This window comes from Halomonas sp. C22, from assembly GCF_007655045.1.
Classification (GTDB): Bacteria; Pseudomonadota; Gammaproteobacteria; order Pseudomonadales; family Halomonadaceae; genus Vreelandella; species Vreelandella hamiltonii.
In genome coordinates this window covers 1-115,343 of record NZ_VBVC01000004.1, presented here as the reverse complement: position 1 = coordinate 115,343, position 115,343 = coordinate 1, and the positions used below count along the sequence as shown (strand labels likewise).

The 115,343-nt window shown below is 61.1% G+C and carries 105 protein-coding genes and 1 pseudogene (1 of these 106 running past the window's edge); 37 read left to right on the top strand and 69 right to left on the bottom strand.

All coding sequences use genetic code 11. The features are described 5' to 3' along the window. The 8 genes from FEU76_RS09870 to FEU76_RS09835 all read left to right on the top strand — a co-directional run. Positions 1-1,527: the 3' portion of an acyl-CoA dehydrogenase gene (locus FEU76_RS09870; protein WP_096923087.1), read on the top strand. It extends 960 nt beyond the left edge of the window; only the last 1,527 of its 2,487 coding nucleotides appear in the window; its start codon lies beyond the left edge, outside the window; its stop codon occupies positions 1,525-1,527. A 430-nt stretch (positions 1,528-1,957) separates the two neighbouring features. After that, entirely contained in the window at positions 1,958-3,058 is a 1,101-nt protein-coding gene (locus FEU76_RS09865; protein WP_144982596.1) for an ABC transporter ATP-binding protein, read from the top strand. After that, positions 3,051-4,154, top strand: a complete 1,104-nt coding sequence (locus FEU76_RS09860) for an ABC transporter ATP-binding protein (RefSeq protein ID WP_039178289.1) — start codon at positions 3,051-3,053, stop codon at positions 4,152-4,154. The genes FEU76_RS09865 and FEU76_RS09860 overlap by 8 nt, the downstream gene beginning before the upstream one ends. After that, positions 4,144-5,031 (top strand): carbohydrate ABC transporter permease, encoded by an 888-nt coding sequence (locus FEU76_RS09855; protein WP_039178292.1) that lies wholly within the window; start codon positions 4,144-4,146, stop codon positions 5,029-5,031. Before FEU76_RS09860 ends, FEU76_RS09855 begins: the two co-directional genes overlap by 11 nt. Position 5,032: 1 nt before the next feature. Next, complete coding sequence (locus tag FEU76_RS09850; protein ID WP_039178294.1) at positions 5,033-5,926, top strand: carbohydrate ABC transporter permease; 894 nt, start codon at positions 5,033-5,035, stop codon at positions 5,924-5,926. 13 nt (positions 5,927-5,939) lie between these two features. Continuing rightward, entirely contained in the window at positions 5,940-6,212 is a 273-nt protein-coding gene (locus FEU76_RS09845; protein ID WP_039178296.1) for a DUF2160 domain-containing protein, read from the top strand. A gap of 85 nt (positions 6,213-6,297) precedes the next feature. Then, entirely contained in the window at positions 6,298-8,037 is a 1,740-nt protein-coding gene (locus tag FEU76_RS09840; RefSeq protein ID WP_096923089.1) for an ABC transporter substrate-binding protein, read from the top strand. Positions 8,038-8,128: 91 nt separating this feature from the next. Next, positions 8,129-9,775: a glycerol-3-phosphate dehydrogenase/oxidase gene (locus FEU76_RS09835; protein WP_096923090.1), complete on the top strand. Its 1,647-nt coding sequence runs from the start codon at positions 8,129-8,131 to the stop codon at positions 9,773-9,775. 85 nt (positions 9,776-9,860) lie between these two features. Here FEU76_RS09835 and FEU76_RS09830 read toward each other — a convergent pair whose 3' ends face one another. The 7 genes from FEU76_RS09830 to FEU76_RS09800 form a co-directional block, all read right to left on the bottom strand. Further along, positions 9,861-10,085 (bottom strand): hypothetical protein, encoded by a 225-nt coding sequence (locus tag FEU76_RS09830; protein ID WP_039178304.1) that lies wholly within the window; start codon positions 10,083-10,085, stop codon positions 9,861-9,863. Positions 10,086-10,613: 528 nt separating this feature from the next. Continuing rightward, positions 10,614-12,098: a glycerol kinase GlpK gene (glpK, locus tag FEU76_RS09825; protein WP_039178305.1), complete on the bottom strand. Its 1,485-nt coding sequence runs from the start codon at positions 12,096-12,098 to the stop codon at positions 10,614-10,616. 135 nt (positions 12,099-12,233) lie between these two features. After that, positions 12,234-12,992: a DeoR/GlpR family transcriptional regulator gene (locus FEU76_RS09820; protein WP_016913669.1), complete on the bottom strand. Its 759-nt coding sequence runs from the start codon at positions 12,990-12,992 to the stop codon at positions 12,234-12,236. A gap of 103 nt (positions 12,993-13,095) precedes the next feature. Next, positions 13,096-14,925, bottom strand: coding sequence for an SLC13 family permease (locus tag FEU76_RS09815; RefSeq protein ID WP_144982593.1), 1,830 nt, complete (start codon positions 14,923-14,925; stop codon positions 13,096-13,098). A gap of 182 nt (positions 14,926-15,107) precedes the next feature. Beyond that, positions 15,108-15,917, bottom strand: coding sequence for an enoyl-CoA hydratase-related protein (locus FEU76_RS09810; protein ID WP_039178312.1), 810 nt, complete (start codon positions 15,915-15,917; stop codon positions 15,108-15,110). Continuing rightward, a complete protein-coding gene (locus tag FEU76_RS09805; RefSeq protein WP_144982590.1) occupies positions 15,914-18,085 on the bottom strand; it encodes an acetate--CoA ligase family protein in 2,172 nt (723 codons plus the stop codon). Before FEU76_RS09805 ends, FEU76_RS09810 begins: the two co-directional genes overlap by 4 nt. Positions 18,086-18,140: 55 nt before the next feature. Further along, positions 18,141-18,950 carry an enoyl-CoA hydratase/isomerase family protein gene (locus FEU76_RS09800; protein WP_039178479.1) on the bottom strand — a complete coding sequence of 270 codons (810 nt, stop codon included), beginning with the start codon at positions 18,948-18,950 and terminating at the stop codon, positions 18,141-18,143. 180 nt (positions 18,951-19,130) lie between these two features. On the opposite strand from FEU76_RS09800, the gene FEU76_RS09795 reads away from it, so the two are divergent. After that, positions 19,131-20,027 (top strand): MurR/RpiR family transcriptional regulator, encoded by an 897-nt coding sequence (locus FEU76_RS09795; protein WP_144982587.1) that lies wholly within the window; start codon positions 19,131-19,133, stop codon positions 20,025-20,027. Positions 20,028-20,048: 21 nt separating this feature from the next. Here the strand turns inward: FEU76_RS09795 and FEU76_RS09790 are convergent, their stop codons facing one another. Next, positions 20,049-21,026, bottom strand: coding sequence for an NADPH:quinone reductase (locus FEU76_RS09790; RefSeq protein ID WP_039178320.1), 978 nt, complete (start codon positions 21,024-21,026; stop codon positions 20,049-20,051). A gap of 244 nt (positions 21,027-21,270) precedes the next feature. Here FEU76_RS09790 and FEU76_RS09785 point away from each other — a divergent pair, with 244 nt between their 5' ends. Next, positions 21,271-22,035 (top strand): glycerophosphodiester phosphodiesterase family protein, encoded by a 765-nt coding sequence (locus tag FEU76_RS09785; protein ID WP_144982584.1) that lies wholly within the window; start codon positions 21,271-21,273, stop codon positions 22,033-22,035. A 2-nt stretch (positions 22,036-22,037) separates the two neighbouring features. Beyond that, positions 22,038-22,898, top strand: coding sequence for a deoxyribonuclease IV (gene nfo / locus FEU76_RS09780; protein WP_144982581.1), 861 nt, complete (start codon positions 22,038-22,040; stop codon positions 22,896-22,898). Here the strand turns inward: nfo and FEU76_RS09775 are convergent. Beyond that, the gene (locus FEU76_RS09775) at positions 22,868-23,455 is read right to left on the bottom strand and encodes a helix-turn-helix domain-containing protein (protein WP_039178328.1); all 588 of its coding nucleotides are present in this window, start codon (positions 23,453-23,455) and stop codon (positions 22,868-22,870) included. The two genes, nfo and FEU76_RS09775, sit on opposite strands and share 31 nt — an antisense overlap. Positions 23,456-23,602: 147 nt before the next feature. Between FEU76_RS09775 and FEU76_RS09770 the strand changes: the two genes are divergently transcribed. Continuing rightward, the gene (locus FEU76_RS09770) at positions 23,603-24,829 is read left to right on the top strand and encodes a benzoate/H(+) symporter BenE family transporter (protein WP_313955439.1); all 1,227 of its coding nucleotides are present in this window, start codon (positions 23,603-23,605) and stop codon (positions 24,827-24,829) included. 57 nt (positions 24,830-24,886) lie between these two features. Here FEU76_RS09770 and FEU76_RS09765 read toward each other — a convergent pair whose 3' ends face one another. After that, positions 24,887-25,336, bottom strand: coding sequence for a hypothetical protein (locus tag FEU76_RS09765; protein WP_081194035.1), 450 nt, complete (start codon positions 25,334-25,336; stop codon positions 24,887-24,889). Between the two features lie 251 nt (positions 25,337-25,587). Between FEU76_RS09765 and FEU76_RS09760 the strand changes: the two genes are divergently transcribed. After that, complete coding sequence (locus FEU76_RS09760) at positions 25,588-27,318, top strand: proline--tRNA ligase (RefSeq protein ID WP_100730559.1); 1,731 nt, start codon at positions 25,588-25,590, stop codon at positions 27,316-27,318. Positions 27,319-27,328: 10 nt separating this feature from the next. Further along, entirely contained in the window at positions 27,329-27,889 is a 561-nt protein-coding gene (locus FEU76_RS09755) for a transglycosylase SLT domain-containing protein (protein ID WP_144982578.1), read from the top strand. Positions 27,890-27,893: 4 nt separating this feature from the next. Here the strand turns inward: FEU76_RS09755 and FEU76_RS09750 are convergent, their stop codons facing one another. Together FEU76_RS09750 and FEU76_RS09745 are read right to left on the bottom strand one after the other, a co-directional pair. Then, positions 27,894-29,123: a PqqD family protein gene (locus FEU76_RS09750; RefSeq protein WP_144982575.1), complete on the bottom strand. Its 1,230-nt coding sequence runs from the start codon at positions 29,121-29,123 to the stop codon at positions 27,894-27,896. A 6-nt stretch (positions 29,124-29,129) separates the two neighbouring features. Continuing rightward, complete coding sequence (locus FEU76_RS09745) at positions 29,130-29,456, bottom strand: hypothetical protein (RefSeq protein ID WP_039178344.1); 327 nt, start codon at positions 29,454-29,456, stop codon at positions 29,130-29,132. 219 nt (positions 29,457-29,675) lie between these two features. Here FEU76_RS09745 and FEU76_RS09740 point away from each other — a divergent pair, with 219 nt between their 5' ends. Genes FEU76_RS09740 through FEU76_RS09725 form a run of 4 tightly spaced genes read left to right on the top strand, consistent with a single transcriptional unit; the run spans position 29,676 to position 34,046 of the window. Next, positions 29,676-30,353: a hypothetical protein gene (locus tag FEU76_RS09740; RefSeq protein WP_039178347.1), complete on the top strand. Its 678-nt coding sequence runs from the start codon at positions 29,676-29,678 to the stop codon at positions 30,351-30,353. 32 nt (positions 30,354-30,385) lie between these two features. Then, positions 30,386-32,680 (top strand): putative bifunctional diguanylate cyclase/phosphodiesterase, encoded by a 2,295-nt coding sequence (locus FEU76_RS09735; RefSeq protein ID WP_144982572.1) that lies wholly within the window; start codon positions 30,386-30,388, stop codon positions 32,678-32,680. A 14-nt stretch (positions 32,681-32,694) separates the two neighbouring features. Beyond that, positions 32,695-33,552 carry a DUF3034 family protein gene (locus FEU76_RS09730; protein WP_144982568.1) on the top strand — a complete coding sequence of 286 codons (858 nt, stop codon included), beginning with the start codon at positions 32,695-32,697 and terminating at the stop codon, positions 33,550-33,552. A gap of 44 nt (positions 33,553-33,596) precedes the next feature. Next, the gene (locus FEU76_RS09725) at positions 33,597-34,046 is read left to right on the top strand and encodes a group I truncated hemoglobin (RefSeq protein WP_144982565.1); all 450 of its coding nucleotides are present in this window, start codon (positions 33,597-33,599) and stop codon (positions 34,044-34,046) included. On the opposite strand, the gene FEU76_RS09720 is transcribed toward FEU76_RS09725, so the two are convergent. From FEU76_RS09720 to FEU76_RS09710, 4 genes are all read right to left on the bottom strand, one after another. After that, positions 34,030-35,103 (bottom strand): GGDEF domain-containing protein, encoded by a 1,074-nt coding sequence (locus FEU76_RS09720; RefSeq protein WP_039178356.1) that lies wholly within the window; start codon positions 35,101-35,103, stop codon positions 34,030-34,032. The two genes, FEU76_RS09725 and FEU76_RS09720, sit on opposite strands and share 17 nt — an antisense overlap. Before the next feature lie 41 nt (positions 35,104-35,144). Continuing rightward, positions 35,145-35,654 (bottom strand): hypothetical protein, encoded by a 510-nt coding sequence (locus tag FEU76_RS18740; RefSeq protein ID WP_039178358.1) that lies wholly within the window; start codon positions 35,652-35,654, stop codon positions 35,145-35,147. A 189-nt stretch (positions 35,655-35,843) separates the two neighbouring features. Next, entirely contained in the window at positions 35,844-35,969 is a 126-nt protein-coding gene (ccoM, locus tag FEU76_RS18735) for a cytochrome c oxidase subunit CcoM (RefSeq protein WP_016913649.1), read from the bottom strand. Positions 35,970-36,094: 125 nt separating this feature from the next. Beyond that, positions 36,095-36,613 carry an FKBP-type peptidyl-prolyl cis-trans isomerase gene (locus FEU76_RS09710; RefSeq protein ID WP_144982562.1) on the bottom strand — a complete coding sequence of 173 codons (519 nt, stop codon included), beginning with the start codon at positions 36,611-36,613 and terminating at the stop codon, positions 36,095-36,097. Positions 36,614-36,726: 113 nt separating this feature from the next. Between FEU76_RS09710 and FEU76_RS09705 the strand changes: the two genes are divergently transcribed. Further along, entirely contained in the window at positions 36,727-38,094 is a 1,368-nt protein-coding gene (locus tag FEU76_RS09705) for an AmpG family muropeptide MFS transporter (protein ID WP_144982559.1), read from the top strand. Here the strand turns inward: FEU76_RS09705 and FEU76_RS09700 are convergent. Beyond that, positions 38,091-39,911: an SEC-C metal-binding domain-containing protein gene (locus FEU76_RS09700; protein WP_144982556.1), complete on the bottom strand. Its 1,821-nt coding sequence runs from the start codon at positions 39,909-39,911 to the stop codon at positions 38,091-38,093. The genes FEU76_RS09705 and FEU76_RS09700 overlap by 4 nt on opposite strands. A gap of 99 nt (positions 39,912-40,010) precedes the next feature. Beyond that, entirely contained in the window at positions 40,011-41,258 is a 1,248-nt protein-coding gene (locus tag FEU76_RS09695) for an ABC1 kinase family protein (protein WP_144982554.1), read from the bottom strand. A 191-nt stretch (positions 41,259-41,449) separates the two neighbouring features. On the opposite strand from FEU76_RS09695, the gene FEU76_RS09690 reads away from it, so the two are divergent. Further along, complete coding sequence (locus FEU76_RS09690) at positions 41,450-43,411, top strand: DNA topoisomerase III (protein ID WP_144982552.1); 1,962 nt, start codon at positions 41,450-41,452, stop codon at positions 43,409-43,411. A 40-nt stretch (positions 43,412-43,451) separates the two neighbouring features. Here FEU76_RS09690 and FEU76_RS09685 read toward each other — a convergent pair whose 3' ends face one another. From FEU76_RS09685 to FEU76_RS09655, 7 genes are all read right to left on the bottom strand, one after another. Continuing rightward, complete coding sequence (locus FEU76_RS09685; protein WP_144982549.1) at positions 43,452-43,691, bottom strand: hypothetical protein; 240 nt, start codon at positions 43,689-43,691, stop codon at positions 43,452-43,454. Between the two features lie 86 nt (positions 43,692-43,777). Further along, positions 43,778-45,073 carry a S8 family serine peptidase gene (locus FEU76_RS09680; RefSeq protein WP_144982546.1) on the bottom strand — a complete coding sequence of 432 codons (1,296 nt, stop codon included), beginning with the start codon at positions 45,071-45,073 and terminating at the stop codon, positions 43,778-43,780. Between the two features lie 171 nt (positions 45,074-45,244). Next, positions 45,245-45,649 carry a DUF2784 domain-containing protein gene (locus FEU76_RS09675; RefSeq protein WP_144982543.1) on the bottom strand — a complete coding sequence of 135 codons (405 nt, stop codon included), beginning with the start codon at positions 45,647-45,649 and terminating at the stop codon, positions 45,245-45,247. Between the two features lie 6 nt (positions 45,650-45,655). Then, positions 45,656-47,632 (bottom strand): M48 family metallopeptidase, encoded by a 1,977-nt coding sequence (locus FEU76_RS09670; RefSeq protein ID WP_144982540.1) that lies wholly within the window; start codon positions 47,630-47,632, stop codon positions 45,656-45,658. A 42-nt stretch (positions 47,633-47,674) separates the two neighbouring features. Further along, positions 47,675-48,271 (bottom strand): LemA family protein, encoded by a 597-nt coding sequence (locus FEU76_RS09665; protein WP_144982537.1) that lies wholly within the window; start codon positions 48,269-48,271, stop codon positions 47,675-47,677. A gap of 48 nt (positions 48,272-48,319) precedes the next feature. After that, the gene (locus FEU76_RS09660) at positions 48,320-49,627 is read right to left on the bottom strand and encodes a DUF945 family protein (RefSeq protein WP_144982534.1); all 1,308 of its coding nucleotides are present in this window, start codon (positions 49,625-49,627) and stop codon (positions 48,320-48,322) included. A gap of 161 nt (positions 49,628-49,788) precedes the next feature. Beyond that, positions 49,789-50,967, bottom strand: a complete 1,179-nt coding sequence (locus FEU76_RS09655; RefSeq protein WP_144982531.1) for a GGDEF domain-containing protein — start codon at positions 50,965-50,967, stop codon at positions 49,789-49,791. Between the two features lie 250 nt (positions 50,968-51,217). On the opposite strand from FEU76_RS09655, the gene FEU76_RS09650 reads away from it, so the two are divergent. Beyond that, entirely contained in the window at positions 51,218-52,138 is a 921-nt protein-coding gene (locus FEU76_RS09650) for a ketopantoate reductase family protein (protein ID WP_144982528.1), read from the top strand. A 134-nt stretch (positions 52,139-52,272) separates the two neighbouring features. Here the strand turns inward: FEU76_RS09650 and FEU76_RS09645 are convergent, their stop codons facing one another. The 9 genes from FEU76_RS09645 to FEU76_RS09605 all read right to left on the bottom strand — a co-directional run bounded on the left by FEU76_RS09645 (position 52,273) and on the right by FEU76_RS09605 (position 61,481). Beyond that, positions 52,273-52,899: a glutathione S-transferase family protein gene (locus tag FEU76_RS09645; protein WP_039177085.1), complete on the bottom strand. Its 627-nt coding sequence runs from the start codon at positions 52,897-52,899 to the stop codon at positions 52,273-52,275. 206 nt (positions 52,900-53,105) lie between these two features. Further along, complete coding sequence (gene mmsB / locus FEU76_RS09640) at positions 53,106-54,002, bottom strand: 3-hydroxyisobutyrate dehydrogenase (RefSeq protein ID WP_144982525.1); 897 nt, start codon at positions 54,000-54,002, stop codon at positions 53,106-53,108. Between the two features lie 66 nt (positions 54,003-54,068). Next, positions 54,069-55,184 carry an enoyl-CoA hydratase/isomerase family protein gene (locus FEU76_RS09635; protein WP_144982522.1) on the bottom strand — a complete coding sequence of 372 codons (1,116 nt, stop codon included), beginning with the start codon at positions 55,182-55,184 and terminating at the stop codon, positions 54,069-54,071. Positions 55,185-55,215: 31 nt separating this feature from the next. Continuing rightward, positions 55,216-56,370, bottom strand: coding sequence for an acyl-CoA dehydrogenase family protein (locus tag FEU76_RS09630; RefSeq protein WP_144982519.1), 1,155 nt, complete (start codon positions 56,368-56,370; stop codon positions 55,216-55,218). A 261-nt stretch (positions 56,371-56,631) separates the two neighbouring features. After that, positions 56,632-57,633 carry a branched-chain amino acid ABC transporter permease gene (locus tag FEU76_RS09625; protein WP_039177099.1) on the bottom strand — a complete coding sequence of 334 codons (1,002 nt, stop codon included), beginning with the start codon at positions 57,631-57,633 and terminating at the stop codon, positions 56,632-56,634. A 2-nt stretch (positions 57,634-57,635) separates the two neighbouring features. Then, the gene (locus FEU76_RS09620) at positions 57,636-58,523 is read right to left on the bottom strand and encodes a branched-chain amino acid ABC transporter permease (RefSeq protein ID WP_039177102.1); all 888 of its coding nucleotides are present in this window, start codon (positions 58,521-58,523) and stop codon (positions 57,636-57,638) included. 65 nt (positions 58,524-58,588) lie between these two features. After that, positions 58,589-59,812: an ABC transporter substrate-binding protein gene (locus tag FEU76_RS09615; RefSeq protein ID WP_144982516.1), complete on the bottom strand. Its 1,224-nt coding sequence runs from the start codon at positions 59,810-59,812 to the stop codon at positions 58,589-58,591. A 137-nt stretch (positions 59,813-59,949) separates the two neighbouring features. Further along, entirely contained in the window at positions 59,950-60,696 is a 747-nt protein-coding gene (locus tag FEU76_RS09610; protein WP_039177107.1) for an ABC transporter ATP-binding protein, read from the bottom strand. After that, positions 60,693-61,481: an ABC transporter ATP-binding protein gene (locus tag FEU76_RS09605; RefSeq protein WP_039177114.1), complete on the bottom strand. Its 789-nt coding sequence runs from the start codon at positions 61,479-61,481 to the stop codon at positions 60,693-60,695. Before FEU76_RS09605 ends, FEU76_RS09610 begins: the two co-directional genes overlap by 4 nt. A 311-nt stretch (positions 61,482-61,792) precedes the next feature. Between FEU76_RS09605 and FEU76_RS09600 the strand changes: the two genes are divergently transcribed. The 12 genes from FEU76_RS09600 (at position 61,793) to FEU76_RS09545 (ending at position 74,593) form a co-directional block, all read left to right on the top strand. Next, the gene (locus FEU76_RS09600; RefSeq protein WP_039177116.1) at positions 61,793-62,197 is read left to right on the top strand and encodes a MerR family transcriptional regulator; all 405 of its coding nucleotides are present in this window, start codon (positions 61,793-61,795) and stop codon (positions 62,195-62,197) included. Between the two features lie 77 nt (positions 62,198-62,274). Beyond that, positions 62,275-63,444: an isovaleryl-CoA dehydrogenase gene (locus FEU76_RS09595; RefSeq protein ID WP_096923122.1), complete on the top strand. Its 1,170-nt coding sequence runs from the start codon at positions 62,275-62,277 to the stop codon at positions 63,442-63,444. A gap of 22 nt (positions 63,445-63,466) precedes the next feature. Then, positions 63,467-65,074, top strand: coding sequence for a carboxyl transferase domain-containing protein (locus tag FEU76_RS09590; protein WP_039177120.1), 1,608 nt, complete (start codon positions 63,467-63,469; stop codon positions 65,072-65,074). A gap of 10 nt (positions 65,075-65,084) precedes the next feature. Beyond that, a complete protein-coding gene (locus FEU76_RS09585; RefSeq protein ID WP_039177123.1) occupies positions 65,085-65,909 on the top strand; it encodes an enoyl-CoA hydratase/isomerase family protein in 825 nt (274 codons plus the stop codon). Then, a complete protein-coding gene (locus FEU76_RS09580) occupies positions 65,906-67,942 on the top strand; it encodes an acetyl-CoA carboxylase biotin carboxylase subunit (protein ID WP_144982514.1) in 2,037 nt (678 codons plus the stop codon). Before FEU76_RS09585 ends, FEU76_RS09580 begins: the two co-directional genes overlap by 4 nt. Before the next feature lie 10 nt (positions 67,943-67,952). Then, a complete protein-coding gene (locus FEU76_RS09575; protein WP_039177129.1) occupies positions 67,953-68,870 on the top strand; it encodes a hydroxymethylglutaryl-CoA lyase in 918 nt (305 codons plus the stop codon). 74 nt (positions 68,871-68,944) lie between these two features. Further along, a complete protein-coding gene (locus tag FEU76_RS09570; RefSeq protein WP_039177131.1) occupies positions 68,945-70,657 on the top strand; it encodes an AMP-binding protein in 1,713 nt (570 codons plus the stop codon). Between the two features lie 5 nt (positions 70,658-70,662). Further along, positions 70,663-71,475, top strand: coding sequence for a class I SAM-dependent methyltransferase (locus tag FEU76_RS09565; RefSeq protein ID WP_144982511.1), 813 nt, complete (start codon positions 70,663-70,665; stop codon positions 71,473-71,475). Positions 71,476-71,552: 77 nt separating this feature from the next. After that, positions 71,553-72,119 (top strand): hypothetical protein, encoded by a 567-nt coding sequence (locus FEU76_RS09560; RefSeq protein WP_039177136.1) that lies wholly within the window; start codon positions 71,553-71,555, stop codon positions 72,117-72,119. Between the two features lie 115 nt (positions 72,120-72,234). After that, positions 72,235-72,504: a Trp family transcriptional regulator gene (locus FEU76_RS09555; RefSeq protein WP_039177138.1), complete on the top strand. Its 270-nt coding sequence runs from the start codon at positions 72,235-72,237 to the stop codon at positions 72,502-72,504. After that, positions 72,501-73,922, top strand: coding sequence for an anthranilate synthase component I family protein (locus FEU76_RS09550; protein ID WP_081194062.1), 1,422 nt, complete (start codon positions 72,501-72,503; stop codon positions 73,920-73,922). Before FEU76_RS09555 ends, FEU76_RS09550 begins: the two co-directional genes overlap by 4 nt. Continuing rightward, entirely contained in the window at positions 73,919-74,593 is a 675-nt protein-coding gene (locus FEU76_RS09545; RefSeq protein ID WP_144982508.1) for an anthranilate synthase component II, read from the top strand. The genes FEU76_RS09550 and FEU76_RS09545 overlap by 4 nt, the downstream gene beginning before the upstream one ends. On the opposite strand, the gene FEU76_RS09540 is transcribed toward FEU76_RS09545, so the two are convergent. The 8 genes from FEU76_RS09540 to cysM form a co-directional block, all read right to left on the bottom strand. Then, positions 74,571-74,864 (bottom strand): DUF1294 domain-containing protein, encoded by a 294-nt coding sequence (locus FEU76_RS09540; RefSeq protein WP_229800729.1) that lies wholly within the window; start codon positions 74,862-74,864, stop codon positions 74,571-74,573. The genes FEU76_RS09545 and FEU76_RS09540 overlap by 23 nt on opposite strands. Positions 74,865-74,880: 16 nt before the next feature. Beyond that, positions 74,881-75,924 carry a 23S rRNA pseudouridine(2604) synthase RluF gene (rluF, locus tag FEU76_RS09535; RefSeq protein ID WP_144982505.1) on the bottom strand — a complete coding sequence of 348 codons (1,044 nt, stop codon included), beginning with the start codon at positions 75,922-75,924 and terminating at the stop codon, positions 74,881-74,883. A 24-nt stretch (positions 75,925-75,948) separates the two neighbouring features. Beyond that, positions 75,949-76,494: a DUF924 family protein gene (locus FEU76_RS09530; RefSeq protein ID WP_039177153.1), complete on the bottom strand. Its 546-nt coding sequence runs from the start codon at positions 76,492-76,494 to the stop codon at positions 75,949-75,951. Between the two features lie 107 nt (positions 76,495-76,601). Further along, positions 76,602-79,250 carry a phosphoenolpyruvate carboxylase gene (ppc, locus tag FEU76_RS09525; protein WP_144982502.1) on the bottom strand — a complete coding sequence of 883 codons (2,649 nt, stop codon included), beginning with the start codon at positions 79,248-79,250 and terminating at the stop codon, positions 76,602-76,604. A gap of 42 nt (positions 79,251-79,292) precedes the next feature. After that, the gene (gene mazG / locus FEU76_RS09520) at positions 79,293-80,120 is read right to left on the bottom strand and encodes a nucleoside triphosphate pyrophosphohydrolase (protein WP_039177156.1); all 828 of its coding nucleotides are present in this window, start codon (positions 80,118-80,120) and stop codon (positions 79,293-79,295) included. After that, on the bottom strand, positions 80,120-82,396 hold the full coding sequence (gene relA / locus FEU76_RS09515; RefSeq protein ID WP_039177160.1) for a GTP diphosphokinase: 2,277 nt from the start codon (positions 82,394-82,396) through the stop codon (positions 80,120-80,122). Before relA ends, mazG begins: the two co-directional genes overlap by 1 nt. A 46-nt stretch (positions 82,397-82,442) precedes the next feature. Then, positions 82,443-83,882, bottom strand: coding sequence for a TRAM domain-containing protein (locus FEU76_RS09510; protein ID WP_144982499.1), 1,440 nt, complete (start codon positions 83,880-83,882; stop codon positions 82,443-82,445). Continuing rightward, entirely contained in the window at positions 83,883-84,779 is an 897-nt protein-coding gene (gene cysM / locus FEU76_RS09505) for a cysteine synthase CysM (protein ID WP_039177164.1), read from the bottom strand. It abuts the gene before it with no gap. Between the two features lie 91 nt (positions 84,780-84,870). On the opposite strand from cysM, the gene FEU76_RS09500 reads away from it, so the two are divergent. Continuing rightward, on the top strand, positions 84,871-87,627 hold the full coding sequence (locus FEU76_RS09500) for an ATP-binding protein (RefSeq protein ID WP_144982497.1): 2,757 nt from the start codon (positions 84,871-84,873) through the stop codon (positions 87,625-87,627). Positions 87,628-87,656: 29 nt separating this feature from the next. Here FEU76_RS09500 and acpS read toward each other — a convergent pair whose 3' ends face one another. The 13 genes and pseudogenes from acpS to rpoE all read right to left on the bottom strand — a co-directional run bounded on the left by acpS (position 87,657) and on the right by rpoE (position 98,690). Beyond that, entirely contained in the window at positions 87,657-88,034 is a 378-nt protein-coding gene (acpS, locus tag FEU76_RS09495) for a holo-ACP synthase (protein ID WP_096923133.1), read from the bottom strand. Further along, on the bottom strand, positions 88,035-88,859 hold the full coding sequence (gene pdxJ, locus FEU76_RS09490) for a pyridoxine 5'-phosphate synthase (protein WP_144982494.1): 825 nt from the start codon (positions 88,857-88,859) through the stop codon (positions 88,035-88,037). Between the two features lie 49 nt (positions 88,860-88,908). Continuing rightward, positions 88,909-89,019, bottom strand: a pseudogene (locus tag FEU76_RS18845) (pentapeptide repeat-containing protein); the annotation flags it as partial. Next, complete coding sequence (recO, locus tag FEU76_RS09480; RefSeq protein ID WP_144982491.1) at positions 88,994-89,686, bottom strand: DNA repair protein RecO; 693 nt, start codon at positions 89,684-89,686, stop codon at positions 88,994-88,996. The pseudogene FEU76_RS18845 and the gene recO, both read right to left, overlap by 26 nt. Positions 89,687-89,694: 8 nt before the next feature. Further along, positions 89,695-90,594 carry a GTPase Era gene (gene era / locus FEU76_RS09475; protein ID WP_039177179.1) on the bottom strand — a complete coding sequence of 300 codons (900 nt, stop codon included), beginning with the start codon at positions 90,592-90,594 and terminating at the stop codon, positions 89,695-89,697. Further along, entirely contained in the window at positions 90,591-91,283 is a 693-nt protein-coding gene (gene rnc, locus FEU76_RS09470; protein ID WP_039177180.1) for a ribonuclease III, read from the bottom strand. Before rnc ends, era begins: the two co-directional genes overlap by 4 nt. Positions 91,284-91,347: 64 nt before the next feature. Beyond that, positions 91,348-92,151, bottom strand: a complete 804-nt coding sequence (gene lepB, locus FEU76_RS09465) for a signal peptidase I (RefSeq protein WP_039177182.1) — start codon at positions 92,149-92,151, stop codon at positions 91,348-91,350. Between the two features lie 14 nt (positions 92,152-92,165). Continuing rightward, a complete protein-coding gene (lepA, locus tag FEU76_RS09460; protein WP_039177184.1) occupies positions 92,166-93,983 on the bottom strand; it encodes a translation elongation factor 4 in 1,818 nt (605 codons plus the stop codon). Positions 93,984-94,171: 188 nt separating this feature from the next. Next, entirely contained in the window at positions 94,172-95,584 is a 1,413-nt protein-coding gene (locus FEU76_RS09455; protein WP_096923135.1) for a DegQ family serine endoprotease, read from the bottom strand. A 66-nt stretch (positions 95,585-95,650) separates the two neighbouring features. Continuing rightward, on the bottom strand, positions 95,651-96,109 hold the full coding sequence (locus FEU76_RS09450) for a SoxR reducing system RseC family protein (protein WP_260851393.1): 459 nt from the start codon (positions 96,107-96,109) through the stop codon (positions 95,651-95,653). Beyond that, positions 96,109-97,062, bottom strand: coding sequence for a MucB/RseB C-terminal domain-containing protein (locus FEU76_RS09445; protein WP_260851392.1), 954 nt, complete (start codon positions 97,060-97,062; stop codon positions 96,109-96,111). Before FEU76_RS09445 ends, FEU76_RS09450 begins: the two co-directional genes overlap by 1 nt. A 25-nt stretch (positions 97,063-97,087) precedes the next feature. Further along, a complete protein-coding gene (locus tag FEU76_RS09440; protein ID WP_039177190.1) occupies positions 97,088-97,819 on the bottom strand; it encodes a sigma-E factor negative regulatory protein in 732 nt (243 codons plus the stop codon). A gap of 268 nt (positions 97,820-98,087) precedes the next feature. After that, positions 98,088-98,690: an RNA polymerase sigma factor RpoE gene (gene rpoE, locus FEU76_RS09435; protein ID WP_039177195.1), complete on the bottom strand. Its 603-nt coding sequence runs from the start codon at positions 98,688-98,690 to the stop codon at positions 98,088-98,090. Between the two features lie 357 nt (positions 98,691-99,047). On the opposite strand from rpoE, the gene FEU76_RS09430 reads away from it, so the two are divergent. Beyond that, positions 99,048-100,121 (top strand): 3-deoxy-7-phosphoheptulonate synthase, encoded by a 1,074-nt coding sequence (locus FEU76_RS09430; protein ID WP_039177196.1) that lies wholly within the window; start codon positions 99,048-99,050, stop codon positions 100,119-100,121. Positions 100,122-100,192: 71 nt separating this feature from the next. Here the strand turns inward: FEU76_RS09430 and dinG are convergent, their stop codons facing one another. Both dinG and rhlB read right to left on the bottom strand, forming a co-directional pair. Beyond that, the gene (gene dinG / locus FEU76_RS09425) at positions 100,193-102,322 is read right to left on the bottom strand and encodes an ATP-dependent DNA helicase DinG (protein ID WP_144982488.1); all 2,130 of its coding nucleotides are present in this window, start codon (positions 102,320-102,322) and stop codon (positions 100,193-100,195) included. A gap of 5 nt (positions 102,323-102,327) precedes the next feature. Then, the gene (gene rhlB / locus FEU76_RS09420) at positions 102,328-103,602 is read right to left on the bottom strand and encodes an ATP-dependent RNA helicase RhlB (RefSeq protein WP_039177199.1); all 1,275 of its coding nucleotides are present in this window, start codon (positions 103,600-103,602) and stop codon (positions 102,328-102,330) included. Positions 103,603-103,748: 146 nt separating this feature from the next. On the opposite strand from rhlB, the gene FEU76_RS09415 reads away from it, so the two are divergent. Together FEU76_RS09415 and xthA are read left to right on the top strand one after the other, a co-directional pair. Further along, a complete protein-coding gene (locus tag FEU76_RS09415; RefSeq protein WP_016913576.1) occupies positions 103,749-103,997 on the top strand; it encodes a hypothetical protein in 249 nt (82 codons plus the stop codon). Further along, positions 103,997-104,824 carry an exodeoxyribonuclease III gene (gene xthA / locus FEU76_RS09410; protein ID WP_144982485.1) on the top strand — a complete coding sequence of 276 codons (828 nt, stop codon included), beginning with the start codon at positions 103,997-103,999 and terminating at the stop codon, positions 104,822-104,824. The genes FEU76_RS09415 and xthA overlap by 1 nt, the downstream gene beginning before the upstream one ends. 53 nt (positions 104,825-104,877) lie before the next feature. On the opposite strand, the gene FEU76_RS09405 is transcribed toward xthA, so the two are convergent. From FEU76_RS09405 to FEU76_RS09350, 12 genes are all read right to left on the bottom strand, one after another. Then, the gene (locus FEU76_RS09405; protein WP_144982482.1) at positions 104,878-105,978 is read right to left on the bottom strand and encodes a hypothetical protein; all 1,101 of its coding nucleotides are present in this window, start codon (positions 105,976-105,978) and stop codon (positions 104,878-104,880) included. 18 nt (positions 105,979-105,996) lie between these two features. Then, positions 105,997-106,764 carry a TonB family protein gene (locus FEU76_RS09400; RefSeq protein WP_144982479.1) on the bottom strand — a complete coding sequence of 256 codons (768 nt, stop codon included), beginning with the start codon at positions 106,762-106,764 and terminating at the stop codon, positions 105,997-105,999. Next, the gene (locus FEU76_RS09395) at positions 106,761-107,168 is read right to left on the bottom strand and encodes an ExbD/TolR family protein (RefSeq protein ID WP_039177216.1); all 408 of its coding nucleotides are present in this window, start codon (positions 107,166-107,168) and stop codon (positions 106,761-106,763) included. The genes FEU76_RS09400 and FEU76_RS09395 overlap by 4 nt, the downstream gene beginning before the upstream one ends. Next, positions 107,161-107,703: a MotA/TolQ/ExbB proton channel family protein gene (locus FEU76_RS09390; RefSeq protein ID WP_144982476.1), complete on the bottom strand. Its 543-nt coding sequence runs from the start codon at positions 107,701-107,703 to the stop codon at positions 107,161-107,163. The genes FEU76_RS09395 and FEU76_RS09390 overlap by 8 nt, the downstream gene beginning before the upstream one ends. Before the next feature lies 1 nt (position 107,704). Beyond that, complete coding sequence (locus FEU76_RS09385) at positions 107,705-109,072, bottom strand: MotA/TolQ/ExbB proton channel family protein (protein ID WP_144982473.1); 1,368 nt, start codon at positions 109,070-109,072, stop codon at positions 107,705-107,707. Further along, positions 109,072-109,842, bottom strand: coding sequence for a DUF3450 domain-containing protein (locus FEU76_RS09380; protein WP_144982470.1), 771 nt, complete (start codon positions 109,840-109,842; stop codon positions 109,072-109,074). Before FEU76_RS09380 ends, FEU76_RS09385 begins: the two co-directional genes overlap by 1 nt. Positions 109,843-110,060: 218 nt before the next feature. Continuing rightward, complete coding sequence (gene nrdF, locus FEU76_RS09375; protein WP_039177224.1) at positions 110,061-111,032, bottom strand: class 1b ribonucleoside-diphosphate reductase subunit beta; 972 nt, start codon at positions 111,030-111,032, stop codon at positions 110,061-110,063. A 44-nt stretch (positions 111,033-111,076) separates the two neighbouring features. Then, positions 111,077-113,290 carry a class 1b ribonucleoside-diphosphate reductase subunit alpha gene (nrdE, locus tag FEU76_RS09370; protein ID WP_144982467.1) on the bottom strand — a complete coding sequence of 738 codons (2,214 nt, stop codon included), beginning with the start codon at positions 113,288-113,290 and terminating at the stop codon, positions 111,077-111,079. After that, entirely contained in the window at positions 113,257-113,706 is a 450-nt protein-coding gene (nrdI, locus tag FEU76_RS09365; RefSeq protein ID WP_052196365.1) for a class Ib ribonucleoside-diphosphate reductase assembly flavoprotein NrdI, read from the bottom strand. Before nrdI ends, nrdE begins: the two co-directional genes overlap by 34 nt. A gap of 10 nt (positions 113,707-113,716) precedes the next feature. Beyond that, entirely contained in the window at positions 113,717-113,938 is a 222-nt protein-coding gene (nrdH, locus tag FEU76_RS09360) for a glutaredoxin-like protein NrdH (protein ID WP_039177227.1), read from the bottom strand. A 249-nt stretch (positions 113,939-114,187) separates the two neighbouring features. Next, positions 114,188-114,799: a superoxide dismutase gene (locus FEU76_RS09355; RefSeq protein ID WP_039177232.1), complete on the bottom strand. Its 612-nt coding sequence runs from the start codon at positions 114,797-114,799 to the stop codon at positions 114,188-114,190. Between the two features lie 213 nt (positions 114,800-115,012). Next, positions 115,013-115,343 (bottom strand): FAD-binding protein (locus FEU76_RS09350; protein ID WP_222114797.1); only part of this gene is annotated, 331 nt, incomplete at its 5' end.

Genomic DNA, 115,343 nt, shown 5'->3' with positions numbered 1-115,343 from the left:
CAGGGCATGGAGATTGGCCGCCGCCACCACCCCATCGGCAGCCCCTTCATGAATGGCCCGATCAAGGGCAAGGACGTGTTCGTACCGCTGGACACCATCATCGGCGGCCCGGACATGATTGGTCAGGGCTGGCGGATGCTGGTGGAATGCCTGTCGATTGGCCGTTGCATCACGCTGCCTTCGGGCGCCACCGGTACCGCCCGCTATGCGCTGGGCTGGAGCGGCGGCTTTACACGGGTACGTCGTCAGTTCAACGTGCCGGTTGCCGAAATGGAAGGCGTACAGGAGCCGCTGGCTCGCATGGCCTCGCTGGCCTACATCTCTGCCGCCACGGTATACCAGACCGCCAACCTGATCGACCACGGCGAGAAGCCCGCCGTCCCCTCGGCCATTCTGAAAAGCCAGCTGACCGAGTTCCAGCGCGTGCTGCTCAGCGATGCCATGGACGTTCACGGCGGCAAGGCCGTGACCCTCGGCCCACGCAACTACCTGGGCATCGGCTATAGCGCCAACCCCGTCGCGATCACCGTGGAAGGGGCCAACATCATGACCCGCAACCTGATGATCTTTGGTCAGGGCGCCATCCGCTGCCACCCCTACGTGCTGGAGGAGCTGGCCGCCAAGGATGCCAACGACGCGAAAGCATTCGACAAGGCGTTCTTTGGTCATGCGGGCCTGATTTTCGGCAACGCGGCCCGCGCCTTCACGCTGGGCTTCGGCCTCGGCAAGCCCAGCGTGCCGTTCAGCGGTCCGGCCGTTGGCTATGCGCAGGACATCGCGCGCCTGTCGGCCGGTTTTGGCCTCTGCGCCGACGCCGCCATGGCCAGCCTGGGCTCCACGCTGAAGAAGCGCGAAATGCTCTCGGCACGACTGGGCGACATTCTCTCCAACCTCTATCTGGCGTCCATGGTGCTCAAGCAGTGGCACACCGGCAACAAGGTAGAAGGTGAAGAAGCGCTGCTGCACTACAGCCTGCAGTTCCTGCTCAACCGCGCTGAACAGGCGTTTGTCGAGATCTTCGACAACCTGCCCAACCGCGCCCTGGGCAAGGTGCTTAAAGTGGTCGTCATGCCGACGGGCCGCCGCTGGAACAAGCCCCATGACGACCTGGCCCGCGACATCGCTCATCGCGTCTCCACCCAGAGTGCCCTGCGCAGCAAGCTGCTGAGCAACACCTGGGACAAGGATGACGGCGCCGAGCGCAATCCGCTGGCCCGCTACAATGCCCTGCTGCAAGAGTACGAGCGCGCCGAGGCCATCTACCGCACGGTGAACAAGGCCTATGCCAAGGGCGAGCTGCCGCAAACGGCGCTACACCCGGAAGCACGCGTGGAAGCCGCGCTGGAGAAAGGGTTGATCAACGAGGACGACGCCACGTTCATGCGCACGTTCGAGGCCGAAGTGCTCGAAATGCTCACCGTGGATGACTTCGCCTACGATGCCTTTGCCAACGACAAGGCGACGCTGATCGACCACAACGCGGCGCCTGCCAAGGCCACGCCGCAAGCAGAAACCAGCGTCAAGTAAACGACGCTTGAGCGTGAATGAAACCGGCCTGACACAGGCCGGTTTTTTCGTTTATTGCCTTCCAGAGTTCAAAAACGAAACGTACAGCGCCATTTTGCTTTCCTTCGGCACCGCCCCGCCTTCTGTTACCCCTCCTATCCCTACCCAAAGCGCATGTATTGTGATGGGCTCTCTACGCCTAAAAGCGAATATATGAGCACCCAAAAAAGCGTTGCACGTTCGAAAATGATCAACTAGCCTTTCGTTAATGAAAATATCGCCTTGGTCGGTGGCCTAGAACAGTAGAAAAACAGAGAACAAGCTGCTCGACCGATCTACCCGCGCGATAGACACACTCGTTTTCGCACTACCTGTTCATGACAACACCTATAACAACACGCATAGCAATATCCATAGCAATATTCATAACAACGACGCTAACGAGATCGGCATGTCCTTACATCTGCAAAACATCGACCACGTCGTCGGCGGTGACCCTCATATCACGGGGGTCGATCTGGCGCTGGAACCGGGCTCTTTCAACGTGCTGCTGGGCAGGACCCTGGCAGGCAAGACCACGCTGATGCGCTTGATGGCCGGCCTGGAACAACCCACCCGCGGGCGCATTTACATGGATGGCAAGGATGTCACCGGCGTTTCGGTACGCAAGCGCAACGTTTCCATGGTGTACCAACAGTTCATCAACTACCCCAGCCTGACGGTGCGCGACAACATCGCCTCACCGCTGAAGCTGGCCAAGACGCCCTCCCAGGAGATCAAACGGCGGGTCGAAAGCATTGCGGAAATGTTACATATCGAGCATTTGCTGGAGCGCTACCCCCAAGAGCTTTCCGGGGGTCAGCAGCAGCGCACCGCCATGGGCCGTGCGCTGGTCAAGGATGCCGACCTGATCCTGTTCGACGAGCCACTCGTCAACCTCGACTACAAGCTGCGTGAAGAGCTGCGCGACGAACTGCGCGAGCTGTTCAAGGCGCGCAACTGCATTGCCGTGTACGCCACCACCGAGCCCAACGAAGCGCTGGCCCTGGGCGGCAACACCGCCGTGATGCATGAAGGGCGCCTGTTGCAGTATGGCCCCACCGAACGGGTCTATCGCCAGCCCAATGGCCGTCACACTGCCGAGATGTTCTCGGAGCCACCCATCAACATCGTGCCCGGGAAGCTGACCAGCGCCGATATCACCTTCGATCAATCCCTGCACTTTCCCTGCGACCCAGACCTGCAACGGCTGCCCGCCGGCGACTACGACTTCGGCGTGCGCGCGTCGCACATTACCCTGGAGCGGCACTCGGCCAACGATCTGGCGCTGGACGTTCGTGTGGACGTGGCCGAAATCAGCGGTTCGGAAACCTTCCTGCACGTTCACCACGAGCGCTTCCCTCTGGTGCTGCACCTGGCGGGCATTCACGAGTTCAATGTCAACGACGCCATCCAGGTCTTTTTCCCGACCCACCAGCTGTATGCCTTCGACAAGCAAGGCAATACGGTGCACGTTCCCGCATCGGCCCAGGGAGGTGTGACCCATGGCTGAAATCACGCTACAGGGGCTCGCCCATAGCTATACGAAACAACCTTCCGGCCCCGAGGATTACGCTATACGCCAGATGGATCACGTGTGGCACCAGGGGGGCGCCTACGCCCTGCTTGGCCCTTCCGGCTGCGGCAAGTCCACCCTGCTGAACATCATTTCCGGGCTGCTGGAACCTTCCGAAGGTGCCGTGCTGTTCGATGGTCAACGGGTCAATGAGCTGCCTCCTGAAGAGCGCAACATTGCCCAAGTGTTTCAGTTCCCGGTGATCTACGACACCATGACGGTGTACGACAACCTGGCCTTTCCGCTACGCAACATGAACACCCCCGAATATCGGGTAGACCCCAAAGTGCGAGAAGTCGCCGATATTCTCGATCTGACGCCGCTGCTGTCCCGCAAGGCCAAAAACCTCACTGCTGACGAAAAGCAGAAAGTTTCCATGGGCCGCGGGCTGGTACGCGATGACGTCTCTGCGATTCTGTTCGATGAACCGCTCACGGTCATCGACCCGCAGCTGAAGTGGAAACTGCGCCGCAAGCTCAAGGAAATCCACGAGCGCTTCAACATCACCATGATCTACGTCACCCACGATCAGTTGGAGGCGTCCACCTTCGCCGACAAAATCGCCGTGATGTACGACGGCCAGGTGGTTCAATTCGGTACGCCCCGGGAGCTGTTCGAAACGCCCGCCCATACGTTCGTGGGCTACTTCATCGGCAGCCCCGGCATGAACTTCATGTCGGTGACTCACCACAACGATCAGGTGCTGTTTGGCGAGCAGGTCATGCCGGTGAGCCCCGCGCTTCGCGCGCAGATTGCAGCCGCCCCTTCCAGCAACGTCAAACTGGGCATTCGGCCGGAGTTCATCAGTGTCAGCAATACTCCGGTCGCGAACTCGCTGCCCATCGACGTGCTGAACATTCAGGACCTGGGCACCTACTCCCTGCTGAGTTTTGCCCTCAACGGCGAGCACTTCAAGGCGCGGCTGCCCGAAGGTCATGCCGTGACAGGTGACAAGGCGCACGCGCTATTACCTCAAGCGCATATGGGCCTGTACGTAGACGAATACCGGGTGGAGATCGGCCATGAACAATAAAGTCTATAACAACCGTGCCTGGCTGCTGGTGTTGCCGATGCTGGTGCTGGTGGCGTTTTCCGCCATCATCCCGTTGATGACCGTGGTCAACTATTCTGTGCAGGACGTGCTGGGCCCCAATGCGCGCTTCTTCACCGGCACCGAATGGTTTGAAAGCATCCTCAACGACTCGGCGCTGCGGGCAGCTTTCGTGCGCCAGATTCTGTTTTCTCTGACCATCCTGGCCATTCAGGTGCCCTTGGGCATCGGGATTGCGCTGATCATGCCCAAGCGCGGCTGGCAGGCGTCGGCGGTACTGATACTGATCACGCTACCGCTGCTGATCCCATGGAACGTGGTAGGCAGCATCTGGCAGATCTTCACCCGGGGCGACATCGGCCTGATGGGCTGGGGCCTGCGTGAGCTGGGCTTGAACTACAACATTACCCGCAACGCCAGTGATGCCTGGGCCACCATCATTCTGATGGATGTGTGGCACTGGACACCGCTGGTGGCCATGCTCTGCTACAGCGGCCTGCGCTCGATCCCGGAAGCCTACTATCAGGCGGCCCGTATCGACCGCGCTTCCAAATGGGCCATCTTCCGCTATATCCAGCTGCCCAAATTGACCAACGTGCTGGTGATCGCGGTGCTGCTGCGCTTCATGCATTCGTTCATGATCTATGCCGAACCCTTCGTGCTGACCGGCGGTGGCCCAGGCAGCTCGACCACCTTCCTGAGCCAGTCGCTGGCCACCATGGCCATTGGCCAGCAGGACCTTGGACCATCGGCGGCCTTTTCGATCATCTACTTCCTGGTGATCCTGCTGGTGAGCTGGGTGTTCTACACCACCATCATGCACATGCAAAAAGACAAGAACACCCAAGGGGGGGCATGACATGTACCGTCTGGACAATGCCCAGCAGGGCGAGAAATTCAATACCATCTTCAGCCGCACCACCCCGGCACAGCGCCGTCGTCGCAACGCTCGCAGCCGCTGGCGCTCGCGCCTGCTGCTGGGCCTGTATCTGTTCCTGATGATCCTGCCCATCTACTGGCTGATCAACATGTCGCTGCAGACCAACAGCGAAATCCTCGGCTCGATGACCCTGTGGCCACAGAATCTGACGTTCGATAACTACCTGCGGATTTTCAACAATCCCAGCTGGTACATGGGCTACGTCAATTCGATGGCCTATGTGTCGCTGAACATGCTGATCACCATCTGCGTGGCACTACCGGCCGCCTACGCGTTCAGCCGCTATCGTTTCATCGGCGACAAGCACCTGTTCTTCTGGCTGCTCACCAACCTGATGGCACCACCCGCGGTGTTTTTGCTGCCCTACTTTCAGCTCTACTACTCGGTAGGCCTGTTCGACACCCACATTGCCGTCGCGCTGGCCCACTGTCTGTTCAACATCCCGCTGGCCATCTGGATTCTGGAAGGCTTCATGAGCAGCGTCCCCAAGGAGATCGACGAAACGGCCTACATCGATGGCTACAGTTTTCCGCGCTTCTTCGTGACCATTTTCCTGCCGATGATTCGTTCGGGCATCGGCGTGACGCTGTTTTTCCTGTTCATGTTCTCCTGGGTAGAGCTGCTGCTGGCCCGCACCTTGACCGCCACGGATGCTCAGCCAATCGGCATGATCATGACTCGTACGTCCACCGCATCGGGCATCGATTGGGGCACCCTGGCCGCGGCCGGCGTGCTGACCATCGTGCCGGGCATTCTGGTGGTCTATTTCGTCCGTAAACATATCGCCAAGGGCTTTGCCCTGGGTCGCACCTGAAGGAGCAACGGCCATGTCCTGGATGGTATGGACCACCCCTACTGCCATTTTCTTTTCATCGATCGCTGCCATGCTGGCGGGGATGACCCTGTGGGAGATTCTCTCGCCCACCATCGAACGCAAGGGCTTTCTCCCCATCAGCACCACGCGGGGCGACCGGCTGTTCATCGGCCTGCTGTCGGCAGCGTTCATTCACCTGGGCGTGATTGGCTTCACCACGCTCTCGATCTGGATTGCACTGGCACTATCAGCGGTTTGGCTGCTGGTGTTGATGCGCTGGGGCTGAGCGCCTACTGGGCGGTCTCGGCGTACTACCGCGGTACCAAGGATGCTCACGTTATCAGGGAAGAGCACAACAAAACGAGGTCAACATGCGTAATAACAACTTCAAACTCACTACCCTCGCTGCCAGCCTGCTGCTGGCCTCGGGGGCCCTCATGGCCGACGACCAGGAAGCACGCGCCATCGCCGAACGGCTGGTCGATGAGCACTTCCAGAACTCTACCCTGAGCCGCGAGGAGCAGATAGAGGAGCTGCTGTGGTTCGCCAAGGCTGCCGAGCCGTTCCGAGGCATGAATATTCAGACCGTCGCCGAGGGTCTGACGACCCACGTCTACGAAAGCGAAGTGCTGGCCCCGGCGTTCAGCGAGCTGACCGGTATCAACATCACCCACAACATCATCGGCGAAGGCGATGTGGTGGACACCATGCAGAACCAGATGCAGTCCGGCAACAGCATCTATGACGGTTTCGTCAACGATACCGATTCCATCGGCACGCATATCCGTTACGGCACCACCATCAACCTGACCGAGGCCATGGCCAACGAATGGGCAGACTACACCCTGCCTACGCTGGACCTGGACGACTTCATCGGCCTGCAGTACGGCACCGGGCCTGATGGCAGCGTCTACCAACTGCCAACCCAACAGTTCGCCAACCTATACTGGTTCCGCTATGACTGGTTCCAGCGTGAAGACCTGCAGGAACAGTTCCGTGAAATCTACGGTTACGACCTGGGCGTTCCCACCAACTGGACGGCCTACGAGGATATCGCCGAGTTCTTTACCGTCCACGTGGGCGAGATCGATGGCACCAAAGTGTATGGCCACATGGATTATGGTCGCCGTGACCCCTCGTTGGGCTGGCGCTTCCACGACTCCTGGCTGTCGATGGCCGGCATGGGCAGCCCAGGGGTGCCGTTTGGCAATCCCGTCGACGACTGGGGCATCCGCGTGAACGAGGAGAGCCAGCCGGTGGGCGCCAGCGTCAGCCGCGGTGGTGCCACCAACTCACCGGCGTCGGTATTTGCCATGCAGAAAGCCGTGGATTGGCTGCGTGACTTTGCGCCTGCCGAAGCCCAGGGCATGACGTTCGGTGAAGCCGGGCCGGTGCCTGCGCAGGGTCACATTGCCCAGCAAATCTTCTGGTATACCGCCTTCACTGCCGACATGACCGACCCCTCCGTGGCCGTGACCGATGACGAAGGCAACCCGCTGTGGCGCATGGCGCCCTCGCCCACGGGCCCGTATTGGGAAGAAGGCATGAAAGTGGGTTATCAGGACGTAGGTGCCTGGACCTTCTTCGACTCCACGCCCGAAGACCGTCGTACGGCGGCCTGGCTGTTCGCCCAGTTCACCGTGGCCAAGACCACCTCGCTGGAAAAACTGATGCACGGCCTCACGCCCATTCGTGAATCCGACATCTTCTCGGACCAGATGACCGAAATGGCCCCCAAACTCGGCGGCCTGGTGGAATTCTACCGCAGCCCCAACGAGTCCAACTGGACGCCGACCGGCACCAACGTGCCTGACTATCCGCGCATGGCACCGCTGTGGTGGCAAAACCTGGCACCGGTCATGAGCGGCGAAGTCACGCCCCAGGAAGGTCTGGACAAGCTGGCGGCCGACATGGACAACACCATGAATCGCCTGGCTCGGGCCAATGTGTTCGACAGCTATGCCCCGGTACTCAACGAAGAGCGTGACCCCCAGTACTGGCTGGATCAGGACGGCGCGCCCAAACCAAAACTCGACGATGAAATGCCGCAGGGTACCACCGTACCCTACGACGAAATGATGGAAGCCTGGATGGCCGCAGGCACTCGCTGAGCCCTTGGGCGGGCGCAAGCCCGCCCATCGTTTCGGAGTCAATGACGACCGCGTGCCAACCTGGGGCTTTTTCTTGATAAGTGGATCCGCCATGAAACTGCGTAACCGTAATGTAGAGAAATTGCACACCGATGACTTTGACGCACTGATCATTGGTGGTGGCATCAATGGTGCAGCCACCGCTGCGGCGCTGGCAGGCAAAGGCGCCAAAGTGGCCCTGATTGACCGTGGTGACTTCGCTGGCAGTACCAGCATGCACTCCTCCAACCTGGTTTGGGGGGGAATCAAGTATATGGAAAGCAAGGACTTTGCCCTGGTGCGCAAGCTCTGCAAGAGCCGTAACCACCTGATCAAGAGCTACCCTTCGACGGTGGAAGAAATTCGCTTTTTGACCACCATCACCCAAGGTTTTCGGCACTCGCCCCGCTATCTGTGGGCGGGTACCTGGCTGTACTGGCTGATGGGCAATGGCTTTACACGCCTGCCCCGCCTGCTGTCTCCCAAGAAACTCAAGCAGGAAGAGCCCATCATCGATATCAAGGATGCCGTGGGCGGGTTCGAATATTCCGATGCCTACCTGCACGACAACGATGCCCGCTTCGTCTTCAACTTCGTGCGCCATGCGTTGAACTACGGTGCCGTCGCCGCCAATTACGTCGAGTCGCTGGGCGCCGAACGCGATGGCGAACACTGGGTAACCCGCGCCCGCAACGTCATGGACGGCACGACCTTCAATATTCGTTCCAAAGTGTTGATCAACGCCGCCGGGCCGTGGGTAGACCAGCACAATGCCTTGACGGGCCAGAAGACCACCCATCAGCACTTGTACTCCAAGGGCATTCACCTCATCGTGCCCCAGCTCACGGCGACCAAGCGCGTGCTGGCCTTCTTTGCCGATGATGGCCGTCTGTTCTTCGTGATCCCCATGGGCAATCGTACCTGTATCGGCACCACCGATACGCACATGGAAAACCCTGAGGTCGATGTCACGGCAGACGACATCGCCTTCGTGCTGGAGAACATCAACAAACGGCTGACACTGGACAAACCGCTGACCCAGGATGACATCATCTCCACCCGTTGCGGCGTGCGGCCGCTGGCCATCAAGGCCGAACAAGGCAGCGACCGAGACTTTCTGCAGCTGTCACGCAAGCACGTCATCGATACCAACCCGGAAAGCGCGCATATCAGCATCTTTGGCGGCAAGCTGACCGACTGCCTGAACGTGGGCGATGAAATTTCCGATGAAGTCATGAAACTGGGCGTTACCCTGCCCGACCCCAGCTTTCACTGGTACGGTGAGCCGCCCGAGCCGGTCAAGCAGCAGTTCATGGACCAGGCCAAGCGCATGAATCTGGACGCCATGACGGCAGCCACCTCCTCCGAGCCGCTCTCCTCTCGGCTGTGGCGACGCTACGCCGAACAGGCCATCCCGATGCTGGAAAAAATCCGCCAGGACCCTTCGGAGGCCGATATTCTCATCGAAGGCACCGAGTACATCCGCTGTGAAATCGAGCATGCCCGAGACCATGAAATGATCACCCAGCTGGAAGATTTTCTGCGTCGGCGTGCCAAGGTGTCGATGGTGGTTCATCACGAGCAGCTACGCCACTCCAGCGGGTTGCAAGAAGCCTGCCGCGTGCTGTTCGGTGAAGAGGCCGAGGCACGCCTGGCCACTTACTTTGCGGAAAACCGCGATACTTCTCGCCCCCCCAGCGAACCCGCCAGCCTGGCGTAAAAACCGCGCTTGCGGTGAACGCCCAATAAAAAGCCCCCTGCCATCACTGGCAGGGGGCCAATCAGTTCAGCAAGCGAGTGACGACCTACTCGTCGTGTACCACCGCCAGTTGAGAGTCGCCGGCCAGCACTTCATCCCAGGCCTCTTCCAGGGTGCACCCCAGTCGGCTGTCGATGGTGTCGATGACCTCGACCGCGTGTTGCAGCGACTCGCGATTGCCTTTTAGCGCCAGGACCAGTTTGGCCAGATCCTGTTTACTGAAAGCGCTAGCGATACGGTCAGCTTGTTGGCTCAATTCGATGCAGTTCATGGTAAGTCCCTCATGGTATGCTCAGCCGCTGCCTGTTACGGTTCACGAAGTGTGGTAATCAAGCAGCCATCTTATTAATGAAGAATGATGACATTGCTACTCATGCTGGGCCGGGTAAGTGCCCAGTTCGGTAACTGCGAAACGGTCACAAGCGTTACAAGACCTTCGCCTTTGGCGCTTTGGTAAAACGTCAGCGCCTCGGTGTGTAGCAAGGAACCCTGCGGCGTATCGGGATAACAAGACACCGCCCTGATCCATGACTTCACTATGGTTCACGGGTGCAATACTCACAATGCACCCTTGGCAGCAGGCGCGGTTGTAGCTTGACTACATAAACGTCATAACCATGAAAGTGCTGATGGTTACTTTCACAGGCGCAGTTAAACGACTGTTTTAAATGAAACTTGAAAAACAAGTAAGAGTGCTAACAAAAACCTGAATACTGAAAAAACATAATAAAAAACGCCACCCTTGTTTGGGCAGCGTTTATTGCTTGAATCCAGGCAGCAAATAGGCGTTATATAGAGACTACGTGGAGCGCACGCGGGAAACGGCATCCAACCAGCCCTGATAAAGCTGTTCGCGAGTCGCCTCCTCCATGCTGGGCGTGAAGCTCTTCTCGCAGCGCCACAGCTGTTCGATCTCTTCCAGGGTGTCGTACCACCCCAGCCGCAGTCCGGCCAGATACGCCGCCCCCAGCGCCGTGGTTTCCAGAATCGTCGGTCGATCCACCTGCACGTTGAGCATGTCGGCCAGAAACTGCATCACCCAGCTATTTTTCACCATGCCGCCATCGACACGCAGGTTGCCTGGCGCGGCATCCATGTCATCGTTCATGCAGAGCTGAAGGTCTCGAGTCTGGTAACACACCGCCTGCAGCCCGGCCGCGACGATTTCGGCGATCCCGGTATCCCGAGTCAGGCCAAAAATGGCGCCGCGGGCCTTGGGGTCCCAATGGGGGGCACCCAACCCGGTAAAGGCAGGCACCAGGTACACGCTGTGGCCGCTACGGGTTTTCTGGGCCAAGGCTTCGGTTTCCGAGGCGTCGGCAAACAGGTTCAGCCCGTCACGCAGCCACTGCACGGTCGCCCCGGCCACGAAGATACTGCCCTCCATGGCGTAGGTGGGCTTGCCATTGATCCGGTAACCCACGGTGGTCAGCAGGCGGTTGCGAGATACCGACGGCGTATCGCCGGTATTCACGATCATGAAACAGCCCGTGCCGTAAGTGCTTTTGCCCATGCCGGGCTTGAAGCAGGCTTGCCCGACCAAGGCTGCCTGCTGGTCACCCGCAACCCCGGCGATGGGCAAGGCAGCCCCCAGCCAGTGGGCTGCCATCGTGCCAAAGTCGTCGCTGGAGTCTTTCACGTCAGGCAGCATGTTGGCGGGCACGTCGAACAGCGCCAGCAGCTCATCGTCCCAACGCTGCTCATGAATGTTGAACAGCGCCGTGCGCGAGGCGTTGGTGGCATCGGTGACGTGCTGTTGGCCTTCGGTCAAGCGCCAGATCAGGAAGCTGTCGATGGTACCGAAGGCCAGCTCCCCCTTGGCCGCCCGTTCGCGAGCGCCCTCGACCCGATCGAGTATCCAGGCCAGCTTGGTGGCAGAGAAGTAGGGGTCGATCAGCAGGCCGGTTTTGGCCTGCACCGCCTCGGTATGGCCCTCGTCCCGCAACGCCTGACAGCGTTCGGAGGTGCGCCGATCCTGCCAGACGATGGCGTTATAGAGTGGCTTGCCCGTGGCGCGGTCCCATACCACCGTGGTTTCTCGCTGGTTGGTGATGCCGACACCGTCTATCTGTTCGGCACTGACCCGGGCCTTGGCCAGCACCTCTCGGCAAGTCGCCACTACGGAGTCCCAGATATCCTCCGGGTCGTGCTCGATCCAACCGTCCTGGGGAAAGTGCTGGGGAAACTCCTGCTGGGCAACGGCCGCTACCTGGCCCTGGCGGTCGAAGAGAATGGCACGAGAGCTGGTGGTACCTTGATCGATGGCAAGAATGAAGGAGGACATATCGTGTTCACTTTGTTGTAGGGTTCTTTCGATTTTGTCGACTTTGTTTCGTTTTATTATGCTCCAAGGCTACGCCAGCGGCTCGCAATGCTCAAGTATGAAACTTGCCAAGGTGGCGACGCCTTTCCCGCTGGGTCAGGCGATGTGCAGCGCCACATCGTGCTGGGTAAGCAGACGGGTAATCGACTCCGGCGGCCGACGGTCGGTGAACAGCGCATCCAGTTGCGACAGATTGCCCTGACGCACCACCGGGTTACGGTGAAACTTCGAGTAGTCGGCGGCGAGATACACCCGACGAGAGTTGGCGATAATGGCCTGGGCCACGCGCACTTCCTGGTAGTCGAACTCCAGCAGCGAGCCATCTTCATCGATACCACTGATACCGATGATGCCGTAATCCACCTTGAACTGATTGATGAAGTCGATGGTGGCTTCACCGATGATGCCGCCATCGCGCGAACGCACCTGCCCCCCGGCGATGATCACCGTGAAGTCTTCCTTGTGCTGCAGGATGGCAGCCACGTTCAGGTTGTTGGTGATGATTTCCAGCCCCTGGTGCTCCAGCAGCGCCTGGGCAATCATTTCGTTGCTGGTACCGATATTGATGAACAGGGAAGCATGGTGAGGAATATGCTGGGCCATGCAGCGGGCAATCCGCTCTTTCTCTTCCAGGTGCAGCGTCTTGCGCGTGCTGTAGGCGGTGTTCACCGTGCTCGACTCGACCCCTACACCGCCATGCACGCGCCGGACGCGCCCATCATTGGCCAGGGTATTCAGATCACGCCGGATGGTCTGGGGCGTTACCGCAAAATGTTCGGTCAGTTGCTCGATGCTCATGTAACCATGCTGGCGCACCAGCTCGACAATGGCATCCTGGCGATACTGCTGGTTCATAAGCCCGGCCTGTTCGTTATTGATTGATCCATGTGCGTAATAGATTAGCAAAATTTTCGATATCCAATCACGCGAACATGACCCAAAGCCGATGAAACGTCACTTATAGCGGCCAGACCCACAGAATCATCGGTATCGTCACGCACATCACCACCAGCGAGAGCGGCAACCCCAGCTTCCAGTAATCACCAAAGCGGTAGCCCCCTGGCCCCAGCACCAGGGTGTTGGACTGATGACCGATAGGCGTGAGGAAGGCACAAGAGGCGCTGACGGCCACCACCATCAGGAAGGGGTCCAGGGAAACGTCGAATCCATTGGCCAGGCTGGCGGCAATGGGCGCCATCAGCAGCGCGGCAGCGGCATTATTGACCACGTTCGACAGCAGCATGGAGAGCAGAAAAAGCCCCGCCAGGGAGACGATCACCGGCCACTCCAGGCCAAAGGTCAGCAGCGCGTTGGCAATGATCGCTGCCCCGCCGCTGGTTTCCAGCGCTTCGCCCACCGGCAGCATGGCCGCCAGCAGCACGATCACCGGCCCGTCGATGGCCTGATACCCCTCTCGCAGCGGCAGCACGCCGATCAACAGCGACACCAGCGCCGCCGTGCTCATGGCCACCGCAGCGGGCAGCAGATCAAGCAGCATGGCGATAATGGCCAGCACGAAAATACCGATAGAGAGCAGCAGTTTGCGCGGCTGGCCCAGGTTCAGCTCGCGGTTGGCCAGCGGCAGGCAGCCCAGCGTGGCCAGGCTGTCGGCGATCTCGTTTTCACTGCCCTGCAGCAGCAGGACGTCGCCGGTTTGAAAACGAATGTCACGCAGCCGCTGCTTGAGTCGGGCGCCGTCACGGGCCACCGCCACCAGATGCAGGCCAAACTGATGATGCAGGCGCAGTTGGCGCACGCTGCGATTGACCATCATCGAGTCGTTGCGCACCACCGCCTCGATCAACTGCAGCCCTTCGGTATCGACGGGCTGGCGCTCCTTCACCGCTTGCTCGTCGCTTTCGTCTTCTTCGGCGTCGTCAGGCTCGGCAATGACGCTCAGGCCCACCTTGTCTTCCAGCAGCCTCAATTCATCGGGGCCTGCCTCCAGCAGCAGGATATCGCCCTCGCGCAGTACGCCGTGGAAACGGTAGCCTGCCCGCCGGTCATCGTCGCGCACCACCGCCAGCACGGGAATGGTCTCTTCCAGCTCGTCGCGCAGCTGTTGCAGCGTCAGTCCGTTGGCTTTGGAGGCCTCGCTGACCTTGAGTTCGACCAGGTAATTGGCGGTGTCGAACATGTCATCACCCGCCGACTGGGCATTGCGTTTGGGGGTGAATCGCCAGCCCACCAGCACAATGAAGGCCAGACCCACCAACGCCACCGCAGCACCCACGGGCGTAAAGCTGAACATGCCGAAATTTTCGCCCGTGATATTGCCACGATACGCCGAGATGATGATGTTCGGCGGAGTACCGATCAGGGTGGTCAGGCCGCCCAGCAGCGAGCCAAACGCCAGCGGCATCAACAGCAGCGAGGGCGACGTATCGTGTTCTCGCGCCAGCCGCATGGCCACCGGCAGCAGCAGTGCCAATGCCCCGACATTGTTCATGACCCCCGACAACAGCACCACCGTGCCCACCAGCACCAGCAGCTGCAGCATCAGGCGCTCCCCGACCTTGAGCACCTGATTGGCAATGACATCCACCACCCCTGAGCGTTCGAAACCACGGCTCAGCACCAGCACGGCGGCAACGGTGATCACCGCCGGGTGGCCAAAGCCCATGAACGCATCGTCTGCGGGTACCAGCCCCAGCATGACCGAGCCCAGCAAGGCCGCCAAGGCCACCAAATCATAGCGAAAACGCCCCCAGACAAACGCCGCCAGGGTGAGTCCAAGAACCACAAAGACCAACGTGCTGGGCGCAAGCCCCAAACTTTCCATGGACATAGAGTGCCATCTCCCTGAGCGTTACAGCGGCGCGACTCCCTCCGCCATCTTCTCATTACATTAGACGATCGCAGTCATGCCGTACAGCCTCTGGATAACCGTCATTCACTGCGCAGAGAACCGCAAAACGCTCGGCAAAACCGAGCGTTAGAGGCGTACCAGGGGGAGGTGCAGGTTCAGCGTCAGGCTGGGCGATGCAGGCGCGCCAGCAGGCGTTCGACGGCCTCCAGGTGCTCTGGCTCGTTATGGCACAGCCCTTGGAACACGGCGCAAACGTCCAGAAAGGCTTTCAGCTCCATGTCCGGTGCCATTTTCATCAGCCGCTTGGTCAGGCGCGTGGCCTTGGGGGGCTGGCTGGCCAGACGCGCTGCATGGGCCATGGTAGCCTCCATGAGCTGTTCAGGCTCGACCACTTCCAGCACGACGCCGTAGGCAAGCGCCTCGTCGGCATCGATCACGCGGCCCGACAGGGTCAGTTCGAAGGCACGCTGATAGCCGATCTGGCGCTGCAGGAACCAGGCGCCGCCATCGCCGGGGATGATTCCCAGATTGAGAAACGTCTCGCCGAAGCTCGCCTTGCGGGAAGCAATACGTAAATCCGCCATATTGGCCAGGTCGAACCCGGCACCGATGGCCGCACCATTCACGGCGGCAATGATCGGCACTTCCACCTGGGCAAGCGCCAGCGGCATGCGCTGAATACCCTGACGATAACGCTCGGCGACTTCTGCCACGTCGCCAGCGAAGTCGCCGCTGCGGTTGGCCATGTCCTTGACATTGCCGCCTGCACAGAAGGCGCTGCCCGCCCCTGTGATGACCAGCACCGATATCTCTGGGCAAGCATTGACCCAACGAGCCGTGGCCACGATGTCATCCACCAGTGCCGTGCCGGTCAAGGCGTTGCGCACGTCATGGCGGTTCAAGGTCAGCGTGGCGACCCGCTCGTGCAGCGTCAGGGTGGCATCGGTCAAGCTGGGCAACGTCATCGTCATTGGTCGCGCTCCACGATAATGCGGGCATCCACGATGGCATACCCGGTAGGGTGCCCCTGCGGATAGGCCAGCACGGGGTTCAAGTCGAGTTCCTGAATTTCGGGGTAGGCCTCCACCAGCCGCGAGACCTGCATCAGTAGAGCCACCAGGGCCGGTTTGTCCACACCGGCAGCGCCGCGCACGCCGTCGAGGACTTTCTGCGCCTTGATCTGTTCCACCATGGCGTAGGCATCCCGCTCGCTCAGCGGCAGAGCCCGGAAGGCAACGTCTTCCAGCACCTCCACGAAAATGCCGCCCAGGCCAAACATCACCACCGGCCCAAATACCGGGTCACGGAACATGCCGATGATCACTTCGACCCCTGGCTGGGCCATGGGGCTCACCAGCACGCCTTCGAAGCGGGCCCGGGGGTCGTAGGCATGGGCATTGTGCTGGATGGCCTGGAACGCCTCGCGCAGCGCCTCTGCCCCGCTCAGGTGGAGCTTGACGCCGCCCGCATCGGATTTGTGCAGAATGTCCCGCGACACCACCTTCATGGCCAAGGGCTGCTGGCCTGCCTGTTCGATGACCGATGTCAGCTCATCGGCCTGGCTTACCCACCACTGGGGTGGCACGGCAATGCCGTGTTCGGCCAACAGTGCCTTGGCTTCGAACTCGAACAGGTCGCGCCCTTCCGCTCGGGCCCCGGCGAGCAGCGCGGCTCCCTTGGCCGTGGGCTGCCAGGGCGTCTCCAGGCGCCGAACCTGCGTCAGGTACTCGCCTCGCTCGCCCAGCGCCGCCAACACCCTGACCGCGTGTTCGATGGAGGCATACACCGGCAGCCCTGATTCATGCAGGTGGCGTAGCGCAGGCGGCTTGATGGGCGCGTACAGGCTGTACACCACCAACGGCTTTTCGCTGCCCTGGGCCAACGCCAGCAGTTGCTTTGCCCCCTGCAGCTCATCGTCGGCCAGCGACTCGGAAAACCGCAGGCTGTAGCCACCAAACATGCCCACCAGGAAGACGCTGTCGACGCCGAGGTCGGCCATCACGATCTCGACACAGCGAGCCAACAGCGACGGGCAGGCATCCGAGGAGCCCGCCACATCCACAGGGTTGTCCAGCGCCGCCTGAGGAAGCAGCACCTCTTCCAGAGCGTGACGCGTGGACGGTGCCAGCGTCGCCAGGCTCAGCCCGGCTTCGGCGAGCCGGTCGGCGGCGATGGTGGCCTGGCCGCCGCCGTCGGAAATCACCGCGACCCGCTTGCCGGGCGCCTGCTGCAACTGCCCCAGGCCTTCGGCAACCGGCAGGATCTCGTCGGAGTACTGCACCACGCTGACACCCACCTGACGCAGCAGGTCTACCGTCATCTGGTAGCTGCCTGCCAGGGCGCCGGTGTGCGAGCTGGCCGCTTTTTGCCCCTGCTCGGTGGCGCCGGATTTGTACACCACCACCGGCTTGTGCGCCGTGACCTGGCGGGCCACGTCCAGAAAGCGCCGTCCATCCCGAAACCCTTCCACGTACAGGGTCGCCACTCGGGTATGCGGGTCCTCACCGAGATAGCGCAGGTAGTCGTTGAAACCAATGTCGCTTTGGTTACCGGGGCCAATATAGCTACTGAATCCCACCTGGCCGTTATGCTGTGCTTCCAGGGCCAGCGCCAGCAGCATATTGCCCGATTGCGAGACGATACCGATGTCGCCTGCCCTGACATTGGCCAGGTCCAGCAGGTTGATACGCTGATGCAGGTTGAACAGACCGGAGGTGTTGGGGCCGATGATGCGCACCCCATGCGCCTCGGCCGCCGCCATCATCGCTTCCTCCAGGCCAGCCCCTGCCGCCCCGGTTTCGCCGAACCCGCTGGCCAGCACTACCGCGCCCTTGATCCCCTGACGGCCACACTCGGCAATCAGCGCCGGTACGCTGGCAGCCGGCGTACACAGCAGAGCCAGCTCCGGCGTACCCGGCATGTCCGCCAGTGAGGGCCAGGCCGGAATGTCGAGGATCTGCTCCGCCTTGGGGTTGATGGGGTAGATCGCCCCCTCATAGCCGCCCTTGATCAACCCTAGCAGGGCTTTGTAGCCGCGCTTGGTCGGGTCGGCAGAGGCACCGACGATAGCGATACCCGTTGGGGAAAGCAGTGTGTGCAGCGGGCTGCGGGAGCCGTGTGATTCGTTGAAGCGGTTCATGACGTGACCTGTAGGGCAAAACGGACGATAAAAGGATGGCAAGGTGGCAGCCGGCTCATTTGCCCTGAAAACGCGGGGCACGTCGTGCGGCAAAGGCATCGACCCCTTCTTGCCAATCGTCGGTGATCGAGCAGGTAAACACGGCGTCCAGCTCCTGCTGAAGCTGGCTTTCCATGCTGGTTTCGCTGGCGCGATTGAGCAGCGGCTTGAGCATCGCCATGGAGACCGGCGCCTGCCCGGCCAGCCGAGTAGCCAGCGCCTGGGCCTGGGCCATCAGCTCGGCTCCCGGATGGTTGGCCAGCGCCAAACCGATCCGAGTGGCCTCCACGCCATCGATGCGGTCGCCCAGATACAGCAGGCGGCGCGCTTGGCCCAGGCCCACCCACTGCGGCAGGCGCTTCGAAACACCGCCCCCGACACAGGTGCCAATACTGGTTTCAGGGAAGCCGATCTGGGCGTCCTCGGCCATGACGATGAAATCACAGGCCACGGCCATTTCTGCCCCCGCTCCCAAGGCATAGCCATTCACGGCCGCCACCACCGGCTTGCCCAGCTGGTCGATGGCTTCACAGGCATCATTGCCCAACTGCAGATAAGCCCGCCGCTGAAACAGCGAGCGCTGGGCACTGCCATGGGCTTTCATGTCCGCGCCGACACAAAAGGCGCGCCCCTCTCCGGTCAGGATCACCGCTCTTACCTGCGCTGCGTGCTGGGCAAAGCGCAGGGCGTCGAGCAGCTCTTCATAAAGGGTTTCAATCACCGCGTTCAGCCGGTGGGGTCGGTTGAACCGCAGGGTCAGCACGTGTTCATCCAGAGAGATCAGGAGCGTTTCATAGGTGGGCAGCGCGGGCGCGTCGGCAGACATGATGCTGTTGGTAACCTCGTTCGGAAAAAACAAATAAGGAAACGATTGTTCCTTTAAATAGGAAAAGAGAAACAAACGTACTGCCGAACGATAGGACACTGCTGGGGGATAATCAATACATTCGTGACAAAAACATTTATCATTGGCACAAACGTTTTACACTTCATCAAAGAGAGCCCCATGCCTGACCACGCCACCCGCCCTGCGCCCGACCTGGAAAGCGTCCACCGGCAGCTGGCCGAGCACTACGCCAAGCTCAGCCCACAGCTCAAACGGGCGGCCAGCTATGTGTTGGAACACCCGACGGAAATGGCGTTTCAGTCAGTGCGTAAAACGGCCCAGGCCGCGTCGGTGACGCCTTCCACTCTGGTTCGGCTGGCCAAGCGGCTGGGCTTCGAGAGTTACGAGTCGTTTCGGGAGGTTTTTCAATCGGCGGTGCAGGCCGCACCGGTCGAGCTGAGCGGCCGTGCCAGTCGGCTCAAGCAGCAGGTGCGCAACCCGCAAGAGGCGCTGTTCGTGGAGGTGGGTGATGCCGCTTTCGACAACATTGGCAGGCTCTTCACGGCGGATAACCAAGCGCGGGTAAAAGACGCCGCCGAGCGCATACTGGCGGCTCGCCGGGTGGCCGTGATCGGCTTTCGCGATACCTTTGCCTGCGCCTACCACTTTGCCTACGTGGGGCGTATCGCCATGCCCGACGTGACGCTGATTCGCGGACAGGAAGGTGGGCTACTGACGGAGCTGGCGCCCTTCGACGAACAGGACGTGGTGGTGGCTTTCGGCTTCGAGCCTTACTGCGCCGAAACGGTCAAGGCGCTGGAGATTGCCCGCGCCAACGGCGTGCAGGCCATCGTGGTCACCGACACCCTACGCTCACCGCTGGTGCCTGGCGCCAGCGTGACGTTCACCGTCGCCAACGCCACGCCTCACTTCTTTCCGTCGCTGCTCTCGGCCATCACGCTCAGCGAAGCGATTCTGGCCGAGTGCGTGGCCGTCGGCCCCGACCAGCTGGTGGATAACGTGGCCAGCTTCGAGCGGCGCATGCGCCAGCTGGGGGCCTATGTCGACGTGGACTAGCCCCCGGCTCAGGCGAGCGACTCAGGGCAACAGAATGGTCGAGCCGGTCGTCTTGCGGCTCTGCAGCGCATCCTGGGCCTTGCCTGCTTCCTGCAAGGGGTAGCGGTTGGCGACATCGATGCGAATCTTGCCGCTTTCGATCATGGCGAAGAACTCTTCGCACATCATTTCCAGCCGCTCGCGGGTATCCGCATAGCCGTTCAGGCTAGGGCGCGTGACGAACAGTGCTCCCTTTTGATTCAGGATACCGATATTGACGCCGTCCACCGGGCCGGACGCGTTACCAAAGCTGACCATCAGCGAGCGCGGCTTGAGACAATCCAGCGACATCTCCCAGGTGTCCTTGCCCACGGAGTCGTACACCACATCACACATTTCACCGTTGGTCAGCTCGCGCACCCGCTCGACGACGTTCTCTTCGGTGTAGTTGATGGTGGCCCAGGCGCCATTGGCCATGGCCAGGTCAGCCTTCTCCTGAGAGCTGACGGTGCCGATCAGCTTCACGCCCAGCGCCTTGGCCCACTGGCAGGCAATCGAGCCCACGCCCCCGGCCGCCGCGTGGAACAGAATGGTCTCGCCGCCCTTGAGCGGCTGGGTTTGACGCAGCAGGTACTGCACCGTCAAGCCTTTCAGCATACTGGCCGCCGCCGTTTCGAAGTCGATGAAATCCGGTAGCTTGACCACCTTGGCCGCGGGCAGCGTGTGCAGCTCGGCGTAGGCACCCAGCGGGCCCTGGGCATACGCCACGCGGTCACCTACCTTGAGATGTGTGACGCCCTCGCCCACCGCATCGACGATGCCTGCGCCCTCGGTGCCCAGGCCAGAAGGCATGCTGGGGGCCGGGTACAAGCCTGTGCGGAAATAGATATCGATGAAGTTCAGGCCAACGGCCTTGTTGGCGATACGGACTTCACCGGCGGCCGGTGCGACAGGCTCGACCTCGGCCCACTCGAGTACGTCGGAGCCACCGGTAGTGGAAAATTGAATACGCTTGGACATCAAAAAACTCCTGTGATTGGCGATGGGGTATCGCTTGTTATGAATTATCGTTTGCCGTGAATGATCGCGTTGAGTACCGCTGACCGAAAACGGATGACGGGGACGGCACGGGTCCGCTATCCAACCGCGTCGGGGCGCTGAAATCAAGTCGTCCAACCCTCTGGCCGACACACGCCTGTCACGGGTACATGCTAGACTAAGGGCCATTTTATAACACGCCTGGTCACCACAAGACGGATCGTCCATGACCCACCCTGCCATTGAAGTACCCACCCTGATCGCCCACCGCGGCTACTCTGCGGCCGCCCCCGAAAACACCCTCACCGCCGTGCGCGCCGCTCATCAGGCGGGGGCTCGCTGGGTTGAGCTGGATGTTCAACTGCTGGGGGATGGCACGCCCGTGATCTGGCACGACAGCGATGTGAGCCGCTGTTCGGACGGGCGCGGCGAGCTGGCCAACATGACCTGGCGCCAGGCCCAGGCGCTGGATGTGGGCAGCTGGTTCGGCGACCGCTTTGCGGGGGAACGCATGGCCAGCCTGGAGGCCATGCTGGCGCTGCTGAATGAGCTGGAAATGGGCGTCAATCTGGAAATCAAGGTCAACAAGGGGCGCGACCCCATTGCCCTGGTCAATGCGGTGCTGCCCATGCTGCTGGCAGCGCTACCTGCCGAGCGCTGCATCGTCTCCTCTTTTGACGGGGCCGCACTGGCTCACAGCCGTCGGCATGCGCCCCGAGAAGCTCTCGCCCTGGGCGCGCTTTACGGCAGTTTGCCCAAGGAGTGGCGCACTCAATGTGCCGCCATCGAGGCGTTCAGCATTCACCCCCACTGGCCCCGACTGAAACGCACTCAGGCCGCTGCCATGCGTCGGGATGGCTATCAGGTCCTGTGTTATACCGCCAACGACCCCAGTGCGTTTCAAAGCCGCTGGGCCTGGGGCATCAACAGTGCCATTACCGATGAACCAGCCGCTTTCCAGCGCTATCTCGACAACCGAAAAGAAGGATGACAATGAAGTATCTTGGTGCCCATGTCAGCGCGGCCGGTGGCGCTGATCAGGCCGTGCAGCGCGCGGTGGAGATCGGGGCGACGGCGTTTGCCCTGTTTACCAAAAACCAGCGTCAGTGGCAGGGCAAACCGCTCACTGACGAGGCCATCGCAGCCTTCAAGCAGGCGTGCCGCGTCCATGGCTTCGCGCCAGAGCAGATCCTGCCCCACGACAGCTACCTGATCAATCTGGGGCACCCTGAGGCGGCGGGCCTCGACAAGTCGCGGGCCGCCTTCATCGATGAGATGCAGCGCTGCGAGCAGTTGGGCCTGACGCTGCTGAACTTCCACCCCGGCAGCCATTTGAACAAGATCAGCGAGGCCGACTGCCTGTCGCGCATTGCCGAATCCATCAACCTGGCTCTGGAGGCCACTCAGGGCGTGACCGCGGTCATCGAAAACACCGCAGGCCAGGGCACCAACCTGGGCTGGCGCTTCGAACATCTGGCCAGCATCATCGAGCAGGTGGACGACAAGCGCCGGGTCGGCGTTTGCATCGACACCTGCCACGCCTTTGCCGCAGGCTACGACCTGCGCAGCGCCGAGGCGACCCGCGCCACGCTGGACGAACTGGGCAGCGTGGTGGGATTCGAGTATCTGCGCGGCATGCACCTCAACGATGCCAAAAGCGACTTCGCCAGCCGTGTGGATCGGCACCACAGCCTGGGGCAAGGCAACATTGGCCTAGCGGCCTTCACCACGATCATGCAGGATGCGCGCATCGATGGCATTCCCATGATTCTCGAAACCATCGAGCCCGAGATCTGGGCCGAAGAGCTGAATTGGCTGCGCGCTCAAGCCCCCGAGGCCGCCCCCGGCAGGTAGTGAATCACATCGTGAAAGCGTAACCGCGACGTACCGTTGTTGCGCATGGCGTGGGGCCGGTCCGCGAAAAAGCGCAGCCCCTCGCCAACGCCCAGGGTTTGCCAGCGCTCGTCGATGCGCAGCTCCATCTCGCCTTCCACCACCACGATGTGCTCCACCACGCCGCTGGCATGGGCGGTGGACTCGCTCATGGCACCCGGGGCCAACTCGATCAGGAACATCTCGAACCCCAGCAGGGGGTCGTAGGGAAACAGCAGGCGTGCCTGCATGCCCGTGCTGTCATCCCCCCACACCGACTCCCACCCATCCCGATGCAGCTCGCCCAGCGCAGGCTTGTCACTGTCGAACAGGGTAGAAAACGACACCCGAAAACCGCTGGCGATCTTCCATAAGGTGGCCACCGTGGGGCTCGACTCCCCACGCTCGATCTGCCCCAGCATCGCCTTGCTGACCCCGGTTTCACTGGCCGCGCGATCGAGGCTCCAGCCCCGCTCCTTGCGCAGCTGCTTCACCGTTCCTGAAATATGCTCGGCAATGGTATGCGGCGTTAAAGCCATGCGACTCTCCTGACGGTCGGGTTCAGATAGCGGGGTTGGTCGAATGGCTATCATGCCAGAAAATGGTTGTGCGTCATAACGCACAATGTTAGCGTGGCCATCCGTGCGCTATAGCGCACGCTCAACATAACCACGTGGGAGCCACCCATGGACACGCCAACGACGCTGCCCTCTTCATCATCTGCCTCGCCTCACCTGTGGCGGGACATGAGCCTGTCTACGCTGATTGCCGGTTTCGTCGCCGTCATCATCGGCTATACCAGCTCCGCCGCGATCATTTTTCAGGCCGCCGCCGCTGCGGGCGCCTCCACGGCCCAGATCAGCTCCTGGCTATGGGCGCTGGGCATCGGCATGGGCATCACCTCGCTGGGGCTTTCGCTGCGTTACCGCATGCCGCTGCTGACCGCCTGGTCGACGCCAGGGGCCGCCTTCCTGGCCACCAGCCTGCCGGGAATTCCTATCGAAGAGGCCATCGGCGCGTTTCTGTTTTCGGCGCTGTTGATCACACTGTGCGGTGTCACCGGGCTGTTCGAGCGTTTGATGCGCCATATTCCCGGCGCCATCGCCTCGGCCCTGCTGGCGGGCATTCTGCTGCGTTTCGGGCTGGAGCTGTTCAACGTCATGGAAAGCCAGTGGCTGCTGCCGCTGGCCATGCTGGCCGCCTGGGTCGCGGGGCGGCGCTGCTGGCCCTCACTGGCGGTGCCGGGAGTCCTGCTGGTGGGCGTGGGGCTGGCCCTGTGGCAAGGCCAGATCTCGACCCAGCCGATCCCGCTGGCGCCTACGCTGCCGGTCTTTACCGCACCGGTATTCAACCCGATGACGCTGATCAGCATCGGCATTCCGCTGTTCGTCATCACCATGGCGACCCAGAACCTGCCGGCCGTCGCCGTCTTGCGGGCCGCAGGCTATCGCCCCAACAGCTCACCGCTGATCACCTGGACCGGTGGAGCCACCCTGCTGCTGGCGCCGTTTGGCGGCTATGCGCTCAACATGGCGGCCATCAGTGCGGCGGTATGCCTGGGCCCAGACGCCCATCCCAACCCTAGGCGGCGCTACACCGCCGGGGTGGCTGCCGGGGTCTTCTATATCGCCATGGGCATCTTCGGAGCCACCGTGACCGGGGTGTTCAGCGCCTTGCCCAGCGTTCTGGTGATGGCACTGGCGGGCATTGCCCTGCTGAGCACGCTGGGCACGGGCCTGGCGGGCGCTTTCGAGAAGAGCGAACAGCGCGACGCCGCCATCGTGACCTTCCTGCTCACCGGTTCCGGCGTGACGCTACTGGGATTGGGCGGGGCTTTCTGGGGCCTGGTGGCGGGGCTTGTGGTACTCAAGATCAGCACATTCAGCGCCCGCGCGCACCAGAAGGATCGCTAAAAAAACGCCCCGCCATCCTGGATGGCAGGGCGTCTATCGGCCAGCGGTGTACGGTGGTTACATCACCGCTGGTTCCATGTTGGCCAGGCGCTCTTCATCGAGCACGCCGGACATGCGCACCATGGCCAGCGCTTCATCCAGGCTGCTCATCTCTTCGATGACCAGCAGCTCGTTCTCCAGCGTTACCGGCTGACCGGCCTTGTCGGACAGCAACTTCTCCAGCGAGGCCACGTCCATGGCATCGTCGAGATGATGAATATCCACGGACGCACTGTTCTCGCTGGGCAGGTAGATAGTGCCGTTGGAGAAGTCCACGGCATAGGCGATCACGCCCGGCACGATGAAGAACAGCAGGCCAACGCTATTGGCAATGGCGACCACGGGGTCGACATCACCGCTCAGCTGGCCTTTGCGTTCCGGATAGAAAAGCGTACCGCACCCACTCAATGCCACAATGGAGACACCAACGACCGCCCCCGTCAACCAACGGCGCACTGCTTGCTGCATGGAGGTTCCCTCGGAATTTTCAATGTAACGATAGCCATCGTATGAAGTGACACGCTTGTTATAGGCGCAGGCTATCGCGTTACAAAACGGGTCGAGTTTAGCATATTTCGTGCTAAGCACACGCCCTGACGTCTACACAGGATTTTGCCGCCTTCCCCGCTTGGCCGTACAATGCCGCTTTCAACGCTGGATTAAGCGCAACGCGCTTCTCATACTCAGCACCATCGACAACCCAAGGAATGCTCACGCCCATGCGCGCCAGCCAACTATTGATCGCCACCTTGAAAGAAACCCCGGCCGACGCTGAAGTCATCAGCCACCAGTTAATGCTGCGCGCCGGTATGATTCGCCGTCTGACCTCGGGCCTGTATACCTGGCTGCCGCTGGGCCTGCGCACGCTGCGCAAGGTCGAAGCCATCGTGCGTGAAGAGATGAACCGCGCCGGGGCCCAGGAAGTACTGATGCCCGCCGTACAGCCCGCCGACCTGTGGCAGGAGTCGGGCCGCTGGGAGCAATACGGCCCCGAGCTGCTGCGCCTGACGGACCGCCACGACCGCGACTACTGCGTGGGTCCCACCCATGAAGAGGTCATCACGGACCTGGTGCGCCGGGAAATTTCCAGCTACAAGCAGCTGCCGGTGAACTTCTACCAGATTCAGACCAAGTTCCGCGATGAAATTCGCCCCCGTTTCGGCGTGATGCGCTCGCGTGAGTTCATCATGAAGGATGCCTACTCTTTCCATCTCGATGAAGCGTCGATGAAAGAGACCTACCAGGCCATGTACGATGCCTACACGCGCATCTTCACGCGTCTGGGGCTCGACTTCCGCCCGGTGATTGCCGATAACGGCTCCATCGGTGGCACCGGTTCTCATGAGTTCCATGTGCTGGCCGACTCCGGCGAAGACGATATCGTCTTCTCCAACGCCTCCGACTACGCCGCCAACATCGAAAAAGCCGAAGCCCTGCCCGCCCCGTTGGGCAGTCAGGTAGAGCGCAGCGCGCCCAGCGAAGAGATGCGTCTGGTCGACACCCCCGATGCCAAGACCATTGCCGCTCTGGTCGAACAGTTCAACCTGCCTATCGAAAAGACCCTCAAGACGCTGATGGTCCACGCCGCAGAAGGTGGCCTGATTGCTCTGCTGGTGCGTGGCGATCACGCGCTGAACGAGGTCAAGGCGGAGAACCTGCCGCAGGTCAAGGCACCCCTGACCATGGCCAGCGAAGAAGAGATTCGTGCAGCGGTAGGAGCCGGCCCGGGCTCCCTGGGCCCTGTGGGCCTTGACATGCCGATCATCATCGACCGCAGCGTGGCGCTGATGAGCGACTTCGGCGCGGGCGCCAACGTCGATGGCAAGCACTACTTCGGCATCAACTGGGAGCGCGACGCCCCCCTGCCCCAGGTCGCCGACCTGCGCAGCGTGGTAGAGGGCGACCCCTCGCCGGATGGTCAGGGCACCCTGCTGATCAAACGCGGTATCGAAGTGGGTCATGTGTTCCAGCTGGGCCAGAAGTACTCCCAGGCCATGAATGCCAGCGTACTGGGCGACAGCGGCAAGACCAGCCACCCGTTCATGGGCTGCTACGGCATTGGCGTGACCCGTGTGGTTGCCGCTGCCATCGAGCAGAACCACGACGATGCAGGCATCATCTGGCCCAACGCCATCGCGCCTTTCCAGGTAGCGCTGGTGCCCATGAACGCCCACAAGTCTCAGCGGGTGCGTGAAGAGTCCGAGCGCCTCTACCAGGCACTCACGGCGGCAGGTCTGGACGTGCTGCTGGATGACCGCGACACTCGTCCCGGCGTCAAGTTCGCCGACCTGGAACTGATGGGCGTGCCGCACCGCCTGGTGATCGGCGACCGTGGCCTGGACAACGGCGAGCTGGAGTACAAGGGCCGCCGCGACAGCGACGCCACCATGGTGCCCGCCGACACGATCGTCGAGTTCCTGCGTGACAAAGCGGGCCTGGCACAGGGCTGATCGCCCCCTCATGCTGCACGGCCTGGTGCGAGCCCTGATCCTGGGGCTCGCAGTGATGGGACTCAGCAGCGCCCTCACGGTAAACGCAACGGAGCCCCCGCTGCGTTCGACCCTCGATGCGGCCGCGCTGCAAACGCCCTATCACCAGTGGCAACTCCAACAGTGGCGCACCCGTCAGGATGCGCCACTGTCGCGTTTCATGAATGACCCAGACATGCGGATGGCCTTGCTGACACGGGTGTATCAGGAGGCCCATCTGGCCGGCCTGCCCCCCGACCTCGTGCTGGCGCTGATTCAGGTAGAGAGCGCCTTCAAGGCAGATGCCGTTTCTTCGGCGGGGGCCGTTGGGCTGATGCAGATCATGCCCTTCTGGGTCGCCGAGCTGGGCCTGCCCATGGACGACCTGACCGAACCCAACCGAAATCTGCGCTACGGCAGCACCATTCTGGCTCACTATCTTGCCGTTGAGCGGGGTGACTTCACCCGCGCTCTGGCTCGCTACAACGGCAGTCTCGGGCAAACCTGGTACCCCGAGCGGGTATTGAAGGCCTGGCGCGACCATTGGCGTTAGCCGGTCACTCAGTCATCCTGTCAACCTCTGCTTCAACACTGTGCAGCAAGCCCGCCTTGGCCAGATTGGCCAGCAACTGTGCCACGTCACGCGTTACCTGCGGCAGCGACGCCCTTTCGAAGAACGCCACGAGCGTCTCACTCAATTCCTGCAGGTTCATCGGCTCATGCTGCAATAGAGCCCATACTGCGCGGCTGGTCGCGTTCATTCGATGAATATCACCCCCGTTCTGGCCAATCACGAACAGCTCATCGCCCAGCGACCACTCGAAGGCCGCCGGGCTGGTGTGCCAGTAGCGGGCGTCGTCCAAGGGCAGCGCAGGCACCTCCGCCCGTTCAGCACTTGCCAACGATTGCCCCTGCTGCCGATCTGCAGAGAACGGCTGACCCTCCCAGCGCTGAGCCAGCCACAGGGCTGCCTCATAAGCATCCGAGTATCGCAGCAGAAAGCACGGTAGCCGCTGCAGTAGCGGCAGGAAGCGATCCATCAGCGCCTGATCCGACTCGTGCTCGGCAAAGTTCTGTTGCAACAACTGCCATAGGCCATCGCCGGGCTGCAGGCGTGTCAGTTGGGGGGCCGTCAACGTGGGATCTCGGTCGATCAGCAGCACGGCCCCCAGCGGGGAGCGGTCGCCATGGGCTGCCAGTTGGGAACTCGACAAGTTCAGATAACCGTAACGTTCGTCGAAAGGACCAAGATGGCAGGCCACGAAGTGCTGAAAATCTACCGACAAGGCCTCCGGAACCGGTAACCGCAAACGCGGCGCCACGCCAAGCGCGATGCCTTCACCTTCAGGATTGAGCGCCAGCACATCATCCCCGAACACACGGCAGCCTGCGGCAGCAAATGCCGAGGTCAAGGTGCTTTTTCCAGCACGGTGGGCATCGGGAAAAATCACCAGCTGCCCGTTGAGCTCCACCGAGCCACAGTGCAACCCCACCAGCTCAGGGTGGCGATGCAGGAACGCCCCGGCCAAATCGGCGACGACGCTACAGGCAGTGCCGACATCAGTGTCCAACAAGGCACCTTGGGGCAGCGCGGGAGCTTCCTGCCAGTAGCCGTCGGGGTGCTGCCAAACGCAGATTTCGGGGGCTTCCGGCAACGCCGAGCAGCGTTCGATGGGCCAGCCTGGCATGGCCTGCTGCAACACGGGCAAGAGCCCCTCCGCCTCTACCAGGCGCAGGCAGGGGCCAATACTGGTCAGATGGTAGTCGTGCTCATTAGGGATGGCCATGATCGGTTACCACCTGGGCAGCACGCGACTAAGTCGGATTTCGATGACGCCATCACGCTCCCAGCGGGATCGATGCGGGCGTGAATAGCCAGCCCGGCGACGATCATAGGGACGGTAGTAACGCTCATCACGATGGGCATGATGCTTGTGCCGAGGGCGTGAATAGCTGGGCCGCGAGCGGCTGTGACGTGAGCGGCGACCACGCGCTTCCGCCTGCCCCATCGACAGGAACGTAGGGGCGACATAAAGCGCTGCGGCACCCAGCCCAAGGCTGGCCAGTACCTGGCGGCGCGAGCGGCGCTTCTGCAACACCTCTTCGGTTTCATGGGACATGGTGGTTCTCCTCGTCAAGATGATCTTCAAGTTAACGAACACTGTTTCTCAAATTACTCTAGCCAAGGCGACCCACCGACACCAGATACCCATACCGACTTCCCCATTGTTTACTCTTTTTTACCTTTCAGGGTTTTATCGTTAGAGCAAAAACATGACTTTTCAACATAATAAATACATCATAAGGCCATTTCCCTGACCCCACTTAGGTAGCCCCCCATGCCTGCATTGCGTCAATTTGCGAGAACCCGCACTTTTGCCTGCCCACTTGGCATTGCCGCGTCGCTGTGCAGCTTTTCAGTCTTCGCAGCCAGTGTCAGCGTCACCGACACTCAAGGCGCGCCGTTGGAAGATGCCGTGGTCGAGATCTATATCGATGGGGCAACGTTACCGGCAGCCACCGAAAAAAATATCGTGCAGCGCAATGCCGCCTTCAACCCTACCGTCACCACGATCCCGGTAGGCAGCCATGTCGCTTTCCCCAACGAGGACACGACTCGACATCACGTATTCTCGTTTTCACCCGCCAAGGTCTTCGACCTGGAGCTGTTTCTGAGCGAAACACCGCCACCCGTTCACTTCGACCAGCCAGGGGTCGTGGTACTCGGCTGCAATATCCATGACCAGATGCAGGCGTTTATTGTGGTCAGCGAAGCACCCTATGTAGGCATGACCGATAGTGCGGGCAAGCTCGATCTGAGCGACCTCCCAGCAGGTGACCATCGTATTCGAGTCTGGCACCGTCGCATGGATGACAGCCAGAATGTATGGTGGGAAGGCAGCATCAGCGACGCCGACGACCTGATGGTCAGTCTGGAGCTTAACGCCCTGACCCCGGAGCCTCCCGAGCTGTCACCGCTACAGCAGCGTTTTCGCAATGCGACTCACACTCACTGAACGCTGCCAAGCAGCGATGAAACGAGGTTGAAATGCGCTTTCGCACGCGCTTGACCCTGGTTCTGCTGACCGTAGTGATAGTCTCCCAGCTCGCTACGGGCGTGGCTTTCTTGCGCGCTACCCAAAACGATGCCCTGGCAAAAGGCAATCAGCGTTTGGAGGTCGGCGCACGCGTCTTCGAGCAGTTCCTTGAAATTCGCGGTGACCAATTGCGGGACAACGTTGCGATTCTGGCCGACGACTTTGGCTTCAAGAGTGCCGTGGCAACCCAGGATACGGCCACCCTCTATTCCGTGTTGGGAAATCATGGCGACCGTGCCCAGGCGGACATGGTGCTGCTGAGCAATTTGAACGGCGAGGTCCTGGCCAGCAGCCATCACGATCAGGACAGCGCCATGCCGTTTCCTGAACTGTTCGATCGCGCCCAGCAAAGCGGCAGCGGCGTGGGCGTCGTGATCGATCAGGGCCAGCCCTATGAGTTTGCACTGCTGCCCGTGCGTGCGCCCAACCTTATCGGCTGGGTAGGCATGGGCTTTCTGATCGATGAAGACGTTACTCAGGAGATCAACACGCTGACCGGCCTGGACGTGAGCGTCGTCACCTACGATGCCGCAGGCGAGCTTAGCTACCTGGCCAGCTCAAGGCCCGGGGGAGCCGAGCAAGCGCTGAACTTGGCAGGCGACCACCGTTACCTGGCCTACTCATCGGCGCTGCTGTCCACCGAACAATATCAATCCCACGTATTGATTCAGCTTTCTCGTGATGAGCTGCTGAGCGCCTATAGTCGGCTGCAGTTGCAATTATTCGGTATCGTCGTATTGATGCTGCTGCTCACATTGGCAGCCGCGCTATGGAGCGCTCGCAGTATCAGCCAGCCGCTGATTGCGCTGGCCCAGGCCGCTCAGCGCATTGGCCGTGGAGAACGGATGGCGCTGCCCAAAGAGGGCTCGGTGGCCGAGACCCAACAGCTGGCCAGCACGCTCTACTCGATGCAGGAGGCCATCGCCAAGCGGGAGGCCACCCTGCTGCACCAGTCTCGTCATGACCGTTTGACGAACTTGCCCAACCGACTCAGTGCCGTCGAAGACATCGAGCAGCTCGTTGCCAGAGCGCGTCCCTTCACGTTACTACGTTTTTCGATCAACGATTTTCGTGACATCAACGATACCTTCGGGTATGAGCTGGGGGACCATTTGCTGGTTGCCCTGGCGCACCGTTTACAGCAGTTGCCTGAACCTATTCACAAGGCCTATCGGCTGGATGGGGACGAGTTGATGCTGCTGATTCGTCAGGCAAACTTCATCGAGGCACAGCGGGAAGAGATGATGACGCTGATCAGCGAGCCGATTCGCCTGGATCAGTCCATGATCGTACCTTCCCTCTCTGCCGGTGAGGTCAGCTACCCAGAACACGGCAATAGCGCCCGCTTGCTGCTACGCCGTTCAGACATTGCCCTGGATCAGGCGCGCCGACACCGCCACAGCCACAAGCGCTACCAGGATGGACAAGACGAGCAGCATCTGCGCCAGCTCATGCTGATCAGAGACCTGCAGGAAGCCGTGGACAAAAACGAGCTGTGGATGGCCTATCAACCCAAAGTGGATACCTCCACTGGCCATGTCTGCCAATTCGAGGCACTGATGCGCTGGCGCCATCCTACGCTGGGCTTCGTGCCGCCGGATGAGTTCATCGAACTGGCCGAGCGCTCAGGCAACATCGGCCTGCTGTCGGACTGGATGCTGATCCATGTCTGCGAGCAGTTGCAGCGCTGGAAACACGCGGGGCATCACCTCTCGGTGGCTATCAACCTGTCGGCCAGCGATGTCATCGATAGCGATCTCGCCTTGCACATCCAGGACCTGATGGAGAGCTACGGACTGACACCTGACCAGCTGGCCGTAGAGGTCACCGAAAGCGCGGTCATGCAGGATGTCGAAGCTGCCACGCGTACGCTGCTGGCACTCAGCGACATGGGCTTGAAAATTGCGGTGGACGATTACGGCACGGGCTACTCGTCACTGGCTCAGCTCAAACGCTTGCCCGTGAATGAACTCAAGATCGACAAGTCCTTCGTGCTCAAGCTCGATACCCAGGAGGAGGATCAGACCATCGTGCGCTCGACCATCGAGATGGGCCACAACCTGGGGGTACGTATTGTCGCGGAGGGCGTCGAAAACCTCGCCAGCGCAGCGCTGCTCAAGCAATTACACTGTGACTACCTGCAAGGCTACTGGATATCCAGACCCATGCCGGCCCAGGACGTTGCCCCCTGGCTGGAGGCCTTCGAGCCGATCAACTTTGCCGCTCCTCTGACGCAAGCACACTAAAAAAAGGGAACACCATGCGTAAAGCGCACTTACTCAAACGGCCCCTGTGGGTGGCGGCCACCGCCCTCAGTGCGCTGCTGCTGGCCAACTCGGCCACGGCAGGCAGCCGTATCATGGGCACCGGAGCGGTCACCGCCATCGAAGGGGCAGCAGGCGGCGGGCTTTCCCCATGGGCGGTGCTCGCCAGCACGGCCAGTGACGATGAAGTGGGCGTCACTGCCGCCGTGACACGAGCGTGGCTGGATGATTATCGCCTGACCGTGACCGGCGCCAACATCAACATTCATGACCGTGTGGAGGTCTCGATTGCCCGTCAACGCTTCGAACTGACGACCCTGGGCGGCGAACTGGAACAGGCCATCTACGGCGCCAAGGTGCGTTTATGGGGCGACGTGCTGTATCACCCGTGGGGTATCTGGAGCGCTGGCGTCATGCACAAGCGCCTGGACGATGGTACTGTGCCCACCACACTGGGGGCTTATGACACGAGCGGGACCGAAGCGTACCTGAGCGCCAGCAAGCTGCTGTTCAACGCCGTGCTGGGCCGGAATGTGTTGCTCAATGGCACCCTGCGCAACACCTCCGCCAACCAGGGCGGACTGCTCGGTTTTGGCGGCGACCAGGGCGGACGATCCTGGATGGCAGAAGGGAGCGTCGGCGTGTTCATCACGCCCAACTGGATCATCGGCACCGAATACCGACAAAAACCTGACAACCTGAGCGTGGCCGACGAAGAGGATTGGCAAAGCATCTATAGCGCCTACTTCTTCAACAAGCACGTTTCCTTGACGGGGGCATGGCTGGACCTGGGCGACATCGCCGGTCTGCCTTCTCAGCGCGGTGGCTATCTCTCGTTACAGGCGGCGTTTTAACGCGGCTTGGCCCATGACCCAGCCCTTCATTTTCAGGAGTCGACATGAGTAACCGCCACTTGGCCATCCGCAACACGCTGATCATTGGAGTCCTGTCAGGTCTCCTGCTCACTGGTTGCGCCCATCAGCAGCCATCCACCACGTTATACGAACGCGTCGGCGGGCAGGCCAGCCTGGAAAACGTCGTGGAAAACCTGCTGTATCGTATCGCCGATGACGCCGATATCGTCGTCTATTTTGCCAATAGCAACATCGATTTGTTCGCGGCGTCCTTGGTCACTCAGCTATGTGACATCAGCGATGGCCCTTGCCAGTACGAAGGCCCGCCCATGGACCGTGCTCACCAGACCATGGGCATCACCGATGCTCACTTCAACCGAGTAGTAGAGTACTTGAACGAGGCCATGATAGAGGAAGGGATACCGCTAGCCGCACGTAACGACATGCTGGGCCGCCTGGCGCCCATGTATGCCGACGTCATGCGCCTGCAGTAATCTGCCAGCCATCACGTCCGGCGGTCTTGACCTGGTACAGGGCTTTATCCGCCGCTTCGTAGGCACCGGCAAAGGCCGTTGCCATGGCAATGAAACGCGTGGCGCCCACGCTAAGCGTCACGCGCTTTTTATCCGGGTGAGCGGGATGCGGATACTCGGCCGCATCGAGCGCCGCCTGAAGCGCTTCACACTGCTGTGCCAGTACGCTATTGGAAGGGCACGGTAGCAACGCCGCAAACTCATCGCCTCCCAATCGATAAAGCTGGGCCGTCGGCCCCAGCGCCTGCTCGATCATGCTTGCCAGTTGGCGCAACAGTCGGTCGCCCTGAGGATGCCCCAGCGCATCGTTGTACTGCTTGAAAAAATCGATGTCGATCAAGATCAGTCCCAGCGACTCACCCTCGCGACTCACCACGTCCTGATGCAGTGCACTGCGATTACCGATCCCCGTGAGCGGGTCGCGCATGGCGCGGGCCATCCAAGCCAGCTTTTCGGCAGTGGCGTGTTCCGTCTGACGCAGCTGCCGCTCATGCATCGCCCAAAACCCTAGACCCAGCACGAAGATCAGCAGACTGGAGTAGGTCAACACCTGGTTGTGGCGTCGGGTGCTTTCGGAAAAATCATTGATCGCCATACCGCGCCGATCCAACTGGTGCATTTCGATACGCGTCAGGCAATCGACGGCGATGAATAGCGCGTGGGCCGCGTCGATGGGTTCGATCTGCTGTTGTTCCAGGCGTTCGGTCATCTCGTCGACCAGTGCCAAGCTGGGCAGGGTACAGGAGTAGTTCTGACGGTATACACTGACATCGAAAAGCCCATAGGCGAGATCCAGCGCATGGTTGGCCTCGCTGATGTCCAGCGGAGACGTCGCCACCAGCAGCGATTCTTGGGCGCTCTGCACGTAGCCTCTCGCCCGAGTCGCCAGCTGCTGCCCGGTCAGGCTGCCGGTCTGGCTGAAGTAGGCCTGGATTTCCGGATAGACCCAACGAGACTCATAGACGATCAATACCATCAGGCCCATGAAGCTCATCAAGCTCAAGGAGAGCCACGTCATGTAGCGGGGGCGACGCTTTGGCTCTCCTGGTGGCGCTGCACTCACCACTGCGCCTCGATGCTGCGAATCATCCAGATCCAGTCGTTGAATTCACGCAGGTTTTCGGTATCACGGCCAGAGTATTCACGCTCCACCAGACGCACCGGGCCCCGCGAGCGCAGCGTCAGCGGCTCACCATCTTCCACGGTGACCAGATACCAGACCGGGTTGTCCCAGCCCCCCAGGGTCACTTCGTAATCATCCCAGGCAGTGAAGTGCAGTTGCGGGGGTACCGACCCGAAGTGTTCCACCAAGAATTCACGAAACGGAATTCCCTGCATTTCCACGTCGCGCCCTTGATAAGGGTCGTAAACGGTAAACGTGGTATTGGGCTGCTCACGCAGATCACTGATGGCGATTTTCTCGGTGGTTTCCCCATCGATCAGGTTCAACGCCTGCGCCTGGGCCAAGGTCGGGAGACATAGCGCAAGGAGCAGCCCCAGCACCATGTTGCAGAGAGGTTTCAAAGAAGTGCGGGGCGTTACAGCAGTACGTGGCAGCACAGCGTTCATGGCCGTTCGGTTCCTGGTAAGGGTAGGCGTTCAAGTGGACACACTTTACCAGAGCATCAGGCCAAAACACTTCAACGGCTGTCAACTGATTTACCACAGGCATAAAAAAGCCGGCCCAGTGGGCCGGCAAAAGGAAGTTTACACTTGCATGTAAACCCCCTCCCCTGACGACTGCTACAGTCTGCTGGATCAAGGCTTCTTGCGTTCATCCTTGCGTAGATGATCACGCACCACGAAGCCAACCCAGCCCACCATAAACGCGATCACCAATGCGACAGTTACCAAGCCGAAAATGACTGCATCGTCCCAGTACATGATGTTCCCCTCCCGCCGTGATGTATGAAGCCATCTTACGGGTTTCGAGCAGGGGAACACTGACCTGGGTCAACCTTTGAAAACCACTCCACCCTGGGGCGTCGTGAACTTGATATAGGTCAGTTTTAGAGCACTTTGCGGTCTTCGACCTTGCTGTGTTCGGTACCCGGCGGCAGCGGATGGCCTTTGGCCAACTCGGCTCGGGTCGCCTCGCGCACGTCCAGCAGCGTCACGTGGTAGCGCAGCGTGTGCCCGGCCAGCGGGTGATTGGTATCCACGGTCACGGTATCGCCTTCGATGCTCAGTACGGTGACGATCTGCGGACCGGCCTCGCCTTCGGTTTGAAAACGGCTGCCCGGCGCAAGCTCCGCGCTGCCAAACGATGCTCTGCTTACCTCTTGCACCAGCGCTTCATTGCGAACGCCATAAGCGTCTGCCGGAGTCAAGGTGACCCGCAGCTCATCGCCAGCAGAGCGCCCTCCCAGGTCACGCTCCAGGCCAGGCAGAATATTATCGTGGCCATGCAGGTACTCCAGGGGCTGTTCGCGCGCGCGGGAGTCGTCCAGCACACGGGTACTGCCATCGCTGAGCACGTCGCTGAGGACATAATGCAAGGTGACGACCTGATGGGCGGTAATCGACATGGAAAACTCCTCTCCGGTAAGCTGTCGGCTTGATAGGATGTCGGGCCCAGTTTACCACCGACCGGTTTTTAGCGGGCCTTGCGCCCTGGTTTTCTTTTGGAGCGAAACACCCCATGCCCACCCCTACCCCCCAGCGTAGCTGGCTGGCGGCACTTGCCATCTATCTCAAGGCGCCGGTCATCACCATGCTGTTTCTTGGTTTTTCCGCTGGCCTGCCCTTTCTGCTGGTATTTTCGACCCTCTCGGCGTGGCTACGCAGCGATGGCGTGGAAGTCGCCGCCATTGGCTTCTTCGCCTGGATCGGCATGCTCTACTCCATCAAGTTCTTCTGGGCACCGGTGGTCGACCGGCTGGCCCTGCCCCTGCTGACCCGCACCTTCGGGCAACGTAGAGGCTGGATGCTGCTGGCACAGGGGATGATTGCCGCGGGGCTGGTGGGGCTGGCCGGGCTCGACCCCGTGGGTAATCTGGGTTGGGTCGCAGCCTTTGCGCTGCTGGTGGCGTTTGGCTCGGCCACCCAGGACATCGCCATTGATGCCTACCGGATCGAATCGGCCAACGACGACCTTCAGGCGGCCATGGCCTCGACCTATATCATTGGCTATCGCGGGGGACTCATCGCGGCGGGGGCTGGCGCGCTTTACGTGGCGTCGGCCTTTTCCTGGAGCGCCGCCTACCTGAGCATGGCGGCGCTGGTGGGTATCGGGGTGCTGACGGTATTGATTCGCCCCGAGCCTCAGCGCGCGTCGCTGAGCGTGCAGTTGATCCATGAGCCCAGGGTGCGCGCCTTCCTCCGCGCCAGCCGCGGTCAACCCAAGGTATTCCGGCGCATCACCGCCTGGGCGATTGGGGCCATTGTCTGCCCATTCACCGATTTCTTTCGCCGCTACGGAGTGAAGGCACTCGGTATTCTGGTATTTATCGGCGTGTTTCGCATCAGTGATTTGGCCATGGGCTCCATGGCCAACCCGCTGTACATCGACCTCGGGTTTTCGCTGGGCACCATCGCCAGCGTCACCAACATCTTCGGCATCGCCATGAGCATTACCGGTGGGTTGCTGGGGGGGTTACTGGTGGCCCGCTACGGGATTGGCCCGGTGCTGATTCTGGGCGCGGCGGCCGCCACGCTGACCAACCTGCTGTTTGCCGTGCTGGCGTTGATCGGTAACCAGGTGCCGATGCTGGTCATCACCATCATTGGTGACAATCTGGCCAATGGCCTGGCCAGCGCAGTGTTCATTGCGTTTCTTTCCAGCCTGACCTCTCGGGCCTATACCGCCACCCAGTATGCGCTGTTCTCGTCCTTGATGACGCTGCCGGGCAAATTCCTGAGCGGCTTTGGCGGCCTGGTGGTCACGGCGCAGGGCTACGCTACTTTCTTCGTGGTCGCCACCCTGCTGGGCCTGCCCGCCATCCTGCTGGCCATCTGGATCAGCCGCGACAAGCAGCTGGTGCCCACGCCCAATATCGCTTCCCGCTAGCGGTGGCGCTCCAGCCAGGCCAGTGCGCCTGGCGTGGTGCGCCACTGGTCACGCATCAGGGTGCGGTACTGCCAGGCTTCCGCACGGGAGCCTGGGTCTACCTGGCCATCCGGATGGGGCATGGAGGGGCGCGGGTTTTCCGCGCAGATCAATTCCAGCGCATAGCGGCTGTGGGCCATCACATCGGCCAGCGCCGCTTCTGCGGCTTCCTGTTGGCCCAGGCGATAAAGCGCCAGCGTGCGGCCCATCAATAGTCCCAGCACCAGCGAGCCGTCGTCCTTTTGCGGCTCGTTGGTCAACGCCAGGGCCTCCTCGTTGCGGTCATCGCGCAGCAACTGGTCCAGCACCAGTTCACGCAGCCCAAGGCTATCTTCCTGGTCGATGGCCAGCAGCTCTTCGGCCAGCTCCCGAGAGTGCTGGCGCGCGCCCCGCTCCATGCCCACTACCAGCGCCAAGCCGGTGCGCAGCAGCATGGCATTGTCGGCATCGTCCCAGCACAGGCTGCCTTCACCAGCGGCCCGAGCCTGCTCCAGCCAGCGCGAGAGGCGCAGCGCCAGAGGCTCCAGCAGGCTGGGTGCCATCCACGGCAGGCTACCAAAGCGGCTGGTCAGCGCCAGCGTCAAATCCTGCACGACCTGAGGGGCATCCAGCCACTCGGGGTGGGCGCACAGCTCGGACATCCAGTCGATGGCGTTGACCCAGGGGTCTTCCCGAAAACCCAGCGCCACGTCTTCGTCCACCAGCACCTGGAACTGCTCATGCCAGGCGGCAAACAGCGTCTCTTCACGGGCGGTGGTGGTGTACAGCAAACGACCCCGCTCATCGTCACGGGTAAGGGTCAACAGCGGCGCGGTGGGCAGCGCAGCCAGCAGCGCCTGCAGGGCCACCAGCGGCGTGGCCATGTCCTCTTCGGCGCTCAGCAGCTGGTCAGCCAGGGTGGCCCCAGGGTTATCGGCCAGGGCGGCGAGAAAATCGAGCTGCTCGTCATCCAGCCCGCCCTGGCGTGCCAAGCGACGATACCAGAAATCGGCTCGTTCCTTGGCCTCCTGCTCATGGCCTTCGTGGAGCAGCAGCATGGCTTCGATATAGGCCAGCGTCGGCGAGTCGGGCAGCGCCTGCTGGGCTTTGACAAAGGCCCCGCGAGCGCTGTCGAGATCGTCGTTATCCAGGTGCATCAGGCATAGCCGCTCGAGGGCCACGCCGCGCAAGAACAGCGGCCCCCGCTCCATCACTTCGTCCAGCAGGTCGGCGCGTTTGCGCGTGAACCCGCGCTCCTGGTAGATATCGAGCAGAATTTCGAAGGCAGGCTCGGCCTGTTCGGGCAGCCGCGACCAGTCGCTGCCATCGAACAGCGACTCCAGTATCTGCATGGCGCGGCCGGTCTGGCCACTTTCTGCCGCGATCAGCCCGGCTTCCAGCAGCGCCTGGGGCGGTGCCTGCTGGCTCTCCAAGGCAGCCTTGAGGGTGGCGCCTTTCCACTCGCGCAGCGAGAGCATCCACATCATCTGCTCGGGAATGTCGGTAGGGAAGCTGACCCGGTAGCAGCACTGCTTGTACTTGCGGCCCGAATCACACCAGCAGGGTTCGTTGCGCCCAGGCGTGGCCAGCGGCTCGCTGGCGAAATTCAGCCGCTCCAGCGGCGTCTGCGACCATAAAATGGGCGCCAGCGCCTGCGCAGTGGCCACGTTATCGTTGAAGGATGCAGCGCCTTCGGCACGCACCCAGGTCATGAAATCCGGGTAGTGCTCCTGCTGCCTGATGGCCGAGAGTGCCCCAGAGGCAAATCCCAGCAGTTGATCGACCCATACCGCCAGCATTGCCGTCTCCACTGTCTTCAATCCGCGTTTTCAAAGCGCCGTAGTCTAGCATGGCTAACCACGCTGCCGCAGCGACAATCGCTCAAGGAGAAGGCCCCGTCAGGGCGTGCGCGCCCAGGCCAACAGGGGCTGCGTGCGCTCATGCATGTCGAGGCGCGCTTTCAGCCTTACCAGATTCCAGTAATGGCCGTTCAGGGCTCGGGAAAGCAGCAGCGTATCCGCTGGCGGCTGCAGCCGGTCCATGGCTGCCCATACCTTGGGCGTCAGCTCACGCAGTCGGCGGTGTACACGCACATCGCTGAAGTCCTGCTCGCCGGGCGCAAACAGCGGCGTGATGCACTCTGCCGACTCCTTGTAGAGCGCCAGCGGAGCGCCCTGACCCTGGCGTCCGCCCATCTTCATCAGCGCACCGTCCATGGCCATGGGGTCTTGTGCCAGGGTGGCATCCAGAAGCTGCATCATGGCTTTCAGGCGCGCTTCCGGCACGGGGATCACGGCGCCCAGATCATAAATCACCAGCCTGCCCTGCTCGTCGCAGGCAAAGTTGCCTGCGTGGGGGTCGGCATGCAGCTCGCGGTAGGTGAACAGCTCTTCGGTGATCCAGTCGGCCAGCGCCACGGCCACCTGCTGGCGGGTGGCATCGTCGGCGCTCTCCAGCTCACGCAGCGGCGTTCCGCCCACGTAGCGCATGGCCAGCACATGCTGCCCGGAAAGCTCGAACAGCGGCTCGGGGATCACCAGCGCCGGGTTGCTCAGGTAGCGCTCTCGATAGCGCGCCAGCGCCTGGGCCTCGGCGTGATAATCCAGCTCGTCACGCAGGCCTGCCGCCAACTCCTCGAACAGCGCATCCAGCCGTGCCTGGGGCACCTTGAACCAGCGGCCCAGGGCCATGATCCGCTTGACCTGCTTCAGGTCGCTTTCCAGCACCTCGGCAAGCCCGGGGTACTGCACCTTGAGCACCACGGTTTCACCGTCATGGGTCACGGCCTTGTGCACCTGGCCCATGGAGGCGCTGGCGAACGGGCGTTCTTCGATGCTTTGAAAGTGCTTGTCGATATCGCCGTACTGCAACACCAACGCCTCGCGAATTTTGGGCCACGGCATCGGCTCTGCCTGACGCTGCAGGCGCGCCAGCTCGTTGGCCAGCTCTGGCGGCAGCAAATCGTCCCACTGCGACATGATCTGCGCCAGCTTCATGGCCGGGCCTTTCAATTCGGAAAGCCCCTCGAACAGCGCTTCGCCCAGTGCCTGCCAATCTGCCTGGCCGCCCAGCCGAGTCTTCAGCAGGGCACCGCCGGTGCGGGCACCCAGCCCCAGTAAACGTCGTGTTCTGCCGCGTTCGCGCATGGAGATCGCCTTTTCGGATGCTTTTGAGCCAGCTTACTCAATCAGCTAATTTTATACAAAAACTATACGCAAAAAATCATCACCGCATGTCCATGACACCTGTATACATTTTCATGTATCAGGACTCTAACCCATTGGCCACTTCTGCTACCATGCCCTTTCGTTCTTCACTGCCTCCAGGATCACACCCCATGCGCTTGATTATCGCCGAGAAACCCAGCCTGGCGCGGGCCATTGCCGATGCACTGCCGGGCGGCCAACGCCAGGACGGAGCGATTGTATGCGGCGATACCATCGTGACCTGGTGCCTGGGCCACCTGCTGGAGCAAGCTCCACCGGAGGCCTACGACCCTGCCGACAAACAGTGGCGGTTGGACAGGCTGCCCATCGTGCCCCAGCAGTGGCAGCTGGCTCCGCGCCCCAAGGCACGTGGCCAGCTGGCGGTGATTCGCAAACTGATCAAGCAAGCCACCAGCGTGGTGCACGCGGGCGACCCGGACCGCGAAGGCCAACTGCTGGTACAGGAAGTGATCGAGCACCTGAAATATCGTGGCCCGGTACAGCGGCTGCTGGTCAGTGACCTCAACCGACCCGCCGTCAGCCGCGCCCTGGCCAGCCTGCGGCCGAACAGCGAGTTCCAGCCGCTGTTCGAAGCGGCCCAGGCACGCGCTCGTGCCGACTGGCTGTACGGCATCAACCTGACCCGCGCCTGGACCCTTACCGGCCGCCAGGCAGGCCACGACGGCGTGCTTTCCGTGGGCCGTGTGCAAACCCCGGTACTCGGGCTCATCGTGCGGCGCGACAACGCCATTCGTGATTTTGTGCCCCACCCCTTTTACCCCCTGTGGGTGGACCTTCAGGTGGCCCAGGGCCAGCTGCGCGCCTGGTGGGCACCCAAAGAGCACCAGCCTCTGGATGAACAAGGGCGCTTGATTGACCGCACCCCCGCCGATGCCCTGGCCGCTCAACTGCCCGGCGCCCGCGGCACGCTCACCACATTAGACCAGCAGGAGAAGCGCCAGGCCCCGCCGCTGCCCTACTCGCTCTCTGCGCTGCAGGTAGATGCCGCCCGTCGTCATGGCCTCTCTGCACAGATGGTGCTGGATATTTGCCAGCGGTTGTATGAGCAGCACAAGCTGATTACCTACCCCCGCTCCGACTGCCGCTACCTGCCCGAGGAGCATTTACCGCTGGCCCGACAAACCCTGGCCAGCGCCTGCCAGCACGACGACACCCTGCGCGGGTGGCTCCACGGGGCTGACTTTACCCTGCGTTCAAAAGCCTGGAACGATAAACAGGTAGGCGCGCACCACGCCTTGGCTCCCACCGGCAAGCCCGCCGATTTCAGCCAGCTTTCCGCCACCGAAGGGCATGTGTTTCGACTGATCGTGCGCAACGTCATGGCACAGTTCTATCGCCCGCTGCGCACCTTCGAAGTCAAAGCCGAGTTCACCCTGTTGGATGAAGCCTTCCGCGCGCGGGGCCAGAGCATTCTCGACCCCGGCTGGAAACCGCTGTTCACCACCCGAGAAGAGGCCCCACCGCTGCCGCCACTGACTCAGGGCGAAGCCTGCCAGGCTCTCGGTGCAGGTGTGGAAGAGAAAGAGACCCGACCGCCAGAACCCTTCACCGACGCCAGCCTGATCAAGGCGATGATGAACATTGGCCGCTACGTGGACGACCCGGAAGTGCGCCGCACCCTGCGCGACACCGACGGCCTGGGCACCGAAGCCACCCGAGCAGGCATCATCGAAACCCTGGTGCAGCGCGGCTACCTGGTACGCCAGCAAAAAGCCCTGCGCGCCACTCAGCTTGGCGTCGCCCTCATCGCCGCACTGCCCAGCGCCGTCAGCACTCCCGAACGCACCGCTCTCTGGGAGCAGCGCCTGCGCGCGATCTCCGAATGCCAGGACGACCCCAACGCCTTCCAACACGCCCTGTTGGAAGACTTGCACACCCTGCTGCGCCAAAGCGATGCCGGCAAACTGCGCAACAGCCTGCAAACCGCTCAGGGCGAAGCCGCAGGCCCCGCCAAACGCAGCGGAACCAGCAAAAAGAGCTACGCACGGCGCAAGAGTACCGGCAGCAAGAAAAGTACGGGAAGCCGTGGCAGTGCGGCGGGGAAGCGAGTACGCTCAAGGCGGGCTGACTAAATCGGCAACATTCGGTTGATGAACTCGCAAAAAGTCATTATCACCACGTCTCATCCGTACCTGGTGGCCCCACATCCATCGGCGTATCCGGGGCGATGTCTAGCACCCCTTGCACGCGCTTGAGCCGCTGGACGGTAGCGTCATCGGCGGCACCGGTGATGCAGCCGATCTCCTCCAGCACCTCGCGGACGGAAAGCCCTTCGGCGCTAAGACGCGTGGCGATATCATGAATGGGCTGATCGCTGGAAATCGTGATCAGCCAAAGCGTTACCGTTGCCATGGAAGGTATCTCCCGAAAATCAATGCCACACGTGTTGATGGGCATGCGCTGGGCGGCCGGAGAAGACCGCCAGCGCACCACGCAGCCTAAGGGGCTTGTACCAGCCCCGCGCCTACCTGCTCTTGCGATAGCGGCAAAGGCCTAGCAGAGGCTATTAACTGATCCCACAGTTTTCGACCACGCAATGAAGCATCCGACTGGGCCCAAAGGGCCGCACACCCCGCCACGTGCGGAGTCGCCATGCTGGTACCGCTGATGGTCTTGTGACAGGTCGGCCGAGGCCAGGCAGACAACACGTCGCGCCCTGGGGCGGCCAGCTCGATCTTGCCATGATTGGAGAAGCTGGACACCGACAGGTTGGGATCCAGGGAAGCCACCGACATCACCGTGGGCGAGTTCGCCGGGGCGCCGGTTGGCAGGGTTGAATTGCCTGCCGCCGCTATCACCAGGCAGTCGTTGCGTAGCGCTGCCGCACCGGCATGGGTGTAGGCAGCCTGTACCGGGCTCTGGCTGCCCAGTGACATGGAGATCACTTCACAGCGATTGGCAATCGCCCAGTTCAAACCTGCCAAGACGCCTGCGCCCGTACTGCTGCCCGAGTTGGTCAACACTTTCCCTACCAGCACCTGGGCATCGAAGGCAACCCCGTAACGGGGGGTATCACCGCTGGGAGACTTCGGGCCGCAGGCGGTTCCAATGCAGTGTGTACCATGCCCATTGAGGTCCTGCACCGGCTCGCCGACGAAGCTGCGCGAGACAAATTCACGGCCCGCAAACTCCGGGTGGCCCAGGTCCATCCCGGTATCCAGCACGGCGACCTTGATACCTGCCCCACTCCATTGGCTGGCGGGTACTCGGCAACGGGCCAACCCCCAGGTGGTGGTGCGGCCCTCTTGTTCTGGCTTTTCGACGGCGTTTTCCATCTCCAGCTCCACCCCCATGTCACGGGCAATGGTGGTCGCGGCACGCAAGAAACCGCGCAAGTACTCCGAGTTTTCCGAAAAGGCAAAATATTCCGGCTCGATGATCTCGATGGGGCTATTCACCGCGAGCTTGTCCAGTACGTCCATGCCATGGTGCTGCAAGGCATCGCCGCCCACCAGGGCTACGCCCAGCTCTGGAAATACCAGCGCCTCGGCGTCACCGGTTTCGTCCAGGCTGACCGCTTGCTCGCTGAAATCGCGCGCGTCGGCAATACGGAAGTTGAGGGCTTGCAGTGCCTTGATGCCCTCTTCCACTTGGCCGTCTCGATAGCTGATCAAGTAGCGCCCTGTTTCCAGACAGCTGCCGCCCCGCTCCAACGCCGCCAGCAGCAGCTGCTCGGTCTTGCACGAAACGGTGGCTATCGAAGCGTCACCCTGTCCATTTGGTCGTTTGGTCATCCTGCACCTCTTTACGCTTGGCACTCTGCATGATCGCCCTTTCTCCAGCATATGCCTGCCCTGGCGGGCCCTTTGGCGAAACGGCGTACGTACCCCTCAGCCTAACGCACCTCGCGTTCCATGCCAGCACGATTGCAACGCATTACGGGCTACGGCAGGCCCCTGCAAACCTCAGTCCCGCTGGCGGGCAACGGGTCGCACCACCCACCAGCTGGCCAGCACCAGGCTACCGAACAGGGTGTATACCGCCACGAACACCCACTCCGGTGCCGTGTAGTAGAGCAGCCGCTGGAGCCAGTGTTGAATGAAGGAACCGGCGTAAGTGGCTGAACCGGCTTCGGCACGCAGCGCCATTTCCAAGGTGGTGAGCGGGCAGACGGCTCCTAGCCACGCTTGCACGACCACATAACCAATGGCGCCTAGATGAACAAGCCGAAACCGGCGGTGGCGCACCCAGCGCCAGCCCAGAATACCGCCCAGGTAGATAGCCAGTAGTCCCGGCACCACGAAGGCCACGAACAACACATGCAACAGCAGCACGGCATCGGCCAGTAACAGCAGTAGCGATGAAGGCATGGGCGTTCACCCCATGGAGTGAGTATCGCTGTCGGGCTCTTCCAACAGCGGCGGCACTGGGCAGCCGAGCATATCGGCCACCGCGCGGAACAGCTCTGCCTCGGCGGCGCGAATCACGCCACTGTGCTCTACACAGCGGGTCATGGCGTTCAGCAAGCGGGCTTTATGGAGCGGTTTCAAGCGGCGCAACCGCTCTACGGCCAGGCTGAGCGCCTGCATGTCATCGGCGTCTTGCAGGGAAGACAACGTGAAAGGCAGCGAGGCCTGGGCAGCCCGCAGCGCGGCAGTCACGGCCTCATCACCCGCCTGCCCTGGCGCCACTCCCGCCTCAGCCAACACGCCCAACAGGCGCTGACATTCGGCCTGGGTCTGTTCCAGCGTCAGGGTTTCGGCACCGCCGTGACGCTCGCTCAGATGGCTCAGCAGCAGCTGGTAGAGCGTCCACTCGAACAGGCTGACCTTGCCGTCGCTATGGATCAAACGCTCCAAGCAGAGCCTGAAGTGCTGGGCTTGCTGTGTAGAAAGCGAGGTGAGCGCAGGCAGGGCAAGTTCGATCAGCGGCAGGCGCAGCTGTACATCGAGCCGGGCCACCTGCTCCTTGAGGGCGTGCAGCGCGGCGAACACATCCGGCAGCGCCACGGCCTCCAGTGCCGCCAACTGCTGTGTGCGCTCGGCATCATCGTTGCTCAGCAGCATGGCGTAGATCAGCGCCCTGGCACTGTAGGGTTCATGGGCGGCCTCTACCAGGGTGGCGGGCAAGGCATCGATCACGTCTCGGGCCTTTTGAAGGTGGCGCGGATCGGGTTGCCCCATGGCCTCCAGCGCCACCTGCATGGCCGCCATACTGAACAGTGCCTCGGGAGACGTGGGCATACCGCCCATCCGGTGGTTCTGGGGGCGTTTGTCTGCCTCGGCACCAGGGGTGTCGGGCTCTTGCTCCGAAGGCGCTGGCTGCAAGGCTTCGAAACGACCGTGCCAGTCGGGTAGAACGCGCTGAATGCGCGACTTGAGCGGCGGATGCGTCGCCATGAGCTGGCTTAGCCCCGACGACACTCCTTGACTGAAAAACAGGTGGCTGAATTCGGCCGCCTGGGGCGCCGAGAGGTGCGAGCCCTTGGCATGGGCACCCACTTTCACCAGCGCGCCGCCTATCCCCTGTGGGTTGCGGGTGTACTGCACGGCTGCCGCATCGGCCAGATACTCCCGCTGACGGCTCACCGCCGATTTGATCAGCCCGCCAAAGAAAGTGCCCGCGTAGCCGATCAAGGTGAGCGCCAGCCCAAGGCCCAGCACTACCGCCGCCGAGTTGTCGCGCTTGTTGCTGCTGACTCTTCGAAAGCGCAAGCTGCGCAACATCATGCCGCCTGCCAGACCAATCAGCAGCACGCCATGCAGCAGGCTCACCAGCCGGATGTTCAGACGCATATCGCCGTGCAGAATATGGCTGAACTCATGGGCGACCACCCCCTGCAGCTCATCGCGGGTGAGCTGCCGAATGGCGCCTCGGGTAATGCCCACCACCGCATCGGCAGGCTGATAACCGGCCGCAAAAGCATTGATCCCCTCCTCTTCCAGCACGTATACCGCAGGCACCGGCGTCCCGGAGGCAATGGCCATCTCTTCGACCACGTTCAGGATCCGCCGCTCGTCGTGATCGCGCGTGTCGAGGTTGATCAGACGGCCGCCCAGCGCTTCCGCCACCACACGTCCACCTCGACGCAGCTGGCGCTGCTTGTACAGCCCCCCGAACCCCACCAGCGCCAGCACGCCGACGGCCACCGCCGCCAGCAGCTCCCAGGAGAGCATGGCCAACACCCCCTGCTCGACCGGCTGAGCCTGACTGCCGCTGGCGCCCATCATGTACAGCGCAATGGCCACCACCAGCGTGGTCACGCCGATCAACGAGACGATGGCAAGGAGCAACAGCACCACCCAACGGCCCGTGTTGCGCCTGGCGTGGTCTTGTGCGGTAAAGAAATCCATGGCACTGGCCTCCCTGTGGTCACCCGGGCCTGGGCATCACGTCTAGAACGAGACGCTCGGCGCCGTTTGCAGTTGGGCGCTGTCTTCGAAGGACAGCAGCGTGGCATCCTGCCCATGCCCCAGAATGCCCGCCACGGCAATCGGCGGGAAGCTCTGGCGATAGGTGTTGTAGTGCATCACCGCGTCGTTGAACGCCTGACGGGCAAACGCCACCTTGTTTTCGGTACTGGTCAGCTCTTCCGACAGCTGCTGCATGTTCTGCGAAGCTTTCAGGTCCGGGTAGGCTTCCATGACCACGTTCAGCCGCCCCATGGCCTGAGTCAACGCGCCCTCTGCGCCTCCCAGCTGCGCAATAGCCTCGGCACTGCCAGGGTTGGCCGCGGCGGCTTTCAGGCCGGCGGCGGCTGTGTTACGCGCTTCGATCACCGCCTGCAGCGTTTCCCGCTCATGATTGAGGTAGCCCTTGGCGGTTTCCACCAGGTTGGGAATCAAGTCGTGACGCCGCTTGAGCTGCACCTCGATTTGCGCAAAGCTGTTTTGAAAGCGGTTGCGCAGCGACACCAGTCGGTTGTACACCGACACCATATAGACGGCGATCAGAGCTATCACCACCAGCACGATAACCACAGTGAGCATCATGATATTTCCTTCCGTAGACCCAGATTCATGGAGAGCGGGTGTGCCCCATTACATGATCGGCTGACCATTGATCATCAGGCTTCCTTCTTGCCAAAGCACTTCCTGCTCTTCCGCCTCGCTATCCAGCATGGCGGCAAACGGCATCGGAATAAAGCCCAATACCAGATCGGGAGGCGTGGTCACAGTCAGCGCCAGGCTCAGGCGACGGCTGAGATACTCCTGAGCCTCGAAGGGGCTCATCATCTGCTCTTCGCTCATCAGGCCCTCGGGTAACGGCTGCCCAACCGGCCAGAAGGCACCGTAGAGCGCTCCTTTGTCGAGGTCCTGACCGTCGAAGGCCATGTGCGTAGTGAGCCGAGGCTTGAAGTCGATGCCTAGGTCGGGCAGTACGATATGGGCCTGCAGGGGGTCGATGGCCATGGTGGGGCTGGCAACCAGCATGGCGTAGCTGCTTTCCAGAGCCTCGGCCATCAGCACACGCTCTTGCTCGGCGTCCACCGGCACACCGCGCTCTTCGGCATCCAGGTGCATGGCCATGAGCGGCGCATAGGCTTCCTGAAAGGCTTGCAGCGCCTCCAGGTCCCAGTTGTCGGCACTCACCTCGAAGGCCAGGCTACCAAAGGACGTATCATCCACGCCCATCTCGGCAATCCGGAAATGGCCGCTCTGGTGGACGATGGTCTCCCCTCGTGACTCGCTCTCCGACTCCATACCCTCCAGGTAGACCCGCACGCCTTCCACGAATATTTCCGTGCGCGGTATGTCGAGACTCTGCAACAGCACGGGTTCGCCTTCGTGATGACGAGTGTTCAGGATCAGCCGTGGCGTCGCCATGCGCACGGTTTCATTGTCGCCATGATAGGTGATCTCCTGAGCCCGGGTATCCAGGTGCCAATGCCCGTCGGCACCGCGATCGAGCCCCACCACCAGTTGGTCGATCAGCACGTCGAGCGCCACACCATCCAGCTCGGCGGCGCTCAGTTGCCCTTCGATGGCGGAACGTGTTGCCTTGAGGTCGATATCGATGATGCCCTGCACCAGCGCCTGATTGGGCACGATATCACCGGTAATATCGGCGCTCAGCGCCCCGTGCTTGACGAACAGGTTGACGTCCGCCGTGGCGTCTTCGAACCCGCGCATGGCGATCGTGGCCGTGGCTCGGGTATCGAAGAGGCCCTTGTCGATCTGCACATCATGCACCTCGTAGGAGACCGACCGATCCAGCTCGGCGAAGCTATCGACCAGCGCCTGCTCCACCTGATTGCCCACCATCGCCTGAGCTGCGACATACCCACCAGCGCCAACCACCACTACGCCTGCTGCCGTCGCGACCCATCCCTTTGTACTCAACGCCATGCCTAGCCCTCTCGATAGAATATGTTGCCAACATCAACATAAGAATAATTATCAATGATGCCAGATTCGTTTCAAAAAGAAACGCCTGCCCCAAACGATGCAACAGCAAACCAAAATGGAACAGGCAGGCTTGATTGTCTGTAAAAGGCAGAGATTGGCATTTAGCAAACTACCCGATCACGCCCTGCTCGCTTGCCCACATATAACAGTTCATCGGCGCGCTGGATCAGGTCGTCAAGTTCACTATGGCCATCTTGGGCAGTGGCTACCCCAATAGTCACACTCGGGCGCAGCGATGCCATGTCGCCCGTACTGGCCAGTTCCGCTACCCGCTGCTTCAATCGTTCGGCTACCTGCTGCGCATCGCTGGCAGTCGTATTGGGCAAGGCGACGATGAACTCTTCCCCACCAAAGCGGCCGATGACATCACCCGGCCGCAGCGACTGCTCGCATACCTCGGCAATACGCGTCAGCACCCAGTCACCATAGAGATGTCCCCAGGTATCGTTGATGCGCTTGAAATGGTCCACATCGATCATGAACAAGCTAAAAGGCGCTTTCTCGACGCCACAGCGCTGCAACGATTTGTTGGCCAGCATCATGAAGTGCGCACGGTTATTGAGCCGCGTCAGCGCATCGTGCTCGGCCACGTGGCGCAACTGTTCTTCCAATGCTTTTCGGCGAGCTATTTCCTGATGCAGTAGCTGGTTCTGACCACGCTCTTCACAAAGCAGGGCATACTGCTTGCGCTGTAGGCTCTCCAGGCGCAACAGGGCGCAGAACCCCACCACGATGCCCATGATCAATAGCAGCGCGATACGCAACGCAACAATGGCATCGATACCCGCAAATTGCAGTGCTGCAAAAAGAAATCCAATATTCAAGAACAGGCTAGCGGGCAGCGCCACGGTGAGCAGATTAGGGATCAACAGAAAAAACGCCATGGTAGCTACCACCACCGCCGTGATTTGAGTAGGCAGGCTTTCAGGGCGCAGCGGGACGATCAGGATGACGCCAGTGGCCAGCACCCATAATGGCAGCGCATGCAGCCAGTGGCGGTAGACATTCCCACCCCAATGCCTCACGAAAAATGCCACCCACAAACAGCTCCCAACCACCACCGCACGCATGGCCATTATTCTTTGGAACCGCTCACCGGGTCCCAACAAAAAGTAATCAGAAATAGCGAACATGGCGAATACCAGCGCCGCCACACTGACAGCGAGGCTAAACGTATGCCGTGCCCCCTCCATCATGGTGCGACGATAATCCTGCTCCAGCATGGCGTCGCAGAATTGCCCCGTCCATTCATGTACGCGATATTGTTGTTTTAATGCCAACTCCGCCACTCCCTCAGTATCGCGGCCATATTATTGTGGGCCGATACGTGCATGTATCGGCCAAAATGGCTCACGAAATCACGATGCAGGCTCCCCTACTGCTCCTGCGGTTTGGGCTTACGATACACTGCTTGCCGCGCATAAGATTAGACGAGGTTTCCACGTTTCCAGCGTTCGTCCATCCACTATGCGAGCTACCTGAGTCTCAACACGATAAGCTTGACACACACCCTCGATAACGGCTTGTACCATGAACACCCACTGGATTCTTGGCCCCGGGGCCATTGGCCGCTTGTTGGCACATTCACTGGCACCGCTTGCTGAGGTGGCCGTCATTGGCCGTCGCCCACTGCCTGGGCAGCAAATACTGACCACGCCGGAAGGCGAAACACATGCGCAACACTTGCCTTCGTTCACCGCTGAACGTTTGGCGCTTGGTGCGGCGGCACCGCCAGCTTTCGTGCACATCACCACCAAAGCGATGGTTGCCGAGGCGGCGCTGGCGAGTGTCGCCTGCGTACTGCCCCCCTCAACTCCCCTGGTGCTATGGCAAAACGGTTTTTATGCCCAGCCGCGCATCAGCCAAACATGGCACGGCCCGGTGCTGTGTGCGACGACCACGCAAGGCGCTTATGTAACCGGCGATGATCGTGTCGTCCACGCTGGTCGCGGGCCTACGTTTGTCGGGGATTTGGACAATCAGCACACAGCATTAGCGACCACCCTGGCAGCACTGCTGAGTAACGCCGGATTTACCGCCACGGCGGTAGGTGATATTCGCAGCCGCCTATGGCAGAAATTAGCGGTGAACGCGGCAATCAACCCGTTGGTAGCCCTGCATGGCGTGCGTAACGGAGCGCTGCGCGGCGATGCCTACTCAGGCCGTGTGATAGCTGTGGTAGAGGAAGTGGCGACGATTCTAGAAAAAGAAGGTATTGCACCGCCAAACGGTGATGAAGGGAAAGCCGCTTGGCTGGCGCTGGTGTGGCAGGTGGTAGAAAACACCGCAAATAACAAGGCTTCGATGTTGCAGGATGTGGAGGCGAGGCGGCTTACCGAGCGCAGCGCTATTTTGGGGCCGTTGATTGAGAGCGCGGAACGGCATGGGTTGTGGTGTGAGGTGTTGAAAGGGTTGGATCAGGAGCTGGCGTTGCTGGAGGCGGAGTTTTAATTGGGTTTGGGTGGTTTGATCGTCGCGCGCTAAAGCGCCCTCCCACAAACGCACCCAAAGTGAGTGCTGTACTAACGGCCAACAGATTGATTGAGCATGACGACAGCCGCCCCGGCAGTTGCGCCCCCTTTCCTTCACGTTACAGGGATCATCACGACCTTACGGTACGCGGGGCGTTCGGCGAGCTGCTCTGTCCAGCGCTGTAGATGGGGGTAGGATGACCAGGTGAGACCGCTGTTGAAGAGGTTGTAGGTGAACGGGGCGATGGCGATATCGGCCAGGCCGAAGTCTTCACCGGAGAACCAGGGCTGCTGGCTCAACGTGGTGTCCAGTTGAGCGAAAAGTTTTTCACAAGTGGCGATGGCGGGATCGAGTACCTGACTGTCGCGCTGCTCGGGTGGAGTGCGTACATAGCCCATCAGAATGGTGCGATGGGCAGGCGTGAGCAGGCTGGTCGACCAGTCCATCCACTTTTCCATGCGTGCCCGCTGGGCGGGTGCCTCGATCCATAAAGGGTTGGGGCCGTACTGAGCCGCCAGGTAGCGAAGAATGGTGTTGGACTCCCACAGCAGGCTTTGAGTGGCGTCATCCTTGAGCAGGGGTACCAGGCCACTGGGGTTCATGGCGAGGTATTCCGGCGTATCGTTTACCCCGTGTTGCAGGCCTGCCATGATCTGCTCGTACGGCAGTTGCAGCTCTTCCAGTGCCCAGAGCACTTTCTTGACGTTGGTGGAGTTGTTGCGGCCCCAAAGTGTAATCATGGCAGTCCTTGTGTTTGGCTCAATCGGCTGTTGAGTATGCCTTGGGTGGGTGTGAGTGGTGAATGGCACACTTACGGGTCAAGGGGCTTAGTCAAGGGGCTTATTAGACAACAGGTCGCGAGCTAAAGCTGCCTCCCACCCCACAATCCCACACTCACTCCACACTCCAACTCCTCACTATTCATTCCTCACTCTTTATCACTCAACTACTCGCTTTTATCCTGATACAGCTTGAGCAGGCTGGAGAAATCGAGTTTGCCGTTGCCACCCGCCTTGTGCAAGGTGAACAGCGCTCGGGCGGCGGAGCCCATGGGAATGGCAGCGGCGCTTTGCTGGCTGACATCCATGGCCAGACCCAGGTCCTTGATCATCAGGTCCACCTGGAAGCCGCCCTGATAACCTTTGGAGGCGGGAGCGTTTTCCATGACTCCCGGATAGGGGTTGTAGACGTTGAGCGCCCAGTTGCCGCCGGAACTCTGCTTCATGATTTCCGACAGCACGGCGGGGTCCAGGCCATTCTTGACGCCCATGTTGATGGCTTCACAGGTGCCTGCCATGAGGATCGAGAGCAGCATGTTGTTGCACACCTTGGCCACCTGCCCTGCCCCATGGTCTCCGGCGTGGAAGATGTTCTTGCCCATGGCCTGCAGCACGGGCTGCGCCTGAGCGAACTGGGCATCCGAACCGCCCACGATGAAGGTCAGCGTGCCCGCCTGGGCACCGCCCACGCCACCGGAGACTGGCGCATCCACGAAGCCGATGCCCTTTTCAGCGCCAGCGGCGGCGACGTGACGCGCGGTGTCGGCGTCGATGGTCGAGCAATCGATCACCAGGGCGCCCGCCTTGATGACGTCGAACAATGGCGCGTCGCCCTCCATGTACAGCCCCCGCACATGCTTGCCCGCCGGCAGCATGGAAATCACGAAATCGGCATCGGTCGCCGCGGCCTGGGCGGTGGCGGCGGTCTCACAGCCCTGGGCACGGGCGGTTTCCAAGGCCTCGGCGGCCAGGTCGAAGGCCCGCACTTGAAAACCGGCTTTCACGAGATTGGCTGCCATGGGGCCGCCCATATTACCCAGGCCGATGAAGGCTACGCTGGTCATGTTGTTATCCTTGTTGAGATTGGTCAGCAGTCGATTGAATAGCGCTCTCGAAAGAGACAGCGCGCGTTATTGAAGATCCGCCAGTGGGCTGGTCTCCCAGGGGGATGTCAGCAACTCCTCCATGAAGCTGGGCGGCACCGCGGCCACGTCCGGAAAACGCCAGCGCGGCTGGCCATCCTTGTCGACCAGTAGTGCACGCACGCCTTCGGGGAACTCCTCATGGCGACAGCACTGCACGGAAAGCGCCAGCTCGAACTGGAACACTTCGGCCAGCGACATGTACCGGGCGCGCTTGAGCTGCTCATCGATCAGCCGCAAAGAGACCGGGCTGCCATGGGCCAGAGTGCGCTGGGCTTTACTGAACCACTGGTCGTCGCTGTCGACTCCCAGCACCGCCGCCACCTGCTGCTCGACGGTATCGTGGTCCATCAGCTCGCGTATCAGTGAAGACGCCTTGTAGACAGGCGCTTCCAGCTCGGCAAACGCCGCCTGGGAAGCCTGCTCCAACTCGCGCAACACGCGGTTGACCACGCCATGGGCGTCGGTTTGCTCCCCCTCTCCCCAGCGGGCTTCCAGCAGCGCCTGGGCCAACGCCTCACGGTGGTGGCTGGCAATTGCTCGATCTGCCAGACCCAGATGCAGCGCATCGGGGGCATTGATCTGGCCACCGGTCATGGCCAGAAAACGCCCGGTGCCATTGGGCAGGCGATTGAGAAACCAGCTGGCCCCCACATCGGGGTACAGGCCAATGGTCACTTCCGGCATGGCCAGCCGCGACGTTTCAGTGACGATACGGTGGCTGCTGGCACTGAGCAGCCCCATGCCACCGCCCATCACGATGCCATGCCCCCAGCAGATGATCGGCTTGGCGAAGGTGTGCATCAGATAATCGAGCCGATATTCGCGCTCGAAGAAACGCTCCGGAAAGTCCGGCTCACCATCGCCGGTGATGGCCTTGTAGAGATTGACCACGTCGCCCCCTGCACAGAAGGCTTTTTCGCCTGCGCTGTCCAGCAGAATGGCCACCACACGCTCATCCTCCTGCCACTGGGTCAAGCGGGGCAGCAGCGCGTCGATCATCTCCAGGGTCAGCGCATTCAGCGAACGCTCGGCGTTGAGCGTGATCTCGCCGATCACATGGCCGTCCTGGGTCGTGTGCTCTTCAAACAGTACGCAACTCATTGCCTCATCCTTATCTGCTCGGGCGCCGGGGCTACAGTTCGGCGGCGCCATCGGCCAGCACACGGCGGGATATGATCAGCCGCATGATCTCGTTGGTGCCTTCCAGAATGCGGTGTACGCGGGTATCACGCACGTAGCGCTCCATGGGGTACTCCTTGATGTAGCCATTGCCACCGTAAAGCTGCAAGGCTTCATCGCACACCTTGAACCCTACATCCGTGGCAAACCGCTTGGCCATGGCGCAGTAGGCCGTGGCATCCGGGTGGCCAGCGTCCAGCTTGGCCGCGGCCATGCGCACCAGTTGGCGGGCAGCCACCAGCTCGGTCACCATGTCGGCCAAACGGAACTGCAGGGCCTGGAAATCGGCCAGTCGCTTGCCGAACTGCTTGCGCTCCAGCAGGTATTCACGGGCTTTGTTGAGCGCTTGCTGGGCGGTGCCGATCGAGCAGGTGGCAATATTGATGCGTCCACCGTCCAGCCCCTTCATGGCGATCTTGAAGCCGTCGCCTTCCTTACCCAGCAGGTGGCTGGCAGGCACACGCACATCTTCGAAAGTAATCATCCGGGTGGGCTGGCTATTCCAACCCATCTTGTCTTCCTTGCGGCCGTAGCTGATCCCGTCACTCTGGGCATCCACGGCAAAGGCAGACACACCGCCCGCCCCTTCGCCGCCAGTACGGGCCATTACCACCAGGAAATCGGTGCTGCCTGCCCCGGAAATGAACATCTTGCTGCCATTCAGCACGTAATGCTCACCGTCGCGCCGGGCGGTGGTCTTGAGCGATGCGGCGTCGGAGCCCGCGTTGGGCTCGGTCAGGCAGTAGGAGCCCAGCAGCTCACCGGTCGCCAATCGCTCGCCCCACTGCTCCACGGCTTCTGGCGTGCCGAAATCCGCCAGCATCCAGGTCACCATGTTGTGGATGGTGAGGTATGCCGTAGTGGAGGTACAGCCCATGGAGAGCTGCTCGAAAATGATGCTGGCATCCAGCCGCGAAAGCCCCAGCCCGCCCACACGCTCCGGGGCATACAGGGAGCAGAACCCCAACTCGCCTGCCTTGCGAATCACGTCCACCGGGAAAAAAGCCTCGGCGTCCCATTTAGCGGCGTTGGGCTCCAGCTCGTTCTGGGCAAACCCACGCGCCATATCGGCAAAGGCAACCTGGTCTTCACTCAGCTCAAAATTCATGGCGGTCTCCGCTGCGGCGAGTCCCTGAGTTCAGTCAGAAGCCTCGCCGAATATTATCGTTATCGGTCACGTTGACGTTTACGTTAACTTATATTTTTAGGCGGATTTGCGCAACCGAATCCCCCACGACCTTTGGCGTAGAAACGCCACCCGACCCAAGCCAAGCCCCCTCAAGCCAGCTGCCGTCTCACCCATAAAAAAGGGTGCCGCAAGGGCACCCAAATCCACAGACAGACGCAGTTTCTCGGCCCTTCCCGGGCGCTACTTGAAGTTCTTGCGGTATATCTTGGCCAGCTCGCCCACGATACCGCTGCGAAAACTCAGTACACACACCACGAAAATGATGCCCAGGATGACGCTTACCCAGTTGCCCAGCGGCGATTGGGCCAGAATATGCTGCAGGCTGACCACCAGACCCGCCCCCATTACCGGCCCGAGCAGCGTACCCACACCGCCCAGCAGGGTCATCAGAATCACCTCGCCGGACATGTGCCAGTGAGCATCGGTAAGCGACGCCAGCTGGAACACCACGGTCTTGGTCGCCCCGGCCAGCCCGGCCAGCGCCGCCGACAGGACGAACGCCAGCAGCTTGTAGGCATCGACGTTGTAGCCCAACGAGATGGCACGGGGCTCGTTCTCACGGATGGCTTTGAGCACCTGCCCATAAGGGGAGTGCACGGTGCGCTGAATCAGAGCAAAGCCCAGCAGGAACACGGCAAACACGAAGTAGTACATGCTCAGGTTGTTGCGCAGGCTGATGAACCCGAACAGATGCCCTCTCGGTACCCCATGCAGGCCATCCTCTCCTCCTGTAAAGGGGGCCTGCACGAACACGAAGAACACCAGCTGAGCCAGCGCCAACGTGACCATGGCGAAGTAGATCCCCTGGCGGCGAATGGCCAGCAGCCCGAAACCTGCTCCCAACAGGGTAGCGGTCAGCGTGCCTGCCAGTATGCCCAGCTCCGGAGTCAGCCCCGGGTAACTGGCCAGCAGATACCCGGTCACGTAACCGCCCGTTGCCAGAAAGGCCGCATGGCCAAACGACAGCAGCCCGGCATACCCCAGCAACAGGTTGAAAGCGCAGGCAAACAGGGCAAAGCAGAGAATTTTCATCAAGAACACGGGGTATGCGACGAAAGGCGCCACCAGCCCGACGACGATGAGTGCCAGATAGAACATATTGCGACGCAGCCTGGCCCGACGCTGACGCTCCTGCACGGCGGAAGGCAGCGCGACGGCTGATGAAGTATGCGACGTTGCCATGATTAAGCCTCCTTACCGAACAGCCCAGCGGGGCGTAACATGAGCACCAGGATCATGACCAGGAAAATGACCGTGTTGGAGGCTTCTGGGTAATACACCTTGGTCAATCCTTCGATGACTCCCATGCCCAATCCCGTCACGATAGCGCCCAGAATCGAGCCCATGCCGCCGATGACCACCACCGCAAACACCACGATCAGCAGGCTGGAACCCATGGTAGGTGAAACGGGGTAAAGCGGTGCCGCCAGCACTCCGGCAAAGGCCGCCAGGCCCACGCCGAACCCGTAGGTCAAGGTGATCAATAGCGGAACGTTGACGCCAAACGCCTGCATCAATTGAGAGTTTTCAGTACCGGCCCGCAGATAAGCGCCCAGCCGTGTACGCTCGATCATGAACCAGGTGAACAAGCACATGGTCAATGCCGCCACCAGCACCCAGGCCCGATAGGTGGGCAAGAACATGAAGCCCAGGTTGAGACCACCCTGCAGAATCTCCGGGGTGGCGTAACGCGCTCCGGAAACCCCGAAGAAGTTCACCAGAGTGCCTTCAAAAATCAGCGCCAACCCGAACGTCAGCAGCAATCCGTACAGGTGGTCCAGGTGGGCAATGCGACGCAGCAGAAACCGCTCCATCAGCATGCCGAAACCACCCACCACTACGGGCACCAGCACCAGGGCCAGCCAGTAGTTGATACCCAGATAGCGAAAGCCCAGCAGCGCCGCGAAGGCGCCCAGCATGTACTGCGCCCCATGGGCAAAGTTGACGATCTTCAGTAGCCCGAAGATAACCGCCAGGCCCAAGCTAAGCAGCGCATAAAAGGCTCCATTCACAAGCCCAAGCGTTAGCTGGCCCATGAAGACGGCCAGTGGCACGCCGAATATCATCGTCATGGTGTGATTCTCCTTGTCACCAGGCGGGGGCTGCCCGCCTGGTGCTGTTCAGCGTGATGTGCCGATCAGTTGTTCACCAGCGAGCACTGGCTTTCAGAGAGCGGGCGGTAGGCTTCTTCGGCGGGAATGGTGCTGAGGATGTTGTACAAGTCCCACTCACCGGAAGACTCTTCCGGCGTTTTCACCTGAGCCAGGTACATGTCGTGAACCATGCGGCCATCTTCACGAATACGGCCATTGCGGGCAAAGAAGTCCTCTACCGGCATCTCGGCCATTTGCGCACGAACGGTCTCCGGGTCATCGGTACCAGCGGCTTCTACGGCCTTGAGGTAATGCATGGTGCTGGAGTAGATACCGGCCTGAACCATGGTCGGCATGCGACCCACTTGATCGTAGTAACGCTCGGCCCACTCACGCGACTCGTCGTCCATGTCCCAGTACCAGCCAGTGGTCAGCAGCAGCCCTTGGGTGGCTTCCAGACCCAGCGCGTGCACGTCGTTGAGGAAGATCAACAGACCCGCCAGTTGCTGGCCGCTTTGGGTCAGGCCGAACTGGCTTGCCGTGGTGATGGCATTCACGGTGTCTGCCCCGGCGTTCGCCAGGCCCACGATCTTGGCACCGGACCCCTGAGCCTGAAGAATGTAGGAGGAGAAGTCGCTGGTGGGGAACGGATGGCGGACACCGCCCACCACTTCACCGCCATTGACGGCCACCACTCGGGTCACGTCGCCTTCCAGAGCATGACCAAAAGCGTAGTCAGCGGTCAGCATGAACCAGGTATCGCCGCCCTGCTCGACGACCGCCTTGGCGGTACCGTTGGCCAGGGGATAGGTGTCGTAGACCCAATGAATATGGTTGGGGGTACAGTGCTCGTTGGTGATACTGGAGGCTGCCGACCCGGACACGATCCCCAGGCCGTTGTTCTCTTCCAGCACCTTGGTGACCGCAATGGTCACCGACGAAGCCACCAGACCGCCCACCATGTCCACGTTGCGCTGATCGATCCACTCGCGCACGGTGTTGGCGCCAACGTCCGCACTATTGCGGTCGTCGGCGCTGAAAATCACGATGGGGGCACCGTTGACGCTACCGCCGAAGTCGGCCACGGCCATTTCCATGGCCGTTTGACCGCCCGGGCCCGCCAGATCTCGGTAGGTGCCCGACATATCGGCCAGATAGCCAATGCGCACTTCGCCGTCGCTGATCTCGGCTTGGGCGGCAGACGCCATCATGCTGGCAGTGGCAGCCACGGCAATGCTGGCGGCCAGCGTTTTCTTGGTAAAGATCATGTTCGTCTCCTGGCCCTTGGGGCCTTTGTTGTTGTGATGCGGACGCTGTGGTGATGCGGACGTTCAATGGTTGTGGTTGTGCTTGTGTTTGAGTGAAGCGTGAGCAGTGCAATCAAAGGATGCGTTGTGTGCGGTGTCTATACCCCCAGCATGCTGTTCAAGTGCTCGCGGCGCGAAGGCAGCTGCGCCGCCGTGATCTCCTCGACGATCTGGCCGTGATCCATGACGAAATGGCGGTCGGCCAGCGGCGCGGCAAAACGGAAGTTCTGCTCGACCAGTACGATGGTCATGCCCCGCTCTTTCAGCTGCACCAGCACTTCGCCCAGCTTCTGCACGATGACCGGGGCCAGGCCTTCGGTAATCTCGTCGAGCAGCAGCAGCCGCGCACCGGTGCGCAGAATGCGCGCCATGGCCAGCATCTGCTGTTCACCGCCAGAGAGTCGGGTTCCCTGACTCTTGCGCCGCTCGTACAGGTTGGGGAACATGGCATAGATCTCATCCAGGCTCATTCCACCGGAGCGCACCGTGGGCGGCAGCAGCAGGTTTTCGTGCACGTCCAGGCTGGCAAAGATGCCGCGCTCTTCAGGGCAATAGCCAATACCCAGACGAGGAATATGGTGAGGCTTCATGCGCAGGGTTTCGCTGCCATTGATGACGATGGAGCCGGTGCGGCGCCCCACCATGTTCATGATGGCCTTTAGCGTGGTACTACGCCCTGCACCGTTGCGACCCAGCAGCGTCACCAGCTCGCCCCGCTTGACGTTGAAATTGACCCCATGAAGGATATGCGACTCGCCATAGAAGGCGTGCAGGTCCTGCACACGGAGCATTTCCAGGCTTTGAGTCTCTGCGACCGGATGTTCGAGGGCTTCTGCAGTCTTCATACGGCGGCCTCCTCACTGGCAGCTTCGCTGCCCATATAGGCTTCACGTACCAGCGGGTTGCGGGAAACGCTATCGTAGTCGCCTTCCGCCAGTACCGCGCCTCGGGCCAATACCGTAATGCGGTCACACAAGCGGCTGACCACGCTCAGGTTATGCTCCACCATCAGCACGGTACGTCCCTGGGAAACGCGCTTGATCAACGCCACGATGCGGTCCACGTCTTCGGCACCCATGCCCTGGGTAGGCTCGTCCAGCAGCATCATGCTGGGGTCCAGCGCCAGAGTAGTCGCCACCTCCAAGGCGCGCTTGCGGCCATAGGGCATTTCGACCGTCAATGTATCGGCATACTCACGCAGCCCCACTTCATCCAACAAGGCCAGGGCACGATCATTGAGGTGATCCAGCGTTTTTTCGGACTTCCAGAAATGAAACGACGTGCCCAACTGGCGCTGCAGCGCAACACGCACGTTTTCCAGCGCCGTCATGTGCGCAAACACCGCCGAAATCTGAAACGAGCGCACCAGGCCCAGCTGGGCAATTTCATTGGATTTCTTGCTGGTAATCGGCTGGCCACGGTAGAGAATCTCACCGCGCGTTGGAGGCAGGAACTTGGTGAGCAGGTTGAACACCGTGGTTTTGCCGGCACCATTGGGGCCGATCAGGGCGTGGATATGCCCTTCCTGCACCTGTAGGTTGACGTTATCCACGGCCGTAAAGCCGCGAAACTCTTTGGTCAGCCCTCGCGTTTCGAGCACTGGCCTCTGGGTCACTTCATCTGCACGCATGAGGTAGGACGCCTCTTGTTATTCTTGTAGGGTGGGAAGCGCGGCGGAGTAACCGACAACGCATCCTTACCTGAACGTAAGCTGTAGGTGCAAACTAGCAACCCAGTACCGGGTATTACAATTACAACTTTGGTCTACGCACCACGATAGCGCAGCGCTTGAAAACGCTGAAACCAACAAATTTCAACAGCTTGCAAATTTTAAACGCTTACCAACGATAGCCACTCGCTACTTTACGTTAACGTAAACTTGTTTTAGCCTCATGGTCAGTGTTCCATAGGGACATCCCCCTATCGACGAGAATAACGATCATGAGCAAAACCTACACGATCAGCGAGTTGGCCAGCGAGTTCGATGTCACCACTCGCAGCATCCGTTTTTATGAAGACCAGGAGCTGCTGCACCCTTCTCGCCGTGGGCAAACACGCATTTACAGCAGCAAGGACCGCGTACGCCTGAAGCTGACCCTGCGCGGCAAACGGCTAGGCTTTTCACTGGCTGAGATTCGCGAACTGTTCGAGCTGTGGGACGAAACGCGCAGCGGCAGCGAAAAGCAGTTGCACCTGATGCTCAGCAAGATCGGCGAACGCAAGGCCGCGCTGGAGCAGCAGATGAAAGACATCACCATGGTGCAACTGGAGCTGGAGAGTGCAGAAATCCGCTGCCGCCAGGCGCTGGAAGAGTTGAACGAGAAGCACCCGGCCACTTCCAAATAAGCCGCTCGAATACCGCCAGCAGACACGGTCCATTAACAATTAACAATCAACAAGCAACGACGACAAGGTGATTGAGCATGTTTTCCCACTACACAGAACTGAATTTTGGCCTCGACGACGAGCTGAACATGCTGCGCGAACAGGTCAATGCGTTTGCCGCCAGCGAAATAGCGCCCAGAGCCGCCGAGATCGACCGTAACAACGAGTTCCCCAACGACCTGTGGCAGAAGTTTGGTGACATGGGGCTGCTGGGCATTACCGTCCCGGAAGAGGATGGCGGTAGCGGCATGGGCTATCTGGCGCACTGCATTGCCATGGAAGAGATCTCCCGTGCCAGTGCGTCGGTGGCCCTCTCTTATGGCGCGCACTCCAACCTGTGCGTCAACCAATTGAAGATCAACGCCTCCGCCGAGCAGAAAGCCAAATACCTGCCCAAACTGATCAGCGGTGAGCACGTAGGCGCGCTGGCCATGTCGGAGCCGGGTGCCGGTTCCGATGTAGTGTCGATGCAGCTGCGCGCCAAGGAAGATGGCGACCACTACGTGCTCAACGGCAACAAGATGTGGATCACCAACGGCCCCGATGCCGACGTGCTGGTGGTCTACGCCAAGACCGACCCGGAAGCAGGCTCCAAGGGCATCACCGCGTTCATCATCGAGAAAGGCATGCCCGGCTTCTCCACCGCCCAGAAGCTCGACAAGCTGGGTATGCGCGGCTCCAACACCTGCGAGCTGGTGTTTCAGGACTGCCGCGTGCCCGCCGAGAACGTGCTGGGCGAGGTAGGCAAGGGCGTGCGGGTATTGATGAGCGGACTGGATTACGAGCGCACCGTGCTGGCCGCCGGCCCCATCGGCATCATGCAGGCCGCCATGGACGTGGTCATTCCCTATATCCACGAGCGCAAGCAGTTCAACCAATCCATCGGCGAGTTCCAGCTGGTACAGGGCAAAGTGGCCGACATGTACACCACGCTGAACGCTTGCCGCGCTTACCTGTATGCCGTGGCCAGCGCCTGCGACCGGGGCCAGACCTCGCGCAAGGATGCCGCCGGGGTGATTCTGTATTGTGCTGAAAAGGCCACCCAGGTCGCGCTGGACGCCATTCAACTGCTGGGCGGCAATGGCTACATCAACGAATATCCCACCGGCCGCCTGCTGCGCGATGCGAAGCTCTACGAAATTGGCGCCGGTACCAGCGAAATTCGCCGCATGCTGATTGGTCGCGAACTCTTCACCGAAAGCCATTAATCGACTCAGGAAGGTTTGCGCCATGAGCACACTCTCGACACAGATCAACCCGCGCAGCGATGTTTTTCAGGCCAACGAGGCCGCCATGCTGGGGGAAGTGAACAAGCTGCGTGAGCTGACCGCGGCCATCGCCCAGGGCGGCGGCGCCAACGCCCGCACCCGCCACGAAAGCCGTGGCAAGCTGTTCGTACGTGACCGTATCGACCACTTGATCGATGAAGGCTCGCCGTTTCTGGAATTTTCTGCGCTGGCAGCCCATCACGTTTACGACAGCGACGTGCCCGCCGCCGGGGTGGTCACCGGGATTGGCCGGGTATCGGGGGTGGAGTGCGTGATCGTGGCCAACGATGCCACGGTCAAGGGCGGCACCTATTTCCCGCTGACGGTGAAAAAGCACCTGCGCGCCCAGGAAGTGGCTCGCAAGCACCGCCTGCCGTGCATCTACCTGGTCGATTCCGGCGGGGCTTTCCTGCCCCGCCAGGACGAGGTCTTCCCCGACCGCGACCACTTCGGCCGGATTTTCTACAACCAGGCCACGCTCTCTGCCGAGGGTATCCCGCAAATCGCGGTGGTCATGGGCTCCTGCACCGCAGGCGGTGCTTATGTACCCGCCATGGCGGACGAGTCCATCATCGTCAAGGAGCAGGGGACGATCTTTTTGGGCGGCCCACCGCTGGTCAAAGCAGCGACCGGGGAAAACATCAGCGCCGAAGACCTGGGCGGCGCCGATGTGCATACCCGCATCAGCGGCGTGGCCGACCACTATGCCGAAAACGACGCCCATGCGCTGCAGCTGGCACGGGCCTGCGTGTCCCGGCTCAACTGGCAAAAGCGTGGCCAGCTCGCCATGCAACCCCCCAGGCCGCCAAGACTCGACCCCGCAGAGCTGTACGGCATCGTCGGCACCGATCTGAAAAAACCTTACGACGTGCGCGAAGTGATCGGCCGTATCGTCGATGGCTCTGATTTCGATGAGTTCAAGCGCTACTACGGCGACACCCTGGTGACCGGCTTTGCGCATATCCACGGCTACCCGGTGGGTATCGTCGCCAACAACGGCGTGCTGTTTTCGGAAAGCGCCGTGAAAGGCGCGCACTTCATCGAACTGTGTGCCCAGCGCAAGATTCCGCTGGTCTTCCTGCAGAACATCACCGGCTTCATGGTGGGCTCCAAATACGAGCACGAAGGCATCGCCAAGCACGGCGCCAAGCTGGTCACCGCCGTAGCCTGCGCCAACGTACCGAAGTACACCGTGCTGATTGGCGGCAGCTTCGGTGCTGGCAACTACGGCATGTGTGGCCGAGCCTACGACCCCAATCTGCTGTTCATGTGGCCCAATGCGCGTATTTCCGTGATGGGCGGCGAGCAGGCAGCAGGCGTACTTTCCCAGGTGAAGCGCGAGCAGTACGAACGTGAAGGCCGGGAATGGAGCAAGGCAGACGAAGAGGCCTTCAAACAGCCCACCCGCGACCAGTACGAGCACCAGGGCCACCCCTACTACGCCAGCGCGCGCCTGTGGGATGACGGAGTCATCGACCCGCTGCAAACCCGCGACGTGCTGGGTCTCTCGTTGGCCGCCGCCATGAACGCAGAAATCAAAGAGACGCGCTTCGGCGTGTTCCGGATGTAAGGGGCATCACATGGCTTACTCAACCCTGGTTATCGAATCGGGTGTCGCCCGGCTGACCTTGAACCGTCCAGAGGTGCACAACGCCTTTGACGATCGCTTGATCGCCGAACTGAACGGTCATCTGGAAACCCTGCACGATCTGGCCAGCGCAGGCGACGTGCGCGTAGTGGTCCTCGGCTCCGAGGGCAAGAGCTTTTCGGCCGGTGCGGACCTGAACTGGATGAAGCGCATGGTCGATTACGACCTGGCCGACAACCTGGCCGATTCACGCAAGCTGGCGGCGCTGATGCACGGCCTGGACACGCTGCCCTGCCCCACCCTGTGCCGCGTTCAGGGCGCCGCGTTCGGTGGCGCGGTCGGGCTTGCCGCCTGCTGCGACATCGTCATCGCTTCCGAGAAGGCTCGGTTTTGCCTGTCGGAGGTCAATATCGGCCTGTCACCGGCCGTGATCAGCCCTTACGTCCAGCGCGCCCTTGGCCAACGGCAGATGCGCCGCTACGCGCTGAGCGCCGAAATCATGGATGCCCCTACCGCGCTGCAGCTGGGGCTCGCCCACCAGGTAGTCGAACACGATGCGCTGGATCACGCCATCGATACCATGATCGACACCCTGGCAAAGGGCTCTCCTCAGGCGCAGCGGGCAACCAAAGCCCTGCTGGCCAGCGTGGCCCAGGCCCCGGATTCGGATGCCACCCGCGAGCACACCTGCCAGGTCATCGCCCAGCTGCGGGTCAGTGAAGAAGGCCAGGAGGGCCTGGCCAGCTTTTTCGACAAGCGCCGCCCCGCCTGGACATCCCCCGAAGAACACCAACACGCCGCGGAGCCACGCTCATGACGCCTACCCCGACCCCCTTCGATACCCTACTGGTAGCCAACCGGGGTGAAATTGCCTGCCGCGTGATGCGCACCGCCCGCCGTCTGGGGCTGAAAACCGTGGCGGTCTACTCGGATGCCGATGCCACCGCCCGCCATATGCGGGAAGCCGACGAGGCCGTGCGTCTTGGCCCGGCGGCCGCCCGGGAAAGCTACCTGAACATCGAAGCAGTGATCGACGCCGCCCAACGCACCGGCACCGGCGCCATTCACCCCGGTTACGGCTTTCTGTCCGAAAACGGCACCTTCGTCAAAGCGCTGGAACAGGCCGGTATTACCTTCGTTGGCCCGCCCGCTTCCGCCATTGCCGCCATGGGCGACAAATCGGCGGCCAAGGCACGCATGGCCAACGCGGGGGTGCCGCTGGTACCGGGCTATCATGGCGACGACCAGGATGACGCCCTGCTGCGCGCCGAGGCCGACAAAATCGGCTACCCGGTGATGCTGAAAGCCAGCGCAGGCGGCGGCGGCAAGGGCATGCGCGTGGTCGAAAGCGGTGAAGGCTTCAAGGCGGCGCTGGACGGCTGCCGCCGGGAATCGAAAGCCGCCTTTGGCGACGACCGCATGCTGATCGAAAAGTATCTGGTGCAGCCCCGCCATGTAGAGGTACAGGTCTTTTGTGACCGCTACGGCCAAGGCGTGTACCTCTTCGAGCGCGACTGCAGCGTGCAGCGTCGCCACCAGAAAGTCATCGAAGAAGCCCCTGCCCCCGGCATGACGCCCGAGCTGCGCGCCGCCATGGGCGACGCCGCCGTACGCGCTGCCAAGGAGATCGGCTACGTGGGCGCGGGCACGGTGGAGTTCCTTCTGGACGCCGACGGCTCGTTCTACTTCATGGAGATGAACACCCGCCTGCAGGTGGAGCACCCCGTCACCGAGATGATCACCGGCCAGGATCTGGTGGAGTGGCAATTGAGAGTCGCCATGGGCGAGCCGCTGCCCTGTCGTCAGGACGAGCTGACCATCACAGGTCACAGCTTCGAGGCGAGGCTCTACGCCGAGGACCCAGAGCAGGACTTCTTGCCTGCCACCGGCCTGCTGTCCCGCTTCGAACTGGACACCGAAGGCGCGGGCCTGGCCGCCGACCAGGTGCGCCTGGACAGCGGCGTGGAGAGCGGCGATCGCGTGTCGATGCACTACGACCCCATGCTGGCCAAGCTGATCGTGCACGGTGTCGACCGCGACGCAGCGCTGGCTACCTTGAACCGGGCGCTGGCCGCGCTGGATGTGCAGGGGGTGGTGACCAACCGCGCCTTCCTGCAGCGACTGGCCAATCACCCCGGCTTCAAGAACGTCGAGCTGGACACGCGCTTCATCGAACGCAACGAATCGACGCTATTCGCGCCACGCCGCTACACCACGCAGGACTATGCCAGCGCTGCGCTGATCGGGCTGCACCAGCTGGCTCAGGAGTGCGAAAGCGACTCGCCCTGGGACCGCCACGACGGCTTCCGGCTCAATGCCCCGCATACCATCCGCATCACGCTGTGCGACCCCAGCGCGGCACAAGGCTCGGAGAGTGACAGCCTGGTCGTGGTGGAGGGCAAACGCACGAACCTGGACGCCCAGTGGCAGCTGACCATCGGCGAGCACACGCTCAGCGCCAGCCTGCAACCGCTGGCAGGCGATGCGGTGGCGGTGACCCTCGACGGCCATCGTCGTCGCCTGCAGGCCTACCGGGATGGCAATGTCGTCGTGATGGCCGAACCCAGCGGCGAAACCCGCCTGCTCTGGCAGCGTATCGACGCCATCGACCACGGCCATCAGGAAACCGAGGCGACCCTTACCGCCCCCATGCACGGCACCGTCGTGGCGCTGCTTGTCGAACCCGGCACCACGGTAGAAAAAGGCATGCCCTTGATGGTCATGGAGGCCATGAAAATGGAGCACACCATGACGGCACCGACCCACGGCAGCGTGGCCACGTTCCACTTCCAGGCAGGCGACACGGTCAGCCAGGGTGACGTGCTGCTCGACTTTGCCCCCAGCGAATAGGAGCTTCTCCATGGCACTGCCTACGGCTATCAAGCTGTTTGAAATGGCCCCTCGAGACGGGCTGCAGAACGAACCGGGCACCCTGGTGCCCACTGCCACCAAGATCGCGCTGATCGAGCGCCTGGCAGCGGCCGGCCTGCGGCATATCGAAGCCGCCAGCTTCGTTTCTCCCAAGTGGGTACCGCAGATGGGCGATGCCGCCGAGGTGATGCGCGGCCTCAAGCGCCAGCCCGGCGTGGTGTATTCCGCCCTCACGCCAAACCTGAAGGGGCTGGAAGGCGCTCTGGACGTGGGCGTCGAGGAGGTCGCCGTGTTTGGCGCCGCCTCGGAAGCGTTCTCGCAGAAGAACATCAACTGCTCGATCACCGAGTCGCTGGCACGCTTTGAGCCAGTGCTCGCGCGGGCCAACGAGGCAGGCGTGCGAGTGCGTGGCTACGTATCCTGCGTGCTGGGGTGCCCCTACGAAGGGGACATCGCCCCGCAGAAAGTCGCCGAGGTGGCGAAAGCGCTCTACGACATGGGCTGTTACGAGATTTCCCTCGGGGACACCATCGGTACCGGTACGCCGCTGGCCGCCAAGCGCATGATCGAAGCCACCGCCCAACACGTGCCCATCGAACGGCTGGCCGCGCACTTCCATGACACTTACGGCATGGCCATCGCCAACCTGTACGCCGTACTTGAAGAGGGCGTCAGCGTCATCGACGCCGCCACGGCAGGCCTCGGTGGCTGCCCCTATGCCAAGGGCGCTTCCGGCAACGTGGCCATGGAAGACGTGCTGTACCTGCTGCAAGGACTCGGCATCGAGACCGGCATCGACCTGCAAGCGGTGATCGACACCGGCGACTGGATCACGCGGCAGTTGGGCCGCCAACCCAGCGCCAAAGTGGCGCTGGCCAGAGGGTGCACACAGCGCACTCCCGGCTAGTACGGCCCGGCCCTAATAATTAAAAACGCTTCACTTCCCGTTCAGACAACAAAAAGATTTCGGAGAGACTCACCATGGCATCATCTGCACCGCTTTCCAGCGCCCTGCCCAGCTACACCAGCAGCACCGCCGACAAACCCTTGCTGGGCATGACCATTGGCGACAAGTTCGACCAGATTGCCGCCCAATACCCGGACAACGACGCGTTGATCGCGCTGCACCAGAACATTCACTGGAGCTACCGAGAACTGCAGCGGGAGGTGAATCGCTGCGCTCGGGCCCTGCTTGCCATGGGGGTCAAGAAAGGCGACCGGGTCGGCATCTGGGCACCCAACTGCAGCGAGTGGACGCTGAGCCAGTTTGCCACCGCCAAGATCGGTGCCATTCTGGTCAACATCAACCCCTCTTACCGTACCCACGAGCTGGAGTACGCGCTCAACCAATCCGGTGCACGCTTTTTGATCACCGCCCACCAGTTCAAGAGCTCCAACTACACCGCCATGCTGTACGAGCTGGCCCCCGAGCTGAACCACTGCGCCGAAGGGGCGCTGAACGCCCATAAGCTGCCGCAGCTGCAGTGCATCATCAACCTCAGCGACGAAAAGCACAGCGGCATGTGGCGCTGGGCCGACTTCATTGGCCAGGCCGACACCGTCAGCCAGACCGAAGTGGACGACCTGCAGGCCACCCTGCAGTTCGACGACCCGATCAACATTCAATACACCTCCGGCACCACGGGGTTTCCCAAGGGTGCCACGCTCTCCCACCACAACATTCTCAACAACGGCTTTTTCGTGGCAGAGAGCATGGGCTTTACCAGCGCCGACCGGCTGGTGATCCCCGTGCCGCTCTACCACTGCTTCGGCATGGTCATGGGCAACCTGGGCTGCATGACCCATGGGGCCGCCATGATCTACCCGGACGAAGGCTTCGACCCCGGTAAAGTCCTGAAAGCCGTCCATGAGCAGAAAGCCACCGCCCTCTACGGTGTACCCACCATGTTCATTGCCGAGCTCGAACACCCCGACTTCGCGTCGACCGACTTTTCGTCGCTGCGTACCGGGATCATGGCTGGCTCCATCTGCCCTGCCGAAATCATGAAGCAGGTCATCGACAAGATGAACATGAAGGGCGTGCAGATTGCCTACGGCATGACCGAGACCAGCCCGGTGTCGACACAGACCGGCGCCAACGACACCATCGACAAGCGCGTTTCCACCGTGGGCCGCACCCAGCCCCACCTGGAAAGCAAGATCGTCGACCCCGGCAATGGCGGCATTCTGCCCCGTGGTGAAATCGGCGAGCTGTGCACCCGTGGATATAGCGTGATGCTCAAGTACTGGAACAACGACAAAGCCACCGCCGAAGCCATCGACGAGGCAGGCTGGATGCACACCGGCGACCTGGCCACCATGGATGACCAGGGCTACATCCAGATCGTGGGACGGATCAAGGACATGGTGATTCGCGGCGGTGAAAACGTCTACCCGAAAGAGATCGAAGAGTTTCTGTACGCCCACCCGGCCATTTCCGAAGTCCAGGTCACCGGCGTGCCCGACAAGAAGTATGGCGAAGAGCTGATCGCCTGGGTGAAGCTCAACGCCACCGCGGGCGAGATCACCGGTGAAGACCTGCGCGAATACTGCAAGGGCAAGATCACCCACTTCAAGATCCCACGCTACTTCAAGTTCGTGGATGCGTTCCCCATGACCGTCACCGGCAAGATCCAGAAATTCAAGATGCGCGAAATCTCGATAGAAGAGCTGGGCCTGGACGAGCAGAAGTAGCCGCCATGGCAAAGCCCCTGGCGCATCACTACGATCAGGGGCTGCGCGACCAGGAGATCCTCCAGCAGTTGCGCAGCCATTATCCTGAGGGTCCGACGCTGCACCAGCTCGCGCCACTGGACCAACTGCATATCGGTGGCCTGGCCGCCTCGGCCAGGCTGTTGGCCCTGATTGAGCCGCAAAGCGAGGTGCTGGACATCGGTGCCGGGCTGGGCGGGCTGATGCGCCAGGGCGCGGCCATGGGCCTGCACATGACCGGGCTGGATATCACCCACCGCTTCAGCGCGCTCAACCGGGCCATCAGCCAACTCACCCCCACCCCCATGGGCGGAAAATTGCGCTGGGTGACGGGAAATGCCAGCGCTCTGCCGTTTACCGACGCGAGCTTCGATGCGGTGGTGTTTCAACACAGCCTGATGAACATGCCTGACCCGGAAAAAGTACTGGCCCAGTGCCGCCGAGTGCTGCGCCCCGGCGGGCAGCTGGTGATGCACGAAGTGGTGGGCGGCCCGAACCAGGCGGCGCTGCGCTACCCCGTGCCCTGGGCGGAAGGGCCCGAACATTCACACCTGCTCAGCCTGGAAGCACTGACTACCCTGCTGCAACGGCAAGGCTTCACCTTGCAACACCACGAGGATTGGAGCCAGACCGCCCTGGCCTGGCGCCAGCGTCAACGCCAAAAGGAGCAGACCGCCCAGCCTGCGGTCGTCTCGCCCCAGTGGGTATTTGGCGAGCGCTTCCTGACCATGGGCAAGCACCTGCTGGAAAATCTCGCTCAACAGGCAATTAACGTGGTGGAAATCAGCGCCCGTTGCTAACCTGTAACGGTTGGCTCGATAAATGGCGACAATCACGCATAACGACAAGGTCACGATCAAGGACAAGAGGAACGCCAATGAACCGCCTGGCAAGCACCCTGTTCCTGACGCTGGTGAGCGCCGCGCCCTTCGCCACTGCCCTGGCAAATGACGATACGGCACTGCTTGCCTATGCGGCCCCCGACGGTGAGTGGATTCGGCTGGATAACGGCGTGGTGCTGGAAGGCAGCGACCTGAGCAGCCTGGACACCAACACCACCGGCTTTCGGCTGACCGCGGGCTTCAGCCCCGAACGGCTGCCCCGGCTGGATATCGGTGCCGAGATCGCCTATCGCGAAAGTGAAGAAGTCCCCATTACTTCCCAGATGAACCCGCTGCTCATGGACACCCTGAGCCTGGGTGGCGCCTTGGTGGCAGGCGTGCGCATGGGCGCCGTCAGCATTTATGCCAAGTCCGGCTTCACCGAGTGGCGTGGTGAAGCGTACCAGCCCCAGGCCGATGATGGCGGCACGGCGCTACTGCAAGGCTTCGGCGCCACCATGACCATCAACCGGTTGATCAGCCGTTTCGAGTACGAGCGTATCGATGCACCCACGCTCAGCCACCTCAATATGCTCAGCGCTTCGCTACACCTGCCGTTTTAATCCCAGTTTTCGATGCTGCCAGCCGAGATGTCTCTTGACCCGGCATTTATCCGTGTTAATGTACTAGCGTACTAGTACATTAACACGGATTACATCGACCGCTGGTGACTCACTCATGACCCTCTCTCCGTCACATTATCAGACTGAGCTGGTACGCCATCTGGTGGCCATCGAGACCCCCGAGGCCATGGACGCTGCGCTGGCCAGCCTGCTGACACCAGCGGAGTACCAGGAAATCAGCAAGCGCCTGCAGATTTTCAAGCTGCTCAACGAAGGGGTGCCCCACCGCAAGATTGCCGACACCCTCGGGGTCGGTATTGCCACGGTATCCAGGGGCTCTCGCGCACTGAACCAGTCATCTTCATCACGGAACGACCCTTTATGAGCACTCACACTCAGGCCAACACCACTGGCCCAACGCCGTTTACACTGCCTCGTAAACCGCACTACGTGACGCTGGCGGCAGACTGCGACTTCTTCGCCCTGTTTCAGAAAATCGAGCGCCGCTTCGACACCTGCTACATGCTGGAGTCGCTGGGCGAAGATAGCCATATGGCACGCCACTCGATCATTGGCTTCGATCCCGAATATACGCTGTACGCCAATGGCCACACGCTGACCATCGAGAACCGCGACGGTCAGGCCGAGCAGTACACCAGCGAGAACCCCTACGAGCTGCTGCGCAGCCTGATTCCGCAGAACATCATTTCCCGCAAGTATGCCGGCGGCCTAAGCGGTTATCTGGGCTACGACGCCATGCAGTACTTCGAGCCTTCGCTGACGCTGAAAGCCAGCGACGACTTCGATACCTTCCGCTTCGGGCTTTACAAGGATGGCTTGATCCTCGACAAGATGACCGGGGAAGTCACCTACTTCTACTACGACAACAGCCGCTATGATTTTCTGCAGACACTGATCGAAGCAGCAGACGAGCCTGCCGGGGCGCTCAGCATTACCGCGCTGGGCGACACCATGAGCAAGGCCCAGCATGCCGAAGCCGTGGCCAAAGTGAAGCAGGACATCATCGACGGCAAGGTGTTCCAGTGTGAAGTGGGATTCAAGAAGCGCTTTCGCATCCAGGGCGATACCCTGGCGCTCTATGACCAGCTGCGCACCATCAACCCGTCACCGCAGATGTATTACGTCAAATTCGGTGAACAGAAGCTGATCGGCGCCAGCCCCGAACTGCTGTTTCGCCTGCGCCAGGGCGAAATGGAAACCTTCCCGCTGGCGGGCACCACGCTCCGTGGCCAGACCCCCCAGGAAGACACGCAGCTGGCCCGCGCACTGCTCAACGACCCGAAGGAGATCGCCGAGCACAACATGATCGTGGACCTGCACCGCAACGACATCGGCCGCGTGGCCCAGTTTGGAACGGTGAAGGTACGCAGCCTGATGGACATCAAGCGGTTCAGCCATGTACAGCACATCTCCAGCGAGATCGTCGGCATCATCGCCGAAGGCGAAGACATGTTCTCCGCCCTGGCCAGCAACTTCCCTGCCGGAACGCTGACCGGCGCTCCCAAGATCGAGGCCATGAAGATCATCGACGACCTGGAAACCGACGGTCGCGGCCCCTATGGCGGCGCAGTGGGTCAGTTTTCCTTCAATGGCGACTGCACCTTCGCCATTCCGATTCGTACGGTGTTCGTCAACGGTGAACGCGCCTACGTGCAAACCTGCGGCGGCAACGTCTACGACAGCAATGCCGAGGATGAGTACGAGGAGATTCGTCGCAAGTTTGCCGGTACCCGCAAGGCGCTAGCCCCCTTTATGAGCACGGAAACGGAGAGCCCCGCATGAAGGTGCTGATCATCGACAACTACGACTCATTCACCTACAACCTCTACCAGTTCATCGGTGAAATTCTCACTACCGAAAAGAATCGCGGGGAGCTGCCGCATTTCGAGATCGTGGTGAAGCGGAACAACCAGATCGACTTCAAGGCCATCGAGGCCATGGCCCCGGACCGCATCATCATTTCGCCGGGGCCGGGCTCGCCGGACGACCCGCGCTACTTCGGGGTGTGTGCCGAGGTCATCGAAAAACTCGGCAAGACGACGCCACTGCTGGGAGTGTGCCTGGGCATGCAGGGAATCGTGCATGTCTTTGGTGGCAAGGTGGTCAAGGCACCGCTACCCATGCATGGCAAGATCAGCCCCATTCACCACGATGACCGCTCGGTGTTCCAGGGCGTCCCCGACCAATTGGAAGTGATGCGCTACCACTCCTTGATTGCCGACGCCACCACCCTACCCGAGTGCCTGGAAGTGACCGCCACGGTCGGCGCGCTGACCGCCAAGCATTTTGCCGAGCGCAGCGCCTGGCAGGCCGCAGGCGAGTTCGAGCTGATGGGCGTGAAGCACCGCGACTACCCCATCCACGGCATTCAGTTTCACCCGGAGTCGTTTGCCACCGAAGGCGGCAAGGAACTGATCGCCAACTTCCTGTTCAACTCGGCCAAGGTTGCGTAAGCGCCAGAACAGCCGCCAGACAGGCCAGGTTGAGCACCACCGTGACCCAGAATACTCGCCGAAAAGCGGTTTTCTGGGTCTTGTGGCGCAGCTGCTGCTGAGCGCACCACGCGCCTGGCCAACCCCCTAACAGCGCCAGCCAGTGCAGCGTTTTTTCGCTCACCCGCTGGCGCTTCTTGATCGCCGCCCGCTTGTCCCATGCATAGGTGGCATAAGTCACGACGCTGGCCGCTGCATAGAGCGCCAGCCCGAAAAGCATCCATGAGTTCATGATGGGCCCTGGCTGACTATTTGCGCCGGGAAGAGGGCTTACCGGCGGCTGTTCTGCCCCCGCCAGGTCGACCACCCTTGATGGCACTCTTGCCCGCGCCCGGCTTGCCACCGGGTTTACTGCCGGGCCTGCCCTTGCCTTTGGCAGCCGGTTTTCCCGTTGGCTTTGCTTTGGCGCCTGGCTTACCCGACGCGACTACTTTCCCCTTGGAGTCCTGACGGCTCTTGCCACCCGAACGGGCACCTGGTGAGGCCTTTTTCGCTGCCGGTGGTTTACCTTTCGCGCCATGTCTGTTGCCGCTGTAGTCAGGCCTGTCGCTTTTTTTCTTCTCCGGTGCGGCTTGCGAGGTTTCGGTCAGGGCAATGATGGTCTCGATCTCACGGGGCGTCAGATCGCGCCAGTCGCCCAGCGCCAGGCCTTTCAGGGATACGTTCATGATGCGTGTACGCACCAGTTGCGTCACTTCGTAACCGAAGTATTCGCACATACGGCGAATTTGACGATTCAGCCCCTGCACCAGCGTAATATTGAAGACGAAAGTAGACTCCTTGACCACGCGACACTTTTTGGTCACCTGGCCAAGAATGGGCACCCCGCCCTGCATACCGGCAATGAACTCATCGGTGATCGGCTTATCCACCGTCACCACGTACTCTTTCTCGTGATGATTGTTGGCGCGCAGAATCTTGTTGACCAGATCGCCATTGTTGGTAAGAAAGATCAGGCCCTGGGAGTCCTTGTCCAGCCGTCCGATGGGAAAGATACGCGTGCCGTGCTTGACGAACTCGACGATGTTGTCCTTCTCGGCAGACTCCGTGGTGCTGACGATGCCCACCGGCTTGTTCAGCGCGATCAATACCAGGTCTTCTTCTTCCTGCGGTTCGATCTCCTGGCCGTTCACCTTGACCCGATCTCCCGCCACCACCTGATCCCCCGTGGTGGCCCGGCGACCGTTGATATAGACATTGCCCTGCTCCACGAAGCGGTCGGCTTCGCGGCGGGAGCACAGGCCGCTTTCACTGATGTACTTGTTGATACGGGTAGAGGTTCTTAACGGCATAAAGCGCTACGTCATCCCATTGGGTTAAAAAGAGGAGCCCGGCTGCTGGAGGAAGGCGACTTCTTCAGGTGTGGAGGGCCTGCCCAGCACCTCATTGCGATGCGGGTAGCGCCCAAAGCGTTCGATAATCACACGATGGCGCTTTTCAAAGTCGAGGTTGTTTTCCAGGCCCGGCTGGTCAAACAGCTGCATGGCCACGGCATGAATGGCAAGCGACTCGCTGTGCATGTAGGGCATGTATAAAAAGCTGCGCTCCACGGTGGAGAGCGACTGGTCTGCGCCGCTGGCCACCGCTTCCTGGGCCAGCGCCAGTGCCAATGCATCATTGGCAAAGGCCTGTGCGTCGTCACGGTGAATATTGCGGGAAAACTGGTCCAACACGAGGATCTCCGCCAGCCGCCCATGGGCCGTCCCGCGCCATTCAAACAGCTCGCAGGCTGCTGCTCGCTCCAGCAGTGGGCCAAAGCGCTCGCCAATCTGTCGATCCATATTCGCGTCTTTCTTGAACCATTGAGCGGGCTCTAAGGTTTGAAACCAGAAGACCATCACGGCCTGAGCATCTGCGTGCATGGTGCACCTCCCCTGGAGTGCGTCGATAAAAGCTCAACGAAAACAGCAGCCCAACATAAACAAAAGCGCCGCCACCCGAGGAGTGACGGCGCTGGCCCACGGTGCGACTAGCCGGTATTGCGCAGCCCGGCAGCGATGCCTGCCATGGTGACCATCAGCGCCCGTGAGAGATCGGCGCTGATGGCGCCGTCAGCATCCCGGTTACGCTGCAGCAGCTCGGCTTGCAGGCCGTGGAGCGGGTCGATGTAAGGGTTGCGAACATCGATGGCCTGACGGATCAGCGGCGTATTCTCCAGCAGCCGCTCCTGCTGAAGAATGTCCAGCACCACCAGCTCCAGCCGCGCAAAGCGTTCTCGCAGCTGCTTGCCCAACGCCTTCAGCGCAGGCTCGTCGACCAGGCGATGCTCGTAATAAGCCGCAATGGCCACATCGGCCTTGGCCAGCAACATCTCCAGCATGTCCAGATAGGTGCCAAAGAATGGCCACTGAGTGCGCATCTCTTGCAGCACTTCCAGGCCGCCCGGCTCCTCAAGGCGTCGGGCAAAGGCCTCACCGCTGCCCAGCCAGGCGGGCAGCATCAGGCGAATCTGCGTCCAGGCAAAGATCCAGGGGATCGCCCGCAGCGTTTCCACGCCGCCATCCTGGCGACGCTTGGCGGGCCGCGAACCCAAGGGCAGCCTGCCCAGCGCGCCCTCGGGCGTCACCGCGCGGAAATAGGGGACAAAATCCGGGTCTTCACGCACCACGCCCACGTAAGCCGCGTGGGCAACCTTGGCCAGCTGGTCCATCTCTTCGCGCCAGTGCGGTTGTGGTGCAGGCGGCGGGAGCAGCGTGGCTTCCAGCACCGCGCAGGCGTAGATCTCCATGGAGCGCAGCGCAATGTCCGGCTGGCCGAACTTGAAGCGAATCATCTCTCCCTGCTCGGTCACCCGCAGGCTGCCGTTCACCGACCCCGGCGGCTGAGAGAGAATCGCCGCATGGGCCGGGCCGCCACCACGGCCTACCGTACCGCCTCGGCCATGGAACAGCGTCAAATCCACGCCGTGCTTCTCGCACACGTTGACCAGCGCTTCCTGGGCGCGGTACTGCGCCCAGGCCGCCGCCAGTTGCCCGGCATCCTTGGCAGAGTCGGAGTAACCGATCATGACTTCCTGACGGTCCTGAGTGAGCGCTCGGTAACCCGGCAGCGACAGCAGCTGATCGATGACAGCACCGGCGTGGTCCAGGTCGTTGAGCGTCTCGAACAGCGGCGCGATGGGCAGCGTCACTTGGCCGCCCACCTCTTTCATGAGTAGCGCCACGGTCAGTACATCGGAAGGCTCGCCTGCCATGGAGATGATATAGGTACCCAGCGCTTCGGCATGCTCCTGGGCAATCACCTTGAACGTATCCAGCACTTCCCGTGATTCGGCGGAACACTCCCAGCGGCGCGGGATCAATGGACGGCGCGAGGCCAGCTCGGAAAGCAGGAACTCCTGACGCTGGGGCTCGCTCCACTCCTGATAATGACCAAGGCCCAGGGCACTGGTGAGTTCTTCCATGACCTGGGCATGGCGGCCCGCTTCCTGGCGCAGATCCAGCTTGGTCAGGGTAACGCCGAACACGGCGACCCGTCGCAGCGTATCCAGCAGCGCGCCGTTGGCGATAGTGTCCAGCCCCACATCGCACAGCGAGCGATAGCAGGCCAGCAGCGGCGCATACAGCTGATCGCGGGTTTCGATGATGGGTCCGCCATCGTAGTTGCGCCCCTCCAGCTGTGCCTTGGCCCAGTCACGGGTGGCTTCCATCCTGGTCAACAGTCGCTTGAGCAGCTCCCGGTAAGGCTCGGCGACATCGCCCACTTCGGCCTTCAAGGCGCTGTTGGCCTTCCACATGGAAAGCTCGGTCTTCAACTGCTCCAGATCGCGCAGATAGAGGTCTGCCGCCATCCAGCGTCCCAGCAGCAGGACTTCCTGGGTCACCTTCGCCGTGACATTGGGGTTGCCGTCGCGATCACCCCCCATCCACGAGGCGTAGCGAATGGGCGCCGCATCCAGCGGCAGGCGCTCGCCTGCCGTTTCCAGCAACAGGCTATCCAGGTCGCGGTGAAAATCGGGCACCGCCTGCCACAGGGAGTTCTCGATGACCGCAAAGCCCCACTTGGCCTCATCCACCGGGGTGGGGCGTTCGTGACGAATCTCGTCGGTGTGCCAGGCCTGGCTGATCAGCTCTTCCAGCCGCCCCTGAGCGCGGGCGCCACGCTCCGGGTAATCCTCGGAGCTTTCAATGGCGGTCAGGCACTCGTCGATGGCGTCATACTTCTGAATCAGGGTGCGGCGAATGACCTCGGTGGGGTGGGCAGTGAGCACCAGCTCCACGCGCATGTTGGCCAGGGTTTCGACCAGTTTGCGGGGGGAGTTGCCCGCCTGCTGGGCGCGACTGAGCAGTTCGCCCAGCACCGGCTGGGTGCCTGGCTTGTAATCCTCCACGCGACGAAACCGGGCGCGGTAATGCTGCTCGGCGATGTTGGCGAGGTTCAGGAACTGGTTGAAGGCACGGGTGACCGGCAGCAGGTCGCGCTCGGGAAGCTGGCGCAGATACTCGATCAACTGCCGCTGTTGAAGGGTGTCGCCCTGGCGACCCCGCTTGGCATGGGCACGAATGGTTTCAATCTTGTCGACGAACGACTGGCCCAGATCATCGGCGATGGTACGCCCAAGACTGTCACCCAGAATACGGACATTATCGCGCAGCGACTCGTGTAGATCATGGCTCATTGGCGGGGCCTCCTTGCGGGGTCGCGTTGATATGGTGAGATATTAGCGTTGTTCTTGGGCTTTCGCGGCTTGCCAGTGGTGTTCCATTTCTTCCAGGGTCGCCTGACCCAGCGGTCGCTCGGCCCTGGCAAGTGCGCCTTCGACATGGCGAAAGCGGCGCTCGAATTTGCTGTTGGTCTGGCGCAGGCACTGCTCAGGATCGGCCCCAAGGGTACGCGCCAGGTTGGTGACCGCAAACAGCAGGTCACCCACTTCTTCCTGCGCATGCTGGCGGTCGCCGGCGGCCAGCGCCTCTTCGACCTCGGCCAGCTCTTCACGAATCTTGTCCAGCACGCCGCGGGCATCGGGCCAGTCGAAACCCACTCGGGCGGCACGCTTGGAGAGTTTGGTCGCCCTGCTCAGCGCAGGCAGGTTACGCGGTACATCGTCGAGCACCGATACCTCTTCGACGCTGCGCTGCGCGCGCTCTTCGGCCTTGAGCGCTTCCCAGCGGCTGTTGACCTGCTGGGTTTTGACGGCGTCTGCGCTCATGCCAGGCGGGCGGCGAGACGCCAGCGTCCCCTCTGGAAACACATGCGGATGGCGACGCAGCATCTTTTCCGTCAACGTATGGACGATATCGTGGAAATCGAAGCGCTGCTCCTCGGCGGCGAACTGGGCGTAATAGACCACTTGAAACAGCAGGTCACCCAGCTCTCCGGGCAGCTCATCGAAAGCACGCCGCTCGATGGCATCGGCAACTTCGTAGGCTTCTTCCAGGGTATGCGGCACGATGGTGTCCCAGTGCTGCTTGACGTCCCACGGGCAGCCCTGCTGCGGGTCACGCAGCACGGCCATCAGCGTCAACAGGTCTTCCAGGCGGTAGCGCATCAGGCCCCTCCTTTACGGGCACTTTTTTCGGGGTCGGCGTTACGCAGGCGGCGAACCTCGGTCACGTTGGGCAACTGCTGAATACGCGAGAACAGCCGTCCCAGGGACTCCAGGCCATCCACCTCCAGGGTGATGCGCAGGCGGGCAATGCCCTCGTCGGTATCGGTCAGCGTGTTGACCGCCAGTACATTGACCTTTTCATTGCCCAGCAGGCCCGTGACATCGCGCAGCAAACCCGAACGGTCCCAGGCCTGAATCTCGATGGTCACCGGGTAGCGGGTATGGGCGCGCTCGCCCCACTCCACTTCGATAATGCGCTGAGGCTCCTCCATGCGCAATTGGAGAATATTGGTGCAATCCTGACGGTGCACGGTGACCCCACGCCCTTGCGTGATGAAACCGACAATCGGCTCGCCGGGCACCGGTCGGCAGCAGTTGGCCATGCTGGTCTTCAAGTTGCCCACGCCCAGCACGGTAATGTCGCTTTTGGTGGCCTTGCTGGGCTGGCGGCGAGGCTTGGCCAGCAGTCGGTCCAACTGCTCCTGGTCATCGGTCTCGCCAAACAGCTGCTGCGCCTGATGCAGTACCTGGCCTATCCGCAGGTCACCGGCGCCCAACGCGGCGTACATGTCGTCAGCGTTCTGGTAATTGACCGCCTTGGCCAGTTTTGGCAGGTCGAGCCCTTCCACATCCAGACGACGCATTTCACGCTCGAAGAGCGTGCGCCCTTCGTCCAGGTTCTGGTCCCGGGCCTGATGTTTGAACCACGCCTGGATCTTGGCCCGCGCCCGCGAGGTGCGTACGTAGCCCAGGCTGGGGTTGAGCCAGTCGCGGCTGGGGCCACCCTTGGTCGCGGTGAGAATCTCGATCTGCTGGCCAGTCTTGAGCTTGTAGGTCAGGGGCACGATACGCCCATTGACCTTGGCACCTCGGCAGCGATGGCCTATTTCGGTGTGTACCCGGTAGGCAAAGTCGATGGGAGTAGCGATACGCGGCAGGTCGATCACGTGGCCGTCAGGGGTGAAAACATAGATTCGGTCCGGCGCCACGTCGCTGGAGAGCCCCTCGCGCAGGTCTCCAAAGCCGCCCACTTCGTCCTGCCACTCCAGCACCTGCCGCAGCCAGGCGATCTTTTCTTCGTAGCTGCGACTCTTGGCATTGGTATCGTGGCCCTTGTAGCGCCAGTGGGCACACACCCCAAGCTCGGCCTCGTCGTGCATACCGAAGGTGCGGATCTGAATTTCCAGCACCTTGTTTTCCGGTCCCATGACCGCCGTGTGCAGCGACTGATAACCGTTTTTCTTGGGGTTGGCGATGTAGTCGTCGAACTCGTTGGGCACGTGGTGCCAGCGGGAGTGGACGATACCCAGCACGGTGTAGCAGTCGGTGACTTCGGGTACCAGAATGCGCACGGCGCGCACGTCGTGGACCTGGGAAAAATCGATCCGCTTGCGCTTCATCTTGCGCCAGATGGAGTAGATATGCTTTGCCCGGCCACTGACATCGTAACGATGGATATGCTGGGCTTCCATGAGGGTCTTGAGGGTTTCGACCACATCGTGAATATAGCGGTCGCGGTCCAGGCGCTTCTCTGCCAGCAACTTGGCAATCGCCTTGTACTCGTCCTCATGCAGGTAGCGGAACGAGAGGTCTTCCAGCTCCCACTTGATCTGGCCAATGCCCAGGCGGTGGGCCAGCGGCGCGTAGATATCGGCCACTTCCCTGGCCACCTGAAGGCATTTTTCCCGGGGGGCGTCCTTGACCTGACGCAGCGCGCAGGTGCGTTCGGCAATCTTGATCAACGCGACTCGTACATCTCCCACCATATTGACCAGCATTTTGCGCAGGTTTTCCTGCTGGTTATGCTGGCTCATGCCATGGTTGGGCGCCAAGGGGTAGCTGATGGCGGCCATCTGCAGTACGCCATCGATCAGCTTCGCCACTTCATCGCCAAAGCGCTTGGTCACCGCGTCGAGGCTCAGCAACCCTTCGCGCACGGCGCGATACAGCACGGCAGCTTCCAGCGTGGCTTGATCGAGCTTGAGATCCGCCAGAATATCGGCCATTTCCAGCCCCATGCGAAAACTGGAACCTGGCGACAGCCACACACGATGGGTGCGGGGAGCTTCTCGCTCCAACTGGTCGGCCAGCTCGCAGGCCTGAAGCAGGCGCTCGGGCTCACGCAGGCGCACATCTTCCTGAAGGCGCGTTAACCATTGTTGTATGTCCACCTTTCCGCTTTCTGTCAGCGGCTGGTCTTCACGCACTTTCACCATGACAATGACTCATCCTTTTGGGTGGCGGCTTGCTGCAAATGGCACGCTAGCCCGTATATTCAAACAGCATCAGCGTTTCCATGTGCGCCGTATGTACGAACATGTCGGCCACGACAACGTGCTTGATAGCATACCCTGCATGCACAAGATGTGCCGCATCGCGAGCCAGGGTTGCCGGGTCGCAGGAAACATACGCGATCTTGGCAATGCGATGGCGGCCCAGCGCCTGACACACCGCCTCGGCACCGCTACGCGGCGGATCCAGCACCAGCGCATCCACGGGGTGCTGCCGCAGCACCTTGGCCACGGCCTCGGCATTGCTGAGATCCGCTTGTTCCGCGCTGACCGCCAGGACTGCATCGGCATCGCGGGCGTTATGGGCATTGTCGCGCAGCCGTTCGACCATGCCTTGGCTCCCTTCGACCGCATGAACGCGGGCGCCTGCAGCGGCCAACGGCAGGCTGAAATTGCCGATACCGGCAAACAGATCCAGCAGCACCATGCCGGGCTTGGGCGCCAACCAGCCTACCACTTGTGCCACCATCTGCTGGTTCACCTCGGCATTGACCTGCAAAAAATCTCCCGGCACAAAGTCAAGCGACAGGTTGGATGGCAGTGTGCTGGCGTCGATGCCCAGCGCCTGCATGTCAACGCGCTCTCTCAGCAAAGGTGGCGCACCATACCAGTGCAGCTGGGGCTCTTCGCGCCCCAGCCAGGCACCGACATGTACCTGGTGCTGCTCAGCGAAACGCTGCCAGCGCAGCTCATCGTCAGACTGTGCCTTCAACTGACGCACCAGCACTACCGTCGCATCCGGGGTCGCCAGCAGTTCAAGGTGGCCGACCAAGCGCGGGGCTTCCAAGCTCGCCAACAGCGCTCGCAGAGGGGCAATGAGCGCCTGCAAGGCAGGCACCAGCACTGGACAGGCGTCGATATCTACCAGCCGATGCGTGCTGGCGGCGCGAAACCCCAGGTGCACCTTGCCCTGGCTATCCACCTTGACACCCAGCCTCGCCCGACGGCGATACGCCGTGGTCTGCCCGTGGAGCAAGCCGATGGCATCATGGGCCAGGCCCTGCCGTGCCAGCAGCTCAGCGACCACCTCACGTTTGTGATGGCGCTGGGTGTCGAGTGCCATATGCTGCAAATCGCACCCTCCGCACTGGCCAAAGTGGGCACAGGGCGGCGTCACGCGCAGGGGCGAGGGAGTCAGCAGAGTTTTGACATGCGCCTCATCGAAGCGTTTGCGGGTCACATGGACCGCGACCTCCACTTCCTCGCCGGGCAGCACCCGGTCGATGAACACGGTCTTCCCGGCAGCGTTGTGGGCCACCCCTCGGCCATCATGGGCCAGCCGCTCGACGACCAGCGGCGCACCGGAGAGCTCGCCAGTCTGCTCTTTTGCGGCTCGCCCACTTGGCGTGCGTGCCAGGCCCGAATGGCCCGAGGCGGGGCGTGGAGGCCGCCGCTTACCCAACATGGCCATTCATACCTCCGGGGCGAACAAGCCCGTGGAGAGATAGCGATCACCACGGTCACAGACGATGAACACGATGACCGCGTTTTCGGTTTGTTCGGCGATGCGCAGCGCACCTGCCAGGCTGCCGCCGGATGAAACCCCTGCCAGAATACCCTCTTCCCGGGCCAGGCGACGCATGTGCTCTTCGGCTTCCTGCTGGGCGATGTCCAGCGTGACATCGACTCTCGGCGCTTCGAAGATGGCGGGCAGGTACTCCTGGGGCCAGCGGCGAATGCCGGGAATACTGGCGCCATCGGCCGGCTGCAGCCCGACGATCTGCACGGCCGGGTTCTGCTCCTTGAGATACCGTGACACGCCCATGATGGTGCCCGTAGTACCCATGGAGCTGACGAAGTGTGTGATCTCACCGTCGGTTTGCCGCCATACCTCCGGGCCGGTGGTGCGATAATGCGCCAGCGGGTTGTCCGGGTTGGCAAACTGGTTGAGCGGCTTGCCCTCGCCTCGGGCAATCATGGCGTCGGCGATATCGCGTGCCTCTTCCATGCCCCCCTCCTTGCTCGCCGAGATGAGCCTGGCGCCATAGGCCGCCATGGCTTGCTTGCGCTCGGCGGAAGCATTTTCAGGCATGACCAGCACCATCTTGTAACCCTTGATGGCGGCCGCCATGGCCAGCGCAATGCCGGTATTGCCCGAGGTCGCCTCGATCAGCGTATCACCGGGACGAATGTCACCACGGGCTTCTGCTTCGCTGAGCATCGACAGCGCCGGGCGGTCCTTGACCGAGCCTGCCGGGTTGTTGCCCTCCAGCTTGGCCAGCAGCGTATTGTTGCGGCCTGCCGTGATTCTTTTCAGACGTACCAGCGGTGTGTTGCCGACCACATCTTCAAGCGTGGGATAATTCATCACACATTCCTTATCGTAACCGTTATGCTGCATTATATCGGTGCTGCCCATGCCTGGACAGGCAACCTTCTGGATTCGATGAGCTTCTTTCATGTCTTTAAACACGCGCCTGCTGTTTGCCCTGCTGGGTTTTCCACTGTTGGTGTATGCCATGATGGCGTTTCTGTTCGTCTTTCACGCCGACGCCACAGGCCGTGCGGTACTCGAGGAAAGGCTGGTCGGTACTGGCGAGCTGTTGGCTCCCAGCCTGGGCGAGGCCATGGCCGATGGCGACTCGCAACGCCTGGAGAGCCTCGCGGGAAAACTGCTCGAACAGCGCCACCTACGAGCCGTCACCCTCTTCGATGAACAAGGCAATCGCCTGCTGGTGATGGGTACCTCGCTGCCACCCCCGGCTCGACTGCACGCCCCGGAAACGACGACCATCGCCATGGAAGACGATCTGTGGCGCGTTCAGGTACCGCTGACCAGCGAGTCACTGAGCGGTCGTGGGCGCACGAACAATGGCTGGCTGGAAGCCGAGATGGATATCCGCACGCTGGTGCTGGAGCGCTACAAGCTGATTGCCAGCCTCAGCCTGGGCGGCATGCTGCTGGGCCTGTTGCTGTTTCTGATCGCCTTTGCCATCAGCCGCTATGTTACTCGCCCCATCGAAGAAGCCAGCCAGGCACTTTACCGACTGTCGAGAGGCGATGACCGCCTGCAGATCACTCCTGCCAACCCCATCGAGCTGCGCCAACTGGCCCAGCATATCAATCGGCTGGCGGAGTATTTCCAGCACGCCCGGCGCAACATGCAGAGCCAGATCGAGCAAGCCACCAGTGAACTCCAGGAATCCATGGAGACCATCGAAGAGCAGAACATCAAGCTTGATCTGGCACACCGCAGCGCGCTGCGAGCCAACGCCGTAAAGTCTGAATTTCTGGCCAACATGAGCCATGAGATACGTACACCGCTCAATGGCATCATCGGTTTCTGTCGGCTGCTGGGCCGCTCGTCGCTCGACAGCCGCCAAAAGGAGTGGCTGGACCATGTGCGCCGGGCCTGTGACAACCTGCTGATGCTGGTCAACGACGTGCTGGATTTCTCGAAACTGGAAGCAGACCGCCTGACACTGGAAGAAGTGGACGTGGATATCGTGGCGCTGGTCGATGAAGTGATTGGCCTGCATGCCCCAGAAGCGCAGCGCAAGCAGCTCAACCTGGTCGCCATGGTGTATGACGACGTGCCGACCCCGCTATGCGGTGACCCGCTACGCATCCATCAGGTGCTGAACAACCTGCTTGGCAATGCCCTCAAATTCACCAATGAGGGCGATGTGATCGTGCGCGTCATGCTGGACAACCAAGAGGGTCAGCACGTCGTCCTGCACATCAGCGTCAGTGATACCGGTATTGGATTGAGTGATGAACACCAGCAGCAGCTGTTCAGCGCCTTCTCTCAGGCAGAGCCCAGCCACTCCCGACAGTTTGGAGGCAGCGGTCTGGGCCTGTCGATCTGCCGCCAGCTGATTCAACGCATGGGCGGCGAGATTGGTGTCGAAAGCGAGTTGGGCAGAGGGTCGACTTTTTCGTTTACGCTCCCCCTGCTCGCCCATCAGGCAGACGAGCGCCCTCCAGAACTGGTGCTGGACAATCCGATCGTGCGTTTGCACGAACCTCACTTGCCCACTCGAAACGTGCTGGAACACTTGCTGGAACGCTGGGGCGCACGCCCTGTATCGTTCATCGATGCCGGCAATGAGGCACTGCTGATGGTCAGCCTCGAACACGATGATTTTGACGGCGAACGTAAGGGCTATTGGCAGAACATCATTGCCCAGACCCCCTGCCCAGTCATCATTCTGGCCAACACCACCAGCTTTGAACTGCCCCACTGGGACTTACCCCATGGCGGTGACATGCTCTGCAAGCCCTTCACCCGCGCCCAACTGGTCACGATGGTACGACGCTTGCTGCAGCCCACGGTACTGCCAGCGGGTCAGGAGCCGAAACCCCTGGAGCTTGCCAACAAGCCTTCCCAAGGCGCCCCTTTGACGCTGCTGATCGTTGACGACAACACTGCCAACCGTGAGCTGCTCAAGGCCATGCTGGAGAGCAGCACGCTGCGCATCGTCTTGGCTGCCAGCGGCAGAGAGGCATTGGAGTTCGCGCGCCAGCATACCGCCGACATGGTACTGATGGATATTCGCATGCCCGACATGAACGGCATTGAAACCACCAAAGCGCTGCGTCGCGTCAACGGCAGCTGGGCACGCTGCCCCATCATCGCGGTCACCGCCCACGTACTGAATAACGAACGCCAGCAGTGGCTGAGTGAAGGGCTGGACGATGTGTTGATCAAACCCATCAATGACGTACAGTTGCAGCAGCTCATGCAGCGGTTTCTGGGTATTACGCCCGACCCGGGGTATCAAGACATCACGCCAACTTCTACTGAAGCAGATACCCCACCGGCCACACCAGAGCCCTTGGCAGAACCCTTGGCAAAACCCTTGGCATTGCCCAGCGCCCTGCCTGCCGTGGATCTCGCCCTGGGGACGCGCTTGGCAGGCGGCAAGACATTATTGGCCAAGCAGCAGTTGGTCAGGCTGATCGACAGCCTGGAAGAGCACGAACGACAAATGCGCGAGGCTTTCCAGGCAGACGACCTGAACGAACTGCTGGACTGGGTGCACGGGCTGAACGGGGCCAGCCGCTACTGCGGTGCACCAGAGCTGGCCCTGCTGGTGGAAACCCTGGAAACTCGGCTACGCACCAGCGGGCTACGCCATGTCGATACGCTGCTGGAAGAGCTTTACGCCGCCATGACGCGACTTGCCCAATACCGCGATGGCTTACTGGAGTAAACAAGGAGAACGGCATGTGATGGGGGCGATCAGCGCTCCAGCACCACGAACGCCACGGCATACTCGGCTTCGTCACTGAGGGTAATGTGCGCCGTGGCGGCGCCGCTGGCTGCGAAGAGCCGCTGGGCCTCACCATGCAGGTGTAATCCGGGCTTGCCCAGCGCGTCGTTAAGCACCTGGATGTCTCCCCACTGCATGCCCTGGCGCAAGCCAAGGCCCAAGGCTTTCACGAAGGCTTCCTTGGCCGCGAAGCGCTTGGCCAGATAAGCCACCGGGCAGCCTTTGGCCCGCCATACCTGCTGCTCCTGCTGGCCCAGAATGCGTTCGGCAAAACGCTCACCGTGGCGCTCCAGGGCCTGGCTAAACCGAGCAACGCGGGCTATATCAGAGCCAATGCCAACGATCATTCAATGCCCGCAGCAGCCGTGATGGCCATCATGCTCGTCATGCGCATGCTCGTGTTCATGGGCATCCAGCGCGGCCATCAGGCCCGCCTCCTGGCCAGCAATTATCAGCCGCTTCATTTCCTGAATGGCCTCTTTCAGGCCCACAAAAAGGGCGCGCGCAATGATCGCGTGCCCGATGTTCAGCTCGTTGACACCCGGCAAGGCAGCAATGGCTTCCACATTGTGGTAATGCAGACCATGCCCGGCATTGACCACCAGCCCAAGCGAGACGGCATGGACCGCTGCTGCACTAAGGCGGTCATACTCGGCGTTGGCCGTTTCGCTGCCCGGCCGAGCTTCGGCATAGGCACCGGTGTGCAGTTCGATGGTAGGCGCTCCAGCACGCTTGGCCGCGTCGACCTGGGCTACATCGGGGTCGATGAACAGCGAGACGTCACAGCCCGCGGCTGCCAGACGCTGGCAGGCAGCGGCAATCTGTTCGAACCCACCCACCACGTCCAGGCCACCTTCCGTGGTCAGCTCTTCGCGCTTTTCCGGCACCAGGCAAACGTGGGCAGGCCGCACTTCTTCGGCCAGGGCCAGCATCTCTTCGGTCACGGCCATTTCGAGGTTCATGCGCGTGTTGAGCATCTCGGCCAGCAGGCGTACATCGCGGGGCTGGATATGACGGCGGTCTTCACGCAGGTGAACCGTGATGCCATCGGCACCGGCCTCTTCGGCCAACAGCGCTGCCTGAACGGGGTCCGGGTAACGGGTGCCCCGTGCTTGGCGCAGGGTGGCGACGTGATCGATGTTGACACCCAGTAGAATACGAGGAGGATGCATCGTGACTCTCCATTGGATGGCACACAGAGGCCATCATTGCTTGTCTGAGTATTGCTTGTCTGAGTATTGCTTGTCTGAGAATTGCTTGTCTGAGAATTGCTTGTATGAGAATTGCTTGTATGAGAGAGGCCCGCCTAGCGCTGACGGCGGCGGGCCAAATCCATCATCAGCTCTCGCGAGCGTAGTGCCACTGCCCCCAGGTGGGGCGCCAGCGCTGCTCGCATGAGCGCTTTCAAGGCGCTGGCCAGGCTCTCTGATTCCCAGTCACCCTGCTCGATATAGCGCAAGGCACGGCCGTCGATCCCTCGCTCGGCGGGCAAGAATGCACGACTGGCCGCCTCGAATCGATAGCGCCCGTGAGGGTCCAGAGGGGTACCTTGAGGCGTGCAGAAGCGCGGCGTGGCTTCCAGGGCTTCCAGTAGCGCCCACTCATAGCGTCTCAGCGCCAACCCGCGCGCGGCGGGCACCGGAAGTGCCTCCAGCAGCGCACTGTAAAAGGCAAACACATTCGCGGATGCCAGTTCCAGCGGCAGCAAGCGAGTGGCAATTTCATTGGCATAAAGGCCACACAACAGCCCTTCACCCGCCAGCAGCGCGGTCTGTCCCCGGGACTCCATCAAGGTCAGCCGCTTCAGCTCACGCTCTCCGCGCCAAGCGATGAACAGCGGCGTAAAGGGTTGCAAACGCTGGCGCGATTTCGAACTGGGGCGCTGCCCGCCCTGAGCCACCGCACGGATGCGCCCGTGGTTGAGCGTCAGCAGGTCGACCAGCGCGCTGGTTTCCCGATACGCCTTGCGGTGCAACAGAAAGGCAGGCTCGGGGGTCATGGCCGCGCTCAATCCAGGTCGTAACCCAGGCTCTTCAAGGCACGCTCATCGTCCGACCAGCCTCGCTTGACCTTGACCCACAGGTTGAGCATGACCTTGGTGCCCAAGGCACGCTCCATGTCCAGCCGCGCCTCTCGGCCGATACTCTTGATCCGATCGCCGTTTTCACCGATCAGAATCACTTTCTGGCCCTGGCGCTCCACCAAAATCAACGCGCTGATATGGGTCACCCGCTCGGTCTCGCGAAACTCCTCGATCTCGACGGTCATCTGATAGGGCAGCTCGTCGCCCAGCTGACGCATGACCTTTTCGCGCACCAGCTCGGCGGCCATGAAGCGCAGACTCTTGTCGGTAATCTGGTCTTCAGGGAAGAAGTGAATACTTTCTGGCAGGTGTTTGGCCACCTCATCTTCCAGCGCTTCGACCTGAGTGCCGTGCTTCGCTGAAATGGGGATGACGGCAGCAAATTCACGCCGTGCCCCCACCTCCGCCAACCAGGGCAGCAGGTCGGCCTTGTCCTGCAGGCGGTCGACCTTGTTCACTGCCAGAATCACCGGCGCCGTGACATGCTCCAGACGCTTGAGCACCGCCTGGTCCTCCTCGGTCCAGCGCGTACGATCGATGATGAAGACGACACAATCCACGTCACGCAGCGCCTGGGTGGCTGCCTGGTTCATGAATCGGTTGATCGCCTTGTTGCGATCCTTGGACATGATGTGCATGCCCGGGGTGTCCACGTAGATGAACTGCGTCTCATCGACGGTCTTGATACCCATCACCTGATGGCGGGTAGTTTGCGGCCGCCGAGAGGTAATCGAGATCTTTTGCCCCAGAATCCGGTTCATGAGGGTTGATTTGCCTACGTTGGGACGGCCAACGATGGCCACGAATCCGCAGGTTTGGCTCATGATTTGTCTCCAGGGGGTTGTTCAAGATAGGACAGAGCTTCTTCCGCCGCCTGTTGCTCTGCATGTCGGCGGCTAGGACCTTTACCAGTGGTATGCTCGCTCAACAGATCGATATAGCACTCCACGGTAAACGTCTGGGCATGCGCCTCGCCCTTGACCGAGACCACTTCGTAGCGAGGCAACGCGGCCTGGCGTGACTGGAGAAACTCTTGCAAGCGCGTTTTGGGGTCCTTCTGAGTATCCTGAAGAGAGATGTTTTCCAGCCTCTCCGCATACCAGGCCAGTACTCGGTCACGCACGGCGTCCATACCTGCATCCAGGTAGATGGCCCCGATCACGGCCTCGACGGCATCGGCCAGGATGGATTCACGGCGGTGACCGCCGCTTTTCATCTCTCCCGAGCCAAGTCGCAGGCACTCGCCAAACGACATTTCACGGGCCAGCTCGGCCAAGGTCTGCCCCTTGACCAGACGCGCGCGCAGACGGGAAAGCTGACCTTCTCGCGCCTGGGGGAAGCGCTGAAACAGCGCTTCGGCAATGACAAAGTTGACGATAGAGTCACCCAGAAATTCCAGGCGCTCATTGTTGCGACCACCATAGCTGCGATGGGTCATGGCCAGTTCCAGTAGCGTTGGGTCGCCAAAGGTATGGCCGATTCGTCGGCAAAAAGCGGTTAAGGAATTGCTCACGGTGCTCCTACGTCATTGACGTTATACAAAATAACCACGCTGACCTTGTTGTTTAACAGGTGCTTCATTCGATGCGACGCACGCTGCTGAAGCTGGGCAAACCACCATCCCAGTGCATCCAGACTGCAAAGGCGCGCCCGACGATGTTCTCTTCCGGAACAAAGCCCCAGTAGCGGCTATCGTTGGAGTGATCACGGTTATCGCCCATGGTGAAATAGTGCCCTTCCGGCACCACGACCTCACGCATTTGCGGGCCAGGATCACGCGGATTGTTATAAATGAAATGGCTCACTTCACCCAGCTGCTCTTCGAGCAACAGCTGCTGAGGAGACAAGGCCGGGCCTTCTTCGACCAGCACCTTGCTGACTGCTTCGCCGTTCACATAGAGCTGCTTGCCTTCATACCGAACACGGTCGCCGGGCAGGCCCACTACGCGCTTGATGAAATTGACCGAAGGCTCGTCAGGGAAGCGAAACACCATGACATCACCGCGCTCCGGGTCGTCCACTTCCAGAAAGCGGTGGTGTACCACGGGCAGGCGCAGGCCATAGGCAAACTTGTTCACCAGGATGAAGTCACCTACTTCCAGCGTCGGCTTCATGGAACCCGAGGGAATCTGGAACGGTTCGACGATGAAGCTACGCACCACCAGTACGACCAGCAACACGGGAAAGAAAGAGCGAGAGTAGTCGACCGGCCAGGGCTCCTTGAGAAGCTTTTCCCGGCTGGCATCGTCCAGCCCGTCTACCGTGGCGGCTTCGGCAGTGGCCACCCGCTCACGGCGCTTGGGCCGTAGCACCAGTACATCCAGCAGAAAGATGGCCCCGGAGAGCACGACGGCAAGTACCAGTAATAATGAAAAATCCATGTGAGGTCGAGTCCCTAGTCGTTGACCTTGAGCACAGCAAGGAAGGCATCCTGGGGAATTTCGACACGCCCCACCTGTTTCATCCGTTTTTTGCCGGCTTTCTGTTTTTCCAGCAGTTTTTTCTTGCGGCTGACGTCGCCTCCATAACACTTCGCGGTCACGTTCTTGCGAAGCGCCTTGACCGTCGAGCGCGCGACCACCTGCCCACCAATGGCAGCCTGGATGGCCACGTCGAACATCTGCCGCGGAATCAGCTCTTTCATCTTCTCCACCAGCAGACGGCCGCGGGTGTGGGCATGATCCCGATGGATGATGACCGCCAGCGCGTCTACCTTGTCGCCATTGATCAAGACATCCAGACGCACCAGCTTGGCGGCTTCAAAACGCTCGAAGTTATACTCCAGCGACGCGTAACCGCGAGAAATCGACTTCAGACGATCGAAGAAGTCCATGACCACTTCCGACATCGGCAGCTCATAAGTGAGCTGAATCTGGTTGCCCAGAAACTGCATGTCCAGCTGGGTGCCACGGCGCTGCTCGCACTCGGCAATCACGTTGCCCACGTACTCCTGGGGCACCAGAATACTGGCCCGCACGATAGGCTCGCGCATCTCGTCGACGTCGGCCATGTCCGGCAGTTTGGAGGGGTTGGAGACGTATTTGATGTCGCCATTTTTCATGCCCAGCTCATACACCACCGTGGGTGCAGTCGTGAGCAGATCCAGGTCGTATTCGCGCTCCAGGCGCTCCTGGATGATTTCCATGTGCAGGGTGCCGAGGAAACCCACGCGGAAACCGAAGCCCAGGGCATCCGAGTTTTCCGGCTCGTACTCCAGCGACGCATCGTTCAGCGCCAGTTTCTCCAGCGCATCGCGGAAGTCTTCATAGTCATCGGCGCTGACCGGGAACATACCGGCGTATACCTGCGGCTTGACCTTCTGGAAGCCCGGCAGGCGTTCGACATCGGGGGTTTTGGTGTGGGTGATGGTATCACCGACCGGGGCACCATGAATTTCCTTGATCCCGGCAACCACGAAACCGACCTCACCCGCGCGCAGAATATTGGTCTCTTTACGCAGCGGTGTGAAGATGCCCACTTCGGTGGCGTTCCAATCCCGCCCGGTCGATTTGATGCGAATCTTGTCGCCCTTGCGCAGCGTACCGTCGAACAGCCGCACCAGCGAAACGACGCCGAGATAGTTGTCGAACCAGGAATCGATGATCAGCGCCTGCAAGGGCGCGTCCGGGTCCCCTTTGGGGGGCGGAATGTCACGCACCAGGCGCTCCAGCAGTGCGTCGATACCAATACCGCTCTTGGCCGACACCTGGCAGGCATCGGTGGCATCCAAGCCGATGATTTCTTCCACTTCCTGAGAAACGCGGTCCGGGTCGGCCTGGGGCAGGTCGATCTTGTTGAGCACCGGCAGGACTTCCAGGCCCTGCTCGATGGCGGTGTAGCAGTTGGCCACCGACTGAGCTTCGACGCCCTGAGCGGCGTCCACTACCAGCAGCGCCCCTTCACAGGCGTACAGCGAGCGGGATACTTCGTAGGAGAAGTCCACATGCCCTGGCGTATCGATGAAGTTGAGCTGATAGACCTGACCATCGGCCGCGGTGTAGTCCAGCGTGACCGACTGCGCCTTGATGGTAATGCCGCGCTCGCGCTCGATATCCATGGAGTCGAGCACCTGCTCCTTCAGTTCACGCTCGGACAAGCCACCACAAGTCTGAATCAAACGATCGGAAAGCGTCGATTTACCGTGGTCGATGTGGGCGATGATGGAGAAATTGCGAATATGCTTGAGCTTTCCGCCGGAAACGTCATGAGACATCGAGTGTGTTCTGCCTTATTGGTACGCAAGCGATGGTGTTGGGGACAGCGCCAACAAGGCGTAACGTGAACACCGCACCACTGCATTGCCAAAGTTCGTCAAAAGATAAGCGCTATTGTAGCGATATGCGGGGGATAGGAACAGCAGTCCGGCGAGAACCGCCGGACTGGAGGGAGCGAAAAGCGTACTTATTCCAGACGCAGCGCTACAAAAAGTGAGCGTCCATCACGATACAGGCGCAGCGGGATGGCACGATCGGTGGGCAAGGCTTCGACGATTCGCATCAGCTCATCGGCAGAAGCAACGCTACGGTGGTCGAGGCTGACCAGAATGTCTCCCGGACGGAGCCCCGCCTGGGCGGCAACGCTGTCCGGCTCCACCTGACGAACCTCTACGCCACCGGTGATGTTGAGCCGCTCGCGCGTGGCTTCATCCACTTCGGCCACAGCGACACCTAGTCGCATCTGATTGTTGCTGCTGGAAGCTTGCTCGACGCCTTGGGCGTCCGGCCAGCTTCCCAGTTCGATGGTTTCAGTCACCTGCTCACCATCGCGCATCAGGGTAAGCTCCACATCGCTGCCAGGGGCAACACGCCCGATGAGGCGCGGCAACGTGCTGGAACGATCGACCTCTTCGCCATTGACTTCCAGAATCACATCCCCAGCCTGCAGGCCACCCTGCGCGGCGGGACCTTCGGGGTCCAGGTCGGCAATCAGCGCACCGATGGCTTCGTTCATACCAAACGACTCGGCCAAATCACGAGACACCGGCTGAATCATCACGCCCAGCCAACCACGGTTCACCTGGCCATCTTCACGAAGTTGGCTGGCAACGTCCATGGCGACGTTGATCGGAATGGCGAACGACAGACCCATGAAACCACCGCTACGGGTGAAGATCTGCGAATTGATACCGACGACTTCACCTTCCAGATTGAACAGTGGACCACCGGAGTTACCCGGATTGATGGCCACGTCGGTCTGGATGAAGGGGACGTAAGCGTCCTGTGGCAGCGTACGGTTGATGGCACTGACGATACCCGCAGTGACCGAATGGTCGAAGCCGAAAGGCGAGCCAATGGCCGCCACCCACTCCCCTACCTTGAGTTCATCGGAATTCCCCAACGTGAGCACGGGCAGGTCGCTGGCATCGATCTTGAGCAGGGCAACGTCGGTCTGCACATCGCTTCCAATCAGCTCGGCGGGCAGTTCGCGACGGTCGTTGAGGCGCACCAGAATTTCATCGGCATCCTGCACGACGTGGGCGTTGGTCATCACGTAGCCATCTTCACTGATGATGAAGCCAGAGCCCAATGACTGTCGTTCCTGGCTACGCCCCTGACCACCACTGGGCGGCGCTGGAAAACTGTCACCAAAAAAGTGGCGAAAGATTTCGGGAATTTCCTGACCACCAAACCCTTGCGCAGACGGCGAGCTGCTGCGCTGCACCGTGCGTGTGGTAGAAATGTTGACGACGCCCGGCGCCGCTTCTTCTACCAGCACCGTGAAATCGGGCAAGGTTTGCGCCTGGGCACTGTGGCCCACCATGAACAGCGCAACCAGGCATAACCATAACGTTGAGGGGAGAACCAAGCGCTTCATGAAACAGCTCCTAGTCAAGCAGGGACGACACCATGGAAGTGCAACTCTTAGCGAGCTACAGGACAACTAACTGACCAAACGCGGACGGAAGCGTTCCATCCCCCCGCGCATGAGAAATCTAAGCGCCACCAAGGCGCACGCCAAGGTACCAAAAAAGGCACCCGCGCTGATCCATTGGCTCTCTGCCACCCTGGCAATCGCCCCCGACACCACCAGCGCCAGTAGCATGGGCGCGGCATAGACCAAAAGCGCCAGATAGCCAACGGCTTGCCGTTCCACCGTCAGCGTCACTGCACTGCCCAAAGGGTAACGCTCTGCCAATTGGCTTTCCAGACACTCAGGCCGCACCTCGACACGCTGGTGCTGGCGGCGCGCCAGCAGGCCCATGCCACAACCGCGCCCCTTGGCGCAGGCATCACATTCACTGGCCACCGATACATCCACCACCAATCGCCCTTCGACATGCCCTGTTACTCGGCCAGTGCGATAGAGCGCAGAACAGGGTGCGGGCTCGGCCAATGACATCAGGGCTGAATCACGATGGACTGAACGATACGGCGCATGACAGCAGCTGGCAGCTCACCAACGCCTACCAGCTGCCAACGCTGATCATCGACCTCCACGACCGATACCGTGGCCGTAGAAACGCCCAACTGATGGCTACCTTCCGAGAGCGCCTGTTGCTCCACGGGCGCTGCAAACAAGCTGACCGAAGCCAAGCCGTCGCTGTAGACACGCTGACTCGATAACGAACTCGTTTCGACCGGCTGAGAAACGAAGCCATCCGGCAGCCACTCCGCCTGCCAATTCACTGCTGACTCCTCCGGCGAAGCAGGGTTTGCAATCACGCCCTCATAAAGCACCGGCGACTGTAGCTGTGTGATCTGAAACGTTTCCAGCGCCCGCGATTGACTATCGCGCATGACATGCTTGAGCAGCAGCCCCGTCTCTTTGTCCAGCCACCACTCATGCTGATAGCGCTCACCATCCTGAGGCACGAACTTGAGCTGCACGGCTTCGCGGCCCGCCACGCGATCATCGTTGAGCAGCTCGATCTCATAATAATGGGCCACGTGAGCCGCCCAGGCTTCCGCTGCGCTGCCGGTCTCTTGATCTTCAGGAATGAAGCGGGCGCGATAGCCCACGGCCGACTGACGCTCGACACTGACAGAAGGGCCATCCAGATGCTGAACGACCTGTTGTCGAATGCCATCTCGGATACGATGCGAAAGCGCCAGAGTGCGCACTCCCAAGGCATCGATGGAGACGGCTCTGGCCTGGAAATCGTAGCAATGACCGGCCTGTTTGCTGAGCACCAGCCACTCTTGAGCACTGGCAGGCTCGGTCAATGAAGTGAGGTCATCGCAGCTGAAAGAGGACTGCTCTGCGATGACCGGCATGGAGAAGGAGAATAGGCTTACCAGCCCAGCAGACGCGACGGCCTGAATTCCCCACTGTCGGCACTTGTCCATCGCCATAATGCTCAGGCTACCCTGTCCGCCATCAACGTTGGCCCAACGGCTCAGTGACCGAGGAGCGCATCAGCGGCATCCAGCTGTCACCACCGCCACTGGCGGCGCCTTGAGCGTGCTGCTCCAGATAGGACTGCAACAGGCGCAGTTGATCGATATCGATGGATGTCGGCTGCTGAGCCATGACGCTTTGCGGCGCAGACGGAGCCGCGAAACCGGCTTCGCTGACGTTCATCAAGCCGCTATTGCCTGCCTGCCCATTGATCCGAAACGGCGTGGGCTCGAACATCGGCATATCGGAGGCTGCCAGGGCTCCCGTCTGGGCACCAGACAAACTGACCGGCTGTACCTGCGCACCCACTCCAGCGCCAGGCTGAACGGCAATGTTGCCATCGGGCTGGCCGCTCGACCCTGTACCGCTATTGAAGAACTGTACGCCCGTGATCACCATCAGTGATACGGCCGCTGCCACGCCAGCACCGCGGGCAAACGAGATGCCGCCCGTACGATGATTCGCCGCCGTGACCGGTTCGGCGATCGGTACCGGCTCGTCACGCAGTCGAGCCATGATGCCCGCCGAAAGGTCGACGCTGACATCTACTTCGCGCTCACGCTGCATCATGCTGCGCGCCAGATGATAGCGGCGCCAAGTCTCTGCCGCGTCGGCGTCGTCAGGTAGTGATTTCAACACTCGGCGAAGTTCCAGCTCATCACTTTCACCGTCCATCAATGCGGAAAGTGACTCCCGTGTGTTTTGACTCATACTTCACACCCTCACACTGTGTTGGAAGAAGCTTCACGACAACACGGCTAGTGCGTGTTTTAGCCGCAAAACCTCACAGGCCAAGACTCAGATTATCTATCACCGTCTGCACAACGCCATTGCCAAGTTGGCAGGCAACATGATTGGGCTGCTCGGCGGCTCAACTCAATAACGCTGGCAGCCCTTATGACGCCTGACTCGCCAGACAGTTCACAAAAAAAGTAAAAACGTAAATGTTTGTGTCCATGCGCAGGCAGCGGCCCAACGCTCAGGGCTCTTCACGGCTGTTGCGCGCCGTGGTGACCAGCGGGCGGATATGCTCGTCTACCGCCTCCCTGGCACGAAAAATACGCGAACGCACCGTACCCACCGGGCACTGCATGATTTGCGCGATGTCCTCGTAGGCCAACCCATCCAGCTCACGCAGGGTAATGGCCGTGCGCAGGTCATCCGGCAAGCGTTCGATGGCTTCGAACACAGCGGCTTCCAACTGGTCCCGCGCAATGGAAGCTTCGGGAGACTCGGAGTCGGCCAAGCGGCCGCTTTGATCGACGATTTCGGCATCGACGATATCCAGGTCGCTGCCGGGTGGACGACGCCCTCTGGATACCAGGTGGTTCTTCGCCGTATTGATGGCGATCCGGTACATCCAGGTATAGAAAGCACTTTCTGCACGAAACTTGCCCAACGCACGGTACGCCTTGATGAAGGCTTCCTGCGCCACATCCTGCACTTCGGCGTGGTCGTGCACGTAGCGTCCTATCAGGCCAATGATCTTGTGCTGATACTTCTTAACCAAAAGATCGAAAGCGCGTGTATCGCCTTTCTGGGCACGCTCAACCAACTGCTGGTCCGTTTCACGAGTGCCCATTCACACGCTCCTTCCGCGCCGGTATCACACCGGCCGCTTCATATTCTTGTCGCCCTGTTGATCGGGCCTTCACAGCAAGCAGCATAGTGTCCCTTGGGCATTGGTTAATCGTCATGGAGAGCTCGAGGCCCATGAGGCCTGGTGGCTCACCTGTTCTGGAGGGCGTTTGGTGGCATAACGCCAATGTCATCTAGTGTTACGCGTTCTTAGCAGCGCATCAAGCGCTTACCCCCTTTCTTGAAACCCTGTGGCTGACATTTTTCCTTAATGCAAAGTTCCGTAACAATTGATTTTTACCACCGTGACGCGCCATAGTAGTGACCACTTTTCGTCCATCGCGCATGTACAGGTAGCAAGATGTCTGATCAACAGGTTAGCAATCTCAACGTCCTCGCTCAGGATGTTCTCACCACCCCCGACGCTCTGAAGTCGGCCATTCCCCTCACCGAAGCCGCCGAGCGCTCCGTCGTGGAAGGCCGTCGCGTCATTCAGAACATCCTGGATGGCAACGACCCGCGCCTGCTGGTGGTCGTGGGCCCCTGCTCCATCCATGACGTGGATGCCGCACTGGATTACGCCCGCCGCCTGCGCGCGCTGGCCGACAAGGTGAGCGATAGCCTGTACATCGTCATGCGCGTCTATTTCGAAAAGCCGCGTACCACCGTGGGCTGGAAAGGGCTGATCAACGACCCCCACCTGAACGACTCGTTCGAAATCGACGAAGGTCTGCACATCGCCCGCAAACTGCTGGTCGACCTGGCCGAGATGGGCTTGCCCCTGGCCACGGAAGCCCTGGACCCGATCTCGCCACAGTACCTGCAGGACTGCATCAGCTGGTCAGCCATTGGCGCCCGCACCACCGAGTCACAAACCCATCGCGAGATGGCCTCAGGCCTCTCCTGCCCGGTCGGCTTCAAGAACGGCACCGACGGCAGCCTGGATGTCGCCATCAATGCCCTGCAGTCGGTCGCCAACCCACATAACTTCCTGGGCATCAACCAGGCGGGCCAGGTCGCCATCATCCGCACCCGGGGCAACGCTTATGGCCACGTGGTACTGCGCGGCGGCAACGGCAAGCCCAACTACGACAGCGTCAGCGTCGCGCTGGCCGAAAAAGAGCTGAGCAAGGCCAAGCTGTCGGCCAACATCATGATCGACTGCTCCCACGCCAACTCCAACAAGGACCCGGCCCTGCAGCCGCTGGTACTGGAAAACGTGACCAACCAGATTCTGGAAGGCAACCGCTCCATCATCGGCCTGATGGTCGAGTCCAATATTGGCTGGGGCGCCCAGAAAGTGCCTGCCGACCTGAGTCAACTGCAGTACGGTGTCTCGATCACCGATGCCTGTATCGACTGGGACACGACCGTCGAAACCTTCACGCGCATGAACGAAAAGCTTGCTCCGGTGCTGGCCAAACGTATTGCCTGAAGCCAACCTGTCGACGCCCCGCCAGATCTCTCTGGCGGGGCGTTTTTCATTAGCATCACCCGCTACCGAATTCAGGCCTGAATGTCACGCCTAAAGGGCGGCAAGGCATCCAGCAGCGCCTGACCGTAGCGCCGCGTGATCACGCGGCGGTCCAGCAACGTGATCACGCCCCGGTCGTTCTCCTTGCGGATCAACCGACCACAGGCCTGTACCAGCTTGATGGAAGCATCGGGCACGCTGATACGCATGAAAGAGTTGCCGCCCTGGCTTTCGATCCACTCGGCCAACGTGGCACCCACCGGGTCATCGGGCACCGCAAAGGGTAACCGAGTGATGACTACATGAGTCAGGTAATCCCCAGGCAGGTCGATGCCCTCTGCAAAGCTGGCCAAGCCGAAGATGATGCTCCCCTTGCCGCTATCGACCGCAGCACGATGCCGCTCGATCAACTCCCGTTTGGGCAGCGCATCCTGCGCCAGCAGGCGCTCTTTCAAGGCCTCTGGCAGCACTTTTTCCACCGCCCTGAGCTGGGCCCGGGACGAAAACAGTACCAGCACCGCTTCATCCTCCCCCAACTGGGAGACACAGCGCACGATGGCACGCTCATGGGCCTCTCGGTCGCTGGGGTCCGTGGCTTCCGCGGGCACGCGCAGCACCGCGTTGGCATAATCGAAGGGGCTGGGCAGCGCCTGGTACCGATAGCGACTGGCCAGGCCTGCGCGCTCCTGAATACGTTCGAAGCGCCCCAGTGCCGTCAAGGTAGCGGAGGTGACCACCGCACCATGGCAGCGCCCCCACAAATGCTTGGCCAGCGTGTGCGCCGCCGAGACAGGGCTGGCGGAGAACTCGATTTCGGGCTCCCCAGCCACACGACTCAACGTGATCCAGCGCGCACAGGGCGGCGCATTGGGCGGGTCTTGCTCGCTGAACGCCTGCCAGAGCGCGTGGGCTTCCAGGGCGCGACCATGCAGCAGCGCCACCAGCGGTAGCCAGGCTTCGGCCTGATCGCGGTCCAGCCCCGTCTGCTTGTCCGGGTCCAGGCTCTCACGCAGGATATCGGCAATGCTTTCCAGGCTGCGTGATAGCGTGGCAAACATCACCAGCAGCTGCCGCGCCTGCTCGCGCAGCGCTTCCGGCACCTCGCCCTTCTCGAAACGCTGCTGGTGGCTGGCCTCTTCATCCGCCAGCCCCTGCTCGCGCCCGGCCAGCTGGTGCCCTAGGCTGAACACGTCCCCCAGGGCAGGCTCCAGGCCATGCAGCACTTCAGGCAGGCTGGCCAGCAGCCGGGCCACGGTGGGCTGAACCGCCAGGCCCTGGTGAAGATCGGTCAAGCTGCTGCGCAGCGTCTTGAGCCAGCGCAGACAGCCATGCACTGCGAAGCGGTGGGCAAAGTGCGACAGCGCCTTGTCCGGCAGGTGATGGCCTTCGTCGAAGATGAAGATACAGTCGGCAGGGTCCGGCAGAATGGCGCCGCCCCCCAGGGCCAGGTCCGCCAGTACCAGATCGTGGTTGGCCACGATGACATCGGCATCTTCCAGCTCACGGCGTGAGCGGAAGAACGCGCAAGCACCGAAATGGCCGCAGCGGCGCCCGGTACACTGGCGGTGATCGACGGTGAGCTGACGCCAGTGGGCATCATCGATGGTGTCAGGCCAGGTATCACGGTCACCCTGCCACTCGCCTTTGCCATAGGCATCGGCAAGGTCGCTGGCAAGCACCTGATAGTCGCTGCTATCGCTTTGCAGGGAGTGCTCGAACAGCGACATGGTCGGGTTCGGCTCACTGCCCTCCAGGGCCTGATCCAGCCGCGCCACGCACACATAGCGCCCGCGTCCTTTGGCCAGCGCGTAGCGAAAGGCGATGCCACTGTGCTCGGCCAGCGAGGGCAGGTCCTGATGCAACACCTGCTCTTGCAGAGCCACCGTGGCCGTGGACACGATCAGCCGCTTGCCCTTCGCCTTGGCAATGGGCAAGCCTGCAATCAGATACGCCAGCGTCTTGCCCGTGCCGGTACCGGCTTCCAGCACACAGACGTGGCTGTCGCTGGTGCGCTTGCCATCGCTGTCGCACTGAATATCGCCCAGGGTGCGGGCAATCTCGGCAATCATCAGCCGCTGACCGTAGCGTGGGGTCAGCGCTAACTGCTCCACCACGTTACGGTACGCTTGCTGAATATCGGCCTTGAGCGCGTTATCCAGCATGTGCGTTACAGCATGCCTTCCGGCGGATGCTCGCAGGGCAGCTTGCCGTTGATGTAGCGCTCGATTTCCGGCAGCGAGAAGGCGTCTTCTTCACCCACGAAGCTGATCGACACCCCTTTGGCACCGGCACGACCGGTGCGGCCAATACGGTGCACGTAGTCTTCCGGGTCTTCCGGCAGGGTGTAGTTGATCACGTGGCTGACGTCTTCGATATGGATGCCACGACCGGCCACATCGGTGGCTACCAGCACCTGGATCTCGCCTTCGCGGAAGCTTTCCAGCGTCTTGATCCGCTGATTCTGGGGCACGTCACCCGACAGCATGGCGGCACTCACGCCTGCCTTTTTCAGCAGGTCATCGAGTTTGCGCACCAGATCCCGACGGTTGCCGAACACCATGACCCGCTCGAAGCTCTCCTGCTCCAGCAGCTTGACCAACAGGCGCTGCTTGTCGTCATCCGACACCAGGTATACGCGCTGGTCGATATCGGCCTGATTCTCTACCGTGACTTCGATCTCGACATGGGCCGGTTCCTGCGTCCACTGGCTGGCCAGGTTGAGAATGTCGTCGGTGAAGGTGGCCGAAAACAGGAACGTCTGACGCTCCTCTTTCTTGGGGGTGTAGCGGATGATGCGCTTCACATCCGGGATGAACCCCATGGAAAGCATGCGATCCGCTTCATCGAGCACCAGCACTTCGGTTTCGGACAGGTCGATATCGCGCTTCTGATGGAAGTCGAGCAGACGGCCAGGCGTGGCCACCAAAATATCGAGTTTCTTGCCGAGGCTCTCACGCTGTTTCTGGTAATCCATGCCACCGACCACGCTGGCCACGTTCAACGACGTGAAGCGGGCGAGCGCCTTGGCGTCTTTCTCGATCTGCAGCGCCAGTTCGCGGGTGGGGGCGATAATCAGCGCACGGGGAGCCCCCGGCTTCTGACCGTCCGGCGCGGGCTCTTCCAGGAAGTAGGCCAGCACTGAAATCAGGAAGGCAGCGGTCTTGCCAGTGCCCGTCTGGGCCTTGCCCACAATGTCGCCACCCAGCAGCGTGTGGCGCAGCGCCTCTGCCTGAATGGGAGTGCAGTATTCATAGCCTTGGGCATGAATAGCGCGCATCAAGGGCAGCGGCAGATCAAAGTCATGGAAGCGCCACTTGCCGGCAACGGCGGGCACCTGAAACTGACGAAGATCCCAGTTCGACTGACGACGACGCGGCTTGCGACGACGGCGTTTAGGCTTGCGGTTCTGGTCCGATGCTGTGATCTGTTCCGACTCGCTCATAGGCTGTGTATCTGTCCATTGCTGTGGAGGTTAGGCATCACGAATCGCGCATTGTAGCAGGGCTTGGCGATAAGAGCGCGCTCTGCTGTCGAAGGAGCGCCCTTGCCTGTTAGAATGAGGCATAAATTAACCCAAGGAGCGCGACGATGACGCGTAAGAAAAAGACTCGTTCACTGGCAGACAAGGTGACGATCCGCACCGGTCGCCGCAAGGATTACAAAAAGTGGCGCCATGAAAACCCGGATCAGGTGACCTCATCACGCCGTTTCGTGGCCAAGAAACAGCAACAGCGCAAACTGCAGGCAGTGCGCAAGCTGGCACGCCAGCAAAGTGGCCAGAACATTGCCATCCACCCCGACAAGGGGAGCGACTCCTCTTCGGGAGAGCCCTCCTGATGCGTCTGGTGTCTTTCAATATCAACGGTATACGGGCAAGGCTGCATCAGCTTCAAGCGCTCATCGACACCCATCGCCCTGATGTGATCGGCCTGCAGGAAATCAAGGTGCAGGATAGCGAGTTTCCCTTGGCCGACGTGGAAGCCATGGGGTACCACACCTTTCATTATGGCCAAAAGGGCCACTACGGTGTGGCCTTGCTCTGCCGACAGAAACCTCAGCAGGTCTTCTACGGCTTTCCTGATGATGAGGAAGATGCCCAGCGACGCATGATCGGCGCACGCCTGCTGACCACCGACGGCCAGCCGGTCACCGTGTGGAACGGCTACTTCCCCCAGGGCGAGAACGTCGACCACCCCACCAAATTTCCGCACAAGGAGCGCTTTTACCAGCAGTTGGCCAATCTGCTGGCCACGCAGCACTCCTCGGAAGAGCATCTGGCCGTCATGGGTGACTTCAACATTTCACCCGAAGACCAGGACATCGGCATTGGGGAAGCCAACCGAAAGCGCTGGCTACGTGATGGCAAGGCCAGCTTTCAACCCATCGAGCGGGAGTGGCTGGCAGGCATCAAGGCGTGGGGGCTCAGCGACAGCTATCGGCTCTGCCACCCCGACAACAGCGAATGGTTCAGCTGGTTCGACTACCGCTCGAAGGGCTTTGACCAGGAACCCAAGCGCGGGCTGCGCATCGACTACATCCTTGTCTCGCCTCCCTTGGCACAGCGAGTCACCGATGCAGGTATCGACTATCCCCTGCGCGCCATGGAGCGACCTTCGGATCACGCGCCCACCTGGAGCGACTTTTCCCTGACCCTGGCAGACTGACCGCCCCTTGGCTGCCGCCCACTCGGGCGGCACGGCTCACCCCCTGAGCCCCCTCAATCGAAATAGCCAAGCCACTGCTCGGCCTGTTCGTCGCCCAGCTCCGCCGCTCGCAAGAGCGCCTCTTTCGCCAGCGACTCATTGCCCCACGCGTAGGCCAACTGACCATACTGGCGCCAATCGTCAGCCGCCCGAGTGGTTTCAGCCAGCACCTGCCAAGCGTTCAGGGCATGCTCGACATGCCGGGCCTGCTGCCAGGCCGTGGCTCGCAGGCGCAGCGTCTCTTCATCATCAGGCAGCTCCCCTGCTTCCAGCGCTGCCTCCAGATGCTCACCGGCACGCGCTGGCGTGCCGCCTGCCAGGTGCAGCCGAATCAGGGTCAAACGATCCTCGAGCGCAGTGAACTTGCCCATCTGCCAAGCCGCTTCCCAGACGCCGGCGGCAGCGCCCAGCAGCCCCGCCTGCTGCGCCAATCCAGCCGCCTGACGCCACTCCTCGGCGCTGCTGCGCTCGCTCAGGCTCTCCAGCAGCCAAGCCAGCGCCTGCTCGCCTTCGCCTGCATGGCGCAACACGACGTTGACCAGGGTCTGCTGGGCATCACTCAGTTCTCTGCCCGGCTCCAGCTGGGGGGTGAGCCATTCGAGGGCCTCTTCCCAGCGCTCCTCTTCTGCCAATAGGCGCACCAACGCCCAAACCGACTCAAGGTAGCGCTCATGGCCCGCCGACTCGCCGAGCCACTGCGCATAAAGCTCGATGGCCCGAGAGCGCTGTCCTGCTGCACGGCGCAGGGACGATTCGTCACGCAACCAGCGCAGCCGTTGGCTGTTCGGCACGCTGGTACGCTGGCGGGCACTGGCCAGTTCGTCTGCCGCCGCCTCGGGAGCCTCTTGACGCACCAGCGCACTGGCCGCCAATTGATGATATAGCGCGCTGGCCCACTGATCTGCTCGATTACCCGAGGCCAACCTGGCGGCCTGGGAGCGCGCACGGTTCAGAATGGTGTCCAACGACTCATTCTCTGCACCTGCACCGGAAAGCTCCGCCAACTGGCTCTGCAACCCGTTCAGGTCGAGAATGATATCTTCACTCAGTGGCACATCCGCCACCGCCACCGTGCTCCACACGTAGAGCACTGCCATTGCCAATAAACGCTGCATAACGCTCCCTCGACGGGCTTACCGCAACTGAAATTCGATGCGCTGAGTGGCACGACGCAGCTGCTGACTTGGCTCGAACTGCCAGCGTGCAATGGCCTCCTCCGCCGCCTGCTCGAACACCCGGCGCGGCTGGGCATTGACGACGCGAATCGTCCCGCCATCGACGCTGCCATCACGCCGAATGACGAACTCCACCTCGACAAAGCCCTCCATCCCACGCCGCTGGGCACGGGTGGGGTACGTGGGATTGACGCGACTCGTGGGCGCCACCTGCCCGACACTCACCGGCTCATTGGAAGGTGCTGGTTCTGCCGCAGGCGCCGCTTCACGCTCGGCCGTCGCGGGTGCCGTGGATGGCTCGGAGCGCGACGCGGGCTCTGCGGCAGGCTCCGGCGTGAGTTCTGGCGCAGGCTGCGGCTCCGGACGTGGCTGTGGCGTCGGCTCTGGCCTTGCCTCGGTCAGCTCCGGCAGCTCACTCTCCAACTCCAGCGGCTCTACCGGTGCATCCGGCAAAGCCAGATCGGGCAGTGCAATCTGACTCGTCGCGACCGGCGCAGGGGCAGGCGCTGGTGCAGGAGGGGGAGCCGCAGGAGCCGCCTGGGCAGGCTCTGGCGGCGGCGTTTCCGGCTCGGCAGCCTGCTCAGGCGCTTCCACCATGGTCATGGCCATGGACATGACCGGCTCGTCGACGCTGCGCTCCGGCGGTGCCACCAGCAGCGCCAGCATCCAGAACAGCCCCATCGCCAGCGCAGCACCAGCCAGCAGCGAGAACCCGTGGCGTATCATGGCGCACTCCGACTAGCCGCCACCGCCACTTGCTCGACGCCTGCCTGCTGCAGGCGATCCATCACTTCGATCAGCAGTCCAGTGGTGGACGCTCTATCGGCCTGGATGACCACCGAGCCATCGCCACTGAGCATGCCGGCCACTTCCTGACCGATGCGATGGGCATCGACCGGACGACCATCCACCCAGACGGCTCCTTCCGGCGTAATCGCGATCAGCACCTGGGCGTCCGGACGCTGTGTGGCGGCGGCCGCTTCCGGGCGCTCGATCTCTACGCCACTCTCCTTGATAAAGCTGGTCGTCACGATAAAGAAGATCAGCATGATGAAGACCACATCCAGCATCGGGGTCAAGTTGACTTCATTGCTCTCTTCGACGGCCTCTATGGAACGGCGTCTACGCATCATTTTCCTCCAGGGCACGTGCCAGGCGATCATGCAGACGCTGGTCTTCGCGGCGAATCACGTGCTCCAAACGGCTGATAAACAGCATGCCCACCACAGCAATGGCCATGCCTGTCAATGTAGGTAGCGTGGCCCGGGCCACGCCATCGGCCATGGCCCTGGCCTGATGGGTGTCACTCATGGAAAGGCTGTCGAACACGGTGATCATGCCAGTGACCGTGCCCAGCAGACCCAACAGCGGGCACAACGCCACCAGCAATTTGATCCACGGCAGCGGCCGACGCAGCTTGGCCACCAGGGCCGCACTCCACACATCGCGCAACGTCCGCGCGCTCCAGCTGCGATGGTCGCTACGCGCTGCCCAGCGGTGCACCAGCTGACGACGCGCACGTCGCCAGCTGGTGCGGTAGTACCACCAGCGTTCGATGGCCATGGCGAACACCAGCACGGCCACCAGCGCCAGCACCACCAGCACCGCGCCACCGGCGTCCAACAGCCGCTCTACCGGCTCCAGCCAAAGGGGCAACGTCGGCATATCAGTTCACCGCTTGCCCGGGATGGGCAGACTGCGCTTCCAGATGATCGGCCAGGGTGGCGCTGGCCTCCCCTTCGATCACTTGCGTAATGAACCGGCTTCGGCTGGACAGTGCCGTTTGTGCGAACAGCAGCGGCACCGCCGTCACCAGCCCCAGCACCGTCGTCACCAGCGCCTGACTGATCCCACCGGCCATGAGCTGCGGATCGCCAGTACCGAACACGGTAATGGCCTGAAAGGTGACGATCATGCCCGTTACCGTACCCAACAGGCCCAGCAGCGGCGCAATGGCGGCCAACAGTTTGACGATGGGCTGGCCTCGCTCGATGCGCGGCAGCTCTGCCAGCACCGCTTCATCCAGGCGGGCTTCAAGGGCTTCGGGGGTTTGATGCTTGTCCATGTCCTTGAATCGCTGCAGCACTCGGCCCAGCGGATTGTCGGCTCGCGGCTGCTCCAGCTGACGGCGTTGACGACGCACCCGTGCGCTCACCAGCAGCAGATAGAGGTATTGCGCCAGCGCCACCAGCAGGCCGACACCCCCCAGCACCACGACCACATAGCCGACATACCCCCCCTGCTGGAAACGCTCCCAGAGACTGGGCTGCTGTGCCAACGCCTGCAGTACGCTGCCTTGGGTAGGGTCGATGGCAAATTCACGACTGTCGCCCTGGTGGTAGGCGGCGAGCAGGCGGCGGATTTCCGACGGCGTACGCGGCAGCTCGGCCAGGCTCTGGTCATCCTGCCCCTTGCGGAGCAGTGCCGACTCCGTGAAAGCGGCAAAATCCCCCAAACGAACCACCTGACGAGGCGCAATCTCGCCCGCACCGTCTGCCACGGGCAGCTCGAGACGCTCGGCCTGCCCGGTGTTCATGGCCAAGGCTGCCAGCCGGTCTACCACGCTCTCCAGGTGCTCACGCTCCAGCACCTCGACGTCGTTGAGGCGCGGAGGCAAAGCGTCAGGCGTCAACGTCAGCCAGCTCTCCCCTCCCAATTCGTTGCGCAACTCCTCGCTGTGCCGTGTCAGATCGGCCAACAGTGCCGCAAGGGCCTCCCCCTGCTCATCCTGACGCTGAGCCAGAACCTCGGCCTGTTCGGCCTGCTCTTGCTGTTGCGCCTGCAGGGCAGCTTGCTCCTGCTCGGCTGCTGCGTGCGCAGTGCGCGCTTCCTCCAGGGCCGCGGCCAGGGCGTCCTGATCTTCCAGAAACGACTGCAGCCGCGCCTGGTCTCGCGCTTCTGCTGCTTCGCGGGCATCACGCAGCGTCGTGACATCACTGCTTTGGGCGATGGCCGGGCCGCTCGCCCAAACGCTAATGGCCAGCAGCAGGCAGGCCATCTTGTGCACGCCGCGCCGATAGCTGGATAGTTTCATTACGGCGCTCCTGTGGCGGTGATCGATAGCGGCAATTGCAGCAGTTCAGGCGTACGCTGATCATCGGCAATACGCAGGCCATTACGCACTTCTCGGCGTGCACGCTCTTCCAGCGCCAGCCATTCGCCGCGCTGCTGGTCCCATACGCCGCCCTCACGGCCATCCGGCGTCAGGTAATAGAGGCCAATACGCCCAATACGCAGATAATCGACTTCCCGAGGAGCCCCGCCGTCGCGTTGCAAACGCCCCCGCCAGCTATCCACCTGGCGGCCGTATGCCAGCTCTGCACGCCAGGCTTCGAGCAGCTCGGCAATCCGTTCGGCGCTCTCCTGGGAGGATACTTCTACCCCTTCTACCCGTGCCAAGCGCTCGCCACGCAGGAAAGGCAGATCCGACTCGATCCATCGGGTGAGCTGTTCGGCCATATCCTGCTCGATGGCCGGCAGCGCAGCACGTGTATCGCTCAGCGTATCCAGCGCCTGGGCCAACCGCTGCTGGCGCTCCGCCTCACTGGCCAGGCGACTGCTCAGGGCAGCATTGGAAGCGCTCATCTGCCGCGTCTCCTGCTCCAGTTGGCGCAGTTCTTCCAACTGTTCTCGCGTTGCTTCGTCGGCCCTGTCGATTTGCTGCTGCAGCTCAGATTGCACTTGCTGGGCCTCGACACTCTGGGCCGCCTGATCCATCGTTTCATCGCTCGCCATCAGCGATGTACTGGCCAGCATTCCAGCAAGCCAATATCCGCTCAAGGCAAAGAAAGGCCTTTTCAGCACGTCGTCTCTCCATCACTGCTCGGCGCGCATCTGCATCAGCTCGCCAAGGCTCACCAAATATAAGAACGATTTGCGTTTAAATCGTTAGCGTGCATAGCCTACCATCAATAGAAGAAATGACAATATTTATCATTAACATTCAATAACGAAATCTTTTCATCGTCCATAAAAAAACGGGAGCCCTGAGGCTCCCGCTGAGTGGCACACTAATCGACCGATCAGAACGACCAGTCGTCGTCTTCGGTAGCGACGGCCTTGCCGATGACGTAGGACGAGCCAGACCCCGAGAAGAAGTCGTGGTTCTCGTCTGCGCTGGGGGACAGCGCCGCCATGATCGTCGGGTCGACGTCCGTGACGCTGCTGGGGAACAGCGGCTCGAAACCGAGGTTCATCAACGCCTTGTTGGCGTTGTAGTGCAGGAACTTCTTCACGTCTTCGGTCAAGCCCACCGCATCATAGAGCGACTCGGTGTAGCGCACTTCGTTGTCGTACAGCTCCAGCAGCAGCTCGTAGGCATAATCCTTCACTTCCTGCTGACGTTCCGGGGTGGCTTCCGCCAGCGCCTGCTGGAACTTGTAGCCCACATAGTAACCGTGCACCGCTTCGTCACGAATGATCAGACGAATCAGGTCAGCGGTATTGGTCAGCTTGGCATGGCTGGACCAGTACATGGGCAGATAGAAGCCGGAGTAGAACAGGAACGACTCCAGGAAAACGCTGGCCACTTTGCGCATCAACGGGTCATCGGAGCGATAGCGCTTGAGAATCAGCTCGGACTTCAGCTGGAGCGACGGATTCTCCTCACTCCAACGGAACGCATCGTCCACGTCCCGGGTAGCGCACAGCGTCGAGAAAATCGAGCTGTAGGAGCGCGCATGCACCGACTCCATGAAGGCAATGTTGGTATACACCGCTTCTTCATGGGGCGTACGCGCATCTTCCATCAGCACCGGCGCACCCACGCTGCTCTGGATGGTATCGAGCAGCGTCAGGCCGGTGAAGACCCGGATGGTCAGCTGCTTTTCCTGCTGAGTCAGGGTGTTCCACGACTGAATGTCGTTGGACAGCGGCACTTTTTCCGGCAGCCAGAAGTTGCTGGTCAGGCGGTTCCACACCTCCAGATCTTTATCGTCCTGCAGACGGTTCCAGTTGATCGCATTAACCCGCGACAGGCGTTGCATCGTTGTCATCAGCGCTCTCTTCTAAACGTCATCACATGCCAGTGGGGATATCGTTACAGCGTGCAGGAGACACAGCCTTCTACCTCGGTGCCTTCCAGCGCGCTTTGGCGCAAGCGAATGTAGTAAAGGGTCTTGATGCCCTTCCGCCATGCATAGATCTGCGCCTTGTTGATATCCCGAGTGGTAGCGGTATCAGGGAAGAACAGTGTCAGTGACAGCCCCTGATCCACATGCTTCGACGCTTCTGCATAAGTATCGATGATTTTCTCAGGGCCAATTTCATAGGCATCCTGAAAGTAATCGAAGTTGGCTTCATTCAAGAACGGCGCCGGATAATAGACCCGCCCCAGCTTGCCTTCTTTACGAATCTCGATTCTCGCCGCCACCGGATGAATACTGGAAGTGGAGTTGTTGATATAGGAGATCGAGCCCGTGGGCGGCACTGCCTGCAAGTTGCGGTTGTACAGGCCGTGCGCCATGACCGAGGCCTTCAGGGCTTGCCAATCTTCCTGGGTCGGCAGCGCAATACCACTGCGTTCGAACAGCTGGCGTACTTTTTCGGTACGCGGCAGCCAGGCCTGGTCGGTGTACTTGTCGAAGAACGTGCCCGACGCATAGGTGGAGTCTTCGAAACCGGCGAAGGTGGCGCCATGCTCGATGGCCAGCTGGTTCGAGGCACGAATGGCATGGAACGCGACGCAGTAGAAGTACAGGTTGGTGAAATCCAACCCCTCTTCCGAGCCATAATAGATGTGCTCACGCGCCAGGAAACCGTGCAGGTTCATCTGCCCCAGACCAATCGCACGCGACTTGGCATTCCCTTCGGCAATCGAGGGCACGCTGCTCAGGTTGCTCATTTCGGACACGGCCGTCAGGCCGCGAATGGCGATTTCGACGCTGGTGCCGATATCGCCCGAATCCATGACCTTGGCAATGTTCATCGAGCCCAGGTTGCAGGAGATGTCCTGACCGATGTCGCGGTATCCCAGGTCGTCGTCATACTCGGTCGGCGTGTTGACCTGCAGAATCTCGGAGCAGAGGTTGCTCATGTTGATGCGACCGGCAATCGGGTTGGCGCGATTGACCGTATCTTCGAACATGATGTACGGGTAACCGGACTCGAACTGCAGCTCAGCCAGCGTCTGGAAGAAGGCACGAGCATTGATCTTCTGCTTGCGAATGCGCGCATCCGCCACCATTTCATGGTACTTCTCGGTGACGCTGATATCGCCAAACGGCACCCCGTAGACCCGCTCTACATCATAGGGGGAGAACAGGTACATGTCGTCGTTGCGCTTGGCCAGTTCGAACGTGATATCCGGAATGGTCACGCCCAGCGAAAGCGTCTTGATGCGGATCTTTTCGTCGGCATTTTCACGCTTGGTGTCGAGGAAACGCAGAATGTCAGGGTGGTGAGCATTCAGGTACACAGCCCCGGCACCCTGACGAGCTCCCAGCTGGTTGGCGTAAGAGAACGCATCTTCCAGCAGCTTCATGATGGGGATGATGCCCGACGACTGGTTTTCGATACGCTTGATCGGCGCGCCAGACTCACGGATGTTGGTCAGCAGGAACGCCACCCCACCACCACGCTTGGAGAGCTGCAGCGCTGAGTTGATCGACCGCCCGATCGACTCCATGTTGTCTTCGATACGCAGCAGGAAGCATGACACCAGCTCACCGCGCTGCTGTTTGCCGCAGTTCAGGAAAGTCGGCGTGGCTGGCTGGAAGCGACCACTGATCACTTCATCCACCAGCGACTTGGCCAGCGCTTCATCCCCACGAGCCAGCGTCAGCGCAACCATGCACACGCGATCTTCGTAGCGCTCCAGGTAACGCTTGCCATCGAAGGTCTTCAGCGTATAGCTGGTGTAGTACTTGAAGGCACCCAGGAAGCTGGGGAAGCGAAACTTGTAGGCATACGCCTGCTCGAACAGCGACTTGATGAATTCGAAGCTGTACTGATCGAGTACGTTGGCCTCGTAATAGCCCTCTTCCACCAGGTAGTCCAGCTTCTCTTCCAGCGAGTGGAAGAAAACCGTGTTCTGGTTGACGTGCTGAAGGAAGTACTGACGCGCCGCTTCGCGGTCCTTGTCCAACTGCAGTTCGCCGTTGGCACCGTACAGATTGAGCATCGCGTTGAGCGCATGATAATCCAGCGTACGCGCTTCGGTGGTACCCGCAGCAGGACGTTTCGCTTCTGCCGACTTCTTGGTAGCGGCGCTGGTGGACGCTACGTTGTTAGAGACTGAGCTTGACGTTTCCAAAACTCTTCTACTCCTTTGCGGACCTTGGCGACATCGTCATCGGTGCCAAACAGTTCAAAGCGATAAAGCAACGGTACCTGGCACTTTTGCGCGATGATGCGCCCTGCCAACCCGTAAGCTTCACCAAAATTCGTATTACCCGAGGCAATGACACCTCGAATGAGGTGCCGATTGTGCTCATCGTTCAAGAAGCGAATCACCTGCCCCGGTACGGCGCCTTGTGCATGGCCACCGCCGTAGGTAGGCGTCACCAATATGTAAGGCTGCGTGACGCGTGGAGTGGGCTCTTCACGATTCAATGGCAGCCGCTGGGCACTCAAGCCAAGCCTTTCGATAAACCGGTGGGTATTGCCTGACTTGGTGGAAAAATAGACCAGCGTACCCGCCTGTCTGGTTTCCACCGTGGCCGTGTGCATGGCGGCGGAGCTACGCCAGCGCCTGGATACGGTCAGGGCGGAAGCCGGACCAGTGATCCTCACCTACCACGACGACCGGCAACTGACGATAGCCCAGAGCTTCGACCTGCTGCTGCGCGCCTGACTCTTCCGTAATGTCGATCACAGTGTACTCCAAACCCTGCTTGTCCAACGCACGATAGGTAGCGGTGCACTGTACGCAGGCAGGCTTGCTATAAATTTGGATTTCCATGGCTATTTTCCTTTTCATAGCGACACTTTTCGGGTAGCGCATGGCAATGGCGCCACCCCTCTGAAATTCTCCACGCATACTATATATAGACCACCAGAAAATCAATTCAAGCATATATGGTATTTTTTCATCCACAGGTTATTGACAAGCCATACCCAGCGCTATACCCAGAAACAAAAAAAGCCGCCCCCTGAAAGGGGGCGGCTTTGGCTGCAAAATCACGCGCTCAGGCGCAATTTTCGACCATTATCAGGCCTTGGCAGCTTGGTAGCGACGCTCGACGTCTTCCCAGTTCACGACGCTGAAGAATGCGTCAACATAGTCGGGGCGCTTGTTCTGGAACTTGAGGTAGTACGCGTGCTCCCATACATCCAGACCCAGCAGCGGCGTGTTGCCATGCATCAGAGGGCTATCCTGGTTGAGCGTGTTCTCGACGACCAGCTTCTTCTCGGGTGTGACAGATAGCCACGCCCAGCCGCTGCCAAAACGGCCCAGCGCCGCTTTCTTGAAAGCGTCCTTGAACGCATCGAGGCCACCCAGCTCGGCGTCGATGGCCTTGGCAACATCACCCTGGGGCTGACCGCCACCATTGGGAGACATCATCTGCCAGAACATGGAGTGGTTGGCGTGACCACCACCGTTGTTGATCACAGCCTGACGCTTCTCTTCCGGCACGCGATCCAGATTGGCAACCAGCTCTTCTACCGGCATATCTTCCAGACCAGTGCCTTCCAGGGCACCGTTCAGGTTGGTCACGTAGGTATTGTGGTGACGAGAGTGGTGGATCTCCATCGTCATCGCATCGATGTGCGGCTCGAGTGCATCGTAAGCGTACGGTAATTCAGGAAGGGTATGGGCCATGCTATCTTCTCCTTGAGTGGCTTCTATAACGTTCACTACCTAAGGTGCGGTCTTGCTTCACCCTTTTCAACTGCCGCCCCGGCAATTTTTCTACCAGCGCGACGACTTCTTTATCCCAGTACTTTAGTCAACTATTTTCAGTTTATCGAATTCATCGCCATTAAAAAAGCCGACCTCTTGCGACGTCGGCTTTTGGTAAAACGGCGTTCCTGCTTACAGCTTGCTCTCCAGCTCCGGCAGGATCTCGAACAGATCCCCCACCAGGCCGTAGTCGGCTACCTGGAAGATCGGGGCCTCTTCGTCCTTGTTGATCGCCACGATCACTTTGGAGTCTTTCATCCCCGCCAGGTGCTGAATCGCGCCGCTGATGCCCACGGCAATGTACAGCTCGGGGGCGACGATCTTGCCGGTCTGGCCTACCTGCATGTCGTTGGGCACGAAGCCTGCATCCACCGCCGCACGAGACGCGCCAATGGCGGCGCCCAGCTTGTCGGCAATGCCGTCCAGCAGTTTGAAGTTTTCGCCGTTGCCCATGCCACGGCCG

Coding starts and splice junctions, on each gene's coding strand:
- FEU76_RS09865 (WP_144982596.1), top strand. CDS start 1,958: ATGTCCTTACATCTGCAAAACATCGACCACGTCGTCGGCGGTGACCCT.
- FEU76_RS09860 (WP_039178289.1), top strand. CDS start 3,051: ATGGCTGAAATCACGCTACAGGGGCTCGCCCATAGCTATACGAAACAA.
- FEU76_RS09855 (WP_039178292.1), top strand. CDS start 4,144: ATGAACAATAAAGTCTATAACAACCGTGCCTGGCTGCTGGTGTTGCCG.
- FEU76_RS09850 (WP_039178294.1), top strand. CDS start 5,033: ATGTACCGTCTGGACAATGCCCAGCAGGGCGAGAAATTCAATACCATC.
- FEU76_RS09845 (WP_039178296.1), top strand. CDS start 5,940: ATGTCCTGGATGGTATGGACCACCCCTACTGCCATTTTCTTTTCATCG.
- FEU76_RS09840 (WP_096923089.1), top strand. CDS start 6,298: ATGCGTAATAACAACTTCAAACTCACTACCCTCGCTGCCAGCCTGCTG.
- FEU76_RS09835 (WP_096923090.1), top strand. CDS start 8,129: ATGAAACTGCGTAACCGTAATGTAGAGAAATTGCACACCGATGACTTT.
- FEU76_RS09830 (WP_039178304.1), bottom strand. CDS start 10,085: ATGAACTGCATCGAATTGAGCCAACAAGCTGACCGTATCGCTAGCGCT.
- glpK (WP_039178305.1), bottom strand. CDS start 12,098: ATGTCCTCCTTCATTCTTGCCATCGATCAAGGTACCACCAGCTCTCGT.
- FEU76_RS09820 (WP_016913669.1), bottom strand. CDS start 12,992: ATGAACCAGCAGTATCGCCAGGATGCCATTGTCGAGCTGGTGCGCCAG.
- FEU76_RS09815 (WP_144982593.1), bottom strand. CDS start 14,925: ATGTCCATGGAAAGTTTGGGGCTTGCGCCCAGCACGTTGGTCTTTGTG.
- FEU76_RS09810 (WP_039178312.1), bottom strand. CDS start 15,917: ATGACGATGACGTTGCCCAGCTTGACCGATGCCACCCTGACGCTGCAC.
- FEU76_RS09805 (WP_144982590.1), bottom strand. CDS start 18,085: ATGAACCGCTTCAACGAATCACACGGCTCCCGCAGCCCGCTGCACACA.
- FEU76_RS09800 (WP_039178479.1), bottom strand. CDS start 18,950: ATGTCTGCCGACGCGCCCGCGCTGCCCACCTATGAAACGCTCCTGATC.
- FEU76_RS09795 (WP_144982587.1), top strand. CDS start 19,131: ATGCCTGACCACGCCACCCGCCCTGCGCCCGACCTGGAAAGCGTCCAC.
- FEU76_RS09790 (WP_039178320.1), bottom strand. CDS start 21,026: ATGTCCAAGCGTATTCAATTTTCCACTACCGGTGGCTCCGACGTACTC.
- FEU76_RS09785 (WP_144982584.1), top strand. CDS start 21,271: ATGACCCACCCTGCCATTGAAGTACCCACCCTGATCGCCCACCGCGGC.
- nfo (WP_144982581.1), top strand. CDS start 22,038: ATGAAGTATCTTGGTGCCCATGTCAGCGCGGCCGGTGGCGCTGATCAG.
- FEU76_RS09775 (WP_039178328.1), bottom strand. CDS start 23,455: ATGGCTTTAACGCCGCATACCATTGCCGAGCATATTTCAGGAACGGTG.
- FEU76_RS09770 (WP_313955439.1), top strand. CDS start 23,603: ATGGACACGCCAACGACGCTGCCCTCTTCATCATCTGCCTCGCCTCAC.
- FEU76_RS09765 (WP_081194035.1), bottom strand. CDS start 25,336: ATGCAGCAAGCAGTGCGCCGTTGGTTGACGGGGGCGGTCGTTGGTGTC.
- FEU76_RS09760 (WP_100730559.1), top strand. CDS start 25,588: ATGCGCGCCAGCCAACTATTGATCGCCACCTTGAAAGAAACCCCGGCC.
- FEU76_RS09755 (WP_144982578.1), top strand. CDS start 27,329: ATGCTGCACGGCCTGGTGCGAGCCCTGATCCTGGGGCTCGCAGTGATG.
- FEU76_RS09750 (WP_144982575.1), bottom strand. CDS start 29,123: ATGGCCATCCCTAATGAGCACGACTACCATCTGACCAGTATTGGCCCC.
- FEU76_RS09745 (WP_039178344.1), bottom strand. CDS start 29,456: ATGTCCCATGAAACCGAAGAGGTGTTGCAGAAGCGCCGCTCGCGCCGC.
- FEU76_RS09740 (WP_039178347.1), top strand. CDS start 29,676: ATGCCTGCATTGCGTCAATTTGCGAGAACCCGCACTTTTGCCTGCCCA.
- FEU76_RS09735 (WP_144982572.1), top strand. CDS start 30,386: ATGCGCTTTCGCACGCGCTTGACCCTGGTTCTGCTGACCGTAGTGATA.
- FEU76_RS09730 (WP_144982568.1), top strand. CDS start 32,695: ATGCGTAAAGCGCACTTACTCAAACGGCCCCTGTGGGTGGCGGCCACC.
- FEU76_RS09725 (WP_144982565.1), top strand. CDS start 33,597: ATGAGTAACCGCCACTTGGCCATCCGCAACACGCTGATCATTGGAGTC.
- FEU76_RS09720 (WP_039178356.1), bottom strand. CDS start 35,103: ATGACGTGGCTCTCCTTGAGCTTGATGAGCTTCATGGGCCTGATGGTA.
- FEU76_RS18740 (WP_039178358.1), bottom strand. CDS start 35,654: ATGAACGCTGTGCTGCCACGTACTGCTGTAACGCCCCGCACTTCTTTG.
- ccoM (WP_016913649.1), bottom strand. CDS start 35,969: ATGTACTGGGACGATGCAGTCATTTTCGGCTTGGTAACTGTCGCATTG.
- FEU76_RS09710 (WP_144982562.1), bottom strand. CDS start 36,613: ATGTCGATTACCGCCCATCAGGTCGTCACCTTGCATTATGTCCTCAGC.
- FEU76_RS09705 (WP_144982559.1), top strand. CDS start 36,727: ATGCCCACCCCTACCCCCCAGCGTAGCTGGCTGGCGGCACTTGCCATC.
- FEU76_RS09700 (WP_144982556.1), bottom strand. CDS start 39,911: ATGCTGGCGGTATGGGTCGATCAACTGCTGGGATTTGCCTCTGGGGCA.
- FEU76_RS09695 (WP_144982554.1), bottom strand. CDS start 41,258: ATGCGCGAACGCGGCAGAACACGACGTTTACTGGGGCTGGGTGCCCGC.
- FEU76_RS09690 (WP_144982552.1), top strand. CDS start 41,450: ATGCGCTTGATTATCGCCGAGAAACCCAGCCTGGCGCGGGCCATTGCC.
- FEU76_RS09685 (WP_144982549.1), bottom strand. CDS start 43,691: ATGGCAACGGTAACGCTTTGGCTGATCACGATTTCCAGCGATCAGCCC.
- FEU76_RS09680 (WP_144982546.1), bottom strand. CDS start 45,073: ATGACCAAACGACCAAATGGACAGGGTGACGCTTCGATAGCCACCGTT.
- FEU76_RS09675 (WP_144982543.1), bottom strand. CDS start 45,649: ATGCCTTCATCGCTACTGCTGTTACTGGCCGATGCCGTGCTGCTGTTG.
- FEU76_RS09670 (WP_144982540.1), bottom strand. CDS start 47,632: ATGGATTTCTTTACCGCACAAGACCACGCCAGGCGCAACACGGGCCGT.
- FEU76_RS09665 (WP_144982537.1), bottom strand. CDS start 48,271: ATGATGCTCACTGTGGTTATCGTGCTGGTGGTGATAGCTCTGATCGCC.
- FEU76_RS09660 (WP_144982534.1), bottom strand. CDS start 49,627: ATGGCGTTGAGTACAAAGGGATGGGTCGCGACGGCAGCAGGCGTAGTG.
- FEU76_RS09650 (WP_144982528.1), top strand. CDS start 51,218: ATGAACACCCACTGGATTCTTGGCCCCGGGGCCATTGGCCGCTTGTTG.
- FEU76_RS09645 (WP_039177085.1), bottom strand. CDS start 52,899: ATGATTACACTTTGGGGCCGCAACAACTCCACCAACGTCAAGAAAGTG.
- mmsB (WP_144982525.1), bottom strand. CDS start 54,002: ATGACCAGCGTAGCCTTCATCGGCCTGGGTAATATGGGCGGCCCCATG.
- FEU76_RS09635 (WP_144982522.1), bottom strand. CDS start 55,184: ATGAGTTGCGTACTGTTTGAAGAGCACACGACCCAGGACGGCCATGTG.
- FEU76_RS09630 (WP_144982519.1), bottom strand. CDS start 56,370: ATGAATTTTGAGCTGAGTGAAGACCAGGTTGCCTTTGCCGATATGGCG.
- FEU76_RS09625 (WP_039177099.1), bottom strand. CDS start 57,633: ATGGCAACGTCGCATACTTCATCAGCCGTCGCGCTGCCTTCCGCCGTG.
- FEU76_RS09620 (WP_039177102.1), bottom strand. CDS start 58,523: ATGACGATGATATTCGGCGTGCCACTGGCCGTCTTCATGGGCCAGCTA.
- FEU76_RS09615 (WP_144982516.1), bottom strand. CDS start 59,812: ATGATCTTTACCAAGAAAACGCTGGCCGCCAGCATTGCCGTGGCTGCC.
- FEU76_RS09610 (WP_039177107.1), bottom strand. CDS start 60,696: ATGAAGACTGCAGAAGCCCTCGAACATCCGGTCGCAGAGACTCAAAGC.
- FEU76_RS09605 (WP_039177114.1), bottom strand. CDS start 61,481: ATGCGTGCAGATGAAGTGACCCAGAGGCCAGTGCTCGAAACGCGAGGG.
- FEU76_RS09600 (WP_039177116.1), top strand. CDS start 61,793: ATGAGCAAAACCTACACGATCAGCGAGTTGGCCAGCGAGTTCGATGTC.
- FEU76_RS09595 (WP_096923122.1), top strand. CDS start 62,275: ATGTTTTCCCACTACACAGAACTGAATTTTGGCCTCGACGACGAGCTG.
- FEU76_RS09590 (WP_039177120.1), top strand. CDS start 63,467: ATGAGCACACTCTCGACACAGATCAACCCGCGCAGCGATGTTTTTCAG.
- FEU76_RS09585 (WP_039177123.1), top strand. CDS start 65,085: ATGGCTTACTCAACCCTGGTTATCGAATCGGGTGTCGCCCGGCTGACC.
- FEU76_RS09580 (WP_144982514.1), top strand. CDS start 65,906: ATGACGCCTACCCCGACCCCCTTCGATACCCTACTGGTAGCCAACCGG.
- FEU76_RS09575 (WP_039177129.1), top strand. CDS start 67,953: ATGGCACTGCCTACGGCTATCAAGCTGTTTGAAATGGCCCCTCGAGAC.
- FEU76_RS09570 (WP_039177131.1), top strand. CDS start 68,945: ATGGCATCATCTGCACCGCTTTCCAGCGCCCTGCCCAGCTACACCAGC.
- FEU76_RS09565 (WP_144982511.1), top strand. CDS start 70,663: ATGGCAAAGCCCCTGGCGCATCACTACGATCAGGGGCTGCGCGACCAG.
- FEU76_RS09560 (WP_039177136.1), top strand. CDS start 71,553: ATGAACCGCCTGGCAAGCACCCTGTTCCTGACGCTGGTGAGCGCCGCG.
- FEU76_RS09555 (WP_039177138.1), top strand. CDS start 72,235: ATGACCCTCTCTCCGTCACATTATCAGACTGAGCTGGTACGCCATCTG.
- FEU76_RS09550 (WP_081194062.1), top strand. CDS start 72,501: ATGAGCACTCACACTCAGGCCAACACCACTGGCCCAACGCCGTTTACA.
- FEU76_RS09545 (WP_144982508.1), top strand. CDS start 73,919: ATGAAGGTGCTGATCATCGACAACTACGACTCATTCACCTACAACCTC.
- FEU76_RS09540 (WP_229800729.1), bottom strand. CDS start 74,864: ATGAACTCATGGATGCTTTTCGGGCTGGCGCTCTATGCAGCGGCCAGC.
- rluF (WP_144982505.1), bottom strand. CDS start 75,924: ATGCCGTTAAGAACCTCTACCCGTATCAACAAGTACATCAGTGAAAGC.
- FEU76_RS09530 (WP_039177153.1), bottom strand. CDS start 76,494: ATGCACGCAGATGCTCAGGCCGTGATGGTCTTCTGGTTTCAAACCTTA.
- ppc (WP_144982502.1), bottom strand. CDS start 79,250: ATGAGCCATGATCTACACGAGTCGCTGCGCGATAATGTCCGTATTCTG.
- mazG (WP_039177156.1), bottom strand. CDS start 80,120: ATGCGCTACCGCCTGGAAGACCTGTTGACGCTGATGGCCGTGCTGCGT.
- relA (WP_039177160.1), bottom strand. CDS start 82,396: ATGGTGAAAGTGCGTGAAGACCAGCCGCTGACAGAAAGCGGAAAGGTG.
- FEU76_RS09510 (WP_144982499.1), bottom strand. CDS start 83,882: ATGGCCATGTTGGGTAAGCGGCGGCCTCCACGCCCCGCCTCGGGCCAT.
- cysM (WP_039177164.1), bottom strand. CDS start 84,779: ATGAATTATCCCACGCTTGAAGATGTGGTCGGCAACACACCGCTGGTA.
- FEU76_RS09500 (WP_144982497.1), top strand. CDS start 84,871: ATGTCTTTAAACACGCGCCTGCTGTTTGCCCTGCTGGGTTTTCCACTG.
- acpS (WP_096923133.1), bottom strand. CDS start 88,034: ATGATCGTTGGCATTGGCTCTGATATAGCCCGCGTTGCTCGGTTTAGC.
- pdxJ (WP_144982494.1), bottom strand. CDS start 88,859: ATGCATCCTCCTCGTATTCTACTGGGTGTCAACATCGATCACGTCGCC.
- recO (WP_144982491.1), bottom strand. CDS start 89,686: ATGACCCCCGAGCCTGCCTTTCTGTTGCACCGCAAGGCGTATCGGGAA.
- era (WP_039177179.1), bottom strand. CDS start 90,594: ATGAGCCAAACCTGCGGATTCGTGGCCATCGTTGGCCGTCCCAACGTA.
- lepB (WP_039177182.1), bottom strand. CDS start 92,151: ATGGATTTTTCATTATTACTGGTACTTGCCGTCGTGCTCTCCGGGGCC.
- lepA (WP_039177184.1), bottom strand. CDS start 93,983: ATGTCTCATGACGTTTCCGGCGGAAAGCTCAAGCATATTCGCAATTTC.
- FEU76_RS09455 (WP_096923135.1), bottom strand. CDS start 95,584: ATGAAGCGCTTGGTTCTCCCCTCAACGTTATGGTTATGCCTGGTTGCG.
- FEU76_RS09450 (WP_260851393.1), bottom strand. CDS start 96,109: ATGTCATTGGCCGAGCCCGCACCCTGTTCTGCGCTCTATCGCACTGGC.
- FEU76_RS09445 (WP_260851392.1), bottom strand. CDS start 97,062: ATGGCGATGGACAAGTGCCGACAGTGGGGAATTCAGGCCGTCGCGTCT.
- FEU76_RS09440 (WP_039177190.1), bottom strand. CDS start 97,819: ATGAGTCAAAACACACGGGAGTCACTTTCCGCATTGATGGACGGTGAA.
- rpoE (WP_039177195.1), bottom strand. CDS start 98,690: ATGGGCACTCGTGAAACGGACCAGCAGTTGGTTGAGCGTGCCCAGAAA.
- FEU76_RS09430 (WP_039177196.1), top strand. CDS start 99,048: ATGTCTGATCAACAGGTTAGCAATCTCAACGTCCTCGCTCAGGATGTT.
- dinG (WP_144982488.1), bottom strand. CDS start 102,322: ATGCTGGATAACGCGCTCAAGGCCGATATTCAGCAAGCGTACCGTAAC.
- rhlB (WP_039177199.1), bottom strand. CDS start 103,602: ATGAGCGAGTCGGAACAGATCACAGCATCGGACCAGAACCGCAAGCCT.
- FEU76_RS09415 (WP_016913576.1), top strand. CDS start 103,749: ATGACGCGTAAGAAAAAGACTCGTTCACTGGCAGACAAGGTGACGATC.
- xthA (WP_144982485.1), top strand. CDS start 103,997: ATGCGTCTGGTGTCTTTCAATATCAACGGTATACGGGCAAGGCTGCAT.
- FEU76_RS09405 (WP_144982482.1), bottom strand. CDS start 105,978: ATGCAGCGTTTATTGGCAATGGCAGTGCTCTACGTGTGGAGCACGGTG.
- FEU76_RS09400 (WP_144982479.1), bottom strand. CDS start 106,764: ATGATACGCCACGGGTTCTCGCTGCTGGCTGGTGCTGCGCTGGCGATG.
- FEU76_RS09395 (WP_039177216.1), bottom strand. CDS start 107,168: ATGCGTAGACGCCGTTCCATAGAGGCCGTCGAAGAGAGCAATGAAGTC.
- FEU76_RS09390 (WP_144982476.1), bottom strand. CDS start 107,703: ATGCCGACGTTGCCCCTTTGGCTGGAGCCGGTAGAGCGGCTGTTGGAC.
- FEU76_RS09385 (WP_144982473.1), bottom strand. CDS start 109,072: ATGAAACTATCCAGCTATCGGCGCGGCGTGCACAAGATGGCCTGCCTG.
- nrdF (WP_039177224.1), bottom strand. CDS start 111,032: ATGACAACGATGCAACGCCTGTCGCGGGTTAATGCGATCAACTGGAAC.
- nrdI (WP_052196365.1), bottom strand. CDS start 113,706: ATGCACACGGCCACGGTGGAAACCAGACAGGCGGGTACGCTGGTCTAT.
- nrdH (WP_039177227.1), bottom strand. CDS start 113,938: ATGGAAATCCAAATTTATAGCAAGCCTGCCTGCGTACAGTGCACCGCT.
- FEU76_RS09355 (WP_039177232.1), bottom strand. CDS start 114,799: ATGGCCCATACCCTTCCTGAATTACCGTACGCTTACGATGCACTCGAG.